Below are 115,343 nucleotides of genomic sequence, written 5' to 3'. Positions count from 1 at the left end.
ATCAGGGAGAGCAAATTCGCCATGTCCCTAAAATAGGAACTCGTCCTCATACCACCGACACTTTTCTAACCCTTGGGATTGAGGAGGAGGAGAAAAAAGAAATTTTTTACGAATGATTTTAATAAATTTTATTTATAAAAAATTAAAAGAATCAAATTTCAACTCTGTTAAATCCAAAATTGTGGAAAACTTTCTTTCTTTTTAAACAAAAAATACCCAGTTGTGGGTATTTTTTTGAAAGGTCCACCATGGTAATTTTGGTCAGGGTGATTAAGCAACTTTTCTCATCACTTTTCATTAAAAAATACGAAGGGATTTTTCTCATCACTTTTCTACCCTTTTGACTATAAAAAAGAAAGGAAGGCCAACACCTTCCTTTCCTCTTTTTAAAGGGTCAGCCCCCATCAATAAAATCTCACTTCGCAGTCGGGATGAGAGGCCTTGAAAGAATCTACTGCCCTACTCGTCAATCGGGTATTGAAGCAGGTAAGTTTTTTGAGGTAAATAAGGCCTTCGATAGGCTTTAGGGAACGCAGGTTGGTACTTGCCACATCCAACTCTTCCAAATCTTTGAGGGATTCCAAACCTTTCAATGCTTTCAGGTTGGTCCCAGAAAGATTCAATTTTTTCAGATTTCTGAGGTTACCGATTGGAAGCAAATCCTCAATCCCTGTATTGGACAGGTCCAGTTCGACCAATTCTGTTAAGCCTGATACGGACAGAAAATCGACCGATGGAATCTGGGACAATCTCAGGTGTGTCAACTTGGTCAGATTGCTGACCGGTGCGATGGAAGATACCGGGGCATCAAATACGGACAGCTTGCGGAGGTTGATAAAGGTGGTCAATGGACTTAGATCGCTCACTCCTACCCTCTCGAATGAAAGTTCAGCTCTACCGGTAAGCTGGTGCAGCTGATCCGTAGAAGGGGATTCAGGCAGGTTAAATTGTCTTCTGAAAATTTCTGTCCAAGAAGGATCCAAAGAGCTCCACCATTCACCAAGTTGAGCAGTACGGAAAATAATCGTCACTTCAGGCCTTTGGATAAGAAATTCAGGCACTTCTTCCACCGGAATTTCGGAGGAATTCACATTGAGGTAGGTCAATTTGGGGAGTGTGACGAGGTCCTTGATACTTTGGATGGGGCTACCTTCCAAATCCACCCTTTCGAGGAGATCGTTTTCTTTCAAGATGGAAAGATCTTTCACTCCTGAATTTTTCCCTTGGATCTGCTTGATGGTTTTTACTTCACTAAGAGGTAGCAGGTCTGCCACCAGAGGATTACCGGAAAAGCTGAGCGAGGCGAGATTGACAAATCTTACCACCGGGTTGAGTGACTCTACTCCAGCATCATCAAGGTTGAGAGAATTCACCGTCACGGTTTGTGTCAGGACCTCTATGCCAGGATTATCGTTCCTGATGGCGGGGTTGGCTTTTTTCAAGGCTTCTTTCCATGCCAAAGGCAAGCCTTGCCACCAAGATTCCAAATCTTTGACATGATGGATCAGGAGAATTTCAGGATGTCTTCTCACGAAATTATTTGCATCCGATGGGGTCAGTTTGGTTTGATCTGCAGAAATCTTCTTCAGTAGGGTCAAGTTTTCCAAAGGTCCCAAGTCTGAGACCTGAGTGCCCGTGATATCCAAGAGTTCCAACTGGCTCATTCCGGCAATAGGAGTCAAATCCTGAAAATTGGTTCCGGAGAGGTCCAGGCTTTTCAAGGCAGTAAGTCCGGATAGTACAGAGAAATTAAGGATGTAATTTTGACTGAGGTCGAGTTTCTCCAGTTTAGCCAGGTCCTTAATATTTTCCATGTTATTGAATCCGCTTTCGGTCAGATCCAACTCGACCAGGTTTTTGAATTCATTGAGGACTGCAAAACTTTCGATAGGAGTCTTTTCCGCTTTGACTGCAATCAGGCTTTTCAGGTTGAGCAGCTCGCTGATATTCTCAATTCGGGTATTGGAAATATCCAGGTATTTCAACCTGTCCGAGTATTTGATAAACTGGATGTTGGAGGTAGGCGTATTGGCAATGCTGAGACTTTCCAGGAGGGTCACGTTGGAAATAGGTCCAAGATCTGTGATCGTGGTATTGCTGATATCCACATATTTAAGATCCCGCAATTCCGAGAGGGGTGAGAGTGTGGTAATCTTTCTATTTCCGGAGATATTGAGGGAATCCACGCTGACAAATCGATACCATTGATCGAGCCCTACCGAGTCGGTTTCCGCCAATTGAAAACGGGTTTTGAAATAGGATTTCCAGCCGTAATCGAGGGAATTCCACCACGCTTTGAGTTCCTCATCTCTGCTGACTTTGGTGGTGTATATGCTGACTATTTTGAGCTCTTGGGATTTATCATTCAGGTTGACCTCGATGAATCGGGGTTTGGTGTTGGAGATTTTTTCCCCATTGATCCCCACTGCGGTGATGGTCCTATCCAAGGAGGCAAGGAAAAACACCTCTCCATTATCCTTTTGGCTGGGTTTTACTTCCCGGATTTTAAATTTGAACTCGACGGTTTTGTAGAAAAACTCGATGTCTTTCAGGTAGGCGGTAACATCTTTGTTGGTGACCACTTTTCGATCAAGCAAAAGGTCATCTTCCACCTGAACTTTAGCATCCCGGAATATCTTCAGGTAGCTTTCTCGGATGATCACATCTTTGTCTCTGGCGGGAGTTTCCTTACTACCCACGGTATTGAGCAGGTATTCCAAAAACCTCACCTGATCCTCTACTTTGGAGGACAGGTCATTGATTTGGTCTTTGGAATAACCTTTTATCGTCTGTGCCTGAGAAGCAATGGAGAGAAAAAAAAACAGGCACAAAAGCGTAATTCGCTTAGTTCTGATCATAGATATACTTAAGAAGGGTCTCTTTGTCACCCGGCCCTAATCGGACAAGGTTTGAAATCAACCAACCGGTGTTAAAGCCGGGTCTGTTAAATTGGTTTACTTCGAAATACCAACCCCCGATTTGAAAGAAGTGAAACTTGACGCCACTTACCGTTTCAAAGCGGAGGTTGTTTTGCTTCATTTCATACAAGAAGATTGCCAAATAATCCGGCTTGTAGGTACTCGCAGTAAATGATTCGGGGGCATTGGAATCCTGAAAGGCTCTTCTGAGGTTCATAAATCCGAGTTCATGGCTAAGCGGATGGAGGAAATCCTTGCTTGATCCAACGGGTTTATTGAACAGGTTTTTGAACGGTTCGAAAATAACCTGATCAATAACCCACTCGTAGCCTAAGCCTTCCGGCTGAATTTTCATGATAAAGGTTACTCTTTCCCTTTTTCCTTTGTAGAAAAACTCAGTATCCACTTCTGCGTACCATCCCGGCCTATGAAACACCAGGTATTGGGGATACATGGGTGAGAGTACGTTTTGGATAAACTGGTTTTTGAGATCCGGGGAAATCGAGGAGGTTTGATTGTCAAAAAGTATGGTAAGGAACCCTTTTCTCAGGTTGGTATTTTGGAAAAGGGAATCGCCTGGATAAAAACGGGTATTTCCATCGACAGATTCTTCGCCGTTGAATCTTCTAAAGAATTGATTGAGTTGTTTGGTGGAAGCGGCGAATCTTCCATCATCTTTGATTGTCCCGGGGCTGCCAATGCCTTGCCCCGAGACAACAGAGATGATTGCGATAAAAAACGCAAAAATCAATAAGCTTTTTCTCATGCGGAGGTTTCAGTCACTCTTACGTCACCGAGCATCACGTCCCAGAATTCGATGGTACGTCCAGCGATTTGAGTCTGCTTTTTCTCTACGTAGATGGTGATGTCCTTTTTGGTGGTGTCCTTATAGTTCATCCCAGTTTCGATAGAAGTACCTTCAAATCTCTGGTAAATGGTGATGACCCCTACATATCGACCGTCAGGTTGTCTTTCGAGGTCGGAGATGTACTGAATGTCATACCAAGTGATATTTACCCGGTCATAGTTGAGAGCCATCAATCGCTCGAAGTATCTTCTCACTTTGTAGTAAGCGATTTCTTGGGTGTTGATGGAAGATACTCCCATTTCAGCACCTGGAGCGAATAGCTCTTCAGCTCTATCCATAACGCGGTTAGCTTCGGAGAATTGTGTCTCTTTGCTACCGATGATGGCGATGTATTTGGAAAGGTCTTTTACTTTTTCCAAAGCAAGAGAGTCGATGGCCTGCTTACGAGCAGGGCTGATGTTGTCCTGAGCCATTACCGCCAAGGAAGCGGAAAGGAAAAGCCCCAAGAAAAGAATTACTTTATTTTTCATTTTATTCAGTTTTTCAGGTTTGGATTATTTTCTTCTAAGCTCCAATTCAGAAACCTTACCGCTGGCATCCATTCGGATGTCGGAGATATAGTTCATGTTTTTCTTCGTGTCTTTGAGGTATTCCAAGTACTTTTTGATGGTAGTAGGTTCATCATAATCCTTAATTCCATTTTCCTCATGAATCACGATTAAAACCGGAGTCTCTTGATTAGAGAACATGGCCAAAGCTTCTTGAATTGTCTGGTTGGCTGAATTTACGCTTCCTGCATTCGTCACAGAATTGAAATAATTTTCAAGACGTTCTGCTGCGATTTCCTCAGCTGAACGTGCTGGAGGAGGTGGAGGAGCCTGTTGAACAACTTCTTCTTTTGGTGCTGGCGCGGGCGCTGGAGCAGCGGCCTTTTTCTTACTTTTACAAGCACCCATGGCCATCATGGCGATCAGCGCCACGAACATGGTTTTTCTCAATGAAAGAGAGAACAAGGATTGCTTCATCTTTTGATAGATTTGGTTTAAAATTAAATTACTAGTTGAATACCTGATCCTTGGGCGATAAGGTGGTGCAAAGTAAATAAAAACAACGCATACCTCGATAGGCTAGTGTCCTGTTCCATAGAGATATTTTCGAGTAGTTCTAAAAAATTTTTTATTATTAGCATAGAGAAGCTTTATTTTTTTCTGAGATGAATCCTACAAAAAAGATTTTTTTAAGCGGAAATGACAAAATCCAAGTGTGGCATTTTTAAGAACCTTAAGCAGAACCTATTCAATTAATGAATTGATGTTTAATGGCTTAAACACAAATTTACAGTTAATTCGTCTTCGGCCTAGAAACTTAAAAATGGACAATCGTTTCCAAATTAAATTTTACATTTAAGTATTAAAAAATTATATTTTTCTTAGTCCTTAATTCTTAAAACATTAAAAAAATACCCGATATAGGGTATTTTTTCGGGTGTTTTTTTCTGTCAAATTTGAATTGTGTTAAGTTTTAAATCAGGCAATAGCCAAACTAAAAAGCCCTCCGGACTCTGGAGGGCTTTTTTTGTCCGTGACTGGCAAATTATCACAGAATGTTAGAGCACTTGGCCTTGCTCATATCAAATGAGTTTAAACCTTTTTTGAATTGGAATTTTTATCGAAAGGTAAATCAGGGCAGTCAGAGAAAGAATTGCCCAAGCCCAAAGATCTGATGGATAGGACTGTGGATAAATGAACAGGAAAAAATTCAGACCAAACTGGAGCAAGGCAAAAACCAAAGCAATCAATACATGATCTTGCTTTAGTTGATTCACCAAAAGCTGGTATAAGTGCGAGCGATGGGGTTGAGTGACATTTTCTCCCCTGATTAATCGTTGACCAAGTGTAAGAAAAGAGTCTGCACCATAAACCAACAGAAAAAGAATAATGGTCCAATTTCCGACTTCCAGATACCATTTTGCCAAAAAATAGATAACCAGGTAAGCTAAAGAGATACTACCGATATCACCGGCAAACATAAGCGCCTTTTTTCTCAGGTTGAAGATCAGGAAAACGAAAAGAGAAAGGATGATGTATTGGATCAAACTTGAATCAAAAAGCGGCAGATAGACATTGACAGCGAGAAGGGACCCGAAAAAAGCCAGAAAATAGAGACCTGTGATCCCGTTAATACCGTCCATGAAATTAATGGCATTGATAATGCCCAAGGCAATAAAGTAAAGGATGGGAAGTGCCCATACGGATTTTTGCTGGAATAATCCCAGGTCATAGAATGCCAGGCTGAGCGCAAGAAACTGGATTCCAAAACGAAGTTTACGAGATAAGGTAAACATGTCATCCAGCATACTGACGGTGGCGATCAGAATCAGACCAAGCACCATCCAGGTATTGGTAAATCCATTTATCATCCACCAAAATAGAACGGCAATGGGAAAAATGATCCCTCCTCCCCTAACGGTTACTTCCGAGTGGGAAGAGCGGTGGTTTGGGCGGTCGACAATGCCGTATTTTTTGGCGAATTGAAAATAGAGATAGCCAAATAGAGACAAGCAAAGAAATAATACTACACTATTCAGCATCTGAAGAAAGAGAAGTCAAGCATGGTTGAAGGAAAAATCCTAGAATTCATTACGATTTAGAGACTGCATCTGATTAAGAGGTCTTTAAAAGAAAGTTATCTCTTTTTGGGAAAATTTTTGGTATCGAAATCAAGCCAAGACAAAAATAGATTAAATGATACAAGAATGGAAAGGGCAAAAATAATGACCGTACCCGGAGGTGTAGTAATACCTAAAGCCAAATTCTTCTGATAATGATGTATACCAAAGATTAATCCGAAGAGGAAGAAAGTTAAAGATCCAGACAAATAAATAGATCCGATATTTAAATCAAATAAAAAATACTTGTAAGAGATTCTTTTCATTAAAATCTTAAAAAGCTTTGGAACAAATTCAAAAGGAATCAATAAAACATTCATGTTGCTTTTTTCATTCTTATAAATTGGGGGCATCTTGATGGATTTAATTCTAGCGTCACTCAAAAATAATTCACCAAGCAAACTAGTCTCAAAAAAATAGGAGTCATGAAGATTATCCAGATTTAACTTTTTTAATGTTTTCCTGTTTATCCCGAAGAATCCATTGGTTGGATCTTGCACATCCCAATATCCGGTACAAAATTTTGTAATAAATGAAAGACCAAGATTTCCGAATCTTCTGACCAATGGCATTCTTTTGATTATTTCAAAATCATAAAGTCTGTTTCCTTTAACAAAGTCGAAACCAGACAGGGATTTTTTCATACGAGGAATATACGAGAGATCCATTTGGTCGTCTGAATCGACTTTAAAGAAAAATTTGATCTCTTCATATTCCAATGCTTTTTTAAATCCAGATTTCATGGCCCCACCCACCCCTCTATTTTTATCATGTTCAATTATAAAAATAGAGAAGGAATATTTGCCAAAATTTATATCTGGCAGAGGAACAGGACTGCAATCGTTTACTATAAAAACATAATCTATTTCAGATGGGACTTTATCAAGGACATCCAAAATCAAATTACCTGATTTATAATAAGGAATAATTACACATGATTTATCATTCATTTTTCAATAACTTAATTTCGGAGAATGCTAATACAGGTATCAGGTAGAAAACAGGAATTAAATACCTAAATAAAGGGACCACAACAGAACCAATTAAAATTGAGTAGACTAGAAGGCATAAAAAAAACACCTTTAAATGAATCCCAAGATTGTTTGATTTTAACTTAAAGATCCAAAATAAAAACATCAATATAATTGGAATATTTATTAGAAGGATAAAAAATTCAAACCTCTTATTGATCGTATCTGTACCAAAAAACACCCTAAGGATTTTAAGAGCTTGAAACTTTATTAATCCAAGAGGGTTCTGCTCAAGTTGAGAGAGATAGTATTCGAATACTTGCTTTGTTGAGGTATAACTTGAATAATTTTCCCAAAACTCATCCATTACATATCTAATCTCCTCGTCATTTGTCAAGGTATTCCTATATTCCTTATTATCGTAAGCTATTCCGTCTTTTAGAGACTGAATATTTCCAGATGAAGAGATCACTATCGTGTTGGAATTTTGAAAGCAGTACAAAGACCAAGGCAATAAAACTAAAAAACCTAAAGAAAAAGGTAAAATTAAAGTTTTCAGATTTTTTCTACAGGTAAAAATTAAGTAGAGGATAAGAAAAGCGGAGAAATATAAATAATTTGGCCTTACTAAAAGAGAAACTGAAAAAGAAACAAGAGACCAGGAAAGAAATCCTCCTTTATTTGTAAGGAAAAACTTAATCAAGTAAAATATAAAAAGTAAGAAGAACACCATAAACATGTGTTCCGACAAGGGCTTGAAGGAATAATAAATAATCACTGGACTCAGTAGATACAGAAGGGATGGAACCATCCAAAATCTTCTTTCCAATAAGAGGCTAGATATTTTGTACAACAGGAATGAATTCAAAGAGATAAATAATAAATTAATTATTTTCCCAAGAAAAACTATATTTAAATTAAAAAACAAGCTAAGTTTCAATAGCAAACCATAAGTAATTGGCATCAAAGGGGGAACACGACTGGAAAAAACTCCATTTACAAAAAACCAATCATCTGTCATGGCAATGGAGTTGATTTGCTTCTCATAATCGGTATTCAACCACTCTGTTTTATCAAAAAATATAAAATGAATTGCTCCATAGCACAAAAAGCATACTAAAAAAATTGTTTTTTCATATTTCGTCAACATTTCAAACAATACTTTTTTATTATTTATCTTCATAGTAAATAAAATTTCACATTTAATAATTGAAGTAAGAATATTTTAAAAAATACATTCCACACCTTTAAGAAAAAACATTTCAGATAAGCCTGGTTATCCTTATTATTTAGATGAATTTACCCATTGCCAAACAAAGAAACTGTTGTCCATATTGCCCCTTTTGTAATGAGTCCATTCTTCAATTAATTTCCTAGAATCAAACCATGCACAGGAGGAAAGCATGTGAATCCTTTCTTCAATAAATCCAGACAGCGGCCCAGCTATCCATTCTCTCTGAGGTGTTTGTAATGCTCTTTTAGGTGCCAATGCGATATCACCCAGAGATTGTTTTGCTATTTGCCGAAGTAGCCACTTTGCTTGGTTATTCTTTAATTTCATTTCCTCTTTTTGAGCAAATGCCATTTCAACCAGTCGATAATCAAGAAAAGGTTCTCTTAGTTCTGTAGAATGCATCATACTGATGCGATCATTAAACCTGAGTGCTCGAGGAATTTTGGTAAAGAACAAATCCCTAAACTGCTTATTTTGTAGCGAATTATCAAAAGGACTTGGGAATTCTAAATTTCTAGCCTTTTGAGCAAAATCTGGTATTAGGACCTCAGGTCTGGTGGGAGCGCTTTTTAATCCCTGTACTACTGCCTGAGAATTTGTTTGATAATAATCGTATCCAGCCCAAGCTTCATCCATTCCTTGACCGTCCAACAAAACAATTATTCCCTTCTGCCTGGCAGCTTCAAATAATTTAGAATACGCTAAAGTTGGAAATCCTCCAAATGGTTCATCTTGGTAATAGGAAACTCTTTCCAACAAGGAGGGTATTTCCTCTACTTGAAAAAGAATGGGGTTTAATGGACTATTTGTTTTAGAAATCAATTCTCGAACCCATGGAAGTTCATCATAGCGTTCGTCACCAGTATAAAATGTAAACGCCTCTATATTCTGGGTTTGATTTTTTCTTGTCTCAGCGATCAATGCCAGTAGAATAGAAGAATCGAGTCCACCACTGACATTAAATCCAACCGGTACATCTGCTCTGAATCTTAACTGAATAGCATCTGTCAAAATTTCCAAATAATCAGATTGCAGTTTGCTTTCATCTTCATAAATAATTTGATTTTGTATTCGAGAAACAAAATCATAGTACTTTTTGATTTTTGGCTTTAGGTCCCCGGTACAAAAACTCAATGTATGCCCACCGGGCAACTGAGATACTTCTTTATAAAAAGTTTCGTCAGGATATCCATAACTCCCATGAACCAAGTAATCAGCCCAAACCTCTTCGTGGGGTGAGTCGCATATTCCCACTGCCAAAAGAGATTTAATTTCACTTGCAAAAAAAAGTTGGCCTTGGACCACTGAATAATAAAATGGTTTGACACCAAATCGATCTCTTGCTGCGAAAATTTTTTGTTCTTCTAGATCCCAAATTGCGAAAGAAAACATCCCATTTAAAAATGGAAGCATTTTTTCTTGATGCTTGATATACAAGGCTAGTAAGACCTCAGAATCGGAGGAGGTTTTAAAGGGATAGTCTAATGATTCTTTTAATTCCAGGTAATTGTAAATTTCCCCATTAAAGATCAATACATATCTCCCACAACTGCTGATCATGGGTTGATTGGCTGCATCCGAAAGATCCAGGATAGATAGCCGATTATGCCCCAACATCACACCGTTACCAGACCAAATTCCCTGAGCATCAGGGCCTCGATGCCTCTGTTTTTCCAGCATCTTTTTGATCAAAAAACTATTTTCAGGGTTGAATCCTACAATTCCTGCTATTCCGCACATGAAAATAATTTTTGATAGGTAAGCTCAGCTTTATTCCAATCCTCCATGGTATCTAAATTTGCATGATATGCTTTGTTAGAAATCATGCCGACAGTTTTCCCTCCAACCAACACTTTTTTTTCCTTAATAAGGGCAACCTTGGAGATATACACAGATCCATCCCTATGGTAAGCATGGGGTAGTTCTTGTCTTCTTGGAATAAGGGTGGATTCTCCTGTGGCGATTGACAAAAAGCCTTCAGAATTCATTTCAAAAGCCCAATGAGGATTGTATTCGTGAGGTATTTCCAAAACTGAGACAAGACAATCTGCTTGGGTGTCCCTAAATTTTTGCACACAATCATCAATAAATCCTTTCGGCTTAAAAGGACTTGTAGGCTGAAGCAAACAAACCGCATCAAAATAGTGGCCTTCCTGCTCAAAAAAATCAATTGCATGAAGAACAACATCCATAGATGGGGTTTTGTCTTGGGCTAAATGCTCAGGACGCAGAAAGGGAACCTCGGCTCCATACTTCAAAGATACTTGAGCTATTTCTTCACTGTCTGTAGTGACTACCACTTTTTCCAAATAGTTCGAGGCTAATCCGTCTTGAATTACATAGGCAATCAGAGGCTGATGACCAAGGACTTTAATGTTTTTGCCCGGAATTCCTTTTGAACCTCCTCTGGCTGTTACCAAACCCAGGATTTTCATTTAAAATGTAATCGTCTTGTGAAAAACCAACGGAACCTCTGCCAAATGATTTGCGATTTTCAATCCTGCATCCCCTCCACCATATACCCCGGAAGATTGAGGTCTTGGTGAGGATTTAATATTCAAAATACCGGAAAGGATCTCTGTTCGGTCGTATCCCACATCAATCACGTTGCTCCCCCTCTCCCGCTTGTTTTGTCTGGTTCCAATGTTAATCACGGGCACACCCAAGAAAGCACATTCCCTAATCCCGACTGAAGAATTACCAATTAATCCTTTACTATTTACAAGAAGTTTCAAGAAATCGGTAGGATCCATATTCTTGAAAAAATGGAACTTTTCTAATTTAAAATTTTCTCTGAACGCCCTGATTCCTGTACTAGTGCCATCAGCACCGGCGTCTACATTAGGCCAAAACCAAAGTACAGGTTCATTTATGGAATACATTGCGTGAAGTGTCTCTTCAATATGTATTCTAGATTGGTTAACCTCCGTGGTCACAGGGTGTTGCATCACCACCCAATACCCGGAGGATAGGTCAGGGTTACCGCCTACACCTCCATATTTTTGGATCGGATCAAAGTCGAGTTGAGGTTGATCGAGCACTTGCTTTGCCAAATCAATACTAGGACATCCCGTATTAAAAACAAATTCGGGCAATTCTCCCAATTGAAGAACTCGTTGAAAAGCTCCATTGGAAGCTACAAAGTGATAATCTGCTAGTTTGGTTATTGAGTGTCTTACCTTTTCATCGATATTCCCGGTCACCTCACCTCCTTGGATATGAGCAAGCGGAATGTTCATATACGAAGCAGAGATGGCTGTTGCCATTGTCTCAAACCGATCTGCCACGGTTACAACAATATCGGGGTTGAGATTATCAAAGACTGTAGAAAGTTCTAGAATCCCGATACCGGTTGTTTTTGCAGCTGCTGTTAAATTTTCTCCTTCCAGGACATTAAAGACTTTAGCGGCAATTTGGAACCCATCATTTTCAATAGTTTTGGTAGCGTTGCCATATCGATCCAAAAGTGCTGAAGCTGCTACTACTAACTGAAGCTCAAGGTTGGGATTATTTTTAATGGCTTCCAGAGCAGTTTTTATCCTTGAATAGGAAGGTCGTGCAGTGATTACTACACAGATTTTTCTTTTCATTGTACGCTTTGTAAATAATCAGGCTTCAGAAAATCCCATTTTTGCACATCACAGGTTAATGCTTTTCCGATAACGCTTTGATAGTTGGAAGCAGGAATTCCTTGGTCACCTGGCTTCTTGGATTCCAAATCTTCAAATCGAAGCAAGGTGCCTTTTTTCAAAGATTTGTTAACGGCAAGTGACTTTCCGAAAATCCGTTTCAGTTCAGAATATTTGCTTACTTCAGATTTCTCGATCGGGTTGGCGAGAGCTCTTTTGATTTCTTTGATACCCTGAACCAATACTTTGGTTTGGTCAATCGTGATGCTTGCTACGGTATCAGGACCAAATTGCCTTTTGTCAAATACCACGTGAAATTCAAAAATTTCGGCACCCAGAGAGGCAGCCGCCAGACAAGCAAAGATATTTCCACTATGATCAGAAAACCCAACTGGAATTTGAAATTTCTCTTTTAGTATTCCAATCACATTAAGCCCCCATTGATCGGGCGATGTAGGGTAAGCAGTCGTACATTGCAAAAGAGACACTTGCACTGGATAATGTTTAAGAAAATCCAGGGTTTTTTCAAGCTCTTCAAAATCACTCATACCCGAACTCAGGATTATAGGCTTCCCAGTTTTGGCAATTCTCTCAAGCATCAGAAGATTACTGATTTCTCCGGAACCAATTTTGATGGCATCAACCCCTACTTGCTCGAGAAGATCAACTGCAGCGTTGCTGAAGGGAGATGAGATAAATTTCAGACCAACCTCTGTACAATGATCGCGGATCCCCTGCCATTGTTCAGGTGTAAACTCCATCCTTTTCCAATAATCAAATCGGGTTGCATCCTGCTTTGAAAATTTAACTCGAAAGGGCTCTAATTCAGAACTTTCGGCTTCCGCTATATGGGTTTGAAACTTCACAGCGTCCACACCTGTGTCTGCCAAGGCGTCAATAAAAGCATGGGCATTGCCTAAACTTCCATCGTGGGCTTGGGCGATTTCAGCTATAATCATATTAGCGAATTAAAACAAAAACTCCTGTTTTTTCGACAACCTCACCTGACCTGGAGGTAAATTTTCCTCGGTAAACGTAATTCCCATTGGGAGCATCTTTCCCATTTAATGTTCCGTCCCAGCCTTTTGTCTCCATGCTGTTTGTTTGGAAAATCAATTCTCCCCAAGTGGAAAAAATGTAAAATTCCATACTTGCAATACCCAAATACTCAGGCTTGAAGTATTGGTTTTTATTTCCGCTTGGAGTAAATGCGTTGGGAATAATTATTTTAAAATCGTCCCGTACTGTAATAACTTTTTGTATTTCAGCTATACACCCAATTGAATCAATGGTATTTAAGGTTACTGTGTAGGTACCTTTTTTCTCATAAATATGGGTGGGGTTTTGTTGGTTGCTACCATTTCCATCTCCAAAATCCCAATTCCAGAGAATTACGTTTCCTGATGAGCTGTCTGAAAAAATTACTTTTTCGAATATTTGTGCTTCTGAATTTGCTATGAAATTTCCTCCTCCCCAATCAGCCTCATAGACAAAATCAGGGATTAGTTCCTCATCCGCAATTAACACCTGTATTCTTTGATTTGGCGTCCAGCAATTTGATCCTTTGACAGAGCTTTGGACTTGGTAACTTCCGGATTGATTCACTGAATCTATGTCTTCCAAACGCATCGTAACTCCTGAAGGACTTACGATATTGTAATCAAATCTCGAAGGATCAAATCCTTCAATAAATTGAGTCAGATCTACGGTTCCTTTGGGATCACAAACGATGGAGGGATTGGAAACTCTTAAGTTTGGAATATCGTAAACCAATACCTCTACCGGAAGCAAAGGAGGTTCACAGACTCCTGCACCTGAAACCTTCACATAATACACATACGGATTTACTCTTCCTTGAAGCCCGCTAATATTTAAGGTTCCATCATTCCCAATTTGATAGGATACTCCATTACTGGATCCCGTTTGGATTTGTCCGGTTCCGTCAGAATTTAAGTACCAAGTGAAAATGGGATTAATACCAGATTGAGTAGTAGAAGGAGTAAGGCTTGCCGTCTCCCCTTCACAGATTACTTCATTATTTGCTGAGATTGGGGTTGGAAGATCATCTATTTCGATAGAACCTGGAAGCGTAAGTACGCAACCTCCGGCATCGGTGATGGTAATCGTGTAATCCCCTGAAGGCAAGTTGCTAAGAGTAAATGTACCCTCGGTAATTACATTAGTTGAAAAATCAGCTCCATTTCTTTTGGTTAGAACAGAATAGGTGGAGTTATACCCTCCGCCAACCTCAAAGGAGATCACCCCATCTGTTGCATTACAACTTGCGTTTTGCTTTGTAGGATTACCTACTGTGAAAGGTGAAGATGGCCCTTTTACTTCCAAATTTGGAAGAGTAACCAAACAGCCGGCACCACTCTTTACATATCCAGTATAGAGTCCGGGCACCACATCAAAAATGTTGGAGGATTGGAAATTGACTCCATCCAGAGAGAAGGTAAAAGCTCCATCTCCTGCCGAACCAACCAATGTAATCCTACCTTTTTCACCAAAGCATACTTCATTTTTGATTTGGGCAGTTAAGATTGGTTTTCGATTTATGACTGCCCTGGCGGATGCGACAAAGCCAGGGCAAGAATTCCCTCCTGAAATTCTTACATAATAGGTTACAGGAGAGTCACTTGGTTTAAGACCAGATACAGTTAATGTCCCATCACTGGCTATATTGAAACTGTGTCCATTTGAATCAGGAGTGGGAGACGAGACTATCGGAACGGTTAGGGCACTGTTTTTAAACCATTGAAAAGAAGCCCCGGTGGCTACAGGTAACGCGATAGGCTTGAAAACCGCATCCTCTCCTTCACATATTTCTACATTGTTTACCTGTATGGTGGTTGGACCATAGGCCATTGTGATGGAATTGGAAGAAATCTGGCAACCTTCGGTATCGGTAATTTGAAGTGAATAGGTACCTGGACTCAGATTGGAGAATTCAATATTTGGACCGGGGAAGCTTTTGGTTTGACTTGGTACCCCTGCCTTGACCAAAGTTATTGAATAAGGGCTCCATCCTCCTGTTACTTGTGTTCTTATAATTCCTATATCAGAACCACAGCTGGGATCAACCTTTTGCAGAGGATCAACTTTAAGCGCTGCTAAAGGCTGCTTCACTTCTACAGAAAAATTAGTGACACAGAAACCCTCATTGGTTACCGAAATCAAGTAAGTTTTTGCTGTGAAATTCAATGCCTCCAACTGACTTTCAGTGATTGGCGTCCCTCCATCTACTGAGAATCTGAATTTTGGATCTGATCCACCATTTACAAAAATCTTTCCATCGTTTCCACCAAAACAACTTACCGGCTCGGTCTCAAAAACAGGATTGGGAACCACTCTTACCAACGCATCCGCTTTCACAACCGCATCGGTACAAATCACATGTAAATAATATGAATACGGCAAATTATTTCCCTTCAGGCCTTGAATGGTAAGATTGCCCGTAAGAGGATCGATAGAATACGAAATAGAGGCATCAACAGGATCAGGTCCATTAGAAATTACAAGAGTTTTCCCTGCATCTTTATACCAAACCAAATCGGTTGGAGCTGATCCGGAAACTGTATTGACCGGCTTTAGAACAATTTGGTCCCCTGCACAAATTTCTACGGGAGCAATAACTAAAACCGGGTCTGGCATTTCTTCAACTCGGAAATCGAAGGTTTTGGTACATCCTTTTTGATCAGTAACCATCAAAAAATAGGTATCAGCAAAAAGGTCTTCTGCACCAGACAAGTCTCCAGTTACAATCGGACCTGTTGGGGATCCTCTTCTCCATTCAACACTATATCCGCCCCAGCCTCCTGAAATGACCAGATTTTCAATTCTACCATTGTCTAGATCACAAGAACTTCGAATGAAAGTAGGTGTATTCACAGAAATAGCCGTGGGAGGTCCATTCACGATTGCTGTGGTCTGGAAAACGCAGCCATTATCACCTTTACTTCGTATATCCACGGTATAAGTTCCTGGGCCTAAGCCATTAAACACATTGGAGGATACAAAGGGCCCATTATTCAAGCTATATTCGAAATTCCCATCTGCTCCGGAAGCATTTACAGTCAAGGTTCCGTCTTTTGCTCCAAAGCAGATTTCATCTGTAATGTCGACAGTGGCGCTAATGGGTTCGATTACTTTGATATTTGCTACAAATGGTGGGTTTGGACAATATCCTGGTCCAGTAGCCACTAAATAGAACTGGTAATCTCCTGTTTTCAAGCCCCCTACTGTTAATTCTTGAGTGGAAGAATTGATCGAAAATACATGCCCATTGGCATCGGGATTGGAACTGGAGACAATTTCTTGGGTAGCTGCCGCATCTTTATACCATTTTAGGTCTGCAGAGCCCGCCGTGGTAACCACAGGTATTAATTTTGCCACATCTCCCATACAGATTTCATCCACCATTGGAGAAACAGAAATTGAAATTCCATCACTATTGATCAGTGTTTGGGATAGAATTTTCGTACAGGAAATTGCATCCTTTAAACGTATTTCATAAGTACCGGGGCTAAGATTTTGGTATACTTTAGGTGAGGCAGCTGAACTGGAAGTTTCGATTAAAGAACCACCCTTAAAAAATTCTAAGGTATAAGGAGGAGTACCGCCTGAAAAATTCAATTCCAAAAGCCCATTTGACTCACCGCAAGCAGGTTGAATTACCTTTTTTAATTCAAAATTAATTTCTGGGGCCGCCTTTACCTCTGAAGTAATGACGCCAATACAGTTTGTTCCTGCACTTACCTGGATTGTATAAGTTCCGGGAAATAGACCTGAAAATGTATTGGAACTTTGGGATGGTCCCCCATTTAGACTATACACAAAGCTTCCAAAACCTCCACTTGCACTAACTGAGATACTTCCTTTTCCCTCTCTACATAAATCATCTACGGTGGTACTGGCGAGAGTTAGAGGAGGTAAAACTTTTACTTGGACTTTTTTAAGCTGACCAACTGGGGTGTTACATAAATTTTGGGTAGGGTCTGCCGCTGCTTCAACAAAAAATTCATAAGGAGTAGCTCTTTCAGCAAGCCCTGAAATTGTCAAAATTCCGGGCGATACAATTTCATATTTTACATTTCCTTCGGTAAGGTTATGGGTAATTTTTTGAGTTTTATTGTTGTCTTTCCACCAAACAAATGATGGATTGCTCGCATCTGTAGGATCCTTTAGCTCAGGAGTAAAAGTCACCGGAGTTCCTTCACATATTTCCTGGTCATCTAGGACAACCTCTACGGGAGTTCCCAGTTCTTGGTCAATAGTTACATCAATAGATTCGTAGCAACCGCCTGAACCTGAAGGATTCCAAACTTGGAGGGTATAAGTACCCAAGTTTAGACCATCAAGGCCAAATACTGCAGTTTGAGTACCGGAATTATACGTCATGGTAGCACCAGTCTTTCCTATCGATACTCCATTATAAAACCATTCATAATCAAAACCCGAGACCAAGCTGGAAACAGATAGTCCCGAGAGCTTTCCATCATTTTGACCGTTGCAAGTTGGAGGTTCTTTGTTGACTGCAGGATTGATTACAGGATAAGGATTAGCTGTAACGGTTATGATTCCAGGCTCTGAGGTTAGACCATAGTTATCTGTAACGTTGTAAAAAACACTTGCCTGTCCTACAAATCCCGGGGCTGGAACAAATTTCACATTAACGACATCCCTTAATTGATTAAAATTCCCCGTGTTGAGATCTTGCAGTTCTGAATAAAAGGTGCCTGCGAAATTACCATTAGAATCGTAAGCCTTTAGCTCATAATTATCTGGATTACATTTGTTTCTACACAAAGTATCATCTAAACCACAGGCGCGATAATTTGTTGGGGGAAGAGAATTATCTGGTGATCCAGGGGAATTACTGAATAGTTGCAGACAAGTTACAAAAGCATCAGAGGTGGCCAATTGAACTTTAAATTCCATTTCCAAATCACTATCTCCAACACAAATGACTCCGCTTTGATTGTTAACCCTAGGCTCACTAATATTTGCAGTATCCGAAACGTTTACTGTCACATTTCTAATTTCGTGATGGTTTTTTTGAGCTCCCGTAGCACCTGCAAAACCAATTTTAAGTCTAGGAGGAGCTGGAAATGGATAATCGACGGATGGAAATTTAACCTCCCGCTGTCCATTAGCGGAAGTATTGACCAACATGGTAATTTTCACCTTGTAACCAATAGGAGCCGGATCCAATTCAATATAGACTTTCCTATACCCTGGCTGATTGCAATCAGTCACTCTAGAAGGAACATCTGATGTAATAGTGAAGTGATCATTGGAAGGGAAGGGCGGATTATATGTAACCCAAGGACGCGCAAAAGGAACTGTTACCTCCCTATTCAAAAGATCATAGTTTTGGGATTGTGGGGCTCTTATCGAAACACTATTACCTACTTGACCAGCCCAATTTGCAATTGGTTCGCCTACAGTACCATTTCCAAAATTACCCTTTTCGTCAAAACCAATTCCTATGTAACCACCCGAAATTCCTGGTTGAAGGACTGTACCATCTAAGGCAATTAAAGGAGCATACCCTAAAGAACCACCTAAATATCCTAAATCAAAAGGAACATCAGCATCAAACATAAAAAAACTTATTCCGTCAGCCCCATCTCCTCCGTAAGTAAAGTATTCAAAAGAAGTTTTAATCCCAAAAAGAGATGAAAACGGAATATCCACAATTACGTATCCACTATGCCAATATTCATTGGGTGTTAAAGATAAGGATTGGCCATTTGGTTGTGCAGCCCAACCGTTGGGATCAAAAAAACCAGAGATATTATTTCTAATTTCTCCACCAAATACAGTGTTTTTAAAGGGACCAAAACCTGTGAACGGTTCACAATAAGGAAAGCCTTCTCGGGGAATTTCAACAATCTGGGAATACAAGGGAGCCAAGGTTAACAAAAAAACCAATGGCAAGAGCAACGAACGCCCTTTTTGGACGGTAGGATTAAAGCTCTTCAAAAGGTTTATTATTACCCTTAATTCTTCTACCAAACAGCTAATTATCAATGTTTTGAATGCCCCCATGTCGAGTTCTCAGTGTTTCCATCTGGATCCTGAACAACTAAATGCAAGTTACCAACTTTTGTCGAGTACCTAATCCATTTTGGATGGATATCAAAAAGTATGCGGTTTTTACTAAAAAAAGAAAAAATTTGACCGGAGGATTTACCTAAGATTATATTTTAAAATTACTATTTTTTTAAAAATTGTTTAAAACTGAATTTCTATAATTGAGTTTTAAATCTTTCTCTAGAATTCACTGATTACCTTGCCTGTAATGCTATTTTCAGATTTAATCGAAGTCCAAAAAAAATGAACCTAATTCTATCCCAGAATGAATAGGATCTTTTTAAAATCTTCAACCTTGCTTCTCGAACATTTGGAAGCAAATGTTTTCCATCGTAATTCGAGAATTTAAAATATAACCGCCTCTGGATTAAAAATAGATCATCCAATGTAATTCGATTGTCTAAATAAGCGTCCTCCGCAACCCTGGATAAACTAATGGGCAAGTTCTTATAGTTTTCATTGTTTCCAGAAATATTGCCTCCATGAACTCTATATTGTACCAGCGCTTTATCAATGAACCAAAATTTAGTATGCAATGAAAGGCGTGTGAAAAATTCAACGTCTTCCGTGGCTTTACTGATGAAAGGATTAAATCCTTTTATTTTTTTAACTAACTCAGTTCGAATAAGTGGTGTTGGCATCATGACCGTCCAATTGCCAATCATTTTAATAAAGCAATCCCCATGTTTTACCTCGGGGCTTCCGGGTCTTCCAGTAATAGCACCTGTCAAGTTTCCTTTTTCATCAATGCAGTCACAATAACTGTGGACTAATCCAAAATCAGGTTCTTTTTCCAAAATATCGACCTGAAGTTCTAACTTTTCAGGATACCACAAATCATCATCATCAACGAAGGCTAGGTATTTTCCTCTTGCCAAATTTATCCCTTTGTTTCGGGGAGTAGCGGGTCCACCCGAATTTTCAATTTTTTCATAATGGCAAAAATTAAACTCACGACAAACCAGTTCAGCTTCATTTGAAGGACTGCCATCGTCCACTACAATAACTTCAAAATCTTTAAAAGTCTGCTTGGAAATACTTTCAAGCGTTGATTGTAAAAAATTGGACCTATTGAAAGTAGGAATTATTATTGAAACTTTTGGTTTTGATACCACTGTTGTGAAAAGGTATATTTTAATATTTGATTTTTAGATAGTTTAAATTTAACTAAAACAATTGGCCCTACATTTAAAGCATAAAAAAACATTTATTAATCAAGATGATAATCTAAACGTAGTGCAAATAGTTTATCCTTCATTTTTCAATCTGCCTTGCTATTGTCGCTGGCGACCCTTTTACTAAAGTAAATGGAGGTACGTCTTTTGTAACCAAAGCCCCGGCAGCCACCATTGCTTTTTCACCAATAGTAACTCCTCCTAAAATTATAGCTCCTGCACCAATTGATGCACCTTTTTTTATTAAAGTTTTTTGGAAACTTTCTGGATACTGTTTGGAACGAGGGTATTTATCATTGGTAAACGTAACATTTGGGCCAATAAAGACATCATCTTCTATCGTTATGCCATCCCAAAGGTATACACCAGATTTTACTGTTACACGATCTCCTATTACAACATCATTCTCAATAAAGGTATGACTATTGATATTACAGTTTTCTCCAATAACGGCGTTCTCTAAAATGACAACAAATTGCCAAATGGTAGAAGTTTTTCCAATTTTTTTTGATTTAATATCTGACAGCGGACTAATCATAATAAGCTTTTGGAAAAGGTAATAAAATCATCATAATTTCTAATATAATCTTTCTCGTTATAGGTATGAGAGGCAAGAACGAGGCAGATTGCTCCTGAGGAAAAGTTAACCTCTGAAGCCCAAATTCCCGGTGGAACATATAATCCACAATCTGGCCTGTTTAACAAAATTTGCCTTTTTGATTTCCCATCATCTACCAAAACTTCAAAAGAACCACTTACTGCTATCAAAAACTGATGACATTCAAAGTGTGCATGCGCTCCTCGGGACTCTCCGCCGGGAATATCATACAAATAAAAAACCCTATTAATATCAAAGGGGATTTCTTTGGAATTCGTGACAGGCGTGATATGTCCGTTTCTGTCACCAATCTTGGACAGATAAATTAAGTAGCAATCCAGGATTGATTTAGATTTTGACATTGCTCAGGGATTTGTATTCTTCAAAGTCTCTTAGATAATCTGAGGGATCAAATTCCTTATCGGATAGATGAAGGCAAATCGCATTGGTTGAAAAATTATCCAAATGCCTCCAAGTCAGGGCCGGAAGAAGCAATGCATGATAGGATCTGTTTAATGAAATCGTCTGCTTAGTTCCATCCGGAAGTGTGTGCACCACGTCAAAACTCCCACTTAAAGCTACAATAATTTCATTTTGGGACTTATAGGCATGCCCCCCTCTTTGTTCTCCTCCTGGCACGTCATAAGTCCAAAATACTCTTTTGATTTGGAATGGTATCTGATTGGGATATTGGATAAATGTAAGATTCCCCCTTGGGTCAAAGATTTTAGGAAGGTTTATGAGTTCATAAGTTTTCATGGAGTCAGAATTATCGCGTCTGAAGTAGTGAAACTTCATTTTCCTTGATTTCAAAATGAATGCGGTACCACCAGGCAGTAAAATAAACCTGTCGGATGATTGGATAATATTTTATGGGGTCCTTTTTGAATCCATTCACAATTCCTGCCACATCCAAGTAACAATAAGGTTTGAGTGAAAAAAGACCTGACTTAGGAAGGTCTTCCAAGATCTCCCGGAGGTAAGGCTGGTTTAGAATAAGAGTTTCCCAAGGCACTGATAGACCAACTTTCCGGTGCTTGGTAATATAGTCTGGAAGCTGTTTTCCGATAGAATTCATCAAAAGGTACTTGCCTTTACCTTCACTTCGGAAATAAGAATCGGGAAGACTTCCTGTGCCAACTACCAAATTGGGGTCCAGAAAAGGATCCCGACATTCGATCGAGGCCCCCATGGTAGTCCGGTCATTTCGGTCGTTCAGGGTATATAGATGCGTATGCTGCTCCAAATACAAAAGTTGGCGGTATCGGTTTTTTGGATAGACTTTTTTTGCTTCTTCCAGAATACCAATCCTATATTCTTCCAAAAGTTTGGCAGCATTAATTCCCAAATTTTGCAAGTCAGAAGGATACAATTCATTGGCATTCATCAGGATTTCAGCTTCCCTATTGTTCATTTGGAGGTAGCGTTTCATTTTCCGAAGTCGCTCGTTTTTAAGCCATCTATCGGGAATAAACCGAATCAAAGAAAGAAGACGGTAACGCATTTCCCTGTCATGAATCTTGTATCGGACGTATCCTCCGAGAATTTCATCAGCTCCTTCCCCACTCAGCAATACAGAGACTTTTTCCTTAGCCTTTCTTGAAATCCCCAGGAGATGCCCATCAGAAAAATGCATGATGGGTTCGTCGTGGTGACGGATAGCATCTCTGGTCAGATTCACCAATTCTTCTTCTTTAAACTCAAAAGAATTGAAAGACGCACCAAGTGATCCAGAAAGCTGGCGAGCCAAATGCGACTCATCGTGTCTAGTATCGCTAAATGCCACATTCCACGAACTCAAATCATTAAATCCCTGCTTTGCTTGACTAAAAAGAGTGCTGCTGGAATCCAATCCTCCACTCAGCAACGTTCCTACCTTCACATCTGCAATCATTCTCAGCTTGATGCTTTGATGGAACGTCTCTTCAAACCATTCCAATGGATTTTTGATTTCCTTGCGGGCCAAGATTTGCTCACCCAAATGAAACCAGCGCCCTTCCTCCTTTCTTTTTCCCGATTCCGTGATTTTCATCCAGTGTCCTGGAAGAAGTTTATACACATTTTTGAACACAGAATTTTTACCGGCATTAAATCGATAAAGAAACAGCTCATCCAGATTCTCCTCCTCAATTTCTTTCGCCAAATCCGCCACAAAAAAAGCCTTTGCCTCACTTGCAAAGTAGAAACCATGATCTGAAGGAAAATAAAACAAAGGCTTCACCCCAAATCTGTCTCTGACCAGAGTCAATTCCTGTCTGCCACGATCAAAAAAAGCAAAAGCAAAAAAACCGTTTAATCTGGACAAGGCATCAAGCCCATACTCCATCAATAAAAAGAGCAACACTTCTGTATCAGAAGTGGTATTAAAAACATATCCCTTTCGCTTTAGTTCAGGATAGAAGATTTGATAATTGAAAATTTCCCCATTAAAGACTAGGGTAAAATTTCCGCAAGGTGAATGAAAAGGCTGATTAGCAGAATCGCTGAGGTCAATGATTGAAAGCCTCCTATGCCCAAGTGCCAAAGCCCCGTCAATCCAATGAGCCCCAGCATCCGGACCTCGGTGCTGCAGACTTTCTCTCATTTTGAATATCAAATCCGAAGAGGCTGGCTGATTGTTGTAATTCCAAAAACCTACAATACCACACATGATCAGGCAGATTTTTGGGATAAAAGACTTAAGTACCTCTTGTAAATTTCTTTCATATTGCTTCTAAAATCAACATGTTTCTCAATATACTCCCTATTCCTTGCTATAGCTTTTTCAACCAATTCCGGGGATTCTACTGCAAATCGGATAGCATTAGCTAACTCCATTCCATCCTCAACAGGCACTAAAATTCCATTTTTCTTTTGGGATAAAAAGGCCTGATTGGCCGGAAGATCAGAAACTATCGGAAAACAACCCACTGCCATAGCCTCAAACAAAGAGCTGGAAACTCCCTCTGTTGTAGGGAACGCTACATAAAATCTTGATTGACTGAGCAGTTTGGGAAGCTCTTCGTTGGGGATCAGGCCCGTAAAATTAACCTGATCTTCAATACTCAGATCTCGACACAGTTGGAGAAGCCGGGGTTTTTCGGGACCGTCTCCAACCATGATTACTTTTACCTTTAGTCCCTCATCCCTAAGCTTTGCCACACTTTTAAGGATATCCGCATGTCTGTAAAGTTCATACAGAGACCTGGTTACAATAAGACTCACTTCAGGGATTTGAGTATGGTCTTCATGAGAGAACTTAAAATGTTCCAAATCGATCCCTTTGGGCAAAACCAGAATCTTATACGGAGCTGCTCCTGAATTGAGCATTGCGTAGGTCATCACATGTCCCCATGCATGGATCATATCCACTCTTTGATATACCCAACGCTGAATAATCCGCTTGTAAAACCCGGAAAAACCCTCTTCAGGATAAGCATCTGTGATCCCTTGCTGGGCCACTATTCTGACCGCTGCATGGACAAAAAGAGAAAACATCCCATAGCTAGTCGCCCTTTCCGCCAAAACCAGGTCGTAACGAGTCCCAAATCGAGTTTGAAGAATTTGAAAAAAAAAGAGGAATGCGTTGAAAATACGTCCAATTCTGGTGTCAGACCTTTTGATCTCCATAGTATCGAGAATGGTTCCCGATTCTTGTTCGATACCTTTTATCCAACTTTTGGCGTCAGCGCGATAGGTTTCGCCTAAAAATAAAATCTTAATCATGCTTCTGTTCAAAAAACCAGCCTAGAACTGGATTAGGAGACCAATTGAGTTCAGTTTTAGCCTTTGTGCAGTCAAAGGTCAATTGTCCGATTAGTTTTTCAAGCCTATATGTGTTGATAGGTAAAATAGAAAATAGATCTCCAAGCTTTGCAAAAGGTTGGATCAAGGCCAAAGGAACCACTTTTACCGATTTCTTTGCCTTTGCAGCAATGGCGGAATCCAATTCCGAAATCCTAGGATCTACCCCATCGGTCAAATTGTAAATTCCTCCTTCAAATCCAGAAAGTGTGGGGATCAATTCTGCTACATCTTTTGCCAATACCATGGACTTTTGGGATTCTCCATTTCCTACTCTAAAATAGTATCCCGCTTGGATGGCCTTTTCCATCGCACCTAAATTCCCCGGGGCATTTTCCCCTACGATCAAAGGAAGCCTCAGGATAAATGTTGTTACCCCGTGTTTTTTCCCCCAATCCAGAATCAATTCTTCAGCTTTGATTTTACTCAGCGCGTAGGGTGTAGTTCCCATAAGAGGCGCATTTTCCTTGATCAAATCCCCAATTTCCTTACCATAGACAGCTACGGAACTGATAAATACAACGGTTTTGGGGAGTTTCTGATTTTCAGAAATCCGGTTTAGCAACTTTTCTGTCCCCTGTACATTCACTTTAAAAAAGAGCTCCTTTTCTGCCCTCGTTTTGGGAATAAAGTGGGCAGTCCCAGCAGCATGAATCACCATATCTACTACAGGAAGTGGAGGTAATTCCTGAGAAAAATCAGCTACAATATCTGACTGAGTAGCCCTGCCTAATTGAATCAATTCTCCATGAGATATAAGGCTTTGGGCTAGATATTTTCCCAAAAAACCATTTCCTCCGGTTAACAGGTATTTCATTTTTATTTCTAAGCGTTCAGGGCATTATCCCTATAAATAAACCAAGTGGAGCCAATTGGAATATTTGATATTTTAAAGAAGTGAGGCTGACGACTTTCTCGATTTCAGTCAGGGATGGACTCGATAGCAGTAATCATTTTATCAGCGAGTCGGTTTTTATCAAACTCTATTTTTGAAATTTCAAGAGCTCTTTCCTTCATCCCTTCAAGGCGAACAGGATCTGATGCCAAGGAAATCAGCAAATCTGCTAAGGATTCGGGATTATCGGGAGGAAGCGTAAAACCAACTTCATGCTCGATCAGGAAGTCTTTCATCCATCCCTGAGTATTTTGAACCACCGGAACACCGGCAGAAAGAGATTCAAAAAATTTATTAGGAGATGAAGTATCCAGAACCGGGGTACCTTTGAGTGGTACCAAGGAAACCAGGGCATGTTGTATCAAAGCTACCAGGTTTTCTTTGGGCATCAGTGGCCACCTAAGCAGTGTATTAAGTTGATGATTTTTGATTTCCTGATCGATCAATTCACGTTGCTGTCCTTCCCCGATCATCACAATCTTAATTGAAGAACCTTTTTCCTGAAGGATTTTGGCAGCTTCAAGAAGCCAAATAGAATTATTTACATCACCGATATTGCCAGTGTATATTGCGTAAGTTTTTGGACTAATCCCTAGATCAGACGGAAAAGGCTGTGGAGTTGAAAATAGAGAAATATTTGCCGCGTTGGTAACAGTAATTACATTACTACGGGGAGATTTGACCCGAATTTCTTTTTCCATACCTATGGAGAGTGCCACGATCAGGTCTGAATACCGATAGCAGAATTTTTCAAACCAGCGAGAAGCCTTAATCATCAATGGATTTTTGATAATCCCAAGTTCAATAGCACCATCCGGCCACAAGTCGCGGCTTTCAAAAACAAGCTTTTTTCTCCTTAAAAGCTTGGCCATCAATCCGGGAAACCCAACGGTAATTGGTCCGCTGGATGCAATCACCACCTGTGTTGGGTAGGTCAAAGAATACCAACAGGAAAGAATAGAGTATGCCAAAAAGGAAAAAATCCGTTTAAAAAAAGACTGTCTATTATCAATTTTGACGTTGATAATAATCACTTTCACACCATCAAAAAATTGGTTATCTATAAACTTGGAAGAAGAGATATCAGATTTGGAATAAACACTGGTCACTACCGTCACCTGATGTCCTTTTTTCACCCATTCTCTGGTAAACTCGTGAACCCTAGTTCCCCAACTTCCTTTGGAAGTGGCAAAATATTGATAAAAATAAAGGATCTTCATTATTTCCCGTCTTGTTTCAAATGGGAAATAAAGTGTTTTAACTTCCCTGATTTTTCCCTGTCTATAAAATCAACCTTTCTAATTTCTACTTCCAGACCTTTTTCCAAATAGGTATCAAATGCCTCCTGAATTGTCTTTTTTGAGAAATCATCAAGTTCTCGATCCATGACGATATAAAACAAGAATTTGCTTAGACTTAATTGATGTACCTGATATTCGTGAATGTACCCCAAAGTACCCATCAAATGTTTGGAAACATAATACAAAGAAAAGCCGGCAGCAACTTTTCCTGAAGGCAAAAAGACTTTGTCATTAAGCCTGCCCTGAAGATTAATCAGCTTATCTTGAACCATTAAGGGGTCTTTTTCGATTGCACCAAAATCTCCAACTTCATACCGAATAAAAGGCATAGCTATATTAAATAGATTGGTAAAAATCAATCTACCTGTTTGGCCATCCTTAACAGGATGATCATTTTCATCTATCACTTCAGAAAATAGCGTCTCATTTGATAATCTTTTGATCCCCATTTGATCTGACATTGCTAAAAATGCTACCTCTGAAGCACCGTATTCATTATAAATAGGAACTTGGAATACTTTCTCTAAAAAAGCTTGATCTTCTTCGGTACATTGCTCGCTGGTAACAATAGAACAACTTACAGAAGGACAAATTTCTTTCAAAGTCAATCCCTTTGTCTGAAGGTGCCTCGCAAAAGTTAGTTGTGAATTGGTATACCCGTATAAGTACCGAAATGGGGTTTTCCGAAACTTATCAATAAATCTATCCAATGAATAATCCGAGATATCAAAAATTACAAATCGGTATCGGTTCATTAAAAAATCTTTAATCCTTTCTTTATAATAAGCAGGTTTTTGTAGAGGAATACCGTAAAATCGTGCCTGTAAATCAGTAGAAGATATACCTACTTTTTTATACCGATCCAGAATTAGCGCCCAAGTGATACTGTGGCTAAATTTATCTCTGGCGAAGACCATTGGAATGCCCGAAGAGCCTGATGTACTTCCAAAATGCAATTCACTATTTTTTAGTCCCTTTGAAAGTAAAATTTCGGGGTTAGTCTGGAAATCTTTTTTCCTGACAATCGGAAGCTCATTCCATGAATTCGGCAAAAAATTACCAATTAACTTTCTGTAAAGTGGATTATTTTGGAAATGAAATTTTACCAATTCCCATTTCTTCCGTTCCTGCCAATGATGATATTCATCTTTGGATAAAGCTTGAATACCCTTAATTTCTGCCAACGCCTCGTCTAAGGGATAGTTCTTAAGCCTTAATAATCTTTCGACCGTAATCATTTAATAAAACATCAAACGGGTTGATGAGCTTCTTTAGAAACCTCTTTTTTTGAAATTTTAGAACCAAGTTTAGGGTATTTAATTTCCATCAAACTCAATCCTATAAACCAAGGTGTCAAATAGGTTCTCATGGCAGCGTGAAAAGTAGTATAAATAGCTATTAAAAATAAAGCGACTAAAATACCCTTCTCCATTGGAGGTTTTTTAGACTTGATCAACCTTATCATTAGGTACATCAGTATAATAAAATATAATAATCCTAAAATCCCATGCTCTGATAAAAGTCGGCTAAGTTCAACATGTGAAAGGTAAAACTGACTTCCACCTCTAAGGTAAGAGGAAGCTCCAACTCCAACACCTAGGACTAAATTTTCTTCCCAAAGTTCCAAGTCTTCCATAAATATGTTGAATCTACCGGTAGTAATAGAATCAATGGATTTTTCTTTAGTCCCTGCAAGAGTGCCTTCTGTTTCTCCCAAATACCTTAGCCCCAACAAGCCACCAGTAAGATTATCCGCAACCTGGAAAGTGATCATTAATAAAATAGCAGCAAGAACAAAAATCTTACCTAGTTTAGGAAGCTTGTATCGTCTCTTGTCTGATTCAGCTGACAACATAATAAAAAATAATATTACTAAAATACCAAGAACACCGCCTATAATTCCCCCTCTTGAGAAAGTAAGTAATCCCTGAAAACCAAACAGAAAAAAAAGACCAAAGTCTAAAATCCTGTTACCGGTAATTTTCCATTTATTGATCAAAAACAAAAAAGAAATGAAAATACCTATCCCTAATAAGGTAGAAACTTGATTAGAACCACCTCCTCCACTGGTGGCAAAACTTGCCCCAAGCGTAAATTCAAGTTCATCATATGAGGGCGATTTAAAAATTATAGAAGATAGAACAGAAATCAAGGGTAACAAACTAATTCTTAGCAGTTTAATAAGTTGAATTTTGGTTATTGATTTTCCATAAAAAAACCAAATTGCCAACCCCACATTAATTGGACCCATTAGGTTGAAAATTAATCCCTGCTTATCTACTTTTCCCGAAAGGTCGAAAAATATGGAGGGCAAGATTAGGACAACCATAATCAATCCCAAATAACTATTAAAACCAAACTTAAAAACACCAATAATAAGCATCAGACAAAGAAGGTACTTCCCGAGTTCATAAGGTATGAAAGGAGAAGTTTGGGACATCCTTGCTAAAAGCTCAAATGAAGTTAAATAAGTAATAAAAATGATAAAGGGAAATACATTTTTAATCCTAATGATGGTTAGAAATGAAGTTCCAACAACTAAGTAGAACCAAATAATCAAACCAAACGGCGATAATGATGAAGCAACTCCAAGAAGAACATGGAAAATGGTCCAAAATAGATAATTTTTAGAAAGAATTATTCTTTTTATCAAAATTCCTAAACTTTAGAACCTGGGATTTTCTCTAAGTTATTCAAGATCTTCATGTAGCCTTCCATAAATTTGGAAGGTCCAAAATTAGATTTTATATGATTCTTAAATTCCATTCCAATTAAATTACTTTTATCCAAATCCAAAAGCACTTCTTCAAGAGCAGCGGCTAATAAAGCTGGGGATTTGGGAGGTACTAACCATCCAAATTGACCATATCCCAATACTTGATCACATTGGCCAACCTGAGTGGCTACAGTAGGTAAACCAGCCATACCATATTCTAATAATGCCACGGGTAATCCCTCTGATTCAGAACTCAACACCCCAATATGAGCCGACTCCAAATAAGATGAAATTTCAGTAACTGGTCCGACGATTTCTACCTCTTTTTCGAGCCCTAACTCTAAAATCCGATTTTTAACTAATTCAAGCCAATTTTCCTCAACAAATTCACCAATAAAAGAAGCTTTGAAAAAATAACCTTTTTGTTTAACTATCGATAAAGCTTCCAACAAAGTTAATTGATCTTTTTGCTTTCGAAAATTGGCTACATTGATAATAGATAAAATTTCGCTATTGGGAAAAGCTCTGGAAACCTCCAAAAATCCAGGAAAATTGGCTAAATAAAAAATAGAGTTTTTCTTATGGGGGAATCTTCCTTCCCAATACTTTTTAATAGTATCGTTAACAGTTACTAAACTATCAATAAAAGGCATAATCCAATTCATCTCTTTCCTTGGATACAAATCAAGCATTTCACTTTGACCAAAATGATCGTGCCAAACAAGCTTCGTATTTGGAAGAAAGACTTTGAATAAAACAGACCAAAAAATTGAGGTTTGATGAGCATGTAGCACATCAGGTTTGACATTCTTTAGATATACTAGAATTTTTAAAAAAGTAAAAACATCAAAAAAACTTGATTTATTGAATATTTTAACATGCACATCCTTGGAAACGAACTTTAACAATCCCCCTCCTATTCGAGTGACAATTAAATGGCTTTCAATATTATATAAGGTAAAAACATTACTAATATTGACAGACATTCTTTCAATACCTCCCAGACTTAAGGAATCTACTAACTGAACAATTACTCTCTTTTTCAATTATAAATATCTAAAATTAATAAACAGATCACTATACTTTGGGTCCAAAAATTTGAAGTTGATATTGATGAGAAACAAGAATAAAGGTATTGACAGTTTTTGCAAAGAAACTATATTCTTTAGATTGTAAAAATTTATATAATTCAGAATTCATGAACTCATCAAATGGTCTATTAAAAAATTCAATAAGAATAACTTTTGGTCTATATAAACTCCAATTATTAGATCTAACAACCGAGAAATCGAATCCCTCCGCATCAATCGATAAAAAATCTATTTCCACATTTTTAGGCAAATATTTATTAAAAACCTCTTCAAGGGTACAAACTCTAATGTCTATCTCATCTATCTTTTTAACTTTTTCTACAGGTTCGCTGAGAAACGAATTATAAAGTGGGTTAGCATACATGTGATACACTAATTTTTCGCAATCAGAATCAGAGATGCCTAATTCCAAATTAATATCCTTAGGACGATAAAAATCAAAGAGCTTCTTTGAACCAGGCCTAGGATCGATATTTATTCCATTCCAGCCCTTGAGATAAAACAAATATGTATTAGAGAATTCTTTAGGATGAAATGCTCCTACATCACAAAAAAATCCTTTGCTTTTTTTAGAAAAAAGTCTATTTAAAATTAAGTCCTCTCCCTCTTGGGAAAATGACCTGTTTAATTTTTCTTCAGAGAAGTGCTTATTAATAATTACTCGCAACAATCTATTTGGAATAAGCGAATAAATTAAAAATAAAGCCAGGTTCTTAATCTTATTCATTAAACAAACCTTAATTGTAAATTAATATCATAATAAAATCTTACTATATATGTTACGAGGTATGCAAACTAGATAAAAAGTGATTAATTTTGTAAGCTCCTTTCCTTATTCGAAACACGTTAATAACCTCAAGAAAGTAGTACCAAACAAGATTTAAATTAAGTAATTGAAATCTATCATTTCTATCAAAAGTAAAAATTTTAATTACCAATTCCTTAGTTATATAAATAACTAATCTTGCAATTTCTCGTTCCACTTCAATAATAGACAATTTTTTTCCTGCTTTACTGAAGTTTTTATAAAAAATATAATATGGTTTCGTTGATCCAAATCCTCTGTAATATTTAATGGCAACTTTCCAATCAATCCTCTCCTTCGGCATAAAGTGCTTGAATACCAAGGTATCTTGATAGTAGAGTCTATATCCTAAAATTCTTGCCAACAAAGAAAGCTCTGAATCTTCTCCTACTGCTTTTCCTACATTCTTTCCAGTAACAAGGGAAAAATCTTGACTTCTTAATTTATCCCAAATTTCCATTTTAAAAATCATACCCGCACCCCAAACATATTCATTAATCCCATCCATATATCCTGGAGCTTTTGCTTGGCCTCCAATGACAAAGGCACTTTCAACCAAAGGGAACCAATCTGGGATTTCACATTCAATTTGTGGAACTGACTTTCCTCCTACAATCCCGATATCAGGAAATTTTTCAAGAACTTGACTTGCAATTGTTAGGTAATTTGGTTCTAGCCAATTGTCATCATCACAAATAATGGCGTGAGAAAAAGAAGCATTATCAAAAGCCTTCTCAAGTGCATAGGCCTTACCAGGGTTGTTTTCGGAAAGGTATTTAATTTTTATAGTTGAATGTAGTCCCTCTAAGAAGTCCTTACAAAATTGTAAACTTAAATCACTAGAACGGTTATCTACTATAATTAATTCAAAATCATATCCAACAGGAATAGAAAGGTTAATAATATGATTCAAGGTAACTCCTAATCTTTTTCTTCCGTTGTAGGTACAAATAATTACGGAGAAACCTTTTTCTCTTTTTAATAAGTTCATATTAGTCTTTGACATATCAACACCAAAAGCGAAAGCGCTTTAGTCTAAATTAAAATAAGGCAAGATAACATCTAGGAAAAACAATTTGGTCAAAAAATCAACCAAACGAAGTTTAACATTATAGACTCTTAAGTAATTTTTAAATAAAATAATATTAATTATTAAAAATTCAAAAGATCAATACTTTAAACATAATTTCATTTAAACCCATAAAAAGAATTAAAAAAATTAAATTAATTTCATTATTTCATCATTAAACAACTCTAAGGTATACTTATTTGACCATTCTCTTGCCTTTATTGATTTACTTGAATATTTCGAAGGGAACTTAAAGTAAAAATCAATTATCCTCAATACTTCTTTAGGGTCCTTACTAATCAAATCACCCCTCTCATCTATTCCAAGCATATCTGGCACACAAGAAACGGGAGTAGTAATTGGAATGCACCCAAAAAACATAGCTTCTGCTACTACCTTTGGCCAACCTTCACTATCTGATAAAAAAATTAGGAAATGAGCTTTTTTATATAATGTTTTAAGGTCAGTGGCATTTACATTTCCAAGAAGACTTACGAACTGCTCTATCCCATTTTCTCGAATGTATTCCTCAAGAAGCTTATACTGGTTACCATCTCCACAAACATCTAAGTGGACTTGATAACCTTTATCCACTAATAGCTTCAGAGACTGAAGAGCTATTAGCGGATTCTTTCCTTCAACAAGACTCCCGACAAAAATTAAATTCAGCTTCTCTCCAGTTTCCGGTAACTCTTTATTGAAATCTAAAATTTCAGAACGTGAATAAGAAGCCGTGAAAAATGGAATTACATTACTTGAATCTCCTTTCCATTTTCCGTACACAAGTGCCTTCATATTACGGGAAAGAAGAGTGCTACTTAAAATTTTCTTTTGAAGCTGATATGTAAATGGCTGCAAACTAGCTGGGTCCCAATTACCTGCATACTTGGCTGTCTTTTTCTTAAAAGGAAAAAATATCTGAACAAAACATCCTAGTAGGCCCATATTACCTGGACAACGTAGATGAATATGGTCGGCTTTACTCATAGCATTAAAAATTTGAAAAATAATTTGTGGTAAGGATAATACACTTCTTACCGCAGAATAAACTGTTGTTAGGTTAATTTCCTGAACTTCTCTTACTTCAAGATTTGCGTGCTCATAAGATAATTCGATGGGATTTGGATCGAGACCTTTCAACACTGGTGCCACCAATATTACCTTGGAAAAGGGATGAATCCAGAGATTCATTTCCCTAACATAAGGTGCATATCCAAAAATTTTCCCGTTTGCTGATTTATGAATCACATGGGTAACAATCAAAAAAGTCACTTTTTTAAAAGATTTGTATAAAAATCAATGTTTTGTTGAAGCAACACATTTATATCAAACCGTTTCAAAACATCCCTCCTGCCCTCCAAACCCATTTTTCGAGAAGCCTCTTTATCAGCAAGCATTTCAATTGTTTTTTGGGCAATATCTGTTGGAGATAGCGGATCACACAATCTACCGGTGACTCCATCATTAACGACTTCCGGTCCTGGGCCAAGTTTACTAGCCAAAAAAGCCTTACCCATACTGAGAACCTCAATCCAGGCTAATGGCATGGCTTCCATGTGTGAGGGGTAAATACATAATTCTGCCTGCTCTATTAATTCAGGCAATCTATTATTATCCACAGCACCTAAAAAGGTAACACATGATTCAATATCCTTTGTAATCACTTCTCTTTTCAAAAATGAGATATATGAAGAACCATCTGGAAAATACCAATCTCTACCAGCTATGACTAAATGAGCCTCAGGAAATTTTAATCTTATCTCAGGAATTGCCTGTATTAATTGACGAATTCCTTTCTTTTCACATACAGTGCCTGCAAAAAAGAGTCTCCCAGGAACAATAAGGCTAGGATTTGCTTCATAGAAGTTTGATAGATTAGCAGGATTGAAAATAATTGGACCCTTTTTTCCATTAAAATCAATGTACTTTAAAGTATGGTTCATCACATATTGACTTACACCAATCACAACATCCGCTTTCCTGAATGAACGCTTTTCCTGAAATCCTTTCCAAAAATTAATTTTTCTTTTTTCTGACTCAGCAAAAAAATGATGACCACCATTCATTCGTATAACATAAGAAATTCCGGAGATTTTTTGGATAAATGCCAAACCTAATTCTGTGGATTCCACAACATCAATCTTTTCATTCAGGTGAATTTTTTTTATTTCAGAATTAATAGAATTGTAGTTAAGCAACCAAGTAATTGGCCTAAGGACCTTAGGTTTTAACCTGTATACGGTCACTCCGAAATCATCTACACACTCAAATTCATTAGTGTAATTCAATCCTACGACAGAAACTTTAACATTATTTTTAACCAAATTCCTAGCTAGAATCTGAATAAAGGTGCCTACACCTCCATGAGGAAAACCTACCTTTGGATATTCACTTGTAATAAAACAAATATGCATAAACTCAATAGGAGGAAATATATTTTTTATCTAAACCCTTAAATTTTAAAAATAATTTGAAAACAAAATCAATAGATAAAATTCTTGAAAGTACGTTATTTGAAAAGAATACTTTTAGACTATTACTTTCTTTTAACTCAGGAAGATTCACCTCCATTATTTTTGACTGATTAGAAAATAATTTTTCTAAATTGTCAGACATCCATGGCTCCTCTATGTTGCCCATATGTAAAGAAAAACTTTTCGATGTTGCAAGACGCCAACAGCCAGTAGTTGAAGCTAATTCGTCCAGAAATCCTTCGGAATTACCCCCAAGCTTATAATTAACCGAATGAAGAGCAAGCTTTTGGAAAATCTCCTTTCTATACGTTACAACAAAATGACCAGCCCCTAGAACTCCAGTTTTACCATTTAAATGCAAGGCCAAATTTTTTTCATAATGACAGGATTTAAACAAATCAAAATTACTAATACTGAGAGCAAATTGTTTAAGCCCTTCAGGATCAACAACTTTTGAAAATCTCAAATTCCTAGAAAATAAAAATTCAGAAATAACATTCCATGTGTGAAACTTTAAAAGCTTGGGATTTGGACAAGTACTTAAAGCACCAAGCTTTTTAAAACTAGTAAACATTTCATAACATTCCTCTTGCCATCCATTTAGAAAAAGAACATCAGAATCTGTCACGGTAACAAAATCAAAATCGTGACCTTTCAAACCCTTTAAGATAGAATTTACTTTACCTATATTATCAGTGTGAATCACCTCATGGATAATTCCTTGATCAAAAAGGCCATCCAAATAGTTCCTTACTTCAATTCTACTTCCATTGTTAACACAAGTAAAAAAAGTCTTGGAATGACAAGTCTTAAAAAGAGACTCTAAACAAATTTTTAAAATTTTAAAGCTATCTCTATGAAACTCTTCATTAGAAGATATATATATAGGGATAATTATTTGATGAAAAAAGGAACTCTCAGAAAGAGGTTGATCTTTATTAGGATTATATTTAATTCTCATTTTTTGAAAAAAAATCTTGTTCAACAACACTATTAATAACTTTTTCAAGCTCAAGAGATGCCTTAAAATCATTCTTGACAATCTTATTTCTCCATATTATCCTATCAACAGCCACTGATTCGGGCGTGTTTAAAACCTGAAGAATCTTTGATTCAATTTCACTTTTCTCCTCGATAAAAACCACAGCGTCAAGCCCTATGAAAGAACGAAAATGTTGAAAGTTGTAGACAGTAGATGTTGACCAATTCGGGTCTTTCAAAACATCATATTTCAGGAAAATCCCAGGCTTATTGAAAAAAGAGAAATCAAGCGCCATGGTAGAACCAATATTAATTACGGTACCACAATGAAAACAAAGATTGGTTAAGAGTTGGATATCTTCAAATAATGGAAAAAAACTATTCCAATTTTGCCCTTTCATCCATAAAGGAGGAATATGCTTAATATTAGGAAAGTTTTCAATTACATTTCTATATCGATCTACTGAGGAGACTGGAACTTGCCTAAAAAGAATCTCAATATTATCTAAATTAACAAGAGCTTCCGCCACATCTTTTAGATATAAGGCATCATAAGGAGAAGTCAATTCATCGTCACCTGAGAACAAAACCCATCTTTTTTCAGCGTCCAAATTATATCTCTTTGCGAACTCAATTCTTGAAATAATAAGTTGAGTATTGGAATAAAAGTCAAATTGAGGGGTTCCTGTAACAAAAATCTGACTTGACCTGATCTCCGGATAAAAATCCAAAAGCTCATTTTTCATGTGATCTGACCAAACAGCGTAAAAATCTGTTCTTATTGGTAATCTTGCCTTCGGTAAATTATCCCAAGAGTAAATTGCAGAAATAGTTTTAATCTTTAAAGAAGAGGCTGCAAGACAAAATGGAACTAAGGAGGGTACTCGTTGATGTGTTATAAATATTAGATCAGGCTTATACACCATTAAAATTTCCTGATAATGAATAAAAGCTTCAGTATCTTTCCATAATTTTTCTATCAATGATTCTAAAAACTGTATAGATCTGTAATTTTTCAGGAAACTTCCAAGAAACTTAGCGAAATGCAAAAATAGTTTTCGTTTAAAGTCAACATTACCACGAACCCAATTTTCTAAGATTGTAGGATTATTTTTAGTTCTTGCATTGGATTTTAACCTGGCAAAAGTGGTAGATTCTCTTAATAATGTTTGAATCTTCTTTTCTCGGAAAAAGTTTAACTCTATTTGATTAAGAGGAGTATTTAATCTTGCATTAATTAAATTAATAAGTTCTTTATCCAAATTATGCATTAATAAAACATCAAATCCCTCATTAGTAAGGCCTGATATCATATCGGAATAGAGATAATTTCTAATACCTACTCCATCTGGAACTACAAATAATACTTTTCTTTTTTCCAAAATCATTAATTAAATAAAAACAAAGATCAAATCAAGTGATTATCTACTTAGAGAGAACTTTATCTAAGGAGCTGAAAAAATTTGAAAGAGAGAAATACTCATTAAAAGGATCTAAGTAAACTTTATCATTTATCAAAATTTCTTCTAGAACTAATTTTAGTTTTGTTTTAATATCATCAACCGAAGATGAATTAGCAAATAGATTTTTATTTACCAATAAATTTTTAAGCTCAGAGTCATCTGGACCGAGTACAAAAATGTGATGGTTAAGGCTTGCTAACAGAGGAGCTTTCCCTACTAGAATATTACTATAATATCCAGAAGGCTCCAAAATCAAATTAACGTGGGAGTATTGAGAAACTTCCTTATAGGCATATCCTGCACTTACTTGTTCTAAAAATCTAATGTTACTTATATGCTCATACTTTTTCCTAAATGAAAATTTTGCTCCGTCTTTTATTCTTAGAATTAAAAGAACTTTATCCTTAAATAGCTTTTTTTCCTCAATGAGTAACCTAAAAGCCTCCAAAAATGGCTCAATAGTTCTACCCAACTGAATTGCACCATGGTACATTATAACAATCTTATCTTCCACATCGTCAAGAAATACTTTTTCAGGGAAGTTGAAAACCTCAGGAACAAATTGGTGGGGGATTGTCAAAAATGGCTTATTTGTGCCATACAAAAAGCTTAAGTCTCTACTTAAGTTATTTGAGGGAGTAGTACAAATAAATCCTCGATGAATGAGGGCTCTCATCTCAAGGAAAGCATTAATTCCAATTTTAGTTAATTTGCCATGATAACCTGGATCCCAAAAAAAAGGATAAGGGTCATGAAAATAGAGAACAGTTTTTTTTTCAAATCCCTTAAGAATTGAACATGCCCTAATTGTAAGGAAAGATTGACCCGTACTTCGAACGAAAATCCTATCAAACAAAGAAAAATCTATTGAACGAAGTTTTTTCTTCATCCATTCAATTTTAAAATTGTCAATCAATGATTTGCCAAAGGCCTTGTGGCAAACCTTCTCCAAAAAACTTAATATAATTCCCCCGACTTTTGGGGTCAAATAAATCCATATATTTTGAATATTTAGTTTTTCTAACTCGTGATTCTCATCGTTACATTTAAAATACAAGAGATCAACTGAACTAACCTCAGGATGTCGATTTAAATTATAGATAAAAGATCTGCTTACTTGACCTTCGCTAGTTCCAGAAACACGTAGATCCTCAGCAATTACTAATATTCTCATTTTAATTTGTCAACAAGAGATAAGTTTATTTAGAGTATTCAAAAAAATAGTTTTGTTTTTGTCTTGATCAAATTCATTTAAAAATCTTCTCCTAGATTGTTGACCTTGAAGATTTATAAGTTCAGGATTATAAATATAAAAAGACATTTTTTGAGCTAGTTCGTTGTAGTCTTCGATAGAATCAAGGATGTATCCTGTAATCCCAGAGACAATTCTATTTCGAACATCCCCCACATTGGTTGAAATTATTGGTCTAGCAGAAGCCATAGCCTCTAAAATGGAAAGCGGCCCCCCTTCAAAAGAAGAACTCATAATAAACACATCAATTTCTGAAAAGACCTTACTCCTATCTTCAAATTTAATAGCTCCCCGAAATTCGACATTGGGCTCAATATCAAGTTCCTTTGCCAGCTTCTGAAGTTTTGGAAGTTCTGGTCCATCACCAAACAAAATAAACTTCAAATTTTCCTTTTGCTTTTTAAGTAATGAAACAGCCCTGAATACTGTGTCGATATTCTTTCCAAAATCTAATCTAGAAACCGATCCAAAATTTAATCTTTCTTTTTTTGGACTGGGGACGTTCAAGAAAGCATCCTGGTCATCATATATCCACTGACGTATTTCTAGGAACTTTGAATTCGGGAAAAATTTTAAAAGATCCTCTTTTTTCTCATAACCTGAAATCAAAAAAGTTCCATAAGAATTCACTTTTTGAAAAAAGGAATAATGCTTGAAATTAAATTTAGATATCTCGTGGTAAGCGATCGGTTTTTGATTCTTCACAGCTAAATCATGAATGAAATGCAGTAGATTTCCAGGACGGATTCCTGCAAAGCAAATTGAACAATCCCTAATCGCTTTCTCTAAAAATAATCCAATTACTTCTGGAAAATTAAGAGCTAGATTAGCCATGCTTTGCCGCATCTTGAATCCGGATTTTATGTAAATCTTTAAAAATCGAATTGAAAAAAACAGCCTAACCAATTCAAAAAAGGAGAGTTGAAGTGATTTGAAACCAAGATTATTAAAAAAATTAGGATTTGCGTAAAAGTTTAACACGCTCACCTCCAAACTTGGTTGATCTTTAACTGCTGCAATAAAACCCAAATTTTCCAATTCCATTCCTCCCAGCCCAGATAATTCGGGAAGTATAAATAGAACTCTCTGCTTATGGATGTTCAATTTCTTTAAGTTGGGCTACCTTTTTTAAAAGTACTTTTATAAGAAGCCTGTTTAGATTAAAGATAAATCTGAAAATAATTGAGTCTGATTTCCGGATAAGTAAATATTGATGAGCAATAAAACGGTCCCACTCTCCCTTTTGCCCAATAAATTTAGAATAAATCATCAGACGGTTCATTTGTCTCTTCCTAACTGAAGTAGATCTAATAAGAGATGTCTGTAAAATCCTATATCGAACTCCTTTGAAGTTAATTCCTTTGAACGAAAAATTCTGTGAAAGTCTTAAAAAGATATCAAGATCCTCCATCATAGAATTTGGATTGTATCCACCTAAGTTCCTCACCTTATGCGTATCAACAAGGACGGTAGGAGCCACAATAAAATAATCTTGAAGAAGCATTGAAAAAATACATCCAGAAGGAAGTTGTGATTCCGTTTGCCATGCTCTCTCTTCAAAAAAAGATGGCTCTTTCAGGCTTACACCATTTTCGTCTATTTTGATCGCATCGCAATAAACCACTGCTAAGCTATCATCTGAAGTTAAAAAAACCTCAACTTGTTTTGAAATTTTGGAAGGCTCTAAGATGTCATCACAGCTTATAATCTGAAAATATTTGCCAGAGGCAAGAGCCAAACCTTCATTGGCGTTTTGTGTAATTGGTTTAGTAACTCCCTGAAAAATGGTTTGTATTGGAAGTTTTTTGCCTCCTACCCAGCTTTTGATCAAAGAAACGCTTGAATCTGAAGAAGCAGCATCTATTATAATTAGCTCAATATTAGGATAATCTTGAGCCAAGATGCTATCCAAGGTTTGAATTAGAAATTTTTCATGATTAAAAGAAATTGCCAACAAAGTGACTAGGGGCAATTCCTTAATCATCTTTTCATCAATAGCCATTCAGAGCATGGATAATTGCCATGACATCTACATCATCCAATACAGGACTTATAGGGATGCTTACTACTTGCTGATGAATTCGTTCAGTAATTGGTAAAGATAGATTTTTGTATTCCTTGTAAGCCTCTTGATGATGAAATGGAACAGGATAATGAATAAGAGATTGGATTTGTTGTGAATCTAAATAAGCTATAAAATCTTCTCTGTCTTCAACCTGCACTACATAGAGATGGAATACATGATCTTCCAAAGATTGATCCCATATTGGAAGTTTAATTTTGGGATTTCGAATTGAATCAGAATAAAGGCTTGCTATTTCTCTCCTTCTCCTATTTTCTTGATCCAAATACTTCAATTTTACATTAAGAATAGCTGCTTGGAGCTCATCCAATCTCGAATTTACACCTTTAATAAGGTTGAAGTATTTTTTCTTACTTCCATAATTGGAAATGGTAGAGATTAATTGAGCAAGGTTGGCATCATTGGTAGTGACTGCTCCTGCGTCTCCCAAAGCTCCAAGGTTTTTTCCGGGGTAAAAAGAAAAACCGGCAGCATGTCCGAAACTTCCTGCTTTCATACCAATTGAATCTTTGGCGCCATGAGCCTGAGCACAATCCTCAATCAAGAGAAGACCATTTTCGTCGGCTAATTTTACAAGATCCTGCATCGGTGAAAGCTTCCCATAGAGATGCACCGCCAAGATGGCCTTAGATTTAGGCGTAATTGCTTCTTTAACGGATTGATAAGAAAGGTTAAAAGTTTCAGGATCAGGTTCCACAAAAACAGGAACCAAACCGCTCTCCGTGATAGAAAGAATCGAAGCGATATAAGTATTGGCCTGAACCAAAACCTCATCTCCGGGTTTTAAAACACCCATTTCTAAATAAGCTCTAAAAATAAGAATCAGAGCATCCAAACCATTTGCAACACCAACACAATATGCAGTATTGCAATAGGAAGAAAATGCCTTTTCAAAGTCTGCTACTTGTTGGCCTTTAATATACCAACCACGGTGCAAAACCTCTTTCATGGCAAGCTCAACTTCATAAGCATGAGCCATATTGATTTTTTTTAGGTCCAAAAATGGAATCATAAGCAAAATGAAAAGATCAATTAAAACTCTTGAAGTTCAACCATATTTTTAAACGATCTATTGGAAACCATCAACTCGGAAAAGCTTCCCCTAGCTTCTATAAAACCATCTTTCATGACTAAAATTTCATCAGCGTTTTTAACTGTACTTAGTCTATGTGCAATAAGAATAATATTACAACTACCTTTTAAGGATTCAATATTTTGTTGAATACTCTTCTCAGTTTCACTATCTAATGCGGATGTTGCTTCATCAAAAATAAGAACATCAACGTCTTTGAAAAGCTCCCTTGCAATTGAAATTCTTTGCTTTTGTCCGCCACTTATCAAAATTCCATTATCACCAAGAACTGTATTTTCCCCATCAGGAAAAGAATTTACAAGTTCTTCAAGATTTGCAAGCTTTATGGCATTCTTAAATCTAAGTATATTTTCTGGAGTAAATTCACTCCAAAAAGTTATATTATTGAAAACCGTATCATTGAAAATTACTGGCTCTTGAGTAATATAACCAATTCTATTTCTAAAAGAAGACATTTTAACTTGTTCTCTAGGCACTCCATTAATAAAAAACTGACCGGATGAAGGATCTATTAAACCTGCTAATAAATTGGTAAGAGTTGTTTTTCCACTTCCACTTCGACCCACCAAAGCATAAGTCAATTTTCTTTCAATATTTATATCAATATTTTTTAGAACAAAATTATCAGGATTATAACAAAATGAAACATCTTTCAAATCGATATTATGAATTCTTTCAACCGCTATTGTCCCACTACTTTTCTCTTCTCCATTTCTAAAATCTTCTAGAAGCTCAAGTCCAACATGGAGACCTCCTAAATTTGAAGTAAAAGATTGCCAAGAAGTCTGTACAACCATAATATAATTCAAAGCTCTATAAAAAAACAATAGACTAAGAAAAATAGTAGCAATGTTGCCTTCCAAAACATTAATCTGAACGATAATTACTAAGATAACTACTCCGATAACCAAGGGCTCGCGTGAAGCCTGAAGTATTGCATTGAAGATTCCAATTTTCTTTTGCTCATCTTCAATCTTATCTACATATGACCTTAATTTAAGTTTATATTTTTCAAAATAATTAGTTGCTTTTAAATACTTAAAATATTGAACTGATTGAATCAATAAACTTTGATAAATATGACTAAGCTTACTATTATTAATGGAAGCAGTCTCCGTATGGCGATAAATAATCTTATAAATTAAATTAGTGAGATATCCACCTAAACTCACCAAAATGGCGAATTGGAAATTCGCCATTAATGCAAGGACAAGGTAAACTAAGAGTAAAACAACAGATTGTAGTGTATTAAAATAAGCTACATATGCAGAAACAATTTTGTAGATTTCACCAGAAAGAGTGTTTTGAATTCTTCCGGCGTCTAGTTTTAAAAAATCTTTAAAATTCATGTTGCCAAGTGAATCAACCATTTGGTAACGGATTTTCTTCACAAAGTACATTTGTATTATGACCTTATAGTACCCCTCAAAATACTTAATAAGGCCTTTTAACAAAAAAATAACAAATAGAAAAGTTAAAATTACTATAGGGGTTAATTCAAATCCTGCATTGGCTATACCAACTACAAGAAACTTCAAAACCCCCAATGATTCCAAAACCTGAGAATTATCTATTGACTCTTCTCCAGCAACTTGGATCAATGGAATAAACATTGCTAAACCGAAGCCATCCAAGAATCCCGTTACCAAACTTAAAAAGAGAATTACAAAAACTCTATTTCCAAGGTAAGTATAGAAAAAAATAAAATGGCGAAGTTGATGCCGTAGGTAATTAATCAATTCTTATAAACTTAGAAAGTTAGACTTCTTTTTTTCATCTTCGTAATAGCCGTATCCATATCCATAGGCATAACCATAACCACCGTAAGAAACTTTATCTGCATCCATGCCATTGAAAACAGCGTAAATATTCTTTATTCCTTTTTGCTCTTTAAGGGAATTTAGAGATTCGATAAATACTTTCTCCGAATAATTCTGTCGGAAAACAAAAAGAGTTAAGTCTACCAAAGTAAGTAAATCCAGCGTCTCTGATACCATTCCCACAGGTGGAGTATCAAGTATAATTACATCATAATCATTCTTTAATTTTTGAACCAATTTTTCAAAACTAGAAGAAAATAGCAACTCTGACGGATTAGGTGGAATAGGTCCAGACAATATGATATCTAAATTATCAAATCCAGAGGGTTTAATGATCTTTGAATAATCTTCTTCAAGACCACTAAGGTAGTTAGACAAGCCTATATCATTTTTTAATTTAAACTCAGAGAAAATCTTTGGTTTTCGCATATCGCAACCAATTAATACTGTTTTTTTGCCAGTAAGTGAATATACTGATGCCAAATTCAAAGCACAGAATGTTTTACCTTCACCTGAAATGGTTGATGTTAACATTAGCGTAAGTTGCTTTTCTTTTGGAACTAAAAATCGGATGTTGGACCTGAGTGATCTAAATCCTTCAGCAATACCAGACCTTCCAGCATTAAAAACCACTAAATTATCATTTGTCTTATTTGATAATATCGTCGAAAGCAAAGGTATTTTGAGTTTTCTTTCAAGAAACCTGGGTTCTTCTATTTTCGTCCTTAGAATTTCTCGTATTAGTACAAAAAAGATGGGTAAAAATAGACCGGCAAAAAATGCCATCATATAATTTCTAGAGGGAGTAGGGCTAACTTGTAAACCACTAGCTTTTGCATACTCGATTATCTTATTACTTGGTGTATTTGATGCCTTTGAAATTGCGGATTCCGCTCTTCTTTCAGATAAATAATTGTAAATATTTTCATTCAACGTGGCTTGCCTTTGTAAACGGATCAGGTTTTGCTCTGCTTGAGGCAGGGATCTGAATGAAGCTTCAATTTTCTTCTTTCTACTTTCCAAATCCATGATAACCATTTGATTGTTCTTGTCCACGTTTCCAAGTATTTCAGAAATAGATTTGTTCAAATCAGCAAGTTTTTTGTTTGCTTCTCTTACTTGGGGAGACAATTCTGTTTGGGTAGCCCTCAATCTAGACCTGTCGACTTGTACGGCAAGAAGATTCTCAATCAGTCCATTCAAATAGGGATCATCAATGCCCAAACCTGAAGGAACGACTATCTCATCATAATTTTCTCTTACTAAATAATCTTTGAGAGACTGATAATATCTCTGTTTTAATTTTTCATTGGCCAATTGATTATCAATTTCTGTCAACTGGGTGAACACCGCAGAACTTTCAGAGCTCAGGTCAAATATTTGATTAGAAGCTCTAAAACTCTGCATTTGGTTCTCAAAAAAACTTAAAGAATCCGCTACACCTGCAACCTGAGAATCAATGAAACTTATAGTTCTATTGGCTATTTCATTCTTTTTCTGTAGCTCAAGTTCGAGATAAGTCTCCATGAGCGCATTCAGGTATGCTTCTCCTTTTTGCCTATTCTGAGAAAGCAAACTGATATTAAGTATAGAAGAATTTTTGTCCTCTAACCCAATATTTAATACTGACGCATAGTGACCGATTAAGTAATAATTATCCCTTAAGACAAAAATAGAAGTGCCTTCAATTTGACCGGAAATATTACTAATCCTTAGCTTAAAATTTGGAGTCTCAACCCAATCTCCAAATTTAAAAGATTGACTTTCAACATTATTGACTCCTTGATTACTTCCATCCGGAAAAAGTTGAATATAAGATTCTTCAGGAAAAGAGATTTCATAGGTGTCAATAGTATTCCATTTGACTTTTATTTTTCCATTTAATAATTGAGGATTTTTCCAATCCACTTCTACCAGTATAGGGGTCTTTTTGTAGATCTCTCTATCTCTGAACGTCTCTTCTTCATAATACTCAACGTTAAAGTCTAATCTTTTTAATGTGGCCTCAGCAATGGGAGTTGATTTTATTATAATCATCTCATTGGTCAAACCCATACCAGTTTCCTGATCTAATGCAGGATTTTGAAAAAATGAAAGTCCCTTATCATTTTCTTTAATAAAAAATTTGGAAGAAACCCTGTAAACTGGGATTGCAGTTTCTGTAATGTAGAAAGCCGCCAAAAGAAAAACCACCAAGCTACCCAAGATCCAAGGCCAAATTCTTAAGATCTTGGGTAAAATTGATTTTAAATCAAAGCTGCTCTCTTCTCCTTTAAATAACTCACTATCTTCTTCGTAGCTCATATATTAAATCTTAATTTTGGAATAATGCAATAACCAAAGCTACGGCTGTAACAGACGTAATTATTAAAGTTAAAGTCTCTGTTAATGTGTTTCCTGCACCTATTTCTCTCACCTTCATAGGTTCCGCATAAATCATATCATTGGGCTTTAAAAAGTAAAACTCAGATCCTAAAAGTTCGCGGTCTAAGAGATTGATTTTATGAATTTGTGAGCCGTCTGGATATTGGCGAACTAAAAGAATTTCGTCCCTCTTTGCTACTCTGCTTAGGTCTCCAGCGAAAGCTATAGCCTCAAGTATGGTCACTCTATTTTGCAAAATGGTATATTTTCCTGATCTATTAAATTCTCCTAAAGCGCTAAAGCGAATTCCTCCTAACCTAACTCTTACAAAGTATTCACCTTCATTGATAAACTTTTTCACCTCATTCTCTACAAGCAGTTTAGCATCCTCAGTTGTTAAACCCTCTATTCTCAATTTTCCAATCAAAGGAATTTCAACCATTCCTTGATCATCAATGGTATATCCATTTAAAAAAAAGGCATCACCAGAACCTTGATTTCCACCCATTGCGGCCTGATTTTGCATATCATTGGATACCGCTCCAAAGACTAAGTTTAACTTTTCGTCTGTGGTTTTTATATTAATTTCAACAATGTCATTGACCTGCAATAGGTATTCCTCAATCTGATAAGGATACTTCTCACTACTTTCTACTAAAGGTCCAAAGCTCTCCTCTAGTTGTTGCATGTATATCAATCTCTTGTTTGGCACACAAGAAATAACTCCAAAGAGAATCAGACTCAAAGCGAGGTATTTTTGCAAATATTTTATATGCATTTTATTCTTATTAGAAATGAATAAATGTTGAATCCAAAAATAAGAATTTATCTTTTCGGATTCTTTTATCTTGCTATCTGTTTCTTAATTTAAAGTCTGGCATCCACTGAGTTCTTATCCAAAAATCCTTTCACATCATAAACTACTTGTGTGTGAGACTTCTTTATGTTTAAGTGCTTAAACTGCTTATGCGATACTGCCAAAATGATGGCAGAATAGTCCGATAAATGCGGGATTTGATCTCCTGAAGTGATTGAGATTCCGTACTCATGTGCCACTTCCTGTGGATTTGCCCAAGGATCATATACATCCACATCCATATCAAAGGACCTCAATTCTTTATAGATATCAATTACACGGGTGTTTCGCACGTCGGGACAATCCTCTTTGAATGTGAATCCCAGAATCAGCACTTTGGAATCGATCACTTTTAGGTCTTTTCTCATCATAAGCTTGATAACCTCTGTGGCAACGTGTTTGCCCATACTGTCATTTAGACGGCGGCCGGCCAAGATGATCTCTGGATGGTATCCCACTTCTTGGGCTTTCTGTGCCAAGTAAAACGGATCCACCCCAATACAATGTCCTCCTACTAATCCCGGCTTAAATTTCAGAAAGTTCCACTTGGTGCCTGCTGCCTCCAACACCTCGTGGGTGTCTATTCCCAACAGGTTGAAAATTTTTGAAAGTTCATTGACAAAAGCAATGTTGATATCCCGTTGGGAATTTTCGATGACCTTCGCTGCTTCGGCAACCTTGATGGAGGAGGCCTTATGAGTACCTGCAGTGATCACTGTTTTATAAAGCTGATCCACATATTCGGCAACTTCAGGTGTGCTGCCAGAGGTAACTTTCAAAATCTTCGCCACCGTATGCTCTTTATCTCCGGGATTGATCCGCTCAGGAGAATACCCAGCAAAGAAATCTTCATTGAATTTTAATCCAGAAACTTTTTCCAAGACCGGCACACACTCTTCCTCCGTCACTCCGGGATACACTGTTGATTCATAAATCACCACATCGCCTTTCTTGAGGTACTTGCCGATATTCTCGGAAGCCTTAAGCATAGGCGTCAAAACAGGACGATTATGCTTATCTGTAGGTGTTGGAACCGTCACGATGTAAATTTGACAATCCTTCAATTCGTCCGATTCAAAAGTAGGAAGAAGGCCTTTTTGACCTTTTGAAGGGGAACTTGCTGTCAATACCGAAGTCAACAATTCATCCTCAACTTCCAATGTAAAATCCTTTCCTTTTTGCAGATCAGCAACTCTTTTTTTATCAATATCAAATCCAATAACCGGAAACTTCTTTGCGAATTCTACAGCAAGAGGCAATCCTACATAACCAAGGCCTATTACCCCGATTTTCACATCTTCAAGCGGTGTCAACATGAAACTACTTTGTTTAAATTAAATTCTTTCTTCTTGTAAAAACTTAAAGCTTCGCCCTTTCGGTCCCAGGACTTAGCTATTTTGTTAGAGAAAAACCCAAACACTACCGGAGCAAAAAAACACTTTTTTTATTTCTCCTGATAAATAATGAGTACCAAAATTACTCATTTTAAAGATCATAAAAGCATAAGTTTACTTATTGTCTTTTTTTAGTGGTCCAGGGTTATTGATCGATTTTTTAGAAATTATTTATCTGACTTTCCAATAGCATTAAATCTGAATCCAATTCGATTCATTTCTGAAGGATTCAATATGTTTCTTCCGTCAAATAAGTTGGCTGGCTTGAGCATCAAATCATGAATTTGTTCCCAGTTCAGGATTTTAAATTCATCCCATTCGGTAAGAATCGCCACTGCATGAGCTCCTTTACAGGCTTCATAGGGATCGTTTACCACGTTGACCAACTTTCTATTCTCTTCCGAGGATCTGGAGTTTAGGTAATCCAGGTCGGTATAAACTTTTTCTTTGGGGACTTTAGGGTCATAAACACAGATATTGGCGCGCTCGCTCAACAGGTAATCTGCGACATAAATGGCGGCAGATTCACGCGTATCGTTGGTGTCTTTTTTAAATGCCCATCCCAAGAAGGCGATTTTCTTTCCGCTAACAGTGTTGTATAAATTCTTGATGATCTTTTTGGCAAACCTCACTTTTTGATGGTCATTCATTTTGATCACTTGCTCCCAATAATCCGCCACTTCGTTCAATTGATAATTGCGGCAGATATAAACCATATTGAGAATATCCTTTTGGAAGCAAGAACCACCGAAACCAACTGAAGCTTTCAAAAATTTAGATCCAATCCTGGAGTCTGTCCCTATCGCTTTGGCTACTTCTTCCACATCTGCGCCTGTAGCCTCACATAACTCAGATATGGCATTGATAGAGGAAACCCGCTGGGCAAGGAAGGCATTTGCGGTCAGTTTGGAAAGCTCGGAAGACCAGACATTGGTCGTAAGTATTTTTTCCCTAGGCACCCAAGTAGCATACACATCCACTAATGCCTGAATGGCCTCTCTTCCTTCAGGAGTATCATCTCCACCTATTAAAACCCTGTCGGGATGTTCAAGATCAGGGATGGCGGTACCTTCTGCCAGAAACTCCGGATTTGAGAGTATTTGGAAGTTTAGCCCATTTCCGGTGTTATGTAAAATATCTTTTACAGCCTGAGCAGTTCTCACAGGCAAAGTAGATTTTTCTACTACTATTTTATCAGATTTTGAGGCTTCAGCAATCTGTCTTGCGCATAATTCCACCCATTTCAGATCTGCTGCCATTCCTTTTCCCTCACCATAGGTTTTGGTAGGTGTGTTCACGGAAATAAAGACCATATCCGCTTCCTCAATGGCTGAATTTACATCGGTAGAGAAAAAAAGATTGCGTCCTCTTGCTTCGGCTACTACCCTGTCTAAACCAGGCTCATATACAGGAAGTTGGCTCAAATCTTCATGATTCCAGGCATCAATCCTTTCCTGATTGATGTCTACTACCACTACCTTAATTTCAGGACATTTTTGAGCGATGACAGACATCGTTGGGCCACCCACGTAGCCTGCTCCAATGCAGCAGATGTTTTTAACTTTCATTTGATTAAAATTGATTTTTTCGATCACTTAAACTGTGGCATGACAAAAATTCATCACCTATGATTTTCATTGTCTCTTTAAAGACTTCAAGGTATTCATTCTTTATTTTTTGATACTTTTTTTAGAAGTAACATTAGTTTGAATCGTGCATGAATCGAATTCAATCGGGTATCTGTGTTGGTACCAAAATTTGTCTTCGTATAATTCAACCATTGGTAATTCATTCCAGAGACATACATTAATTGTGTACTTACAACCAATCTATCATTCCAAGAATGATCAAAAAGTAACCCCATAGTGAAATCAATCCAAGGTTTAGTGTAGCCTCGGGTGACAAATGTCCTATTGTAAAAGTCCATGTGATTTTCCAGGCGATGAAAAATGACACCTAGCTTGTTCCATTGATCAACTAAAGCAAATTCAAGAATTTGGATATTCGATCCTGTTCCTATACCAGTTCCGAGAGCTTGCCCAAAATTACCAAAGCTTCTCACTTGATAGTGTAATTGCCAAGACGTGTCTCCTCCCTCTCCCATGTACCGAATGTATCTATTTACCGATTCTTGCTGATGAATCATTTCTCCTCGGAGTTGAATCTTTTTTGTGCTTCCGGGCAAGTCTACCAACTTCGTAAATCCTGCCAAATAGGCCCTGGCATGCTCTGGACTTAGGATAGCATCTCTCCAGTTGAAGGCGTGGTCACGTCGACCATACTCGGCATAAAATTCCATTTTTGCTTTAGGAATGGCATACCTAAAGGAAAAAGAAACCTGTTGATCCTGAGCCAATCCATCATAAATCACCGAATTGTCATTTTGGAATAGATTTACTTTTTGAAAAGGCTCGAAAATCGGAAAATATCCCCCAAAATCTTTGATTTGATTTTCACTAAATTGTTGGAATGTCCTGGCAAATCCTATGGAGACATTAGGTATCCATTTGGGTGTATAGCTAATCATCAATGCGTTAAGATATCTCCAGTCTCCATTGAAAGGTAGAAAATAGGCTTTGTCAAAATCAGGGTTTTGAGAAGGATTACGCCCTGAATTTTCCAATCTTCCCACCAATAACTGTCCTTCAAAATTTCCCAAAAATGTTTTGGCAGGCTTTGTCGTGTTCAAGGTAAGATGAGGAAAGCTTTTCGCAGTATTAGAAAAAGTCAATGAACCCCATTGCCCCGGTCCCCACCAGATCGCCCGCGTGGATAGACCTGTTTCAAATGCCCCATACCTTAGAGTTACACTGCTTTGACCCCACCATGCTTCCGTAAGGCTTCCGTCAGAATAGAGTTCGGGAGAATCGTCATAATTCCAGTAGTAGTATCGATCCAGAATCACCTGACCCGGAAAGTCAAAGGAAAAACCTTGATATGATTTATTCTGGGCAAAAACAGCCTCAGGCTGGAATCTCACATGGAGAATGGATGCCTTTGCCTGGAACCCTGCAGAAACATATTGCTGCAAGCCAACTGCAGGAACCATTCCCAAATCCCCCCAGCCGTACGGACGATTTTGATTCCATACCGTATTGGAAAGAACCGGTAGCGCTTCAATTCCAAAAACCTTCTTTCCAAGGTTACCTTGGATTGGATGCAAAGGCATTCTTAGAAGGAAGCTGGCTTTCGTGGAAGCAGAATCATCCATCAGATTAGCTCTTCGCTCTGCCTCTTCAAAAAATTGAAATCCTGGAAGATTATTTTGGGAAAAAGCCGAGAAAGACCAGCAGAAAAAAAATATACTAATGAAATACCTCATTAACCCGATTGACTTTTTTGAAACCTTGCTTGGCATATTCTGCAAGTACAAAAAAGGGAAATTTAAATAACCTTGCCTGTCTTTTGATTCTTGCCCAAGTGAAATCCTGTGTCAAACGATACAACCATTCCAAGCCATTCTTTTGAAACCAGATGGGTGCCCGTTTTACATTATTGGAATAATAATCCAAGGCTCCTCCATTTCCAAAAATCAACTTGGCATCGAGCAGATGGAAATTATCCTGAATCCATTTTTCCTGTTTAGGGTTACCAAGACATACCATTAAAATATCCGGCTTCAGGTTCCTGATTTCATCTAGGATGACCGATTCGAGATTTTCATCAAAGTATCCATGATGAAGACCTATTACCCCTTGATAATCAAACAATTCAACGAATTTTTGCTTGGCTTTTTCTGCAATTCCGGGTTTTCCTCCCAAAAAGTAAAACGTAAACCCGTTTTCCTTAGATTTTTCAATCAGTCTTGGAAGCATATCGGTACCAGTTATTCTTTCTTTGAGAGGTTCCCCATGAAGTAATCTCGAAGCATACACCACACCTATTCCGTCTGCCACATTAAATTCAATCGCATTGAGATAAGCCTTTAACTCAGGTCTTTTTCTTGCTTCGAGCAAAAATTCTGGATTGGAAAGTGCTATTCTGAATTTTTTGTTGGCCTTGATCTCTTGAACTACAAGCTGTACAAACTCATCGATTGTAAAATTATCAAACTTTACACCTAAAATATTATTACTGATCATCCGATTCTGATTGCCTTGGACAAGAAATTAAAAACAGAGCCACTCCTAGCATCGCATAAACACTATTAAAGGCTGAGACCGACAGTGAATTTAGAATCAAAACCATCAATACAAGAAATGAAATGAACCGATCAAACCCCGATTTTCTCACCAATTGGTATACAGCAGTGCAAAGAAACAAAAATCCCAGGATTCCATGGTCAAAAATGACCCGAATTACAAAAGAGTGGAGCATTACACTGTAGCAGGTTCCATCATCTTTGAACGAAAATAGCTTGGTGTAATAGGTAAATTTCCCACAGGTTTCCGGACTTAGAGCCGTAATTCGCTCAGATCCGACAAGGAAGTCCAGAAAAGTCCAAGTCTTTACCTCTTTAAGAAAACTTAGGAAAAAAATATACCTATCGATACTTTCCAAAGAGTCACCTTCGGAGCGGTTGAGGAAAATAAAGTAAATCAAACCCAATCCTACCGGAGCAAAAATCAATAGGATCAAGAAGTTTTTCCAACTCAGATCCCTCAAAAAAATACAACCGATCAGAAACACTATGATCACCAATCCCGATCTGGAACCGGAAATAAAAAAAGTAACCAGTAATAGGGCTACTTCCAGATACTTGACTTTTCTATGATTATTGTAATCGAGTAAAAAAAGATAGGACAAAAGCATCAACTCAAAATTACTTTCTTCAAATACCCGAATACTCTGTCTAGGAGTGCCTTGTGCCATCAGAAATAAGTACTTCACGAAAAAAAGACCAAGAACGACCAAAAATGCCTTTCGGGTAAATTCCGGATCCAAGGACTTTTTACCGACGAATTGACTGACAATTACAAGGTAGATGAAGGATTTAAAAATGAGGAAAAAATCCAATACATGATTTCCATTAAGTACAACGGCATACACCAATGATAATACCACATACACCAAAGAGAATATAGGAACCCAAAGGATTTCTTTGGAGATGGTAGAAAAATTGAAAATAAAAAACACCAACAAGATCCCTTCAAAAAGGATTGTGGGATTAAATAATCCAGCCCCAACAAATCCCAAAAGCCCCAAAACGATGATTTGGAGATAAAGAATTTGGACAGGTAATTTGGAAAGACTCAGATTCAACTGATTACCGATTGAAAGAGTTGTTCATATTTTTCGACAAACTTTTCTATGGAATACCGTGACACCAGCTTGGTGTGCAGGTCACTTCCCCTTAGTTTTCCGGGTTTTGCCTGACTCAGTTTCTTGAAGAAGTCATTCCACCTCGATGGAGAATCAATAGGCAAAACCTCCCCGAAAATTTCTCCATCAGAAGTGACTGCTTCCCTTTGGGAAGGCACATCCGATACGACCGTATAAACCCCGGAAACAATTGCTTCCAACAAGGCTATACTCATCCCTTCAAAAAGGGATGGCATAGCAAAAACATCTGCCTCATCCAAAAGAGTCAAAATTTCAGAATGCTTTTTCTTACCCAGCAGCTTGACCTTCCCATCCAAACCTCTAGATTGGATCAACTCCTCCAAATTCTTTTTTTCCGGTCCTTCGCCTACAATCATCAGTTCTACATTCATGTCCTGGTCTATACTTTGAATCAGAAACTGCTGATTCTTTTGAGGCATAAGCCTTCCGATATTCAAAATTTTCAAAGGTTCGGATTCTCTTTTTGCTTCAGAGCCAAATTGATGATCGGATTCAAATGAGTTATAAATCACCAATTCATGGTCTTGCTCTCTGTAAAATGGAGAAAAAGAATCCCCTGTGGTTTGTGAAACATACACAATTCCGGCATAGTACCCCTTTTTTTGAAGGAATTGGTCCACATTTCTGACGACTGAATTGTAGGTTCTACGCTCATTATGATGCGAAACAATTACAGGTATTCCGACCTGTTTTCCGGCAAGTGAAGAATAGATATTGGCATAATGCGTAAATGCCAGACAAACATCGGGAGTGTTGGTTTTCCAGTAGTTGATCAGTTTGGGGAGTGTACCTAAAAGCTTATTGAGAAATGATCCAGATTCAAGTAGAATGTGAATGCTTACATTCTGGTGCAGGTCATAGGTAACCGGAACTTTCTCAAAGAAAAAAATGACAGTGACTTGATGACCCTTCTTGCCAAGTCCGTTGGCAAGGTCTATTGCTACTTTTTGTGCCCCTGCAGGTTCTAGCTGCGTAACTACTAAGTGAATTTTCATTTTTTGATTACCTGGCCAAAAAAATCAACGCGTTTTTTCTCGAGGATCCCGGAATCAATCAAAGGAAATGCCTCCTCATGAGAAACAATTTTATCTCTCATACTCAGGCAAAACTCACGAATTGAATTAATGCTTGGATTTTCAGGATCGATTTCCAATGCCCACTCAGGCAAATGACTGTGATCTTCAAACATGGATTCTTTGTAGCCGATTATGATGGGGAAGCCATAGGCCACATACTCCCTGATTTTCAAGGGACAGGCTTCCGTCATTTTTTTACGGAAAAGGGCAAGCGTACCGATACATACATGACAGCTTTTCATGATGGGCAAATATTTCTCCATAGAAAGAAATCCATGGAAATAAACATTTGCATAGGACGGCTTCATCAGTCCCACTACATGAAAATCAAATTCGGGCAATTCACTGGCAAGGTTTTCCAGTATATCAAAACCTTGCCATGGTTGATCCGGAGTTCCCATGAAAAACAGCCCAATACGCTGCTGACTGGAGTCTATGGCCTTAAGCGTAGGATATTTAGCGGTTTGAATTGAATTTGGTATACAGACCTGTGGGATCTGAAACTTTCGGATTGACTGATGGTTCAAAATCTCCTGAGTAACAGAAACTAAACCTGCCATCTGATGAAAAAATTTGTTTCGAAGAAGATAAAATGCCAAAAGTCTGAACGTAGATTTTAGATCTATATTACTCTTAAAAAAAAGCTTTGCCTCATCCCGGTCAATAGTATTTAGTTCGCAGATGAGCTTATACTTTTTGGCCAAATAGAGGATATTAGCTGTGACTGTATCATATCGCAGATAGACCAAATCAGGTTTAAACTCATCGATATCGCTTAACAGATGACGATTGGGGCGGATTCGGGAAGAGATAAACCCTGAAAATCCATAAATATTGGCATCAATAATCGAATTTTCACAGAAACCGGAAATTGCAAAAACCTTGACTTCAACACCAAGGTTTTCCCATTCCGAAATTTGGGATTTGATCTTTTTGACCACCCCATCGTTTCGGGTGAGGTCATGAACTAAATAATAGGCTATTTTCATTGAATAAAATTCCCGTAAGAAAGTCAGGGTTTTATGTCAAAGAATCCTTGACTGGAAATATTTGCAGGTTTACAGATTATAATTTTGCCAAACCGGTTGAAAATGGGCTTTTGAGCTATTCAACGAAAGACATCTTAATTAATTTTAAAAATTCTTTTGCGCTGGGCGTAAAAAAGTCCTTAGCTGGCAAATAGATTGGCAACCATTAGGTGATTCCAGCTTCCATCTCCCTTTCGGTTGGCATCTTGAGACTGAATTGGCAAATTTTCAGCTCCCTTTTTCAAAATTCCTTCCTTGCTCAGAATCTCTCTTGCCGATCTGATTTTTTCTTTGGTTTTAGGATTTTCCATCCAGGATTTTTGTGGTGGTTCAAATCCAATTTTATCTTTCCTCCACGTGATTTCCTGAGGAAGCAAGTCCTCAAAGGCCAATCGCATGATGTATTTGGTCCAACCTTCTTTGATTTTCAATTCGGCTGGAAGTTGGAAGATAAACTCAACCAATTCATGAGAAAGAAACGGAAGTCTTACTTCTCGGCTGTGTGCCATAGAATTTCTGTCTGCGTATCTAAGTAAAGTAGGCAAACCCACTTCGAACGTGGAAAAATACAAATGACTATTCAGGTTACCCGGGTTAACATTGAAGTAATTATGCGGCTTGCCTCGAAAGGATGAGAAAAAATCCTCTGACATCAAGCTGGTGTTTTGAAGCTTCAAATTCAGCATTTTTCTTCCTACCCTATTTACCAAACCTGGGAAATAAGTGGCTATCGCTTGAATGAAACCTGGCTTTGGAATCTTTGCATTAATAGAATTCCCTTCATGAAGCTGGGTGTAAGCAGCAAATTCTTTGTTAAATAAATCCCCAGATCTTTTCTTTATTTCATTAAAATAAGTGGTAAAAAACGGATGATAACCAGCCAGAATCTCATCTGCTCCTTGCCCATCCAATAGCACGGTCACCCCTTTTTTCTTGGCCAATTCATAGACTTGGTATTGCACAAGAATACTTGCGGATCCGAAAGGCTCCTCTTGATGATGGTAAATTTTATCCAAAAGCTCATCCAAATCATTTATTTCACTGTAGACCTCATGAGAGGTAATCCTCGTCCGTTCTTTAACCTTCTGAATGTAAAACCCTTCATCTTTATGGTAGTCTCTAAATCTTGCAGAGAAGGTATTTTGGATGGATTCCGGATGATCTTTAAGTAAATGATCCATGGCACATACCACGAGAGAACTGTCTAATCCCCCTGACAGACTGGATCCCACCAAAACATCAGAACGCAATCTTCTATTTACTGATTCAAAAAAAAGGCTTTTAAACTTTTCTTTGGCTTCCTTTATTCCAATTTGAGTTTGTTGGTAGCCGGGATTTATATCCCAGTATTTTTTGATAAAATATTTACCATTCTTAAAAATCAAGTAGTGACTGGGAGGAAGTTTTCTTACATTTTTAAAGAAAGTTTGTCCTAAATCAGAGTTATTATCCAAAAGGTCAAATTGTAAATAATTAAAAATCATTTCGAAATCAGGCACTTTATCTATACCCACGGCCCAAAATTCTTTCATTTCTGAGGCAAAAAAGAAGGCACCATCATACTCGGTGTAAAAAAAAGGTTTTTCTCCAAAACGATCTCTTGCACAAAAAACCTCATCAGTGAGATTATCATAAATGGCAAAAGCAAACATACCGTCCAAATCCTGAAGGCATTTTTCTTTTTTAAGGTCATATAAAGCTAATAAAACCTCTGAATCGGATTGACTTCGAAAAGTATATCCTTTTTTAATCAAATCTGACCTTATCTCAAGATAATTATATAGTTCACCATTGAATGTCAACGTATAGCGATCAAGGTAATGCATAGGCTGCGCACCTGATTCCGAAAGATCCAAAATAGAGAGCCTACGATGCCCAAATCCAACTTTCTGATTATCACTTATCCAGTGGCCAGATCCATCAGGTCCACGATGGATAATGGCATTTGTCATTTTCACCAAGTATTCTTTGGCTACTTTACTAGAATTTTCAGAAATAATGCCTGCTATTCCACACATAATTATTTTTTAAAAAAATAGTTTCGTATTGTTTCCACTATATATTTTGCAGAGTTACCATCACCATACAATTCAGAATTGTGAAGTCCAGGAATTTGATCCAAACACGACTGAATCTCTTCGAGATTATCAAAAATGAGTGTATTCCAGCCTTCTGAGAGAGTCTCAATCCATTCTGTTTCTTTTCTAAGAGTAACACATTTTACTTTCAAAAGATAAGCCTCCTTTTGGATCCCTCCGCTATCCGTAATTATTCCTCTTGCAAATTTCTGTAAAGAAAGGGAATCTATATACCCCTGTGGATCAAGCAATTGGATATTAGGATAATGTTCAATATCTATATTAAATGATTTAAGCTTTGATTTGGTTCTTGGATGTATAGCAAAATAAACCTTATGCTTAAGTAAAGATAAATTTTCAAAGATCTCTTTTAATCGGTCGGGATCATCAGTATTGTAGGGTCTGTGAATCGTTGCAAAATAATAATCACCTGAAATTTTAGGGGTTAATTTGGATTCTAAAATTCGAACCATATCACACATTACATCCCCTGATCTAAAGATCTTCGAAGAATTTATTCCTTCTTCATTCAAATTTCTAACGGCTTGATCGGAAGGACAAAAAAGTAGTTCAGACAATTGATCAGTGACCAACCTATTAATTTCTTCAGGCATTTCTCGATTAAAACTTCTTAAACCCGCTTCAATGTGAATAACAGGTATCATTAACTTAGATGCAGCCAGTGCACCTGCAATAGTACTATTTGTATCACCATACACAAGGACTAAATCAGGACTAACCTCAATAAAAACATCTTCAATTTCAGTTAACATCTTACCTGTCTGAGCCCCTTGCCTGACGATATCTTTCTGATCAAAAAGGTAGTCAGGATTAGGAATTCCTAGTTCATTAAAAAAAAATTTGCTCATATTATCATCATAATGTTGCCCAGTGTGGATGGTAAAGGCACGAAAGAACTTGGCCAATTCAATTTGAATAGGCGCATGTTTGATAAACTGTGGACGAGCGCCTACAACGGATACAATTGACGGGATTTTTACCATAAACTCTTTACACTTTTTAATAACAATAATTCAAAATTCTCCATACATAATTCCTTAGCGGCTCTATCAAGATTAGACTTAAAAGTAAATAGCTCTTCCCTTGAAAGAGAATGAATTGTTTCGGCTAAAGAATCAGGAGTAAAATCGGAACTAACTTTTCCAATTTTATATTCTTCAATATAATAACTCATTACAGGTGATGGTCCAATAACAATAGGAAGCCTCGCTTGAATGAATTCAAAAAATTTATTTGGAAGAGCCATCTTATTATTAAAACTATCTGGGAATAATGCATAAACCCCAAGATCATATTTACTAATAAAAGGGATAATCTCTTTAAAAGAGACAGTTGGGATTAACCTTACATTAGAGGTTTTTGAAGCCAATAAGGAAAGATGATTATAATAAGAAGTTCCATTATTAATTAACATAAGGTCTAATTGATAACTATCTCCTAAAGCCTCAAAGGCCTTAATCATTATCTCTAATTTACGGTCCGGATTAGGAATACCATGATGAATAAACTTCAATGGAAAATTAAAACTAGAAACATAACTACTAGTTGAATGGTATAAAGCCGCATTTGGTATTACTAAAGATTTAACCGAAAAATTCCTCTCACATTCATCTGCTATCTCTTGATTAACATTAATTAGTAAATCAACTTTTGATAAATACGTTTGATAAATATAACTATAAATGATTCCCCAGTTTTTTTTCCACTTTGGATTGTTCTCCATTTCTAAAGGATGATATTCATGCGCATTAAAAACGACTTTAAATTTTCTGTCTTTTCTCATAAAATATGGAAGAAAAGCTGCAGGATGTACAATTACTAATTCAGGATTGATTTCCTTAAGAAGTTTATTAATTTTCCATTGCGTCGAAAAAAATCTACCTTTAAATGGCATTCCCAAAAAAAGAAGTCTATATACTAAACCTAATGCTTTTTCAAAGTATGAATATTTAAATCTATTGGAAAAAATAAAATTTACGCGCCCTTCTGTTGGTGGCGTTTCACCTGTTACATAAATATCAAAATCAGAAATTAAACTTTGAATTTCTCTAATAACTCTAGGAGCATTATGCAAAGGATTAGTAGTAAAAATTAAAATCTTCTTCCTCATATTATATTATTCTTTATTTTAAAAACTGTTAAAATTTTCCGAACTTCATTTCTATTAATAAATAACAATATAAAGAAAAATATAGAAATAAGAATTAACTTCAAAAAGATTGTAAACACTAAACCAAATTCTGGAAAAAGATAAATAGAGAAAGAACCTAAAATAAACAAAATAATCATAATAAAATTTTTTGAAAAATCAAATGGTATATAGTAAAGTTTTTGAGACTTCCAAAACATATACACAGGAATTATTAATTGAGAAATACAAATAGAAAGAGCAGCTCCTTCTTTTCCTAAATAAGGAATAAGTAAAAAATTCAATCCAATTAAAACAATAGATGATAAAACACTGATAAACCCTAAAGGCGTTGTAGTTTTAGCAATTGCCGAACCTAATGAGGCAATACTAGTTATTCCCATGAATAAATAGTTAAATGTCAAAATACTAGCAACAATTTTTGCTTTGAAATATTGGGGAGTGGTCAAAATAATCAAAATTTCAGAAGAAAATATTGAAACTGCCATACATGCAGATCCCACAATTAATACAAAAAGTTGAAATGAAGCAGCATAGATCTCCTTATTGTTTGGTTGGTTTAATATAGAAAAAGCAAAAGGAGACCAAGCTTGCTGAAAAGCATTAGTTGCCAATCCTGTAACAGCAGCTACACTAACACCAATCTGAAACAATCCTACATCAATTTTATCTAAATATTCATTAATAAAAAAAACCCCTGATAAATTAACTATCCAAAATCCTAAACTAGCTGGAACAAAAGGAAATGAATACTTAACCATTGATTTAAATAACTTAAATTCAAACAAATTAGGAAAACCTAACCAATCTTTCAAAAGATAAAAAACCAAAGGAAGAATAATCAAAGTTCCAAATAATTGTGCATAATAAACCCCTTCAACTCCAAATTTTAAAATAACAACAAATACAACATTCAAAAGAATCAGCATAAAACTTTGAAAAAGAGATAAAAAAATAGCTTTTTTAGCCTTTCGTTCGAATCTTAGAACATTTACTCCAACGGAAGGCCAAACGAGTAATGGCAAGGTGAGAGCAAGTAATTTAATAAGATATATTCCATTTGAATATTCTTTAAGGAGCAAATTCGCCCAAAAATCAGCCGAGAAAAAAAAGAATAAACAAGCTACTATAGAAAAAACCAAATAGGACCATAACCAGGTATTTATTATTTTCTTTCTTTCTGAAAAATCTGATGAATCATAAAACCATCGGGCTGTCGAATTATCTAAAGCGAAAACAAGAATAATAGACACTAAAAAATATGCATTTGTTAATATTCCAATTACACCATAATCCTCCGGAGAATAAACTCTAGTATAAATTGGAGTGAGAAAAACGCTTATAAACTTTGTTAATATTCCGGAAAGTCCATAAATCAAACTATCTGAAGCAAGATTTTTAATGCTATTATAAATAGACGCCACTTTATGATATTAGACTAAAGAGATAAATAATTATTAACAAGAAACCTTAATTCAAAAGAAGCTTATAATAATCGTTGATTTTTTCCTCAGAAAAATACTCAATCAATATCTCCCTATTAGTATTAATTTGATCAATTGTAAGTTCTATCTCAATTTCAGATGATAAATTATTTATAGAAAAAATTAAAAGCCCCATTTTTTTTAGTTGATAGTAAATAGAATTTTCCTCATTCAAAAAAACCTTAACTCCTAAATAGAGAAGACCTAAAATATTCCCAAAAGCTTGTTGTATCAAGGTGTCAAAAATTGCAAATTTCACTTCCGATAATTTAAGATAATATTCATCCCTAGGCATGAAATCTCTAACAAACTCAATGCGGTAACCAAATAATTCTTCACCCTTTTCTACAACTTTTTGAATATATGACGATTCTCCATAGGATAATGGACATAATAAAGTTCTAGAAGAATTTAGCGAAAGTATTCTTTGAAAAAGGTCTAAATGATTATTTTCAGGAACTCCAGCATGTCCCAAAAGAATTTTTTCACCTAATTTAATATAATGTTTTTCCGGCAACCCCCTAATCATCTCCTCAAAAGAGAGAATTGCAAAAATTATTCTTTTATAGTCTTTATTAAAAATAAGGGCGGCATTTTCCACATCCTTTTCGAAAAAAGACGCGATAGTACCGATCCGTTGAAATGATCTTTTGTAATCAAAATATCCAGGCATTTTTAAAAAATATTTTAAGATTTCTTTTAATATCTTTAAACCTTGCAACTTATACAGATTATTGCTACCGATAAACTGATTTGTTAATGGTTTATATATTGCCCTATTATAAAAAGGAGTATTATATAGATCTCCACTCCAAAGAACCCAAATTACTTTATTCTTCGGGATATTATTTTTTTCTAAAAAGAAACCTGAAAGCTCATTGTGATAGTGAATAATAACTTTTTGATAAGAATTAGCATCTCTTTTATTCAAACTTAACAGGTAATCCTTTCTTAATATCTTAGGATTTGAATTATATTTAAAGCTATTTGAATAACACACATATCTATTAACACCAACCGCAACCTTTTCACTTCTTTCAATAATCCAATCAGAATAAGGAGAGTCTGGCAACAAAATCAGGTTTTGAGTCATTTAACCTTTTTAATTATTTCGGTAATCTTTAAAACTTCCAAATCGGATAACTCATAGTACATGGGTAAACGCAATAGACAATCAGAATAATTATCTGTATTCATCAACTTTCTCCCATCATGCTTTGTCCCAAAATATTTGCTACTGTGAAGACTTACATAGTGAAAAACCGCCAAGATGCCTTCATTCTTTAAAGCTTCGATAATTTTTGTTCTTTGATCTACATTCTTACAAACCAAATAAAACATGTGAGCATTATTTGTTGCAAAATTGGGGATTTTTGGAAGCCGTATTTTTGTTAAAAGAGAATACTCCTCCAAATTCTGGTAATACATTTCCCATAGGTACAACCTTCTCTTCTGAATTTTTTCTAAATTCTCCAATTGAGCAAAAAGGAAAGCGGCGATTATCTCCGATGGTAAAAATGAAGATCCAATATCTACCCACCCATATTTATCAACTTCACCTCTGAAAAAAGCAGCTCGATCAGTTCCCTTTTCCCAAATAATCTCAGCCCTCCTTAAGAAAGGCTCGTGATTTATAACGAGCATTCCACCTTCACCTGAAATAATATTTTTTGTTTCGTGAAATGAAAAACAAGATAAATGCCCAATACTACCTAAAGCCCTTTTAATACCGTCTTTCCCTATATAAAAACTATCTATTGCTTGTGCTGCATCTTCTATTACATAAAGGTTATGTCTATTGGCTATATCCATTATGACATCCATGTCACACGCAACACCAGCATAATGGACAGGAACGATAGCCTTTGTATTTTTGGTAATTAAAAGTTCGATAGATTCTTCAAAAATTCCTGGATGATCTGGTCTACTGTCTGCAAACACAATTTTCGCTCCCCTTAAAGCAAATGCGTTTGCTGTCGATACAAATGTATAGGAGGGCATAATTACTTCATCACCAGGTTCAATACCAATTAGTAAAGCAGCCATCTCCAAGGCATCTGTGCAGGAAGTAGTCAAAAGAGTCTTTTTAAAACCATACTTGGTTTCAAAAAAATCTTGACATTTTTTGGTGTATTTACCGTTTCCTGAAATTTTCCCAGTGCTCAGAGCATCTGATATATAGGTAAGTTCTAGTCCTGTAGAATACGGCTTATTGAATGGTATCATTTAAATTAATTGGAGTAAACTTTGCTTTCTATGGAAGAAGAAACTTTATAAAACTTATTTCTGATTCAGGTTGTCTTTTTTTATATCTTCTATCCGAAACATTAAATATGAAATGGGGGTATTTTCAAAAATCGCTTGATCGTACCTCTTTTTGAATCGATAATAGTGAATTAACTTTTCCAAGCATTATGCCCGATTTTACAAGGTTTATACCCGTGGATTGTTGTATTATTTTGCAATTTTGAATAATCTCCAAGCTCAAAATCATCACAAATTATCTGCCCGTTGGCTCCTACACAGCAATTATCTCCAAAAAAAATCTTTTTGCGGATCCATTAATCCCTCAAATTTTTGAAGTTGGAACTATAACTGTATTTAAACCTATTGAAATAAACTCTGATCGAATTTGCATATCTATTTAAATGGATGCTTAGCCAATTCCAGTTTGGCAAAAGGATGGAACTCACCCACTAGTCCAAGAGGCTTCATATGTCGGATATCATGAACCAGCTGAATACTGCTCATCGCTTCATCCAACCCAAATCCATTCCCATCTAAAATATGCTGGTAACTGTGGGTATGCAGCTCTGTGAACCCGTCAGAAAATTCGATTTCCTCACCTTCCATGGTCAAAGACCGATAGGTCCTTCCTCCCTTTGCTTTGACTGAATCAGGCAAAGTATCCACATTGATACTTAAAAACCACCTGACGCGGGCTTTTTCAAGCTCAAGATAACCTGCAGCCCGATCATGGGTGTGAATATGAACTTGATTGGTCTTTACCGGACCAAAAACCCAAGTCAACATATCGTAGAAATGTACTCCAATGTTGGTAGCAATTCCTCCGGATTTACTCACATCACCTTTCCAAGACGTGTAATACCAGTGTCCTCTGGAAGTAATATATGCGAGATCTATGTCATAAATTTTATCCTTTGGACTGTTCTGGATTCGCTCCTTCAAGGCTATTATGGAAGGATGTAGCCTCAGTTGGAGGATATTAAAAACCTTTTTGCCATGCTCTTTCTCCACTTCCTTTAAGGCCTCGATATTCCAAGGATTTAGTACCAAAGGCTTTTCGCAGATGACATCTGCACCTACTCTGAGACCAAACCGGATATGAGAATCATGAAGGTAGTTGGGAGAACAAATACTTACATAATCGATTTTATTTTCAGTTCTCTTTAGCTTTTCCACATGGCGATCAAATCGCTCAAATTCAGTGAAAAAATCAGCATCTGGAAAATGACTGTCCATCACCCCTACACTATCAAATTTGTCATAGGCGGCCAAAAGTCTATTTCCAGTATCCTTCATTGCCTTCATATGCCTTGGAGCGATATAACCAGCAGCTCCGATTAGGGCAAAATTTTTCATAGGTTTAGTCAATTAATTATCCGCAACGCGAATTTCAAATATTATAGATTAATTATCAGGAATTTGACTTAGAAACCTTTCCTTCTTTTAGAAAATAAACGTCTCCTGATTCAGGACAGATTGCCTTTCCTTCTTTGTCGAACACCAATTTGTGTCCGTATTCACTCATCCATCCTATCTGCCTGGAAGGATTACCCACGACCAAGGCATACGCAGGAATGGTTTTAGTCACCACTGCACCCGCTCCAATAAACGCATACTCACCGATATCATGCCCGCATACAATGGTGGCATTAGCACCGATGGAAGCTCCTTTGCCCACATGGGTTTTTGAATATTGCCCTCTACGGTTCACTGCACTTCTAGGATTGATTACATTGGTAAAAACCATGGATGGCCCTAAAAACACATCGTCATCGCAAGTGACTCCTGTATAGATGGAGACATTATTCTGAACCTTTACATTTTTGCCCAATACTACATCTGGAGAAACGACCACATTTTGGCCTATATTACAATTCTCCCCGATTTTACAATTGGGCATAATGTGGGAAAAATGCCAGATCTTGGTTCCCTTCCCTATTTCGCAACCCTCATCAATGACGGCTGTCTCATGAGCATAAAAATCTTTTTGATCACTGGACATGGTGGTAGTTACTTGGTTTAGTTTAATTATTTAAAAAAGTCCAAAACAGTCTGAATGATATATTGCTGTTCGGACACTTCCATTTCGGTGTGAATAGGAAAAGAAAGCACTTTCTTACATAGACTCTCCGCTACAGGAAAATCTCCGGAATGATATCCAAATTCCAGATAGGCATTTTGAAGGTGAAGTGGAACCGGATAATATACCATGGATGGGACTCCTTTACTTTGCAAATAGTCCTTCAACTCATCCCTCGAAGCTCCTTCAACCTGTACAGTATATTGATGGAAGACATGGGTAGAATTTACAGCCCTTTTGGGTGGATTAATATTTGGGTGATTCGCAAATGCCTGATCATAGCGATCAGCTACTTCATTTCTGGAGGCAGAATATCGATCCAGGTGTTTGAGTTTGACCCTCAATATCGCAGCTTGAAGCGTATCCAACCGGGAATTAACACCAATCGAATCGTGGTAATATTTCTTTTTTTGACCGTGGTTTGCGATCATTCTGAGCTTTTCTGCCAAGACAGGATCCTGTGTAAACATGGCACCTCCATCCCCAAAGCAGCCTAGATTTTTAGATGGGAAGAAGGAAGTAGTGCCCACCTCACCCATGGTTCCAGCTTGTGCTTTTCTTCCATCAGAAAAGGTATAAACAGCCCCAATGGCCTGAGCAGTGTCCTCGATTACTTTCAGTCCATGTTTTTTGGCAAATCCCAGAATGTATTCCATGTTTGAACACTGACCGTAGAGATGAACAGGGACTATGCCGACCACTTTTGGACCTAACGCTTTCTCCAAACCGGCAGGATCAAGTTCATAGGTGTCAGGAAGCACATCGACAAATTTTGGCTTCAGTCCGAGTAGGGCAATCACTTCGACAGTGGCCACATAAGTAAATGTAGGAACAATTACCTCGTCTCCCGGTTGGAAATCCAACGCCATCATGGCGATTTGCAAGGCATCGGTGCCATTGGCACAGGGAATTACAAAGGCTGAACCTGTGTATTTGCCGAGTTCTTCGGCAAATAATTTGACTTCAGGTCCATTGATAAATGCGGTACTGTCAAGTACTTGTTGAATGGCATGATCAATTTCTTCTTTGATGCCCAAATACTGGGAATGGAGATCAACCATTTGGATTGATCTGAGCTTATTTTCTAAGGATGACTCCATTGAGTTAATTTCTAAAAGAGAGGAATTAGCGATGATATTCTAGAAAGAGTTTGGTTGCAACAATCAGAACACCTAATAAGCCTCCCATAAACAAACTTAGAAACACCATAATAGTAAAAGAAAAATTAGAAGGACCATTAGGAAAAGAAGGTTCTATGAAGGAAGTGAAAATGGGAGTGTTGTTTTTCAATTGAAGTCTGGCATTTTCCAATTCTTGCTTCATCCCATTATACAAATTAAAGGCCATGCTGAATTCTGCTTGAAGCTGTTCCTCTTTTGACCTAGCTTGTTGGGAAATAAGACCTTGGTTAGAATCTCTGAAAGATGCCAATCTAACCTGTGCTTTAAGAAAGTTTTCTTCAGCTTCTTTTGTTCTTTTTTCCACAAATGAAAGATTAACCCTCTGTTTTTCAGTGCGATACTGGGTAACAAACTCTATAATTTTATTAAATACCAATCCGTTTAATTCTGCCGCAGCATTAGGGTCAGAAAGTTTGACAGATAGGTTAATCACCTTACCTTCATTCTCTATTTTGATTTTTTTGCTCAAAAATCCGATGAGACCCTGCTCGATAGGACTTAGGTATAAAAATTTTGGCTTTTCAAGGGCATCTCCCCCTTCGGAAGGGGAAGAACTCACTCCCTGGGAAGGAGTTACTGTAGATGCGGCATTCCGGATCGCTTCTGTGATCTTATCTTTTATTCTACCAAGAAAATTTCTTGGCCGCTCACTCACCAGATAACTGCGAAGTGTAGTTCTTTTTCCAATGTTTTGAAAATACAGTTCTTCGTCGAGAATTTCCTTTAAAAACTCCGGACTATACACCAATCGTGGATACAATTCAGGAGGAAAGGTTGCATCAAACTCACTACTTCCTCCCGGCAAAGAAACACCAGCCAAACCCGCCAGGCCGGAAAGTTGACCTATTCCACCAAGATTGCCTCCCTCTTTGATTTCAGAAAGTTTGGTAGAAGTAGATTCATACTCTTTAGTGGAGAAGAAATGGTACACCATTCCCAAGGCGAACACCAGTAGGGTGGACCAACCAATAATCTTTTTCCTCTCCCCTATTAAAGAAAAGATCTCAAGAATGCTTACTTGGTCTTTTGCAAATACTTCTTTTACGCTTTTATTCATCTATGCTCTGAAAAACTTAAGGTGTATTCGCAAAATCAATAATCTGAATGACTATCAGTCCGAATGTAGCAAGGCCTGTTCCAATGGCTACCCACTGCTGAGGTCCAATTGGTGGTCTCTCAGGTTTTTGAGGAACAATAATTTCTGCACCTGGTTCTACATTGGGATAAAACTTGAAAAACAGCAGGTTTCTCGTTCTCTTAACATCTCCATTAGCATAAACCACATAGGACTTACCTCTGCGAGCTTCCTCTGTAAAACCTCCCGATTTCGAGATATAGCCCTTAAATCCTCTACCAGACTCAAATCTGGCAGTAGTCGGAAACAATACCTGACCTCTCATTCTTACTGTTTGGAGTTCTTTCGGTACCCTAATGATATCACCCTCCATAAGTATCAAATCCTGAGAGGATCCTGGATCCCTTAAAATTTGCTCCAAATTGATCCCAACCAATTCCTGTTCCTTGAATTCAATTTTAACTTTAGTGGAATCCGACACATCCAATAAGCGGTTAAGCTTTAGATCTGGATCCTGATCTTCGAGTTTCTTTTTGAGAAGCTCCTCATCTCTTTTAAGTTTTTCCTTCTCCTCAAGTTTGGTAATAATCCTTTCTAACTGGATTTTTTCAGCTTCATTGAGGATGATGTCTTTTTTCTCCAGCTTTTGGACAACAGACTTTAGATTTTCTTCCTTGATTTCTGTGTCTGACTTTCCCTTATAGTATTCTGTTCTCCTTACCAAAGTTGCACCTTTGGCATAAGCAAATTGGTTTAAACCACCTGCCCTTTTGATGAGGTCAGAAATCCTCTCTGTTGCATTGCTAAGAGAAAATTCACCGGGATAAAATACTTCTCCTTCTACAGTGACCAACTTTTGTCTTTGGAACCCTGGGCTCTTTCGAATAAACACATGATCAAAGGGCTGAAGCGAAAAAGTGGATTCTTGAGGTTTCAACTTTAAATCAGCATCAATGTCCAAGGTAATTATTTCCGCGATTTTGCCCGAAACATCATTGCGGACTCTTCGTGCAATTTCAACATAAGAATTGGAAGCTGCTTCTTTAAATCCTCCTGCCTTAACCACCAAATCTGCCACGGTCATGTTTTCTGCGAAGGCATAAGCTCCCGGAATATTTACTTCTCCTGTAATCTGAACATAAAATTCTTCCCTAAGATCATACATGCTGGAAATACTGAGAACATCCTCTCTTTTCAAGGGGATATCCGGAACTGTCCCGTTTAAAATTCCATCTAGGTCCAGTGAAACAGATTCCAATGTCAGATTTTCCTTGGTTCTAAAAAGTATAGCCCTCTTGGTATAAGCATCTCCACGTAAACCTTCGGCTTTTTGAATGAGCTCTTTGATTCCAATTCCTTCCTCAGGGATGGAATATTCACCGGGTCTGAAAATTGCACCTGAAATTTGAACTCTGTTTTCAAATCTACTCAGCAACTCACCGACTTTGAATTCATCTCCGTCCTTTGGTTTAAAATTTTTAAATTCTTCTGCTGAAATATCCTCCACAGTCATTTGGGTAGAGGTAGTTCTTCTTACGGTGATCCTTTCTTTGTAGCCATTGCTTGAAAAACCTCCTGTAAATCGAAGTAAGTCCTCCAAAGATTCATCATCTTTCATTTCAAAGAAGCCTTCCCTTCTTACAGGACCGGAGATTTCCACTCTATTTCTAAATGGTTGGACAATAATGACGTCATTATCCCTGACGGTGACATTTGCACTATGCTCACCTTTGGTAAGAAAATCGTAAATATCCACTTCGGCGAATAATTTACTATTTCGATAGAGCTGGATATTTCTAAACGTACCGTTTTCATTCGGACCCCCAGCAGCAAACAAGGCATTGAAAACAGAGGCAAAAGAAGGTAACGTGTAAGTACCTGGTCTGGTCAACTCGCCCACTAATGAAACTGAGATAGTCCGGATATTCCCTAACCTGATTTCTATAAAAGTATTTGGATTGGAACCATTTAACCCTGAATAGATCTTTGATAAGGCAGTTTTTATTCTTGAAGAGGCGGCTTCTATGGTGGCACCCCCAACCTGAACCGGCCCGACATTAGGAATTAGAATTTTTCCCTCGGGATTGACTGTAAGGTCAAAGGATTCCTGAGAAAATCCATATACATCAATCAGTAATTGATCTCCTGCACCGACAACATAAGTGAGGGGTGTTGGAATGTTTAAACTTGGATTGAAATTCAGTTCTCTGTTGTGAAACAGCTTATACCCAAAAATTTTCTTTTGTTTAGGAGTTAAGTCAAAATAGGGATCCGATTTTCTCAATGAATCAAACAACTTGGGATCCATTTCAAATCCTTGGATTTCTCTCATTTGGTTCTGACCTGGACGACTGGTTTTTGAATCAGCCTCAGGCCTTTTTCCTCCAGTTCTAAGTTGCATTATTCTGGCCCTCAGCTTTGCCACTTCTGAAGGAGGCATCCCTCTCTCCAGAGCATACGCTTCCAGTTGATCCTCAGTCATTCCCACCGATTCGGCTCTTTTGATCAATTGCTCTATCTGGGCGTCAGATAAATTGTCCACCTTCAAATTTTGGATATCTGCCATCGATTGGGCAGAAACATCAAAAATAACTAAAGAAAAAAAGATCAGGAGTAAACTTGTTCCTAACTTAAAACGGTATCCAATCATCTTAGGGATTAGTTTTTTCAGAATTGCAAATAACGCAAGAAAATATGTGTTTTTTGGAATTAAGGATTGATTCATACTTGATACAGCTTCGCCCTTTCAGTCCCATTTTTCCGGAACCTAAGGGCCATTAATCTATAAAGGGCAAGCTCAAACTCCTGCCTGACGGTCAAAAAGAACCAAGCCACCGGAGGAAATCCTTCCGGACGCTAGGGTGAAAATTACTTTTCGGTCGATTAATTGTTCAATTCTTCGGGTGAGGTGACTAATGTATTCATCGTTGAGGTTGTCTCCAGTCACCAAGACGTCGATCACTTTGGTATCGCTACCCCTGGCAAGGTCACCGGTCAAAACAACCTGCTCCACTTCCCCCATCCTTTCCAAAATCTGCTCCAACAGCATGTCTAAACCGAGATGCTTACGGATGATATCCCGAATATTGGTGTAGAAAGGATGCTTCTCATTCGCCTTATATTCTATTTTATTCTTCTCTGTATGAGAAATAAGAATTCCCGCCTGAGTGAGATTATTGAGCTCTTTGCGAATGGCATTGGTGGATTCCCCAAATTCCTCAGCCAGACCACGTAAATGACTGTGGTTTTGCGAATTCACGAAAAACTTAATCAGAAGCCTCAGTCTTGTTTTTGAGGTAATTAACGACTCCAGCATAAAAAATACTTCTAGAATGAGCAACAAAGGTACTCATTTAAGGAAAACCCAAAAATAAAAATGCTCTTTTCGTTCAAAAAAGAGCATTTATCAAGAGATTCTTTACTATCCGCGATAAATATTTTTTGGCTCTTTTTGAAGCACTTTGCGGAATAAAACACCAGTCCATCCACTAAATCCCCCCAGAAAAAAGCCCAAAACACCTGTTATTCCAATTAGGGTCATTCCTGTACCCATTCCCATCAATTCACCCATACGATCAGGTAAAGGACTGGAAGTGACTATGCCCAAATAGATACTTTGACCAAGCCAGGTCAGCCCCATTCCCAATCCACCTCCCATAAAACCTCCAATTCCATTGGGATATAAAAGAGCGCTGATCAATCCGATTCCAATCATTACTGCCCAAAAGGGAGCAACTGGGTTTAAAAAAACGACCAATAATGCCGTAAGTACTGTCAGAAATATAAATCTCATAAGTTCAGTCTATTTTAAAATGGTTTTGAAAAGGACCCCTTCTGCAGTCTGTTGAGTCCTTAAATTAAAATCCAGGTAATCCCCATTTGCCCAAACCGGTATAAAATTATCGTAAAATTTACTCCCCGGATTTCCGGATTGACCGCCGGGATATACTCCAAAGGCTTGAATAGTATCTCCCAGCTCTACGACCATTCTCCAGCTTGCTCCATGCCTGCTTCCAGTGGCATTCAAAATTCCGGATGCCCCTCCAGTGTAAATATTGGATACCGAAAACGACTTGAAGTTGGGAACTAGATGCTGAATCGTGGTCTTTTTGTAATTCGCCCAGGAATAATCCCCTTCCTCCTCCTCCCATTTTTTCATGGCTACCAAGAGGGAATCAAATCCGGCTTGAACATGATAGGCAGCTGTCTCCATCACGTTGCTTTCTTTGATATCAAATACAGAGTCATTTGGAAATAAAGTCATCAATTCGATGGTCTGATAACTATTGGGACGTACCAAGGGCATCTCATTTTTCAACAAATCTCTCCAAATACTCTCAGCTGTTTCTGAAAACCAGATGGAGTACAAGGTTTGTCCTTTCTTGTTAGGATCAGCAAAAAAATCCCATGCTCGAAGTTCTTTTACATATTTCTCTGCCTCTGAAGATTCTGCTTTGTAAGTTCCCAATAAATTGAGCATCACAGGAAGTGCCTCCGCGGCTTGAAGATTATAATTATCAAACTGCAGCGCCTTCATGTCATCAACGGTAATCTGAGTCATTTCAGAAAGCCTTCGATTTAACCTTCGGTTTCTGTAATGCTCAAAGGAATTATCAAAAACATAGTAAGGGTAAGAAGGATCAACCGGATGCTGATTGGCAGATGAAACGAAGCCTCTTGCAGGATTTAAAGTACTGGCATTTTGATCGTTGGGAATGTAACCCTGCCATTCCATACGGGGATCAGCCCCATCCATCAAGAACTTGCCCTGACCGGGCCATTTCAAAGGAAATTTACCTTGAATCCGCATTGCAATGTCTCCCGATTTGGATGCAAATACAAAGTTTTGCGCAGGCGCCGTATAATGATCCAAGGCAGCATTGTAATCACTGTGATTTTTAGCCTTATTCATTGTCAGGAAAGTACGCTGCTCATTGGAGCCTTCATGGACTACCCAACGTAGCGCAAAATTGATATCCTGACGTTCAGTTTTAAACGTCCTATCATATACTACAGGGCCATAATGGGTATACACTACTGTATCCAGATAGGATTGTTGTCCTTTAATCTTTATCTCCTCAATTCTAAAGTCGGTTTGCTTCCATTCTGCACCATATTTATAGGCCTTTCTGGTATCATCCTGGAAAGTAATTTTATACCAATCTCTCGTATCTCTGGTAGCATTGGTGACTCCCCAGGCGATATGCTCATTGAAACCAGAGATCACCCCTAAGGCACCCGGCAAAGTAGCGCCCTTCACTGAATGCTCAGGATTACTCAGCTGCATGGAATACCAAAGGGAGGGCAAGTTTAGGCTCAGGTGTGGATCGTTGGCTAAAATAGGTTTACCGTTCTTGGTCTTACTTCCGCCTACTGCCCAGTTATTTGAACCTGTCCCCTCGATCGGTTGAGGCAAATTACCCAAAGTTAAAGCATCGTCAGGATAAGGAATGCTATCCGGCTTACTGACAGGTAGCGGTTGGAAGTCCCAAACCCTTTCTTTCTCGATGACTGGATCATTATCTTTTGGAAAATCCGGATATAACCTATTCAGCCCGACTTCACCCAGGATTTTTCTCAAATTGGAATACTCCAAATCCCGGTCACCAACCAACATGTCTGACATGTATTTAAGGAGCAAAAGGGATTTGTACGCAGACCAAGGCTCTGGGCGATAATTCAAAATTTTATATTCTACAGGAAGACGGGCGTCCGAAAGTTGTTCGATATACTGATTCACCCCATCAGCATAAGCCTCTACCAAGGCCAGAGTTTCGGGATCTTTTTCCTGAAGAAATTTCAAACCCAACTCGGCGCCAAATGCCAATCCTTTTCTTCGGGTCATTCGGTCCAGTTCCAATGCCATCGGCCCCACAATCTCTGAAATCCTTCCTGCAGCTGCCATGGTTTGAAATTCCATTTGCCAAAGTCTGTGCTTTGCGGTAATGTACCCTTGGGCACGATACAGGTCAGCATCATTTTGGGCGAAAATGTGAGGAATAAGGTTTTCATCATAAACCACCTCAACTGGTGAGGATAAATTTTGAAGGGAAATCTCTTCTTCCGCCAATTGATCCTCACTGAAGGAATTCTGCCAAAACCCGTGATTGGGATCCAAGAGTGGAGCTAAGGGAGGAATCTGGCCTAAAGGAATTGAAACTAGGATTGCCAAAGTGGCTGTAATGGCAAAAACAAGAACAAATGAAACGTATTTCATAGAATTTGTCAGGGGAATCTCAAGGTAAACAAAAAGGGTAATCTTGGGGAAAAGCGATTGAAGCTACAAAAAATAGAAATTTATCCACAAAAAAATCCCTGAACTTAGCCCAGGGATCTTCTAAGGAAAATTATTGGATGGTAATTGGGAGTTTGAGTTTTTCCCATCTGATGACCAATCCGGGTGCTTCAACATCAATCGAAAGTCTTTCTGCAGAGGAAGGTTCCCATACCGGTGACACTTCTACTCTCAAGACATCTTTTTTCTCATCATACTGGAAATGGCCATGCTCCAAATCCCAGTCGGAATTAAAAATTACCGTCCATGCTCCTGTTTCTTTTGGTATGGTAAAAAGAGAATATTTACCGGCAGCTAAACTTTTTCCTTCGACTACAATATCCTGTGGAATATCCACGAAAGTGGCCTCATTGGCACCAGTTCTCCATACTACATTGTAAGGAACCAAATCTCCCCAAATGGTTCTCCCTTTTACAGCCGGAGATCCATATTGAACTTTTATGGATTTGCCTGAGATTTGGCCTTCTTTAGTCTCAATAGGACTTGGACGCTGCTCGGTTACAGGTTCCTCCGCAGGCTGCTCTGAAGAAGTTTCAGTAGTTTCACTGGATTTGGGCTGACAAGCAAGGAGTAAAGAAAATACAAGTGCCCAAATCGACAATGCATAGCGCTTTTTCATAAGATGAGTAAAAGATTTGTTTGGGTTAAGTACGCAAAATTATAGCAAATGGTAAGATTTTATGAAGCTAAATCCTTTTATAGAATTTATAAACATCCAAAAAATTGAATAACAAATAACCAAACCAAATCTAGGACACCGTTCGTTCTTTAATCTGAAATCAAAAAAGGATGGGATTTTTTGAATAAAAAATCACCATTTTTGATTTTGGCTTAGAAATTCTCAAACCAAAACACCCAGCATGAAATTCCTCTCCGGGCTAACATTTGTCATTACGCTTTTTATTTTTTCGAGTGTTTTTATCTCCCCGGCCAATTTCCCTTATGCGGGCTTACTTCCATTTCTGATCCCGGTAGTTTTAGGATTTAATATTTTCCTTTTTTTGATTCTTGCTTTGGCTTGGAAAAAATTGGCTTTTTTGCCTTTGGCATGCCTGCTTCTTGGGTACAAATTTTTTTTAATCACCTTTCAGATCAACCCCAAAAAAGAAGATTCTCAGGGGCTAAAAGTTTTGACCTACAATACCCATGGATTTTTCTATCGAAAAGAAAATAGAGAGGAGCTTGACCTCAATGTATTTCCCTGGCTGGCGGACCATCCGGCAGACATCAAGGTTTTTCAGGAGTTTTACCAAGATTACACATCTGAGAGCAGAAATGCCGTCAAGATTTTCAGTAAAGACGGAGACTATGAATACGCCATACATGTCGTAGATGGCAACGAGAAAAAAAGGTTCATGGGGATGGCAATTTTTTCCAGATACCCCATTGTAAACGAAGGACTTGTTTTTGACAACCAAAGAAGCAACGGTGCCATGTTTGCCGACATCAGGGTGGGAAATGATACCCTTAGAATTTACAATGTGCATTTGGAATCTATGGCGATACAGGCAGAGGCCTTAGAAAATTATGACCAAGCCAAGCAAGTCTACCGGCAGACTCTTGGAAAACTTCATCGAGGAAGTTTAAAACGAAACGAACAACTCACCATACTTTTTGAGCACCTCAGCAATAGCCCTCATCCGGTGATCCTAATGGGAGACTTGAATGAGATTCCGTATTCCTATGCGTATTTTAAATTGAGTCAAAAACTTAAAAATGCCTTTGAAGTCGCAGGGAGAGGCTTTGGCTTCACGTATAACCGCGTCCTTTTTTTCCTGAGAATTGACCATATTTTCGCTACCCCCAGTCTTTTCCCTGTACAATTCAACACCCACCGGGAAGTAGATTATTCTGACCATTATCCCGTTTCAGCAACCTTTACCTGGGATGGGATGGAGCTTTGAACTTCTGCTCCCAGACTTTTTTCAGGGGAAAAAGTAACACCGGCAACAAAAAAAGATCTGCCAAAAGAGCAAAAATCAGGGAAAAACTGATCAGCAATCCCGTGAAATGAGTTACCCCAAACCGACTGAAAATCAAAAGTCCAAACCCTGCTACCAAGATAATGGACGTCAAAATGATCGCCCTTCCTGCTTCCATAAAAGTCCTTTTGATTGCATAATGGAGATTTTTTCCTTGAGCCAATTCCAGCTTCAGTTTGGACATAAAGTGAATCGTGTCGTCCACTGCAATCCCAAAGGCCACTGTAAAAAGGATGGCAGTAGTAAGCTTAAATTCAATTCCCAGCAACCACATCAGTCCGCACATCCAAATCAGAGGAATCACATTGGGAATCAATAGGATAAATGCCAGCCGCCAAGATTTAAAAAGAGCTCCGGCTATCAATCCGACAATCAAAAAAGCCACTCCCAATCCCTTTGCCATCTGTCGAGTGACCGACTCATGCCCCCGATCAATCAAATGGGCAGTACCTGTCCATTTCACTTTGAGTATTTGAGGATCTATTTCCTTTTGGACAAAATCAAGCAGTTCGGAACGTAATTCACCCATTCGCAAACTTCCCAAGTCAGGTGCCCGCCCGCTTATCCTTCCTGTAAGAAGATCTTCAGAAAGAACTTTCGGTCCTTCCTGCCTTAGAGCCTGATCGATATACCGCTGCATCCGAAGAAATTGTCCACGGGATGGAAGAGCAAAAGCTTTCTGGTTCCCTTGATTTTGAGCTTGATTCAAGGTTTTGGCTATGCTAAGAGGGGAAATAAATTCTCCCTCTCCAAAAAGTTCACGCAACTTTTCTTCCACTTTCTCTATTTCCGCCAAGGCCTCCAAATCCATCAAATTTTTGATTTCTGATCCCCTTTCCAAATACAGTTCCAATGGATTAGATCCTCCATAGTATTGATCGAAATAGGCAAAATCCTTTTGAATGGGATGATCTAAAGGGAGATTATCCAATAGGTATCCATTGATTTGAAGTTGGGTGGAAAGCACCAATCCCAATAAAGAAATAGAGAAAAAACAACCTGCAATCAATTTCCTTCTTAGAATGATTTTTTGGAGTAGGCCGGACAAAAATCGTTCACCTTTGGAAGGCAGTTTATCTTTTGGCTGAGTAAGAGGAAAGGTATGCAACAATCCGGGGGTTATTGCCAAAATGGCCAAAAACAAAACCAAAATCCCGATTCCGGTCCATAGTCCAAAAGCTTTTAAAGCTGGAATGGAAGTGAAATACAAGGAAATAAAGCCCATGGAGGTGGTAAAAACCGTCAAGGCAACCGCAAAAGTGAGTTCCTTGAAAGTCTCCTGAATCGCTTCTTCTTTAGGAAGGCCTTTTTTGAGCTTTTTGATCAGATGGGTGAAATAATGGATCAGGGCACTTAATCCTACAATAAGGAATATCGTGGGCTGCATGACCGACATGATATCGAGCGGCTTTCCGGCCAATAGTATCAGGCCAAGGGCCCATAAAATCCCGATAACCAAAACCAAAATAGGAATCAGAATGCCCCAAGGTTTGCGAAAAACCCAAAAAAGAACAAGCAACATCAGCACCAAAGAAGCCCCTATGAAAAGCCCAAACTCCTCCTGCATCAAACTGACAAAGTCTCGCTGAGTCTGAATTTTTCCGGCTACAGCATGTGGCTTAATACCATTCTGAGCCATGATTAGGACGATTCGCTCATAAAGGGTATCTCCTTCTTCCTTACTTAGCTTTGGATCATTTTGAATCAGAAATAGAAAACTGCTTCCATCTTGGGCAATCAGAGAACCTTTAAACTGGTCGAGTTTTTCCGCCGAGCTTTGAATACTTTCCCCACTTGACCAATCCAAAACCGGAAAAGTCTGAAGACCAAAGGCATTGATGATCGGAATCTGAAGGTCAAAAATGGAAATTAGGGTATCTACTCCACTCAGAGATTGTATTTCGGTTTTGACCTTTGCTGAGCGAGAAAGGAAAGCAGAGTCAAGCCAGTCTCCGTCCGGATTGCTAATTGCGAGAAGAAGGTAATCGTTATCGCTTCCAAAATTCTTTTCATATACTCCCCGATAAAAGGACAAATCCGGGTCATCCTGAGGAAAAAACTGCTCAAAATCATAGTCAAACTTGGGGACAGGCCTGAAAATCAACAGTAATCCAGTCAATAAAGCACTGATAAAGAGAAGAAAATAAGAGGATGATTTTCCGAACATCGGGTAAATGTCTGTGGGTTGAATAAACAGCCTTGACTCATTTTTAAAAGAGCAAATCGGAAAAGAATGTTTTTTAAATTCTTCGATTCCTTAACTTGCCATGGAAGTAAATAAGCCAAAAAAATGCAGCAATACCACGATTTGATGAAGCGAATTCTCGCTGAAGGAGTTAAGAAAACTGACCGAACCGGCACTGGGACCATTTCCATCTTTGGACATCAGATGCGATTCAATCTGGCTGAAGGATTCCCGGTGGTCACTACCAAAAAACTTCACCTGCGTTCCATCATCATTGAATTGCTCTGGTTCCTCAAAGGAGACAGCAACATCAAATGGCTGAAAGAAAACGGGGTTTCCATCTGGGACGAGTGGGCAGATGAAAATGGAGATCTTGGCCCTGTCTACGGCTATCAGTGGAGACATTGGCCCGACGGCAAAGGCGGCGAAATCGACCAAATCAAAAACCTGATTCATCAGATCAAAACCAAGCCAGACAGCCGTCGGCACATCGTGAGCGCCTGGAATGTAGCCGATGTGGATCACATGGCCCTACCTCCTTGCCATACGATTTTCCAGTTTTACGTGGCTGACGGAAAGCTTTCCTGCCAACTCTATCAGCGCAGTGCAGATGTCTTTTTGGGAGTTCCCTTCAATATTGCTTCCTATGCCTTATTCACCATGATGGTGGCGCAGGTTTGTGATCTGGACCCGGGGGAATTTATCCACACCTTTGGCGATGCACATTTGTATCTGAACCACCTGGAGCAAGCGGAACTCCAACTCAGCCGGGATATCCGTCCGCTTCCTACCATGAAAATCAATCCTGAAGTAAAGGATATTTTCGGGTTCAAATACGAGGACTTCGAACTACTCAATTACGATCCACATCCGCATATCAAGGCCCCGGTGGCGGTATGAGGGATTGGAGATTTGATGCTTCGACTTCGCTCAGCATAGGAATTTGAGATTGGGGCTGAAAGGTATTTTAGCCCCATTTTGTTTTTTATTATGGAACCCTTAGAAAGAGAAAAATTGATTCGATCCTATTTGGATGGGTACAATCAAATGAAAATTGAAGGCATGATGGAGCCTTTGGATGAGCATGTTGTGTTTGAGAATTATTCCTCGGGACAAAAAACCCATTCACTTCAAGGCAAAGAATCATTACTAAAGCAAGCTCAGGAGACATTAGCCTATTTTTCCAGCCGAAAACAAACCATAAAATCAATTCTGCACTTGGAAGAAGAAACCGAAGTTGAGATTTCCTATTGGGCGATTGCGGCGATGGATTTTCCAAATGGAATCCAAAAAGGACAAGAGATTAGCCTTGAGGGGAAATCGATTTTTCGGTTTGCAAACGAAAAAATCTCATCCATCACCGATTATTCCTAAGGAGTCAAAAAGAACTTTCCCACAGTTTCAAGCTTTGGAAAAGTTCTACGTGAAACTTAATCGGAAAGAGCCAAATCAATTTTTTTCGGGATAAATCCATCCGAAGTGATTCCAGATCGAAAACCTATGGTGCTTTCGGCCAGTTTGACTTCTCCCCCAAAACTTCCCGCTGCCAATCCTGCTGTAGCCTCGGATTTTATTCCAAAATCAGTTTCCCTAAAATTCCATTCCATGGATTTCGGGTCTTTAGTAAATTTGATAAATCCCTTAGAGCTCACTCCAAGATTGATACCAGTTCCACCTTTTTGAAATCTTTCCCTTACTCCAATATCTACGCTTGCACCAAGTCCTGCCGATACAGTAAGCTCTTCTACATTATCCCAATTCTCATCAAGCTTTACCTCCAATTCTCCCTGAATAATTTCTCCTCCGCTGATCGAAAAGGTATTGCAATTAATCCCTCCCTTGATCGGTCCCATACCGACGGTAAACTTTACAGGACAAAAATATTCCTCCCAGATCATAAGTTTTCCTGGAGCTGTCTCTTCCTCCTCCTGTCCAAAAAGCTCGCAATCTAAAGGTAACTCCGTAGGATACAGCTTCAAAAGCTCCCGCAAATCCCGTAGGTAATTGATTTGAGTTCCGGGAAAATCGGCCGCCTCCTGAGATTGCAGCCAAATCGGTGCCCAATAAGCCACCGTGCTATGATGATCCCGACTGATCAGTTCGAGTCTGACCACCGCTTGGTTGATCAAGGGTGCTGTCTCCTTGTAATAAGAATCCAAGGCTAAATTCAATTCCTGACACTTCAAACGCTGAAGCTCAGCCAATTTTTTTTCGCCTTCATAATCTTCACCCCCTTCGATTTTGCCCATTTCAATATCGTACCTTCGACCGATACCGCCTGCTTTTATCGCGTAAGCATCACTCAACTCTTTGAGCTTGGTCATGAAACGATCCTTTTCTCTCGTATAAGCTTCCTGATACTGCTGCAAACTTTTGAAATACAGGTGCTGACTGAGCATCTGCATGATCGGAATTCCTCCACCGGATAGGACTTGTTGGATGTTTTTCTGTGCGGCTTGCTGCATAGTGACCTCCGAAGTGGATCGGGGGATAGCTTCCAAAGTCAAGTCTATGGACCCCAATACTTCCTCGATCACATCCGATTGGTCTTCTGCATCACTGATCCCTTGGATGGCTTCGGGCATTCTGAATTTTTCCAAGAGCTGAGGAGTAAAAGGCCGCTTTCTTCCTTTGTAAATCGCATCTCCGACCTGTCCTTCCGGGTCGATTTCCTGAAGAAGAGCTACCACTTCCTCGTCATAGCTGCCCTCAAGGCTCCGTTCTGAGGCCTTCTTTGCAGGTTCTTTTTCTCCCTTTTGGTAATGGACAAATGCCAATATCTTGTTGGCATTGGGATGTAAAGAATCCTGTTCCACCGTAAGCTTGGCCAGTTGGAAGGCCTTCTCTACATCCCCTAAGTAATAATTCGCAGTGGCCGCATTGCCGAGCAAAAGGGAATTGTCCGGGAATTCCTTCAGCCAAAAGTTTAAAATCGGCAATGACCTGTCCGGATTACCTGATTTAAGCAAATGAACTGCTAGATTATTGGCGGCAAGCCCGCTTTCAGGAAATCGCTTCACCGCCTCAAAATCCAGATAAATCGAAGCCTTGGGGTTGGAATTGACCCAGGCAAGCATGGAAAGCTGCGTGAAATCTTCGACTGTTTTTAGGCTGTATTCCTGAATCCACCGATCATATAACGCTTTCTGATCGGCTGTGATTTGTGCCAAAAACTTACTCCTTACTTCATCGAAATAAGAGCTGAAAAGTGCTGAGGAGGAAAGATTGGCAATCTGGGAAAGTGAGGAAGACCGTTCGGGAAGCTTAACCTGTATCGGTGCGGAAGTAAATCCGGGTCCTCCGAGATTGAAAGAAGCACTTGCCGATTTCGGCTCTGAATTGGGGAAAGGATCCGGTCCCAGTTCATCCAGCTTTTCCAGATAGCGGGCCGGACTTTTGGCTATCATTTTTACGGGTTCGGATGCCGGTGCACTCGCCATATTTGTTACCGGAAATAAGCCCTGGAGGGCCTTGAAATCCATTTTTCCCTTTATTCGGTCGACCACCTGATTGAGATGTTCGTGAACTCCCTGCAAATTGACAAACTCCACTGCAATCATTTGCGGGACATCCGGACTCAACTTGGGATCGAAATAATCAGGATTGATGTAGCCGATTTGGAGATCCAGTCCCCAATCCCTTTGGGTCAGTTCCTTGTCGAAGTTTTCAATCATCCTCCTGACCAGATCCTCTCCAAAATTGCTTGGATGGTATTCCCGAACTGGCTTGGCCAACTCAGAGGCTGGCTGACTCATCAAGTATTCCCTTATCAACTCAACCGAGGCTTCATAGTCCTCATTGAGCTCGGTGAGGGCGGCGGCGATTTTCCCGGCTTCTTCCTCCTTTCTGGCACGGTTGTTATCAATGGCAAGCTGGATTCTGCTTTCCAGGTTTTCCTTGGAATAGCCCCAAACCCCTTCTTCAGTAAACTTCTTGATTTCAGCAATTCGCTCCTCAAGCTGCCGATCAAACTCCTCGGGTGGGGTCACTTGTGTAAATTCAAGTGCAAGGTTTTTACGTTCAGAATAGATTCTTTCCAAATCCAGGAGTTTGGACTCCAAGATTTCCTCTCGAGTAAAAGGGATAAACAGGGGCTGGTCATTTTTGCGGATCACAAAAACATCCAAAAAGTCCCAATTGGAAAAATTAACCGTAGTCTCGGGGGGAGGGCCCGGATACTGATAGTAATCGACATTTCCTTCAGTTCGGGTTATTTTTGGAATTTCAAAAGCCGGTTTTCCATTGATTAGATAAACAACCTCATTGCCGTTGGCATCCAAAACTCCACTCACAGGTCTAGCTAAATGAGTCAATTCATTAAATGAAATATCGATCAAAGATGGACCATCGTACTCAGCAAGCCGCCCGTTATTGCAAAAGGTTTTTCCACTTAAGACCCTAATGTTATAGGAACCCAATCTCTGGGTTGCCAGATACCAGCGGTTGGTCTCAAGGGATTCTTCCTGCGTAAATCCCTTCCAGTAGGAAAATTTAAAATCCGCATAACGTGCCCCTTTGATTCCATCAAAATATCCCTTGATCCAAGAAAGGGCAATTTCCAGCTTGGGAGCCATTTTTTTGGAATCAAAATTTGCGGTCAGATAGGCCTTCGGTCCAGGCTGATAATTTGGTCCAAAATAGTGAGAACCGTCAGGCGAAAGCCGCTTCCAAACCGGAGTGATTTCATCCACATTGCAGTCAGTTTGGGCAATGGTATGAAATGACCAAAGGATGCCCCAACAAAAAACAAGAAGGAATTTGGCTCCCGATATTTTCAAAAATTGAAGGTCAAAATTCATAGTTCGCAAGGGTTTAGGGAAGGAAACTTATTCATCTGTCTTTCCAGAATCCGGGAATTTGAGATTACTTCAGCAGATTCACCTCAGTAAATCTCTGATCGAAATACCAAGCATTAGGGAACGTGGTATTGGAACTGAAATTCCCATCCCGCTGGGTAGGCCGATCCGCCTGCAGGACTAAATTCCACTCTCCTATTCCTTCGAAATAGTGAAACTGATAACGATAGGCCACTTTTTCGGGAGTCCTGCTTTTTTTCTCCTTAAGATTTCCCAACTCATCGACTCCGTTCTTTTTTCCGTATCGCTCGATCTGGGTATTTGCAGGAGAGATAGTTAGGACTCCTGCATCGGCTGAGTATTGCCCGGTTTCCCTGACCAGAATGATATCTTCGTAGGCAAAACCAAAATTCCGCTCGGTGTACTGATAGGTCCCGTCCGCAAAAAACTCATACCGGCAAGTGGTGTATCCCGAAGTTCCCCATTCCGCAGCATTAGCAAATAAGGGAGAAACAGAAGCCGAACGGTTCCATTTTCCGATCAATTTTTGATCAATCTGGACGGGAGCCTTGGGGTTGGATACCGAAGCGGGTGGACCGGAAACCTGTGTTGTTGGTGCAGTTGTCGTACTTTGGACAGGTGCTGAGGCAAATTTCAAGGAGCTCCCAAAATCCTCAAAGTCCTTCTGAAATTCCTCCGTATTGGTCAGGAACACCATGCTCATTTTCTTTTTTCCATCGGTCAGCATCAGAAGAATGACGGCTTGGTTTACCTGATTGTGGACAAATGGAGCCACCCGGATTTTTGCCTTCCAACCGTCTTTGTAGTCTGACAAAGATTCTTCGATGGTCTGCCCAGGTTTGTAATTCGATACAATCAGGTCATTCCATTCTTTCTGAAAATCAGTCTCGGGATTTCCGGAAGAAGGTAAGGAAGGATATAACAGAATCCTGGCATAGGTCTTTTTTGCCGGGTTTTCTACCCGATAAGCCAACCAGTCTTGCTGTGCTTCTTTTTTCCAGGTAGAGGCAAGGGAAAAAGAGACGATGTCAAAAGTCTGAACTGATTGGGCTAGAACAGAACTTGAGAAAACCAGAAATATCAATACCAGGATATTTTTCATAACCACGGGTTTTATCTTCCTGTATTGAGTGAAATTTGGAGAATGGCTTGAGCGAAATTTCCGCTTGGAGCAAGATTCCCAGCGACCAAATCTGCTTTTCCGTCACCATTCATGTCAGTTACCAATGGATAAGTATTGGCATCTCCCATGACAATCGGCTTGGAAGGACTTTGGAAACAGGAACCTGTACTCAGTACAAATTGCCAGCTGGCGTCATTGGGATTGAATGAAACAAGATCATCTACCCTGTCCCCATTGAAATCACCTGAACGAAATAGCGTGTTATAATCAATTTTCCAGCCTTGAATCCAAAATTCTCCTTCACAGCCATTAACCGGACTGAAGGTCTGATTCCGATTATTGAAAGCCACAGACCAGCTCCCTTTTTGATTATCCCTAATTGCGATATCAGTGAATCCGTCTCCGTTGAAATCACCTGTCACAGGCTGTGCATTTTCTTTTCCAAAACCCCAACTACTGATCCAAACATTGGGAGTAAAATCAACAAAAGTCCCGTTTGAAAGTGCGATATGCCATTCGCCCGTCTGGTAAAACCATAGTGCCAAATCACCTCGCCGATCCCCGTTGAAGTCGCCGGAAAAAGGAAGAAACTGATCACTGAAATTTGAAGGGAGATTGGAGTACATCTGGGAGTTTGCAAGCTGATGTACTGGATATCCAATATTGTTGATCGGAGATACTGATGACAGCAAACCCACCTGCTTGAGTGAAGGACTTACTCCTAAGAGATCCGGCTTTCGATCCCCGTTGACATCTGCTTCTACAGTCATAAAACCCAACATGCCGATGGAGGTATATTGGGTCCAGTCGTGAGCGGACTTATACTCCACAGAGAATCCATCCGAGCTGAAAAAAAACCAGCCCAAGAGATCATCTAGGTAAAAATCCTTATAGACGATATCCTTAATCCCATCTCCGTTATAATCCACCGCATGGAATGCGAAAGTTTGGCTGGATGGATTGATCTCAGAAAGTCGCTTGGCGTAGTTTGAATTGTTGTAATAAGGAGCAAAAAAGGAATCAGGCTGCGTGGAAGTGATGGTTTGAGTTACCGAACTTGTACTTGTTGTGGTACCGGAGGGACTCAAGGTATTCGTTTTTGTGATCTCCTGAGTAGTCACAGGCTTAGTTGTCCTTGGTCGGATCTGGCAAAATCCAAAACCGGTCAACATCAGGAATAGGATTGAAAGTAGGGCTGACTTTTTCATTTTCTTGCGGGTTTGGGTTGAGGTTTTTCGGGATCTTTTACACAACGACAGGAGTAGCCGTTGTTGGCAATCGTATAGATTCTACCGACGGCATTGGTATTGTAGTGCACGTGGTGATTCCAGAGGTAGAGCAGGCCATAGCGATCATCATAGACAGTAGAAGTCCAGAAATTCCCGTATTGCCCAAGGGTGGTGTATTCCCCATTGTCGAGGCGAGATCCTGCTGGGTGGATTCCAAAACCACTCGAATCATCCCCTGAGAAACTGGAAGCTTTCCAGCCCTGTGAGACTTTCAGCTTCGGAGCGATCTCCCCTCGCTCTCCGGTGCGTTCGAGTTCGGCAGCGGGAATGCCCAGAAATTTCTCCAGTTCATTCCAGTCTTTGTCGGTTGCGACATGCCAACCGAGCGGGCAGAGCTTGCCTGATGCTGCTGCGTAGCCGTTGTACAAAAGGCCGAATTTCGATTTGTTCATCGGGTTGTTTTCGTACACAGCGTATGCACCGCTTTTGGTTTCTTTCCATTGCTTATCATCCAGCCCACTTGCAATCCGTGTAGTATCCCGGTATTGGGTAGTTTTTAGGTTTTCTTTGAACCAATACTGATTACCGATCTTGATGATTTCGTATCGGTTGCTGTCGAGATCATAGACAGGTCTGAGATTGACGTCCAGACTGTCCGCTTTGGGATTGCCTTTGGTCTGAGTTTGTCCAAAAGCAAAGCCTATTGAAAAGAGAAAAAGAAAAGTGAACAAGGGTTTCATAGGATCAGAGGAATTGGGTTTTGCCTAAAAGGGATTGTAGAAACACATAATCAATAGCTTGCTCCAGCTTCTTGATATTCTCAAAATTGATCTGCTCATTGATGTCATAATTGATGCTTACAGATATAAGCTGGGGCACCCATTTGGGTAGTTTGGGATCGAAATAGGCCAAATTGGGCTTCACCAAATAATAGACATCCGGATCATTTTCCTTTTTGAATCCCCTGAATTCCCCTTTGGTCTCTCCACGTTCGATGATTGCCGGTGCGGACAATTCCTCTGGTGACATGGATTCCAAAAGGGCTTCGGTGGATTGGATCAGTTCTTCCTGCGCTCTCAGATTTTCCAGACTTTGGTCAAAAACGCGTTTGCTAGCTGCATCAAAATCGGGATCGATCTCCTTGTGGTAGCTGAGGGATTCTTCGTAGGATTTTTTTAGAAGCGGAATCTTCAGCTTCAAATATTCTCCCTTAGTCAGCGGAACCATCGGACTTTTGTCCTTGTAGGTCAGGATGTAAACCTTTTCTCCCAAGGAATGACTGTCTGAAGGAATTTGGATCTCCCATAAAAGTCGATCCCCCTGCTGCTTAGGACACTTTTCAAGGATAAAATATCCATTGGGATGATCCTCAGGAAGCTCCGCTGGGAACAGGTTAAATGCACCGCCTAGCTCTTGAGAAGCAGAAATCTGATTAACATAAAAAGTCACCACAGCTGAAGTCTCCAGATTGGGAACATAAGCCTGTGGGTTTTTAGGATCTCTTTTGCAGACATATTCCAAAAATCTCATCGACTGACCATAAGGATTGGCCGCCCAATTTTTTCCTTCTCCAAGGGGAATAGAAAAGGAATTGGAGAAACTCAAAACACCTCCAATCGGCGTGTATTTGCCCTTTACGGATTCGTGGATTTTTGCTAATACAGCCCGCTCTTGCGTCACATCCGCGGTACTTAAATTTTGGATTGAGCCGTCTTTGTTGGATTTCCACGAGCCGGGGATTTTGGCAAGTTCTGCCGGTTCGCAATCCTGGGATTTTGCATTTAAAAATGCCAGAAAGCAAAAAAGGAAGACAAAATAGCCTTTCATAATGGGTTTCATGGCTAGTTGATTTTGGTGGTCATGCCCTGAAGTATTCCTTTTCCTTCCATGGAAGGGCCACTGTTCCATCCCCATCGGGCTTCTGTCCCTATTAGGGTTACAGATTTATCGTCTACAAATCCGAGTGTAGCCTTATTGGTATCCTCACTGATAAAATTGGAACCTACGGCTGCTTTTGCCCCAGCTTTCACGCCGATATCCGTGACTCCATTCCCGTCAAACTCAACAAAACCGTAGAGTTCACCTTTCAACTCGGCCTTAACCGGACCCAACTCGGAAGCCTTGGCCAAATCCCAATCAAGGCCGATTTCAACCGAACCCTGGATGATCTGGTCAGTATCCATATTTTCCTTGACGGTGTACTTGAAAAACTTGGAGTCCAGCTGCGTGGTCATCTTGTTGCACTCGATGGTAACGGAACCGATGATCAGGTTCATCTCGCTTTTTTCCTTGCAAGTCATGTCATAGAAATCTCCCAACTTGCCCGAAACCAAACCCAATACCTCTTCCTCCTCCGGAACCTCACAAGGAATTGCAAACCTGACTTCCTGTCCGCCAATCATTCCCAGCCAAGTGATCATCGCCCGGAGTTTTTCCAACTCAAATTCTTCCGGCCAAAGGGTGTATTGGAGATAGTTGAGCCTACGGCTCATGGCAAATCTCCAGTAGTCAATCCACTTCTTGTTTTCATCCCGGAGGAGGGTATTGCTTTCTCTCAGCAGATTATTGTTGAGGTTATCTTTAGTTTGACAATATGCCTTTCTATCTGCATCGGTTGAGCCTTCCCCATCCCGAATATTCTTCATTGCTTCTCTATAAATAAGGCCATGCTTATCCTCTATTTCCCTTAGCATCTCCTCCAGCTTGTCCCGATTGGCAAGTTGCTCCTCGTAGCGCTGCAATTCCAGATCAGGATTTTCCTGATCGTAGTATTCCATTTTTGCTGCGATTTTGGAGGAAAAGACCATCTGCTTTTTTGGGAGGTGAAGGTTGGATTGGGGATTCAGCATTTCTATGGCTCTCTCTTGGATCTTTATTGCATACTCATTCTGCGCAAGAGCAAATTGCTGCTGATACCTAGCAGAAAGCTTTGTGATCTCAGCACGGTAGGCTTCCCATTCGCCTTCTAAGTATTCGCTTTCTTGGACATTCATCGGGTAATCAGGCCAGTTCATATGCCCAAAACCCAAAGGATCTTCGTTCAATTCCGTGGTCCAAGTGATATCCTTTCCAGTGACTTGGTGCCCCAATTCCTTGATTTTTTCTTCCTTCTCAGGGCTATAACCAGATTTGATACTTTCCTTCAGGGCTTTTGCCGCTTCGGTCTTATTGCCTTTTTTCTCTTCAATTACGCTCTTCGTTAGGTTGGCTTGGGAGTGTCCGGGATACAACATGAGTGCGCTGTCGATGTAAGCTTCGGCTTCGGGAATATCTCCCAATCCAAACCAAGCCTGGGCCATGTTATTCAGGACCGTGCTGTTTTTAGGATAGCTGGTATTGAGGTGTTTCAGGATGGGAAGTGCCGCTTCTTCAGCCCCTGCCATGGTGAGAAAAGCCGCGTAATTGTTGAGGTAATCGGGATTGTTTGGGTCAGATTGCAGGGTATTTCCTAAGACCAAAATTGCATAGGCCGTTGAGCCAAACATCCAAAGTCCATTAGCAATCTGGGCTCCTTCAGCTGGTGAACCCGCCATTCCGAAAAGTTCGCTGGCGTTATTGCTTGCTTCAGAGCCCATTTTGGATGAAACTGCCGAATGAACTTTGGCTAGGTAGGGAGCCAGATCAACACCTTTTAGAACAGTTTTTTTTGCTGCTGCGATACGGACTTCATCTTTTTTAGGAAAAATCCTCTCCTCCCCGCTGCCGTCAAATGATCCGGAGATTGCAGTTCCCAACTTATTCAAATCGGGAACCCCAATACCCATTTTCTTCATCATTTCCCTGGCTTCAGGATCCAACTCTTGCATCATCTTTTCCAATTCCTCCTTTGTGGGAGGCCTTTCCTGGGCTAAGACTTGAGCAGATCCAAGCAGAAGAATCCCGAAAAAAAGGATCATTACAGCCAAAAACAGATTTTTCATGGTGTCGGTGAGATATTGATTTCTTTGGAAAGCTAGCCCTAAGCTTACTCTCCCAACATCCTGTAAAAAGGGGATTTTTGATATGAAACAGAGATCAGCGAATCTTCACCAGCAAGTATTCCTCCCCTGCTCCATTGTTGAGATAGAGCAAACGTCCGCCCTTCACCGCCTGGAAATGTGCGTCAAACTGCTGGGTTTTGCCTTGGTAGCGGTTGGTGAGCGTAATGGTCCAATTCGAAATAGTTGAATTCCCTATGTACTCTTGCTGAAAGGTATTCATTGCTCCCACTGCTCCCGTGGCGCCGTTATGAATACTGGAGTAAGTCGGCCCTGTAAAGAAAAATGTAGCACTCGAGGAAGCGATCGTCGCCCCGGCATAGGCTCCAGTGAAGGAATCGTACCATTGGGTCATTTGACTGCCGCCACTTTGCCAGGTGCCGTTCAGGTCATTCGGTCCGATGGCAAACTTGTTGTATCGGCTCATGGCTACCAGATCAGAAGTCCATCGGTCGGATGCTTTTGGAAAAATTTGCCTCATGCTATTCTCATCCACAGTACTTGCAACTGTCAACATTGCGGCATTGGGAGAGACAGTCAAATACATCCCAAGAAATCTCCGCTGCCCTGTCTGAGGATCTTGTCCCCAACCTTCCACATATTTGGGCTGAAGTGAACTGACAAACTCCCCTCCGTCTTGGTAGGCTTTGGTGGTGGTATTGAAGGTAGGCGCCACATGATTATCCCAATAAAAATCCCTGTCCACCACCCCGGTTCCACTGAAATTTTCGATTCGGTAGGGAAGCACAAAAAACAGGTAGACCTTCGTTTCGCCTTTTTGTGCCAACACCCAGTCCGACTGAATACTGGAAATCCAACCGTCATCAAAATTGCTGGTCGTAAACTGAAAACCAGTGAATGGTGCTACCGAAGTCTTTGGAAGAGATGAATTTGAAGAAGGATTTTGAGCTGGGGATTGGGATGAGGCTGGAGGATTTGGAGCAGGAGCTTGTTGATTTACCGAAGGCGAAGTACTTGACCTGGAAGGAGGCAAAGGTGGAATGTAAGCAGGAGCTGTGGGCTGAGTTGAAGTTGGAGTAACTTGCTGGCCTGGCTGGCCTTGAGTAGGTTTTGGAACGGTGTTGGATTTGCCTAGGTAAAAGTTGGTTTCGGCCTTGTCCATGGAAAAATAAATCAGGTAGGCAGTTTGTCCTTTGACCAACCAAGCGATCCGGTCGTCATCCGTGGGTAAAATCTCAAAGCCGGATTTTTCTAACTCAGAAACCAAAACTTCCGCATCAAATCCAGATTGCGGTGTGGGCGGAAGCGTATACACCTCTACCTCACTTATGCTGACATTTGGATCATTCACTTCGGTTTCAAGCAGTGAAGCAGCCGCCACCGTGGATAGAAACCGTTTGTCCTGCTTGCTTCCTTCGGGAAGCTTAAGATTCAATGTCGGAATCTGGCTTGCCGGGATGACATTTTTCTGGGCAAAGACAAAGGCGGGAATCAAAAATGCGAAAAGGAGGAAAAGCCAGGTCTTCATAATTTCCGGGTTTTAGAAAGTCTAAACCTAGGTGAAGTCCTTAGGTCCTGATATCCTGTAAAAACAGGATTTTACACCCTACTCAAAAAATCCTGTAAAACAGGGAGAAGTGAGAGGCTAAAATCGGGTAGGTTTGAAGGAAACGAAAGCGATTCCGAACTGAGGAATCCTTGAAGAATTGAAGTAGATTATTAGGAGTATTTATAGCTCCCTTCCATCCGCCTATGAAGAAATTGTTTTTTCTCATGTTTCTGTTGGTTTCAAAATCCATCCTTGGGCAACAAGTCTTGAATCTGGACAGTCTTCTTGCGCTTTTGCCTAAGGCGAAGGAAGAAATATCAACAGTAGAACTCTACTTTCAAATCGGTCAGCAATATGAAAACTCAGAACCGGAACTGGCCAAGGAGTATTATCGAAAAGGGCTAAACCTGAGCAAGAAAATTGGATATAGTGTCGGCGAGATCAAGTTTTCACACAATTACACCTATGTGCTCAACGTCCAGGGAAATTTTGACTCCTCACTTTATTACAACCTAAAGGCAATTGAAAAGGCTCGGGAGATCAAAGATTCTGTCCAACTGGGAAAAGCCTTGCTTAATACCGGCTCGGTGTATCGCTACCTTTCTGAGTACGAAACTGCCGCAGAATATTACCAACAGGGAAAGATGATGTTCGAAAAAATCGGAGATGAGGGAATGAAAAGCTTTATCCTTAATCTGCTTCAGGTGATGTATTCTGATCTGAAATTACACGATCGGGCCATTGAAGTAGGGTTGGAAGCGATGGAGCTTTATGAAAAAGCCGGGGACCAACGCATGGTCGGGACAGTGATGAACAACCTTGGGTTGTCTTATTCCAAGTTGGGTAAAACTTCCGAGGCAATTGCTCTTTATCGACGAGTCCTGCAAATCGGAAAAGACACCGATGATCTTAATATGCAAGGAACGGCATTATTGAATCTTGGGGATTCCTATGATCAGGAAAATGATGTTTCCGGCATGGAGAAATCGTATTTGGAAGCCTTGGATTTGTTTCGGCAGATGGAAGTCAAAGAAGGAGAAATCATCGCGCTGAGAGGACTGAGCGTTGTTAGGATGTATGAGAAAAATCCGACGGCAGCTCTGGATTTGGCTAAAAAATCGGTCGATTTAGCCTCTGAAACCGAATATCCGCTGGAAAGGCAAAAGTCTTTAGTACAACTTTCGAATGTATATTTTGCTCTTCAAGACATCCCAAAAGCCAGACAGACGGCAAAGGAATCGGAGATTTTGGCAGACCGGCTAGTCAACGAGGAGGTTCAAAGAAAAACCCTCGAAATCGAAAAAAAATACGAAGTTGAAAAGCAGCGAAGCCAAATTCTTGAACTCGAAGCAGCAAATGCAACTCAACTTGCAGTCAATCAAAAAAGGCAACTCCTCATCTGGATTTTAGTCATTTTGGCCTTATCATTAACTGCAATAGCCATTTTGATCCATCGAAAAAATCAGCACAAACAACGGCTTCAGCTTCAGCGGATCAAGGAACTCGAAACCGAAAAACAACTGACTGCAACTGAAGCAGTATTGAAAGGTGAAGAAAAAGAGCGAAGCAGACTTGCCAAGGATCTCCACGATGGATTGGGAGGACTGCTTTCCGGAATCAAATTTTCATTTCAAACCATGAAAGGCAATCTGATATTAACCCCTGAAAATGCCCGGCTTTTTGAACGGAGTCTGGACATGCTGGACACTTCCATTATGGAAATGAGAAGAGTAGCCCACAACCTGATGCCTGAGAACCTGATCAAATTTGGGTTGGATACGGCATTGAAGGATTTTTGCGGCGATATCCAGCAAAGCGGAGTATTGAAGATCAACTACATTTCCATTGGTCTAGAGGACGCTGAACTCGAGCAAAGCACCTCCCTTTCTATCTATCGCATCATTCAAGAACTGGTGAATAACATTTTGAAACACGCGGAAGCCAAACAGGCCTTGGTTCAACTGACCAAAAACGGAAACCTGATTTTGCTGGACGTGGAAGATGACGGAAAGGGATTTGAGCACTCCAAGATGCTGCTCAGCACTGGAATTGGCTGGACCAATATCAAGAGTAGGCTGGAGTATTTGGGGGCTAAATTCACTCTGGATACTGCTCCCGGAAAAGGCAGCAGCATACACATCGAAATCCAATTGCTATGAAAACAAGGCTTTTCATCGTGGATGACCATTACCTCGTGATCGAGGGAATCCGATCCTTGCTTCAGCAAGAAGAAGACATCGAGTGGATGGGGCATGCTTCAAACGGTGAATCCTGTCTGGCTTTTTTGGAAAAAGACGAACCGGAGGTCATTTTGATGGACATCAGCATGCCAGGCATGTCGGGAATTGAGCTTTGTAAAGAAGTAAAAAAGCGCTATCCAGGAATCCGGATTTTGGGATTGAGCACATTTAACCAGCGAAGCTTTGTGGAGAAAATGATCGAAAGCGGAGCAAACGGCTATGTGCTGAAAAATGCGAGCAAGGAAGAATTGCTCAAAGCAATTCAGGCAGCCAAAGCCTTTAAGTCCTATTTGAGTTTTGAGGCAGTGGAAGCCCTGAGAAGTCATACAGAAAAAGAAGTCCCCATTTTGACGCGAAGGGAAAAGGAAGTGCTGGAGCAGATCGCCGAGGGCATGACCAATCAGGAAATCGCCGAAAAGCTTTTCATCAGCGCCACCACAGTGGATACCCACCGAAAAAATCTGATGATGAAGTTTGAAGCCAAGAATGTGGCGGCCTTGATTCATTTGGCTTCCAAAGCCGGAATGATTTGAACTTGAAATCAAATTTTGGAAAAGTTCAAAAGCCCCGAATCCTGAAAATTCGGGGCTTTTGCATTTTAGTTTCCTAACTCATATTTAAGGGTTTTTCCTTTTTCCACCGCAGGCAAACCTTCTGTCATCCAAAGTGGAGCCGGGGCACCTTTGAGGTAATGATCAAAGAATTGGCTTAGGCGAATGGAAAGGTCTTTGGCGTTTTTTCGTTGCACCAGATTGTGATCCTCTCCATTGTATTGAAGTAGCCAAGCTGGCTTATTCAATCGCTTTAAAGCCATAAACATCTCGATTCCCTGATACCAAGGCACTGCCCCATCTGCATCGTTGTGCATGATCAGGACGGGAGTTTGCACTCGGTCCATGGTGAACAACGGGGAGTTTTCGAGGTAATACATCGGTTTTTCCCAGAGCGTACCTCCTATTCGGGATTGTGTCTGTTCGTATTGGAACATGCGGCTCATGCCTGTACCCCAACGGATTCCGCCATAAGCAGAAGTCATATTGACTACCGGAGCACCTGCGCCGGCTGCTTTAAACATATTGGTTCGGGTGATCAGGTAAGCCACCTGATAGCCTCCCCAGCTTTGGCCTTGGATAGCCATATTTTCGGTATCCACTCCGCCTTTGGCAATCACGGCCTGCACACCAGGGATAATACAGTCATAGGCACTTGGTCCCGGAAGGCCAAGATCATACTTGATGTCAGGAACGAAAACCAGGTAATCATTGCTTACGAAATAGGGAATATTAATCGTAGATCTACTTGGAGCTGGAGCGCGGTAATTGTGCAAAGTCTCGCTGTTTCGCTCGTAGAAATAGACCATCATCGGATATTTCTTATTGGCATCAAACCCTTCCGGCTTAAAGAGCAATCCTTGAAGCGGTGTCCCGTCATTGGCCAGGTAAGAAACCAATTCCACACTTCCCCACTTGATTCCAGCCTGCTGAGGGTTAAGATTCGAAGCTTTGGTGAGGGTTTTGAAAGTCAAATCCGTCAAATAGATATCCGGATTTTCACGGTAAGTGGATCGGCGGACAATCACCTGATTGGACTCTTGAGCTTTTCTAAATCCCAAATACCGATGGGCTGACATTAGCAATTGCTTGGGCGCAGTCTGTCCTTCATAATTAGAAGTGAAAAAGCCGTTGTCTTTATTCACTTCATTGAAAGCTGAAAGGATCAGCGGTTCTTTTGGGTCGATGGATCTTTCATCGGCTTTGAGTTGCTCTCTTCTGAACGTGATTTGCTTTTTGCGTCCTTCACCCAAAGTGAGATTGACTGCGGAAGCAGGATTTTTGGGATCAATTTTCCAGATGTCAAATCGATCATTGATCAGAATCGCAGCGTCTCCCGCCAACCAACCCTCTGAACCGTAGCTGCCCGGTAAGGATGGAGAATCATGCAATTCTTCAAAGAAGGGAACCGGAAGCGCCTTGGTCAAATTGATTTTTGCCTGACCTTGAATATCATAGGCCACCCAAGAACTGTCTCGAGGGTCATACCAATAAGCATATTTTCCTTCCGGAGAAAGTCTCGGCGAGCCGGAGGCATTTTTCTCGATCAGTGTCTTTGTTCCGGTTTTGAAATCCAACCAATACAAGTCTCTACCGATCTGAATATCCCAGCTGTAATTTCTTCGATAGGGGGCATCTGTCCAGGCAAGTGCAAAATCCTTGATGATTTTGTTTTCCAACATCACATTCTCTACCTCAGGAGTGCCGAGTTGGGTGATGGAAACGTCACTGAGATTCAACGTCGCCAAATAGGTTTTTCTCTCTTCTTGAGACTTGTTTTTCAACTGCATGGGTTGGATTTCAGACTCCTGCCATCCCCAAATATCCAAGCTGACACGCTCCTCCTCGAGGATAGTCGTATCATTTTCGTAGGCATAATCCACATAATCTCTTGCCACACCGAAAAACAATCGGTTTTCATCTTCCGAGAATCTTACACTTCCATCCGGACTGATTCGGCTATTTTCCAATTTCAAACCGCTCTTTTCTACTTGGATTGCCAGATCCCCTTTTTTCACATCATATATATATAAGGTGTGTATGGGCTTTTTTGCCTTCAGGGAATCATCGGTTGCAATAAAGGCAAGCTTAGCTGACTGAGGCGAGAAGGCTAAATTGGAATAAGTGGTCATCTTCTCATGTACCAGTTTGCTCTCTCCGGTAGCCAAATTCAGGAGGTAAATGGCTGCATTGTCTTCTTTTTCCTCCTCTGCCAAGGTATAGTGAAGATAATCCCCATTGGGAGCAAAACTGTAGGACTTCACCCGCTCAAACTCCCAGGATTTGGTACCGTCAAGTGAGCGAACCAAAAGCTTGGTTCCATCGGTTTTCTTTGGTTTTTCAACTTTTGCAGTCGAATCGGCTTTAGTAGCTGTCGAATCTTTAGGATCATCCTTTTTAGGAAGTTCTTTTTCAAAGTGAATAGCGATCCAGCTTCCTTTCTCAGTCGGAATCGCAAAAGACTTCACTCTTGGTAGTTTTTCAAGTTTTCGAGAGGAAAGATTCAGGATAAAAAGACTGTCTTTGGGCATATCATCCGCTTTCTTCTTTTGAAGCTTCAAAAGTCGAACAGAATCTTTTTGGGCAGTGATTTTCCCGACCGCAAATTGATCATCGGGAGAAAAACTGAAAGAAGTGCCTCTTAGAATAACTACTTTTTGGTCAGGAAATCTAAAAGGAAATACTTCCACTCTTCCATCCCCTTCCTGAGGGGAAATCTGATACCCAACATGCTGTCCATTTTTGGTGATTTTTTCGGAGGAAAGGCTCTCCCAGCCGTCGTAATCTGCGTGAGTCAAGGATCGCTTTTGCTGAGCAAATGAAATTTGCGCCAACATAACCAAGCCAAACACCCACGTCCATTGCTTTACTTGTAACATGGTAATTTTTACTTATTGGTTTAGGGTAAATTCTCTTTCGAAATAACCGCCTCGGGTAGAAGACAGCTTGATTTTTCCTTTCACTGATTCATTGCCTTCCACTTTCACTTTGAAAGTAGCGGTCTTCTTTTCCCCTACTCCGGTGTAGCCAGAATAGATGGTTTTGTCATATAAAGAAGGAGTGGTGATTTTCACTTTGGCATTTTCGTAACCTTTCGTCAACTCCTTGTCAAAATCCAGGGAAACCCGATCTTCCTGTACGATTTTCACCAATTTGGCTTGTTCCAATGCCACAGGGAGTTTTCCAGAATTGGTCCATTCCAAAGTAATTTCAAATTCACCACTGCTGAGTTTTTTAATCTTCAAGTCATTGATTGTCAGCTGAGGTAATCTTTTAGCCATAGCGAGGTTGAATAGCGCCTGCTTCTTTGCCCAATCCTCCAGCTGCCATGCAGGCCCGTTCTGTCCAAAAAACTTGGGATGGAAACCTCCGATTTCCACTTCTCCGAGTTGTGGGTGATTCAAGGGAGTCCAAGGCTTGAATCCCTTGCTTCCATTTGCCTCATCATCCCACATCAATCCATCATAATCATCGTAAATCCCATCTCCGTCATAATCCTTCATGGCGCCATTGTTCCAAAGCTCATCGCCATACCAGATACTGCCGTAGTAGAAATATCCAAAATCCGGTCCATGCCCAAATAGCGGTTCGGGCTTCAAAGGATCTCCGGTCATGGAGTTGACTTTATATCGTGTCGCATACGTTTCGTACACATCCCCTGCCCATGGATATGCGGTGTAGGAAAGTCCAAGCTGATCCATCTCTTTATAGATAGCCAAATCCTGAGGATACATGCGCTCCTCTGATTTGGAAGTCGAAGGTGGACGCAAGTGCATCGGCACACGCGTATCCATGGAGTTGACTACAGAAATATTGGGATGGCTTAATACCCAAAGCGCCGTTGATCGAGTTTCTATTTCACTGAGAGGGTATTCCCCGGCGCCAAACTGGGTATATCCCCGACCTGTCAGGTCTCCGCCTGTATTCGGTCTCCAGTTTTCAGGGTAATTACGGTGAAGATCCAATCCTCCAATCCCATCTTCATTGAAACTTCCATCCCCATCATTGTCGATGCCTTCCGTGTATACCAGATAATCTCCCTTACCGGGAAAAGTCCTTTTCATTAATCGCCCCTTCGGATCTTTAGGATCGATGACAAAATTTGCTTTTTCCTTTTCTTCAGGCGTTATGGCCTTTTTTCTCATCTGGTAAATAATGCCATCACCATCCAAGTCTTCCTCCGGGTCTTCATCAAGCAATCCATCTCGGTCAGTGTCGTTTGGTCTGACAGTACTGCGGTTCCTTTGCTCTGTAAACAAATACATGTTGGAACCGTCAGGATTGTTTTGCGGACGTAGATAAATAGCTTTCGTATCGATCAGGGAGGTGATTTCCGGGTCTTTCCCATAGTTCTCCAACAAGTGCTGTGTCAGCCAAAGGATAGATTCGCTGGAAGTGATCTCCCCAGAATGGCGGCCTCCTTCAAAATAGGCTGCGGGCTTATCCGTATCTTTTCCTGTCTTTTTATTGGTAATGGTCATTTGGTAAATCGGCCTCCCTTCAAAAGAATGCTCAATCACATACAGGTCCACGATATTAGGAAACTGCTGAGCCCATTTTTCATACCAATGGTACATCACATCCACGGTATGGTATTTATCAAAGGTTAGCTTTTCACCCGGGGTGTATTCGACTTCCGGAAAGACAAACTTCTTAAAAAAGGAAGGCCCGTGTCTTTCTCCAGAAACGGTATAAAATTTGGATTTCTCATTTTTTTCAGGAAAAGCCTTTTCTGGCTGAAAAGACTTAACCTGAGCGGTCGCCATTCCTGAGATAAGGCAAGCAGTCGAAAAGAATAGAATCTTTCTCATGATTTTTTTGGTTGGTAGGTAAAAATAAAAAGAGGCCATTAGCCTCCCCAACCGCTCAAAAAAAAGACCGGTGATCCGGTCCAATTTACTTTTGTATTACCACTTCAAAGGTAGCAGGTGAATAGGATGCAAATCCTGGAACAGGCTTGCAATCAGGCAACTTCCTGATCATATGATCCAATCTCTCTTTCAATCCTTTGTCAACGTCTCCAATTACTTCAAATCCAGAAACCCTTCCTCTGGAATTTACCTGAACAAGAAGTCTAACTTCGTCCACCTCCTGGCTTTTTTTAGTTCTGAATAGAAATGGCGAATAACTGTCCATCATTTCAAGGGTATATTCAGGCCATACCCAATGGGAATTTAGGTTTCTGGCAATATTCTCTTCAATTACCGTAAGGGACTCTACATTCAAATCCTGCGGTGCAGAAAATTCCAGAGCAGCCGGCATGTCTGAAGTTTTGTTTTTCAAAGTCAGCTTATTGAAATGAACCAAGGCTATCGGTGGCTCGGAAGCTTCCAGGTTTTGTTGGGCAAAAGCATACCCAAAATTGATAGGAAGCGTAAGGAAAACTCCCAAACTCAATACCACTATAAGTCGCTTAAAATTTCTGTTGCCTTTCATACAGACAAAAGTAAACTCAAAAACACATTAAAAAAAATTTGAAATGCATTTTTTTGCATTTTAAATTAAAGTTAGTGCAATAAAAAAGTCTTGCCACTGGCAAGACCCTTTTCAGAATATAAACCCAAATATAACTTTAGAGATTAAAAGTTTTCAAAGTTGAAAGTTAAATATTTGGCTTAATGGTAGTTAACAAACTTTAAAGGATATCAAAACTACTTGCGCCAAATTTTCAACTGAAATTAATCTACAAGCCCAAAGTAAATATATTTTGACTTGAATTACAAATTGAAAAAATAATTTTGCAATATTTTGAACAATTTCTAATTTCCCGCATCCTTTATTAACAATCATCTAAATCCTATTCAGGAAAATGGACAAAATTTTAGATATCGACAACATAGACCTAAAAATCATCTCTCTTCTCAATGAGGATGCAAAAACCCCCTACACCGAAATTGCCAAGAAGGTTTTCGTGTCTTCAGGCACAGTCCACGTGCGTATGAAAAAGTTAGAGGATATGGGGATTGTTAAAAGCGCCACACTCAACATTGACTTTTCTAAGCTTGGCTATGATATTTCCGCATTCCTTGGCATTTATCTTGAAAAAAGCTCTCTTTATGACAACGTAATTGAAAAGCTCAAGGAAATCACTGAAGTCGTCAGTGCCTACTACACCACTGGCAATTATTCCATTTTCGCCAAAATCATTTGCCGGGACACCAACCACCTCCGATTAGTTCTTGATAAAATCCAAAAAGTGGATGGAATTGACAGAACAGAAACTTTGATTGTGTTGGAAGAAAGTATCAACAGACCAATTCAGTTTTTCGACAAAGAAAAGTAATGCAATTTAGATTAAATCTAAATTAAATAACAGTCCCCAAAAAGGATTATAAAATCAAAAGGCCAAGAAAAATTCTTGGCCTTTTGATTTTATCCAAATTTTATCAACTAATTACCATTCAAGCACTTAACTATTTCTCCTCAAAGAATATTACAATATGTCATAGATTTTTAACATGGCATCGAACATATTTTTTTGTTTAGATGTTGTACCTTCGCAATCAAAATATAATTAGTCTAAATAACTCAGCACATGAGCAAAGACAATCAGATTTTAGAGGAACTAACGTCAAAAGAATACGAGCATGGCTGGTCGGTAGATTATGAAGCCGATGAAGCCCCTGCGGGTCTCAATGAAGATATCATCCGTTGGATTTCTGCCAAAAAAGAAGAACCAGAGTGGCTTTTAGATTGGAGGCTTAAGGCATTCAGAACTTGGCAAAATATGAGCGAGCCGGAATGGGCTAACGTACACTATCCTAAAGTTGATTTTCAGGCCTTAAAATATTACTCCGCACCCAAGCAAGCCAAAAAACCGAAAAATCTCGACGAGGTAGATCCCGAACTGATTGCAATCTATGAACGATTGGGAATCTCTCTGAATGAGCAAAAAAGACTTCAGGGAATCGCGGTAGATGCGGTTTTGGACTCTGTATCGGTTGCTACGACTTTTAAAGATACGCTGGGCAAACTGGGAATCATATTTTGTTCCTTTAGCGAAGCAGTCAAAGAGCATCCCGAGCTGGTAAAAAAATATTTGGGATCAGTAGTCCCTATGACTGACAACTACTACGCTGCTTTAAACTCAGCTGTGTTTTCAGACGGTTCTTTCTGCTACATTCCAAAAGGTGTAAGATGCCCTATGGAGCTATCCACCTATTTCCGAATCAATGCTGCAAATACTGGTCAGTTTGAAAGAACGTTGATCGTTGCTGATGAATCTTCCTACGTATCTTATTTGGAAGGATGTACTGCCCCTCAGCGGGATGAGAATCAACTTCATGCGGCCGTGGTGGAAATCTATGCTGCTTCTCATGCTGAAGTTAAGTATTCCACTGTCCAAAACTGGTTTCCTGGTGATAAAGAAGGAAAAGGAGGAATTTTCAACTTCGTGACCAAAAGAGGAATCTGTGCAGGTGATCATTCTAAGATCTCATGGACCCAAGTGGAAACGGGTTCAGCTGTGACTTGGAAATATCCTTCTTGCATCCTTAAAGGAGACTATTCCATCGGAGAGTTCTACTCTGTCGCCGTCACTAATAACTACCAGCAGGCAGATACAGGGACCAAAATGATTCACATCGGTAAAAACACCAAGTCAAGGATCGTTTCCAAAGGTATTTCTGCCGGAAAATCCCAAAACTCCTACAGAGGACAAGTGCAGGTAATGAAGCGTGCTGACAATGCAAGAAACTTCTCCCAATGCGACTCGTTGCTGATGGGAGACAGATGTGGAGCACATACTTTCCCTTATATCGACATCAACAATCCGACGGCAAAGGTGGAGCATGAAGCCACTACCTCAAAAATCGGTGAGGACCAGATTTTCTATTGCAATCAGCGAGGAATCGCTACAGAAGATGCAGTTGCTTTGATCGTAAATGGCTACGCTAAAGAAGTCTTAAACCAACTTCCTATGGAATTTGCGGTAGAAGCCCAAAAGCTTCTGGCGCTTACCCTTGAGGGTTCAGTTGGTTAATCCGATTGAAAAATTGGACTATTGAAAAATTGAAAAATCAGAAACATGTTAAGTATAAAAAACCTCCACGCATCCATCGAAGGAAACGAAATCCTGAGAGGTATCAATCTTGAAGTAAAAGCTGGCGAAGTTCACGCGATCATGGGACCAAACGGTTCGGGTAAATCCACTTTGGCCTCAGTTCTTGCCGGTCGTGAAGAATACGAAGTGACCGAGGGAGAAGTGATATTCCAAGGAAAAGATCTATTGGAACTTGCTCCTGAGGACCGTGCAAGAGAAGGTGTGTTCTTGGCATTTCAATATCCTGTAGAAATCCCGGGAGTTTCTTCTACCAACTTTCTGAGGACAGCTCTCAATCAAGTCCGCGAATACAGAGGACTAGAGCCATTGGACGCCGTGAAGTTTCTTTCACTGATGAAAGAAAAAATGGCTCTGGTGGAAATCGACCAGAAACTACTCAGCCGCTCTCTCAATGAGGGCTTTTCCGGAGGTGAGAAAAAAAGAAATGAGATCTTCCAAATGGCTATGCTTGAACCTACGCTTTCCATTTTGGATGAAACCGACTCAGGATTGGATATTGACGCCTTGAGGATCGTATCCAATGGAGTGAATAAATTGAAATCAGACAAGACGGCTACCATAGTCGTGACTCACTACCAGCGATTGTTGGACTATATCGTTCCTGATTATGTACACGTACTGTACAAAGGACGAATTGTAAAGTCCGGCACTAAGGAGCTCGCGCTAGAACTTGAAGAAAAAGGCTACGACTGGATCAAAGAAGAAGTCGATTCTGCTGCCACTGTTTGAACTCAAAACCATATCTCATGAGTACCTTGACCCAACAAGATACATTTCAAGGGCTTTTTGCGGCAGCTCCGGAAAACTTCCTTTCCATTCGCACTTTAGGAAAAGAAAGCTTTCTTTCTCAGGGTCTGCCAGCAGTAAAAGCCGAAGAATATAAATTCACCAACCTAAGCAAGAAGCTGGAGAACGCTATTAAAAGCTTCTCCCCTGCCCTTTCTTTTGAAATCACAGATAGCCAAGTCAAATCCGCTTTATTTGATGGCTTTGAAGGTGATGTACTGGTTTTTGTAAATGGATTATTTCTTCCAGAACTCTCCTCTTCCATAGAAGGAATAGAAGTTGCCAAACTTTCCGAAAAGCCTGAAGCTGCTCTTGGAAGTATTGCCAAAGCCTCCAAGGATCCTTTTGCTGCACTTAATCAAGCTTCTTTTGCTGATGGAATTTTTATTTCAGTACCAAAAAAGGCTAACATAGAAAAACCAATTCTACTGCTTTCTTTCAACAAAGAAAACGTGGGACAGGTGATTCAGCCTAGAATTTGGATTGAAGTGGGGGATTTTGCGGAGGTTACTTTCCTTGATCAAAGCATTAGCCTGAATGATTCCTCCTACTTTATTAACAAAGTAGTGGAAATCAAAGGGGGAGTCAATTCCCAAATCAACTATTACAGACTTCAAAACGAATCAAAAAACACCATTGAGGTCAGCAATATTGAAACCGACATTCAAAAAGATGCAAAATTCACCTCGGTGAATATTTCTCTTTCTGGAGACATGGTAAGAAATAACTTGAGTCTGAATCTCCTGGGAAGCAATTCAGAAGGAAATATGTTCGGTGTGTACTTACTCAACGGTAAAACTCACGTGGACAATCATACCAATGTAGATCATACCATCCCTCACGCTGAATCGAACGAGCTCTACAAAGGAATTCTCGCTGACCAAAGCAGGGGAGTTTTCAATGGAAAGATCTTTGTCCGTCAGGATGCTCAAAAAACCAACGCTTTCCAGCAGAACAACAACATCCTCTTATCCGAAGACGCGATCGTCAACACCAAGCCCCAATTGGAAATTTGGGCGGATGATGTGAAATGCTCTCACGGCTGTACCGTTGGCCAATTGGATGAAGAAGCGCTTTTCTACCTTCAGGCAAGAGGAATAGACAAGACTTCCGCAAAGGGTCTCTTGCTTTATGCTTTCGCAGGAGAGGTGCTTGAAAAAATCGAAGAAGAAAGCTTCCGCAACCATGTCGTGAACCTGATTCAGGAGCGTTTGGGAAGCAAATTCTAATCCCATGAGTTTCAATTTGGATCAAATCAGGGGCTTGTTTCCTGTGCTTCACCAAGAAGTGCACGGCAAGCCCTTGATTTATTTTGACAATGCCGCGACCACTCAAAAGCCAAAGGCTGTTTTAAAAGCCTTGCAGGAATACTACGAAAAGGACAACTCAAACATCCATCGTGGTGCTCATGCCTTGGCCGACAGAGCAACTCGCTATTATGAAGAGACTCGGGAAGCTGTCAGAGATTTTATCGGTGCAAGAGAGGCTGCAGAAATCATTTTCACCAAAGGGACTACCGAAAGCATCAACTTGGTGGCACAGACGTTTGGGAGAAAATTCATCGGAAAAGGAGATGAAATCATTATCTCAACCATGGAGCATCATAGCAACATTGTACCTTGGCAGATGCTCTGTGAAGAAAAAGGGGCGATTCTAAAGGTCATTCCGATCAACGAAGCGGGTGAAATTCTTTGGAAAGAATTTGAGAAACTTCTGACTCCCAACACCAAGCTGGTAAGCATCGTCCATGCTTCCAATGCACTAGGCACGATCAATCCTGTAAAGGAAGTAATAGAGGCTGCCCACGCTTTGGGTGCAAAAGTATTGCTGGACGGAGCGCAGTCCACTTCCCATCTCGATATCGATGTACTGGATTTGAACTGTGACTTTCTGGCCTTTTCAGCTCATAAGCTTTATGGACCGACGGGCCTTGGAGTGCTTTACGGAAAAAGGGAAGTTTTGGAAGAAATGCCTCCTTTCCTCGGAGGAGGGGAAATGATCAAAGAGGTGACGTTTGAAAAAACAACCTACAATGAGATTCCTTTCAAGTTTGAAGCAGGCACGCCTAATATTGCTGATGTGATTGCTTTCAAAGCAGCCTTAGATTTCGTTCAGAGCCTAACCAAAACCAAAATAAGAGCCCATGAGGATGCACTTCTGGCCCATGCGAATGAACTGATGAGTGGAATCAAAGGATTTATTCCCGTAGGAACTGCTTCCGAAAAAGTCTCTGTTTTATCTTTTAACATCAACGGCATGCATCCTTTTGATGTAGGACAAATGCTGGATGCAAAAGGAATTGCAGTTCGCACAGGCCATCACTGTACGCAACCTTTGATGAAACGATTTGGAATCGAGGGAACTGTAAGAGCCTCCTTTGCGGTTTACAATACCAAATCAGAAATTGAAAAGCTGGCGGAGGGTGTCGCCCAAATCGCACGATTGAAAAACAAATGAGCACGATCAAGGAGGTACAGGACGAAATTGTTTCAGAATTTGAAATCCTGGGAGATGACAAAGAGTCCACCATTTTCTACATCATGGAATTGGGGGGAAACCTGAAACCATTCCCTGAGTCCGAGCGCAAAGAAGAAAACATTATCAAAGGGTGTCAGTCCAAAGTATGGCTGATAGCAGATGAAAAAGAGGGAAAAGTTCAGTTTCAGGCCGATTCAAATACGGACATCACCAAGGGACTGATTTCTCTTTTGATTCGCGTACTGGATAATCGAAGACCGGATGAAATTATTCATGCTGATCTGAATTTTATCCAAAAAATCGGAATGGGAAGTATCATCGGAAGCCAGCGATCCAATGGATTGGCTGCGATGATTAAGCAGATGAAACTTTACGCATTGGCTTTTCAAACCAAGCAAAACGCCTGATATGGAAGCGGAAAAACCTTTAGAAAGCACTACTCAAGTCGAAAACCTCCGCGATAAAGTCGTGGCTGCAATCAAGCAGGTATACGACCCTGAAATCCCAGTAGACGTCTATGAATTGGGCCTGATCTATGAGATTACCGTCTATCCGGTCAATAATGTGTATGTACAGATGACCCTGACTTCCCCCAACTGTCCTTCAGCTGAGTTCATTCCTTCTGAAGTCAAGGATAAAATCCAACAGATCATGGGAGTCAACAACGTGGAAGTAGAAGTGACATTTGATCCGCCCTACTCTCAGGACATGATGTCTGAAGTGGCCAAACTCGAATTAGGATTTCTTTAAAACCGTACTATAAAAACTCAACAATATGTATCCTGAAGAATTAATTGCTCCGATGAGGGCAGAACTTTCCAATGTAGGATTCCAGGAGTTCCGTACTGCCGAGCAGGTAGCTGAGCACCTTGGCCCTAATCACAAAGGAACCACTTTCGTGGTTGTCAATTCCGTGTGTGGCTGCGCTGCAGGTGCCGCTCGTCCGGGTGTAAGGTATGCTTTGGAAAATGCTTCCAAGAAACCAACTACACTTGCGACAGTTTTTGCCGGAAACGACCGTGAGGCAGTAGCTAAGGTACGCGAATTGGTTTTGCCTTACCCTCCATCTTCTCCTGCAATGGCCTTGTTCAAGGACGGAGAATTGGTTCACTTCATCGAGCGTCACCACATTGAAGGAAGAAACGCCAAAATGATCGGTGACCATTTGGTAGAAGTTTTCGAACATTTCTGCGATTAATTGAAGCCCTTCGGGGCTTTTTTTATCCAACTTCAACAAAGATTATCAAAGTCATTAATTCCTTTAATAATGAAAGTCTCGTAAAGCACTTTATTTTCAAAGAGTTAAAAAAGCGTCCTATCGCTTATCTATTTGATAAATAATATTGAGCTTGCTTATGGAATAAAAACCTTAAAAAATGGTCAATTTTATTAACTTAAGCGCGATTTTAGAGTTTTCATTAAAATAAAATCCAAACTAACAATATATGTCTGACTCCGCAAAGCTGTCTTTTAAAGGGCAGGAATTTGAATTCCCGGTGATTACCGGAACTGAAGATGAAAGCGCAATTGATGTAGGAAAACTTCGAGATGTTACCGGACTCATCACCCTTGATCCTGGTTACAAAAACACCGGAGCTACAAAAAGTGCAATTACTTTTTTGGATGGTGAGCAAGGAGTATTAAGATACCGTGGATACCGAATTGAAGACCTCTCCAAAAAAGCAAGCTTCTTAGAAGTAGCTTATTTGCTGATTTACGGAGAACTTCCAACTCAGGCGGAGTATGATAAATTCACCAGGGAAATTACCCTTCATACTTTGGTGCATGAAGACATCAAAAAAATCTTGGCTGGATTCCCATCCAATGCACACCCAATGGGAGTATTGTCATCCTTGATTTGTTCTCTTTCTGCATTTTATCCAGATTCTCTCAATCCCAACCAAACAGAAGAGGAAGTAAATCTTAGCATCATCCGATTACTGGCCAAAATGCCAACTTTCGCAGCTTGGGCATTCAAAAACAAGGTCGGACATCCTGTAAACTATCCTGACAACTCGCTGGATTATTGTTCCAATTTCCTGAAAATGATGTTTGCACTTCCTGCTGAGAAGTACGAAGTGGATCCTATCGTAGCCACTGCGCTGGATAAACTTTTGATTCTTCATGCAGACCATGAGCAAAACTGCTCAACTTCCACAGTTAGAATGGTGGGATCCTCTCAAGCCTCGATCTATGCGTCTATTTCTGCGGGAATTAACGCCCTTTGGGGACCACTTCACGGAGGAGCCAATCAGTCAGTGATCGAAATGCTCGAAGCTATCAAAGCTGACGGAGGCGATGCCAAAAAATACCTGGACAAAGCAAAAGACAAAAACGATCCTTTCCGATTGATGGGCTTTGGACATCGTGTTTACAAGAACTTCGATCCAAGAGCTAAAATAATCAAGCAAGCTGCTGATGAGGTTTTGGGAAGATTGGGAGTCTCTGACCCTGTATTGGATATCGCAAAAGAACTTGAGCATGCAGCGCTCAACGACCAATATTTCATTGACAGAAAACTCTATCCAAACGTAGACTTCTACTCTGGCATTATCTATCGTGCCTTGGGTATCCCTACCGATATGTTCACGGTCATGTTTGCTTTGGGCCGTCTGCCCGGTTGGATTGCACAATGGAAAGAAATGAGAGAGCAAAAGGAACCTATTGGAAGACCACGCCAAGTGTATGTTGGACCTAAAGAGCGTGACTACGTTTTCATCAATAAGCGTTAATCTTATCAAAAAATAGCCAAAAGCCATCCCTTTTCCGGGATGGCTTTTTTGATTTCCTCCTTTCAAAAATTTGAAAGAAACCTCATATTTGGAAACTCAAAACGCATATTTCAGTTTACCATGAAACCAACTACACTCGAGGAAGCCATTGCCCTCACCGAAAAATTTACCACAAGACCAACCAATGAAGAACTTCTACGTCTCTACGGACTTTACAAACAGGCCACTGAAGGGGATAATAAGGAAGAAAGGCCAGGAGGTTTTGACTTCAAAGCAGCCGCAAAATACAATGCTTGGTTAATACTGAAAGGGAAATCGAAAGAGGAGGCAACTCAGGCTTACGTAGACCTGGTGGAAGAGCTTTCAAAAAAATACATTTAATCGAAAAGCCTGAATTCAAAATTCAGGCTTCTGTTTTATTGAAATCTGTATAACCACTTTTTTACCAGAAGGCTTAACTAGCTTAAGAAATTTCTCGAAAAGGTTGAAATCTGGAATCCTTCAGTCTTCGGTCTTCGGTCGCCTGTGCTGAGCACCTTACCGACGAGAGTCGGGAAGTTCGAAGCATCCGCCCCATTAATCAAAGAGTATTTGGCTAATGGTGCAATTGCGAACAATCATATATTGAAAATAGTGAATTGAAGAATTTATTTTGGCTTATTCCTTTTTCAAAGAATTTCATAATTCAATTTTCTATTAAAATCAGTTTTCATAAAATTTTCTTGTTTAATTAGCTTAGAAAAATTCCAGCAATGCGTGAGGTTTATGAACTGTAAAAAAATTTGGGCTGATCAAATTTATAGGCCTCTAAAAAAAGGATTTTTACCAGTCTGCCTCCTTTCAGTTGTATCTCTTTTGGTAATGATTGAGGTGAGAGGCCAAGTACAAAATTTAACTCAATTCAACACCCAGAATTCTGCCGAACTACCACTCCCACTTGATACAAATTCCAAATCGGAATTTATCCGCAAGGTCCAAAATGAGGGAGAGTCAGAGTATATCAAAAGTCAGGAAAAATTTGAAAGCCGGAAAGTCTATCTCAAACAACACGCTCTGATTACAGAGCTGAAGAATGAGAATTTTCGAGTCAAGGCCCTTCTGAATACTGGAATTGGGTACAAAGAAATAAAGTCAAAAATGGCCGAATTTCAGGAGTTGATTCCCAAAGTCCTTCGGGGCATTTATTATGGAGATGCGTTGGAGCTGCAAACGGAAAGAAACCTGACTGTCTCTGCGGCTATTTTTCAGGAAATGCTAGATGAATTGTTAGAGGAAAAAAAGAAGGTGGATGAATTCGCTTCAGTTCTCCGTCTTTCCCAATACCGAATCGATTCGATTTCGGCCGAAAAAGATCTTTACCTATTTCCTTCAGATTCACTTCAGACTCGACAGTATTCATTTCTTCTGGTCGAAATAGCCAAAGAAATGAAACCAGTGGAAGATTCACTAATGAAGTATAGCGGAAAATTGGACAGTATCCAGACTTCCCTTAATGAAATGGTCTTTGACCTAAATACCCAAATTGAGAGCTTGGAATTGATAAGAAGAAACCTTAACGCATCAATTTTCGAAAAGGAAATCCCTGATGATCAAGGCTCTAAATTTCATCAAAGGCCCCTTTCAGAGGCAATCTCCTATTCCTACACCAAAGAAAAACTTGCTCTCATTTTTTACCTGAGGCTATATCAGACTAGATTACTGATGATGGCATTTTTGATTCTTATCTCCTGGATTTTCATCAAGACTCTTAAAAACCGAATTGGTTTACTGAATGAGCAGGATATTCACGAAGATGGAAAAGTGATTTTAATACATCCACTCCTTTCTTCAATTGTTATTGTAATCGGTTGTTTTCAATTTTTCTTCCCTAGTCCACCCTTTATTTTCTATTGGCTTATTTGGTTTCTCGCTTCCATTTCCATTACCCTGATTTTTTCGAATTTTCTAAAAAGCTTTTGGTTTTTCTTCTGGGTGTTCACTGTCTTGATATTCCTTCTTTCAGGAATCGCAAATTTGATTTTGTTGCCCACCGCAGAGGAAAGATACCTGTTGATTGCGCTCTCTCTTATTGGTATTTTGTTTTTGGCCTCGACATTTATCAAAAATAAAACCGATCAGCTTAAAGAAAAGAGAATCGTCTATTTTATTTATTTCATGGGATTTTTTGAATTGGTTTCTCTGGTCCTGAACCTTGCCGGAAGATTCAATCTATCGAAATCGTTTTTGGTAGCAGGATACATTGGAATTGTGGTGGGTATCCTCCTTCTATGGACAGTCCGATTAATCAATCAAGGCCTGTCCATTGCCACCAAAATCTATCACAATCAGGAAAAAGAACTGTTCTTTATCAATTTTGACAGACTTGGAAACAGGGCTCCTGGAATTTTTTACACCTTCTTGATCTTTGGATGGGTAGTTTTGGTAGGAAAAAATTTCTATAGCTTTTCCCAGATTTCATTGTCTATCAATGAGTTTCTAAACGAAAAGCGAATGATCGGATCCTATGAATTTTCAATCAACGGACTTTTCGTGTTTTTGATCATTCTATTGGTTTCAGTCATGATTTCCAGACTATTATCCATTTTTGCAGCAGACCCCGAGACCAGTAATTCCCAGGAAAAGCGAAAGCGGATCAGTTTTGGAAGCTGGCTTTTATTGGTTCAGATCTTTGTGATCTCATTGGGTTTGTTTCTGGCTTTTGCCGCATCAGGGATACCTTTAGACAAAATCACCATCATTCTGGGGGCATTATCGGTAGGCATTGGCCTTGGACTTCAGGGATTGGTCAATAACCTAGTCAGCGGATTGATTCTCGCATTTGAAAAGACTGTGAAAGTGGGGGATTTGATCGAAATAGACGGAAAACCGGGAATCATGAAATCAATCGGATTTCGAAGCAGCGTAGTCAGCATGTTTGAAGGACCCAGCGTTGTCATCCCAAATGGAGATCTGATCAGCAAACAATTGATTAACTGGACCACGGGAAAAGGGCGAAAACTAAGTGCCATCATAGGGGTGGCTTACGGTACAGATCTGCAAATAGCCGTCCGGCTCCTAAGGGAAATCATTGCAGAAGATTCGAGGATAAGAACGAATCCATCTCCAAGAGTAGTTCCAGTAGAGTTTACCGATAGTAGTATTGACATTGAGGTGACTTTTTGGGTCAATACCTACTTTGACTATCCCTATGTCAAAGGTGATCTTATCAGCAAAGCCAATGAATTGTTCAAACAAAACGGAATTCAAATTCCTTTCCCTCAATTGGATTTGCATGTGAAGTCCAAATGAAAAGTGGATTTTCGAAATACAACTTAAGAAAGGAACGCTTCTCAGAACCTAAACCAGGGATAATTGTCGTTAATAAAATCAAGTGCCCTCGGTAATCCGTCACCTGGAAGAATTCCCAACTTGGGTAATACCGATGGATTCATCGGATAGGTTTTGCCGTCAAACTTCACCACCCGATATTCTCCTCCACTTAAAATAAAAAGGTCTCTAAATCCATTCGTCAAATCATCTGAAATCACTACCGGGTAGTCAGACACCGTAAATTTGGAAATCACCTCTCCCTGGTCATTCAAAATATATTGAGTACAACCTCCGGAACCACAAAAAAATGGGCCTGTAAGTCCTACCAAAATTTCCATGCTGTTGTCTCCATTTAGATCGAACTCAAAAAAAATGAATTTCCTGCTTAGAGAATCTACAATTCCTATTCTTAAATCCTCCGAGTAAAGTTGCTTCAATCGCTCTGCTACCATCACAGCTGTCGCTTCCGAAGAAGCATTAATCAGGTATTTGTCCCCAGGAATTTGATCGGTAGGATCTGGATCAAAATCGACTTTTTCCATGACTAGAGAATCAGGTGTTTCATTCACCATCTCCAAATCATTGGGAGATTTGGAGCCACATGCCCAAATAAAACACATCAAGGCAAAAAGGGGAAAGAAGATTTTCATGCTGGTTTGATTTAGAAAAAAGAAAAATTATTCCAGTGAAGTTAAGAAAAGAGCCTGATGTAGGAATAGCAAAAAAATCAAAAGAATAAATTGGACTACTACCGTCAACTTAAAGTCTTAACCCTTCCAAAATATCCCGCCAACATACTTCCCAAAATCAATTGCTGAATATGATAAAGCATCACCGGCAATAGCACCAAACCAAGCACGGCAGGATCCGGGAAAATCACCTTACCAATGACTACCCCATGTACCAGGGATTTGGTTGAACCGCTAAACAGGGCCGTAATTCTATCTCTAACCTCAAACTGGAAAAAAGCAGTGGTCAACCAAATGATCCCAGAGGCAAGAACCAAAATTCCAAGCATGATCCCGGCAACTTTTAAGAGGGTTAGGAATTCATAAGGGGAAAATACTTTTTGGGAAAAAGATTGGGCAAAGGAGGTAAATACGATCATCATAATCACAGTCTGATCCACATATTTCAACTTTGCAAAGTGGTTTTTCAGCTTTGGGAAGAGGGTTCCATGTAATAAAACCCCAAGGACAACAGGCATCACCACCTTCAAAGAAAGTTCGCCCAATGTTGGCAAAAAATCAATCTCTGCGCCTGTGGTACCTGCCAAGAATCCCATCCATGCTGGCGTAATCATTACTCCAAAAAGGCTGGAAATACTGGCATTAAAAATCGCAGCAGGCAAATTGCCCCCCGCGATCGAAACCATCACCACAGAGGCACTTACCGTAGAAGGCAAAGCGGACAAATAGCTGATACCCAATAGAAATTCTTCCTCAATCCACGGAGCTAAGCTTAGAAGCATTAAAACCAACAATGGAAAAAGCAAAAAAGTGGAAGCCTGAATAAGTAAATGCAGTTTCCAATTTTTCAATCCGGTTCTGATCTGAACGGGGTCTAGTTTTACGCCATAAAAGAAAAAGACCAAGGCAATTCCAACATTTATGATAGGTTTCCAAGGAAATGGCGATTCTGAAGAACCTGCTGAAGGAAACGTATATCCGAGAAAAATTGCGATAAAAAGACCTAACAAAAATCCATTGATACCTACTTTTTCCAGCGTTCTGACTAGTCGGAAACTCATGGGGTTTGGAGGCGCTTTAAGTTGTCACAAATAATTGCTGTGGCGATTGCAACATTAAGGGATTCTGCATTTCCGAATCCAGGGATGGTGATTCTACGGGTGATCCATTTTTCCAGCCCGGCCGAAATTCCATTTGATTCGTTACCCATAAGTATTATTCCGGGTTCGATCTGTGTGATCTGATGAAGATTTTCTCCCTTCAAAAAGGCTCCATAAACCGGCCGATTCCATTTGGAGAAAACCATGGTCAAGTCTTCATAAAAAAAACGAACACGGGTAAAGGATCCCATACTGGATTGAATCACTTTGGGATTGTAAAATTCTGCAGTCTGGGGTGAAAAAACCAACTTTCGTATTCCATACCAGTCAGCAATCCTGATGATCGTACCCAGGTTACCGGGATCTCTCACATTATCCAAAGCAATTGCAAATTCTCCTGAGCTAAGATCAAAGGAGGTATTTTCTTTCATTTGGACTATAGCAAGGGCACTTTCATTGCTCTGGTACTGTCCAAGACCTTCCAATTGATTTGGAGTTGCCGTGAAAACTTCTCCCTTGAAAGCTCTTAAAAGGTCACTGTTTCGGGTCTTAAATTCTTCTGTGGCAAAAACAGTTTCCACCAAAAAATCAGAATGGAGCACTTCTGTCACGCTTTTTCCCCCCTCAACAAAGAACTTTCCAGACTCGATTCGGTATTTTTTTTGATGTAAGGATTTTATAAACTTAACTGTATTTTTGCTTAGCATTCCCTCAGCTTATTCCAATTTGAAATCCACCAAATATATACTTTTTATTGCTCTACTCTGGTTCTGCTTGAGTTGCTCTTTGACCAAAAACCTTGAGGAAGGCCAATACATTGTTTATGAAAACGAACTAAAAGGAGTCCAAAAGTCAGACCTGGAAGAGCTTTCGAAATTGATAGAACAAGAGCCTAATACTCGGTTTTTGGGAACTTCTTTGGGGGTTTTGATATATAGATTTGGCTCTAATTTTTACGACAGTGCCAAAGTAGCCGATAAGCTAGCTTATACAAAAACGGTACTGGCTGATATAGAAGCCAGGAGAGATTCACTTCCCCAAGACCGAAAACTCAGGAAAAAAGAAGAAAAACTGGAATCCAAAATTTCCGGACTTGAGAAAAAACTCAAGTTTGGAAATGCGGTCATGAGAACCGGCAACCCCGTCGTAATTTTGGACAGTACACTCACGGATAAGACTTACAGGAACTTAAAGGGATATCTGATTAATCATGGTTTTTTTGATGCGGAGGTAGATTATGCGGTAGAAACCCAAAAAAAGAAAGCCTTTATCCAATATTTAATCACCGAAAACAGTCCTTACATTCTGGATTCTGTTTTTACAAGATCTGATAATACCGAAATTCTTAAATTTTTAGAACAAACCTCTCGAAACTCGCTGATCAAACAAGGGGAAACATACAACCAAGATAACATTGGAGCTGAGAGAAACCGGATCGAGGAAGTGTTGAAGAACAACGGGTTCTTTATGTTTTCAAAATCTTACATCAATTACATAGCCTACCAGGACACCTCTGCAAAAACCATCAGATTAGAACAGGTCATTCAAAAACCCACTTTTTCTGAAAAGCATGAAGTATACACCATCGACTCGATCACTTTTCGGATCAATCCTCCCAATGATGAATATGCCGACCGGAGAATTCAGTCCAGGTATCATGGAATAGACTTTTCCTTTTATCAAGACCGTTATTCTGCCAAAATTTTAGCTTCTAGGATTCAGCTTCAGGAAGGCAGTTCATACAGTAGAACCAAGGCGATAGAAACTCAACGCTTATTGAATAACCTGGACTTGTTCCGTTTTGTGAATATTACTTTTGACACATTAGGCACCTCTCTGACAGCCAACATTTTTACTCAGCCCAACCAAAAATACCAACTCACCAATCAGCTGGGGATGACCATCACAGAACAGTTGCCGGGGCCTTTTTTCAGTACTGCTCTACGAAACCGCAATTTCTTTAGGGCAGGGGAAATTTTAGAATTCAACTTTCGTGCAGGTCTGGAAGGGGTGGCCTCTGCTACTGGCCAGGGAGTC

General features: G+C 39.4%; 90 protein-coding genes (2 of these 90 cut by a window edge). 17 read left to right on the top strand and 73 right to left on the bottom strand.

The features are described from left to right. From DDT91_RS11755 to DDT91_RS11465, 59 genes are all read right to left on the bottom strand, one after another. Window positions 1-50 carry the beginning of a hypothetical protein gene (locus tag DDT91_RS11755; RefSeq protein ID WP_187176381.1) on the bottom strand. The gene continues 1,483 nt to the left of window position 1, outside the view, so only the first 50 of its 1,533 coding nucleotides appear in the window; the start codon lies at window positions 48-50; the stop codon falls past the left edge of the window. 354 nt (window positions 51-404) lie between these two features. Beyond that, a complete protein-coding gene (locus DDT91_RS11750; RefSeq protein WP_187176380.1) occupies window positions 405-2,858 on the bottom strand; it encodes a leucine-rich repeat domain-containing protein in 2,454 nt (817 codons plus the stop codon). Beyond that, entirely contained in the window at window positions 2,845-3,684 is an 840-nt protein-coding gene (locus DDT91_RS11745; protein ID WP_187176379.1) for a hypothetical protein, read from the bottom strand. The genes DDT91_RS11750 and DDT91_RS11745 overlap by 14 nt, the downstream gene beginning before the upstream one ends. Further along, entirely contained in the window at window positions 3,681-4,256 is a 576-nt protein-coding gene (locus DDT91_RS11740; protein WP_187176378.1) for a hypothetical protein, read from the bottom strand. Before DDT91_RS11740 ends, DDT91_RS11745 begins: the two co-directional genes overlap by 4 nt. 24 nt (window positions 4,257-4,280) lie before the next feature. After that, complete coding sequence (locus DDT91_RS11735; protein WP_187176377.1) at window positions 4,281-4,751, bottom strand: nucleoid-structuring protein H-NS; 471 nt, start codon at window positions 4,749-4,751, stop codon at window positions 4,281-4,283. Window positions 4,752-5,356: 605 nt separating this feature from the next. Further along, complete coding sequence (locus tag DDT91_RS11730; protein ID WP_187176376.1) at window positions 5,357-6,316, bottom strand: glycosyltransferase family 4 protein; 960 nt, start codon at window positions 6,314-6,316, stop codon at window positions 5,357-5,359. A gap of 95 nt (window positions 6,317-6,411) precedes the next feature. Next, window positions 6,412-7,344 (bottom strand): glycosyltransferase family 2 protein, encoded by a 933-nt coding sequence (locus DDT91_RS11725; RefSeq protein ID WP_187176375.1) that lies wholly within the window; start codon window positions 7,342-7,344, stop codon window positions 6,412-6,414. Further along, window positions 7,337-8,548, bottom strand: a complete 1,212-nt coding sequence (locus DDT91_RS11720; protein WP_187176374.1) for a glycosyltransferase family 39 protein — start codon at window positions 8,546-8,548, stop codon at window positions 7,337-7,339. Before DDT91_RS11720 ends, DDT91_RS11725 begins: the two co-directional genes overlap by 8 nt. A gap of 102 nt (window positions 8,549-8,650) precedes the next feature. Next, window positions 8,651-10,339: an asparagine synthase (glutamine-hydrolyzing) gene (gene asnB, locus DDT91_RS11715; protein ID WP_187176373.1), complete on the bottom strand. Its 1,689-nt coding sequence runs from the start codon at window positions 10,337-10,339 to the stop codon at window positions 8,651-8,653. Next, a complete protein-coding gene (locus tag DDT91_RS11710) occupies window positions 10,327-11,034 on the bottom strand; it encodes a cytidylyltransferase domain-containing protein (RefSeq protein ID WP_187176372.1) in 708 nt (235 codons plus the stop codon). Before DDT91_RS11710 ends, asnB (DDT91_RS11715) begins: the two co-directional genes overlap by 13 nt. Continuing rightward, on the bottom strand, window positions 11,035-12,189 hold the full coding sequence (neuC, locus tag DDT91_RS11705; RefSeq protein ID WP_187176371.1) for a UDP-N-acetylglucosamine 2-epimerase: 1,155 nt from the start codon (window positions 12,187-12,189) through the stop codon (window positions 11,035-11,037). It abuts the gene before it with no gap. Continuing rightward, window positions 12,186-13,187 (bottom strand): N-acetylneuraminate synthase family protein, encoded by a 1,002-nt coding sequence (locus DDT91_RS11700; RefSeq protein WP_187176370.1) that lies wholly within the window; start codon window positions 13,185-13,187, stop codon window positions 12,186-12,188. Before DDT91_RS11700 ends, neuC begins: the two co-directional genes overlap by 4 nt. Window position 13,188: 1 nt before the next feature. Then, on the bottom strand, window positions 13,189-19,137 hold the full coding sequence (locus DDT91_RS11695; RefSeq protein WP_187176369.1) for a PKD domain-containing protein: 5,949 nt from the start codon (window positions 19,135-19,137) through the stop codon (window positions 13,189-13,191). Window positions 19,138-19,520: 383 nt separating this feature from the next. Next, window positions 19,521-20,441, bottom strand: coding sequence for a glycosyltransferase (locus DDT91_RS11690; protein WP_187176368.1), 921 nt, complete (start codon window positions 20,439-20,441; stop codon window positions 19,521-19,523). Between the two features lie 139 nt (window positions 20,442-20,580). Then, window positions 20,581-21,039: an acyltransferase gene (locus DDT91_RS11685; protein WP_187176367.1), complete on the bottom strand. Its 459-nt coding sequence runs from the start codon at window positions 21,037-21,039 to the stop codon at window positions 20,581-20,583. Further along, window positions 21,036-21,461: an FdtA/QdtA family cupin domain-containing protein gene (locus tag DDT91_RS11680; protein ID WP_187176366.1), complete on the bottom strand. Its 426-nt coding sequence runs from the start codon at window positions 21,459-21,461 to the stop codon at window positions 21,036-21,038. The genes DDT91_RS11685 and DDT91_RS11680 overlap by 4 nt, the downstream gene beginning before the upstream one ends. Then, the gene (locus tag DDT91_RS11675; protein ID WP_255502091.1) at window positions 21,448-21,897 is read right to left on the bottom strand and encodes an FdtA/QdtA family cupin domain-containing protein; all 450 of its coding nucleotides are present in this window, start codon (window positions 21,895-21,897) and stop codon (window positions 21,448-21,450) included. Before DDT91_RS11675 ends, DDT91_RS11680 begins: the two co-directional genes overlap by 14 nt. Further along, window positions 21,869-23,749 carry an asparagine synthase (glutamine-hydrolyzing) gene (gene asnB, locus DDT91_RS11670; protein ID WP_187176365.1) on the bottom strand — a complete coding sequence of 627 codons (1,881 nt, stop codon included), beginning with the start codon at window positions 23,747-23,749 and terminating at the stop codon, window positions 21,869-21,871. The genes DDT91_RS11675 and asnB (DDT91_RS11670) overlap by 29 nt, the downstream gene beginning before the upstream one ends. A gap of 2 nt (window positions 23,750-23,751) precedes the next feature. After that, window positions 23,752-24,804, bottom strand: coding sequence for a glycosyltransferase (locus tag DDT91_RS11665; RefSeq protein ID WP_187176364.1), 1,053 nt, complete (start codon window positions 24,802-24,804; stop codon window positions 23,752-23,754). Further along, the gene (locus DDT91_RS11660) at window positions 24,797-25,699 is read right to left on the bottom strand and encodes an NAD(P)-dependent oxidoreductase (protein WP_187176363.1); all 903 of its coding nucleotides are present in this window, start codon (window positions 25,697-25,699) and stop codon (window positions 24,797-24,799) included. Before DDT91_RS11660 ends, DDT91_RS11665 begins: the two co-directional genes overlap by 8 nt. A gap of 104 nt (window positions 25,700-25,803) precedes the next feature. Next, the gene (locus DDT91_RS11655; protein WP_187176362.1) at window positions 25,804-26,997 is read right to left on the bottom strand and encodes a glycosyltransferase family 4 protein; all 1,194 of its coding nucleotides are present in this window, start codon (window positions 26,995-26,997) and stop codon (window positions 25,804-25,806) included. Beyond that, entirely contained in the window at window positions 26,997-28,316 is a 1,320-nt protein-coding gene (locus DDT91_RS11650; protein WP_187176361.1) for a phenylacetate--CoA ligase family protein, read from the bottom strand. Before DDT91_RS11650 ends, DDT91_RS11655 begins: the two co-directional genes overlap by 1 nt. Window positions 28,317-28,327: 11 nt before the next feature. Beyond that, on the bottom strand, window positions 28,328-29,731 hold the full coding sequence (locus DDT91_RS11645) for an O-antigen ligase family protein (RefSeq protein WP_187176360.1): 1,404 nt from the start codon (window positions 29,729-29,731) through the stop codon (window positions 28,328-28,330). A 5-nt stretch (window positions 29,732-29,736) separates the two neighbouring features. Beyond that, a complete protein-coding gene (locus tag DDT91_RS11640) occupies window positions 29,737-30,840 on the bottom strand; it encodes a glycosyltransferase (RefSeq protein WP_187176359.1) in 1,104 nt (367 codons plus the stop codon). 31 nt (window positions 30,841-30,871) lie between these two features. Continuing rightward, window positions 30,872-31,612 (bottom strand): FkbM family methyltransferase, encoded by a 741-nt coding sequence (locus DDT91_RS11635; protein WP_187176358.1) that lies wholly within the window; start codon window positions 31,610-31,612, stop codon window positions 30,872-30,874. Window positions 31,613-31,664: 52 nt separating this feature from the next. Next, the gene (locus DDT91_RS11630; RefSeq protein WP_187176357.1) at window positions 31,665-32,681 is read right to left on the bottom strand and encodes a glycosyltransferase family 2 protein; all 1,017 of its coding nucleotides are present in this window, start codon (window positions 32,679-32,681) and stop codon (window positions 31,665-31,667) included. A 228-nt stretch (window positions 32,682-32,909) separates the two neighbouring features. Further along, entirely contained in the window at window positions 32,910-34,031 is a 1,122-nt protein-coding gene (locus tag DDT91_RS11625; protein ID WP_187176356.1) for a glycosyltransferase family 4 protein, read from the bottom strand. Next, window positions 34,028-35,173, bottom strand: coding sequence for a glycosyltransferase family 4 protein (locus tag DDT91_RS11620; protein ID WP_187176355.1), 1,146 nt, complete (start codon window positions 35,171-35,173; stop codon window positions 34,028-34,030). Before DDT91_RS11620 ends, DDT91_RS11625 begins: the two co-directional genes overlap by 4 nt. 4 nt (window positions 35,174-35,177) lie before the next feature. Next, window positions 35,178-36,194: a glycosyltransferase family A protein gene (locus tag DDT91_RS11615; RefSeq protein ID WP_187176354.1), complete on the bottom strand. Its 1,017-nt coding sequence runs from the start codon at window positions 36,192-36,194 to the stop codon at window positions 35,178-35,180. Then, on the bottom strand, window positions 36,184-37,596 hold the full coding sequence (locus tag DDT91_RS11610) for a hypothetical protein (protein WP_187176353.1): 1,413 nt from the start codon (window positions 37,594-37,596) through the stop codon (window positions 36,184-36,186). The genes DDT91_RS11615 and DDT91_RS11610 overlap by 11 nt, the downstream gene beginning before the upstream one ends. 43 nt (window positions 37,597-37,639) lie before the next feature. Further along, window positions 37,640-38,851 (bottom strand): hypothetical protein, encoded by a 1,212-nt coding sequence (locus tag DDT91_RS11605; RefSeq protein ID WP_187176352.1) that lies wholly within the window; start codon window positions 38,849-38,851, stop codon window positions 37,640-37,642. A 9-nt stretch (window positions 38,852-38,860) separates the two neighbouring features. Further along, a complete protein-coding gene (locus tag DDT91_RS11600) occupies window positions 38,861-40,033 on the bottom strand; it encodes a glycosyltransferase family 4 protein (protein WP_187176351.1) in 1,173 nt (390 codons plus the stop codon). Further along, on the bottom strand, window positions 40,020-40,931 hold the full coding sequence (locus DDT91_RS11595) for a glycosyltransferase (protein WP_187176350.1): 912 nt from the start codon (window positions 40,929-40,931) through the stop codon (window positions 40,020-40,022). Before DDT91_RS11595 ends, DDT91_RS11600 begins: the two co-directional genes overlap by 14 nt. Continuing rightward, on the bottom strand, window positions 40,921-41,991 hold the full coding sequence (locus tag DDT91_RS11590; protein WP_255502090.1) for a DegT/DnrJ/EryC1/StrS aminotransferase family protein: 1,071 nt from the start codon (window positions 41,989-41,991) through the stop codon (window positions 40,921-40,923). Before DDT91_RS11590 ends, DDT91_RS11595 begins: the two co-directional genes overlap by 11 nt. A 53-nt stretch (window positions 41,992-42,044) precedes the next feature. Next, window positions 42,045-43,844: an ABC transporter ATP-binding protein gene (locus DDT91_RS11585; RefSeq protein ID WP_187176348.1), complete on the bottom strand. Its 1,800-nt coding sequence runs from the start codon at window positions 43,842-43,844 to the stop codon at window positions 42,045-42,047. Between the two features lie 3 nt (window positions 43,845-43,847). Beyond that, window positions 43,848-46,229, bottom strand: a complete 2,382-nt coding sequence (locus tag DDT91_RS11580) for a polysaccharide biosynthesis tyrosine autokinase (RefSeq protein ID WP_187176347.1) — start codon at window positions 46,227-46,229, stop codon at window positions 43,848-43,850. Window positions 46,230-46,239: 10 nt separating this feature from the next. Next, the gene (locus DDT91_RS11575; RefSeq protein ID WP_187176346.1) at window positions 46,240-46,977 is read right to left on the bottom strand and encodes a polysaccharide biosynthesis/export family protein; all 738 of its coding nucleotides are present in this window, start codon (window positions 46,975-46,977) and stop codon (window positions 46,240-46,242) included. Window positions 46,978-47,156: 179 nt separating this feature from the next. After that, window positions 47,157-48,461 carry a nucleotide sugar dehydrogenase gene (locus DDT91_RS11570; protein WP_187176345.1) on the bottom strand — a complete coding sequence of 435 codons (1,305 nt, stop codon included), beginning with the start codon at window positions 48,459-48,461 and terminating at the stop codon, window positions 47,157-47,159. A gap of 245 nt (window positions 48,462-48,706) precedes the next feature. Beyond that, entirely contained in the window at window positions 48,707-50,107 is a 1,401-nt protein-coding gene (locus tag DDT91_RS11565) for a UDP-glucose 6-dehydrogenase (protein ID WP_187176344.1), read from the bottom strand. Window positions 50,108-50,202: 95 nt separating this feature from the next. Continuing rightward, the gene (locus DDT91_RS11560; RefSeq protein WP_187176343.1) at window positions 50,203-51,861 is read right to left on the bottom strand and encodes a capsule assembly Wzi family protein; all 1,659 of its coding nucleotides are present in this window, start codon (window positions 51,859-51,861) and stop codon (window positions 50,203-50,205) included. Then, window positions 51,845-52,621 carry a WecB/TagA/CpsF family glycosyltransferase gene (locus tag DDT91_RS11555; protein WP_187176342.1) on the bottom strand — a complete coding sequence of 259 codons (777 nt, stop codon included), beginning with the start codon at window positions 52,619-52,621 and terminating at the stop codon, window positions 51,845-51,847. Before DDT91_RS11555 ends, DDT91_RS11560 begins: the two co-directional genes overlap by 17 nt. Next, on the bottom strand, window positions 52,611-53,741 hold the full coding sequence (locus tag DDT91_RS11550; RefSeq protein ID WP_187176341.1) for a hypothetical protein: 1,131 nt from the start codon (window positions 53,739-53,741) through the stop codon (window positions 52,611-52,613). The genes DDT91_RS11555 and DDT91_RS11550 overlap by 11 nt, the downstream gene beginning before the upstream one ends. Continuing rightward, window positions 53,738-54,817 (bottom strand): glycosyltransferase family 4 protein, encoded by a 1,080-nt coding sequence (locus tag DDT91_RS11545; protein WP_187176340.1) that lies wholly within the window; start codon window positions 54,815-54,817, stop codon window positions 53,738-53,740. Before DDT91_RS11545 ends, DDT91_RS11550 begins: the two co-directional genes overlap by 4 nt. Further along, window positions 54,814-55,887, bottom strand: a complete 1,074-nt coding sequence (locus tag DDT91_RS11540; RefSeq protein ID WP_187176339.1) for a hypothetical protein — start codon at window positions 55,885-55,887, stop codon at window positions 54,814-54,816. The genes DDT91_RS11545 and DDT91_RS11540 overlap by 4 nt, the downstream gene beginning before the upstream one ends. Before the next feature lie 179 nt (window positions 55,888-56,066). After that, window positions 56,067-57,944: an asparagine synthase (glutamine-hydrolyzing) gene (gene asnB, locus DDT91_RS11535; RefSeq protein WP_187176338.1), complete on the bottom strand. Its 1,878-nt coding sequence runs from the start codon at window positions 57,942-57,944 to the stop codon at window positions 56,067-56,069. A gap of 2 nt (window positions 57,945-57,946) precedes the next feature. Continuing rightward, on the bottom strand, window positions 57,947-59,008 hold the full coding sequence (gene wecB, locus DDT91_RS11530) for a non-hydrolyzing UDP-N-acetylglucosamine 2-epimerase (RefSeq protein WP_187176337.1): 1,062 nt from the start codon (window positions 59,006-59,008) through the stop codon (window positions 57,947-57,949). Further along, the gene (locus DDT91_RS11525) at window positions 59,002-60,135 is read right to left on the bottom strand and encodes a glycosyltransferase (protein WP_187176336.1); all 1,134 of its coding nucleotides are present in this window, start codon (window positions 60,133-60,135) and stop codon (window positions 59,002-59,004) included. The genes wecB and DDT91_RS11525 overlap by 7 nt, the downstream gene beginning before the upstream one ends. After that, window positions 60,132-61,598, bottom strand: coding sequence for a polysaccharide biosynthesis C-terminal domain-containing protein (locus DDT91_RS11520; protein ID WP_187176335.1), 1,467 nt, complete (start codon window positions 61,596-61,598; stop codon window positions 60,132-60,134). Before DDT91_RS11520 ends, DDT91_RS11525 begins: the two co-directional genes overlap by 4 nt. A 46-nt stretch (window positions 61,599-61,644) precedes the next feature. Further along, window positions 61,645-62,751 (bottom strand): TDP-N-acetylfucosamine:lipid II N-acetylfucosaminyltransferase, encoded by a 1,107-nt coding sequence (locus DDT91_RS11515; RefSeq protein ID WP_187176334.1) that lies wholly within the window; start codon window positions 62,749-62,751, stop codon window positions 61,645-61,647. Next, window positions 62,748-63,884, bottom strand: coding sequence for a dTDP-4-amino-4,6-dideoxygalactose transaminase (gene rffA, locus DDT91_RS11510; protein ID WP_187176333.1), 1,137 nt, complete (start codon window positions 63,882-63,884; stop codon window positions 62,748-62,750). The genes DDT91_RS11515 and rffA overlap by 4 nt, the downstream gene beginning before the upstream one ends. 414 nt (window positions 63,885-64,298) lie before the next feature. Further along, entirely contained in the window at window positions 64,299-65,261 is a 963-nt protein-coding gene (locus tag DDT91_RS11505) for a Gfo/Idh/MocA family protein (RefSeq protein ID WP_187176332.1), read from the bottom strand. A gap of 55 nt (window positions 65,262-65,316) precedes the next feature. Next, a complete protein-coding gene (locus DDT91_RS11500) occupies window positions 65,317-65,907 on the bottom strand; it encodes an acyltransferase (protein WP_187176331.1) in 591 nt (196 codons plus the stop codon). A 26-nt stretch (window positions 65,908-65,933) separates the two neighbouring features. Beyond that, window positions 65,934-67,046, bottom strand: coding sequence for a DegT/DnrJ/EryC1/StrS aminotransferase family protein (locus DDT91_RS11495; RefSeq protein WP_187176330.1), 1,113 nt, complete (start codon window positions 67,044-67,046; stop codon window positions 65,934-65,936). A 64-nt stretch (window positions 67,047-67,110) separates the two neighbouring features. Then, a complete protein-coding gene (locus DDT91_RS11490; protein ID WP_187176329.1) occupies window positions 67,111-68,223 on the bottom strand; it encodes a Wzz/FepE/Etk N-terminal domain-containing protein in 1,113 nt (370 codons plus the stop codon). Window positions 68,224-68,239: 16 nt separating this feature from the next. Then, window positions 68,240-70,807, bottom strand: a complete 2,568-nt coding sequence (locus DDT91_RS11485; protein WP_255502089.1) for an SLBB domain-containing protein — start codon at window positions 70,805-70,807, stop codon at window positions 68,240-68,242. Between the two features lie 231 nt (window positions 70,808-71,038). Further along, window positions 71,039-71,500, bottom strand: coding sequence for an ArsR family transcriptional regulator (locus DDT91_RS11480; RefSeq protein WP_370539317.1), 462 nt, complete (start codon window positions 71,498-71,500; stop codon window positions 71,039-71,041). Window positions 71,501-71,662: 162 nt separating this feature from the next. After that, window positions 71,663-72,034 carry a hypothetical protein gene (locus DDT91_RS11475; protein WP_187176326.1) on the bottom strand — a complete coding sequence of 124 codons (372 nt, stop codon included), beginning with the start codon at window positions 72,032-72,034 and terminating at the stop codon, window positions 71,663-71,665. Between the two features lie 9 nt (window positions 72,035-72,043). Continuing rightward, on the bottom strand, window positions 72,044-74,458 hold the full coding sequence (locus DDT91_RS11470) for a penicillin acylase family protein (protein WP_187176325.1): 2,415 nt from the start codon (window positions 74,456-74,458) through the stop codon (window positions 72,044-72,046). Window positions 74,459-74,588: 130 nt separating this feature from the next. After that, a complete protein-coding gene (locus DDT91_RS11465; RefSeq protein ID WP_187176324.1) occupies window positions 74,589-75,155 on the bottom strand; it encodes a DUF2911 domain-containing protein in 567 nt (188 codons plus the stop codon). Window positions 75,156-75,396: 241 nt separating this feature from the next. On the opposite strand from DDT91_RS11465, the gene DDT91_RS11460 reads away from it, so the two are divergent. After that, complete coding sequence (locus DDT91_RS11460; RefSeq protein ID WP_187176323.1) at window positions 75,397-76,440, top strand: endonuclease/exonuclease/phosphatase family protein; 1,044 nt, start codon at window positions 75,397-75,399, stop codon at window positions 76,438-76,440. Here the strand turns inward: DDT91_RS11460 and DDT91_RS11455 are convergent. Continuing rightward, complete coding sequence (locus DDT91_RS11455) at window positions 76,415-78,685, bottom strand: RND family transporter (RefSeq protein WP_187176322.1); 2,271 nt, start codon at window positions 78,683-78,685, stop codon at window positions 76,415-76,417. The genes DDT91_RS11460 and DDT91_RS11455 overlap by 26 nt on opposite strands. Window positions 78,686-78,808: 123 nt before the next feature. On the opposite strand from DDT91_RS11455, the gene DDT91_RS11450 reads away from it, so the two are divergent. Next, a complete protein-coding gene (locus DDT91_RS11450; protein WP_187176321.1) occupies window positions 78,809-79,603 on the top strand; it encodes a thymidylate synthase in 795 nt (264 codons plus the stop codon). A 90-nt stretch (window positions 79,604-79,693) separates the two neighbouring features. Beyond that, window positions 79,694-80,077 carry a nuclear transport factor 2 family protein gene (locus DDT91_RS11445; protein WP_187176320.1) on the top strand — a complete coding sequence of 128 codons (384 nt, stop codon included), beginning with the start codon at window positions 79,694-79,696 and terminating at the stop codon, window positions 80,075-80,077. A gap of 56 nt (window positions 80,078-80,133) precedes the next feature. Here DDT91_RS11445 and DDT91_RS11440 read toward each other — a convergent pair whose 3' ends face one another. The 7 genes from DDT91_RS11440 to DDT91_RS11410 form a co-directional block, all read right to left on the bottom strand. Continuing rightward, the gene (locus DDT91_RS11440; protein ID WP_187176319.1) at window positions 80,134-83,502 is read right to left on the bottom strand and encodes a hypothetical protein; all 3,369 of its coding nucleotides are present in this window, start codon (window positions 83,500-83,502) and stop codon (window positions 80,134-80,136) included. Between the two features lie 64 nt (window positions 83,503-83,566). Continuing rightward, on the bottom strand, window positions 83,567-84,622 hold the full coding sequence (locus DDT91_RS11435; protein WP_187176318.1) for a hypothetical protein: 1,056 nt from the start codon (window positions 84,620-84,622) through the stop codon (window positions 83,567-83,569). 11 nt (window positions 84,623-84,633) lie between these two features. Next, window positions 84,634-85,851 carry a VCBS repeat-containing protein gene (locus DDT91_RS11430; protein ID WP_187176317.1) on the bottom strand — a complete coding sequence of 406 codons (1,218 nt, stop codon included), beginning with the start codon at window positions 85,849-85,851 and terminating at the stop codon, window positions 84,634-84,636. Then, a complete protein-coding gene (locus tag DDT91_RS11425; RefSeq protein WP_187176316.1) occupies window positions 85,848-86,612 on the bottom strand; it encodes a fibrobacter succinogenes major paralogous domain-containing protein in 765 nt (254 codons plus the stop codon). Before DDT91_RS11425 ends, DDT91_RS11430 begins: the two co-directional genes overlap by 4 nt. 4 nt (window positions 86,613-86,616) lie before the next feature. After that, window positions 86,617-87,711: a hypothetical protein gene (locus DDT91_RS11420; RefSeq protein WP_187176315.1), complete on the bottom strand. Its 1,095-nt coding sequence runs from the start codon at window positions 87,709-87,711 to the stop codon at window positions 86,617-86,619. Between the two features lie 2 nt (window positions 87,712-87,713). After that, window positions 87,714-89,792, bottom strand: coding sequence for a M48 family metallopeptidase (locus DDT91_RS11415; RefSeq protein ID WP_187176314.1), 2,079 nt, complete (start codon window positions 89,790-89,792; stop codon window positions 87,714-87,716). 94 nt (window positions 89,793-89,886) lie between these two features. Continuing rightward, the gene (locus tag DDT91_RS11410) at window positions 89,887-91,338 is read right to left on the bottom strand and encodes a hypothetical protein (RefSeq protein WP_187176313.1); all 1,452 of its coding nucleotides are present in this window, start codon (window positions 91,336-91,338) and stop codon (window positions 89,887-89,889) included. 224 nt (window positions 91,339-91,562) lie between these two features. Between DDT91_RS11410 and DDT91_RS11405 the strand changes: the two genes are divergently transcribed. Continuing rightward, the gene (locus DDT91_RS11405) at window positions 91,563-93,518 is read left to right on the top strand and encodes a tetratricopeptide repeat-containing sensor histidine kinase (RefSeq protein WP_187176312.1); all 1,956 of its coding nucleotides are present in this window, start codon (window positions 91,563-91,565) and stop codon (window positions 93,516-93,518) included. Beyond that, window positions 93,515-94,132: a response regulator transcription factor gene (locus tag DDT91_RS11400; protein ID WP_187176311.1), complete on the top strand. Its 618-nt coding sequence runs from the start codon at window positions 93,515-93,517 to the stop codon at window positions 94,130-94,132. Before DDT91_RS11405 ends, DDT91_RS11400 begins: the two co-directional genes overlap by 4 nt. 65 nt (window positions 94,133-94,197) lie before the next feature. On the opposite strand, the gene DDT91_RS11395 is transcribed toward DDT91_RS11400, so the two are convergent. From DDT91_RS11395 to DDT91_RS11385, 3 genes are all read right to left on the bottom strand, one after another. Next, entirely contained in the window at window positions 94,198-97,029 is a 2,832-nt protein-coding gene (locus tag DDT91_RS11395) for a prolyl oligopeptidase family serine peptidase (RefSeq protein ID WP_187176310.1), read from the bottom strand. A gap of 12 nt (window positions 97,030-97,041) precedes the next feature. Then, complete coding sequence (locus tag DDT91_RS11390; protein ID WP_187176309.1) at window positions 97,042-98,961, bottom strand: M14 family metallopeptidase; 1,920 nt, start codon at window positions 98,959-98,961, stop codon at window positions 97,042-97,044. A gap of 85 nt (window positions 98,962-99,046) precedes the next feature. Further along, on the bottom strand, window positions 99,047-99,586 hold the full coding sequence (locus DDT91_RS11385; protein ID WP_187176308.1) for a hypothetical protein: 540 nt from the start codon (window positions 99,584-99,586) through the stop codon (window positions 99,047-99,049). 373 nt (window positions 99,587-99,959) lie between these two features. On the opposite strand from DDT91_RS11385, the gene DDT91_RS11380 reads away from it, so the two are divergent. The 11 genes from DDT91_RS11380 (at window position 99,960) to DDT91_RS11330 (ending at window position 111,496) form a co-directional block, all read left to right on the top strand. Next, complete coding sequence (locus DDT91_RS11380; RefSeq protein WP_187176307.1) at window positions 99,960-100,433, top strand: Lrp/AsnC ligand binding domain-containing protein; 474 nt, start codon at window positions 99,960-99,962, stop codon at window positions 100,431-100,433. Window positions 100,434-100,685: 252 nt separating this feature from the next. Next, window positions 100,686-102,131: a Fe-S cluster assembly protein SufB gene (sufB, locus tag DDT91_RS11375; protein ID WP_187176306.1), complete on the top strand. Its 1,446-nt coding sequence runs from the start codon at window positions 100,686-100,688 to the stop codon at window positions 102,129-102,131. A gap of 45 nt (window positions 102,132-102,176) precedes the next feature. Further along, complete coding sequence (gene sufC, locus DDT91_RS11370; RefSeq protein WP_187176305.1) at window positions 102,177-102,941, top strand: Fe-S cluster assembly ATPase SufC; 765 nt, start codon at window positions 102,177-102,179, stop codon at window positions 102,939-102,941. Window positions 102,942-102,958: 17 nt separating this feature from the next. Continuing rightward, a complete protein-coding gene (sufD, locus tag DDT91_RS11365; RefSeq protein WP_187176304.1) occupies window positions 102,959-104,227 on the top strand; it encodes a Fe-S cluster assembly protein SufD in 1,269 nt (422 codons plus the stop codon). A gap of 4 nt (window positions 104,228-104,231) precedes the next feature. Continuing rightward, complete coding sequence (locus tag DDT91_RS11360; protein WP_187176303.1) at window positions 104,232-105,455, top strand: cysteine desulfurase; 1,224 nt, start codon at window positions 104,232-104,234, stop codon at window positions 105,453-105,455. Continuing rightward, window positions 105,452-105,883 carry a SufE family protein gene (locus tag DDT91_RS11355; protein WP_187176302.1) on the top strand — a complete coding sequence of 144 codons (432 nt, stop codon included), beginning with the start codon at window positions 105,452-105,454 and terminating at the stop codon, window positions 105,881-105,883. The genes DDT91_RS11360 and DDT91_RS11355 overlap by 4 nt, the downstream gene beginning before the upstream one ends. 1 nt (window position 105,884) lies before the next feature. Continuing rightward, complete coding sequence (locus tag DDT91_RS11350; protein ID WP_187176301.1) at window positions 105,885-106,226, top strand: iron-sulfur cluster assembly protein; 342 nt, start codon at window positions 105,885-105,887, stop codon at window positions 106,224-106,226. 25 nt (window positions 106,227-106,251) lie between these two features. Then, complete coding sequence (locus DDT91_RS11345) at window positions 106,252-106,674, top strand: BrxA/BrxB family bacilliredoxin (protein ID WP_187176300.1); 423 nt, start codon at window positions 106,252-106,254, stop codon at window positions 106,672-106,674. Window positions 106,675-106,921: 247 nt separating this feature from the next. Continuing rightward, entirely contained in the window at window positions 106,922-108,208 is a 1,287-nt protein-coding gene (locus tag DDT91_RS11340) for a citrate synthase (protein WP_187176299.1), read from the top strand. Window positions 108,209-108,328: 120 nt separating this feature from the next. After that, complete coding sequence (locus tag DDT91_RS11335; RefSeq protein ID WP_187176298.1) at window positions 108,329-108,589, top strand: acyl-CoA-binding protein; 261 nt, start codon at window positions 108,329-108,331, stop codon at window positions 108,587-108,589. Between the two features lie 756 nt (window positions 108,590-109,345). After that, complete coding sequence (locus DDT91_RS11330) at window positions 109,346-111,496, top strand: mechanosensitive ion channel domain-containing protein (protein ID WP_187176297.1); 2,151 nt, start codon at window positions 109,346-109,348, stop codon at window positions 111,494-111,496. Between the two features lie 41 nt (window positions 111,497-111,537). Here the strand turns inward: DDT91_RS11330 and DDT91_RS11325 are convergent, their stop codons facing one another. The 3 genes from DDT91_RS11325 to DDT91_RS11315 form a co-directional block, all read right to left on the bottom strand. Then, window positions 111,538-112,167 (bottom strand): hypothetical protein, encoded by a 630-nt coding sequence (locus DDT91_RS11325; protein ID WP_187176296.1) that lies wholly within the window; start codon window positions 112,165-112,167, stop codon window positions 111,538-111,540. Window positions 112,168-112,271: 104 nt separating this feature from the next. Then, a complete protein-coding gene (locus DDT91_RS11320; RefSeq protein WP_187176295.1) occupies window positions 112,272-113,267 on the bottom strand; it encodes a bile acid:sodium symporter family protein in 996 nt (331 codons plus the stop codon). Then, a complete protein-coding gene (locus tag DDT91_RS11315) occupies window positions 113,264-113,917 on the bottom strand; it encodes an RNA methyltransferase (protein WP_370539316.1) in 654 nt (217 codons plus the stop codon). The genes DDT91_RS11320 and DDT91_RS11315 overlap by 4 nt, the downstream gene beginning before the upstream one ends. Before the next feature lie 163 nt (window positions 113,918-114,080). On the opposite strand from DDT91_RS11315, the gene DDT91_RS11310 reads away from it, so the two are divergent. Then, window positions 114,081-115,343, top strand: the 5' portion of a protein-coding gene (locus DDT91_RS11310; RefSeq protein WP_255502088.1) for a BamA/TamA family outer membrane protein. The gene runs 1,107 nt beyond the window's last position; the window shows 1,263 of its 2,370 coding nt (coding positions 1-1,263); its start codon is at window positions 114,081-114,083; its stop codon lies off the right edge, out of view.

It is taken from the genome of Algoriphagus sp. AK58, from assembly GCF_014324365.1.
Lineage (GTDB): Bacteria > Bacteroidota > Bacteroidia > Cytophagales > Cyclobacteriaceae > Algoriphagus.
This window is presented reverse-complemented; position numbering and strand designations above follow the sequence as displayed.

Coding starts and splice junctions, on each gene's coding strand:
- DDT91_RS11750 (WP_187176380.1), bottom strand. CDS start 2,858: ATGATCAGAACTAAGCGAATTACGCTTTTGTGCCTGTTTTTTTTTCTC.
- DDT91_RS11745 (WP_187176379.1), bottom strand. CDS start 3,684: ATGAGAAAAAGCTTATTGATTTTTGCGTTTTTTATCGCAATCATCTCT.
- DDT91_RS11740 (WP_187176378.1), bottom strand. CDS start 4,256: ATGAAAAATAAAGTAATTCTTTTCTTGGGGCTTTTCCTTTCCGCTTCC.
- DDT91_RS11735 (WP_187176377.1), bottom strand. CDS start 4,751: ATGAAGCAATCCTTGTTCTCTCTTTCATTGAGAAAAACCATGTTCGTG.
- DDT91_RS11730 (WP_187176376.1), bottom strand. CDS start 6,316: ATGCTGAATAGTGTAGTATTATTTCTTTGCTTGTCTCTATTTGGCTAT.
- DDT91_RS11725 (WP_187176375.1), bottom strand. CDS start 7,344: ATGAATGATAAATCATGTGTAATTATTCCTTATTATAAATCAGGTAAT.
- DDT91_RS11720 (WP_187176374.1), bottom strand. CDS start 8,548: ATGAAGATAAATAATAAAAAAGTATTGTTTGAAATGTTGACGAAATAT.
- asnB (WP_187176373.1), bottom strand. CDS start 10,339: ATGTGCGGAATAGCAGGAATTGTAGGATTCAACCCTGAAAATAGTTTT.
- DDT91_RS11710 (WP_187176372.1), bottom strand. CDS start 11,034: ATGAAAATCCTGGGTTTGGTAACAGCCAGAGGAGGTTCAAAAGGAATT.
- neuC (WP_187176371.1), bottom strand. CDS start 12,189: ATGAAAAGAAAAATCTGTGTAGTAATCACTGCACGACCTTCCTATTCA.
- DDT91_RS11700 (WP_187176370.1), bottom strand. CDS start 13,187: ATGATTATAGCTGAAATCGCCCAAGCCCACGATGGAAGTTTAGGCAAT.
- DDT91_RS11685 (WP_187176367.1), bottom strand. CDS start 21,039: ATGATTAGTCCGCTGTCAGATATTAAATCAAAAAAAATTGGAAAAACT.
- DDT91_RS11680 (WP_187176366.1), bottom strand. CDS start 21,461: ATGTCAAAATCTAAATCAATCCTGGATTGCTACTTAATTTATCTGTCC.
- DDT91_RS11675 (WP_255502091.1), bottom strand. CDS start 21,897: ATGAAGTTTCACTACTTCAGACGCGATAATTCTGACTCCATGAAAACT.
- asnB (WP_187176365.1), bottom strand. CDS start 23,749: ATGTGTGGTATTGTAGGTTTTTGGAATTACAACAATCAGCCAGCCTCT.
- DDT91_RS11665 (WP_187176364.1), bottom strand. CDS start 24,804: ATGATTAAGATTTTATTTTTAGGCGAAACCTATCGCGCTGACGCCAAA.
- DDT91_RS11660 (WP_187176363.1), bottom strand. CDS start 25,699: ATGAAATACCTGTTAACCGGAGGAAATGGTTTTTTGGGAAAATATCTA.
- DDT91_RS11655 (WP_187176362.1), bottom strand. CDS start 26,997: ATGAAGATCCTTTATTTTTATCAATATTTTGCCACTTCCAAAGGAAGT.
- DDT91_RS11650 (WP_187176361.1), bottom strand. CDS start 28,316: ATGATTACGGTCGAAAGATTATTAAGGCTTAAGAACTATCCCTTAGAC.
- DDT91_RS11635 (WP_187176358.1), bottom strand. CDS start 31,612: ATGAATAAGATTAAGAACCTGGCTTTATTTTTAATTTATTCGCTTATT.
- DDT91_RS11630 (WP_187176357.1), bottom strand. CDS start 32,681: ATGAACTTATTAAAAAGAGAAAAAGGTTTCTCCGTAATTATTTGTACC.
- DDT91_RS11620 (WP_187176355.1), bottom strand. CDS start 35,173: ATGCATATTTGTTTTATTACAAGTGAATATCCAAAGGTAGGTTTTCCT.
- DDT91_RS11615 (WP_187176354.1), bottom strand. CDS start 36,194: ATGAGAATTAAATATAATCCTAATAAAGATCAACCTCTTTCTGAGAGT.
- DDT91_RS11605 (WP_187176352.1), bottom strand. CDS start 38,851: ATGAGAATATTAGTAATTGCTGAGGATCTACGTGTTTCTGGAACTAGC.
- DDT91_RS11595 (WP_187176350.1), bottom strand. CDS start 40,931: ATGGCTATTGATGAAAAGATGATTAAGGAATTGCCCCTAGTCACTTTG.
- DDT91_RS11590 (WP_255502090.1), bottom strand. CDS start 41,991: ATGGCTCATGCTTATGAAGTTGAGCTTGCCATGAAAGAGGTTTTGCAC.
- DDT91_RS11580 (WP_187176347.1), bottom strand. CDS start 46,229: ATGAGCTACGAAGAAGATAGTGAGTTATTTAAAGGAGAAGAGAGCAGC.
- DDT91_RS11575 (WP_187176346.1), bottom strand. CDS start 46,977: ATGCAACAACTAGAGGAGAGCTTTGGACCTTTAGTAGAAAGTAGTGAG.
- DDT91_RS11570 (WP_187176345.1), bottom strand. CDS start 48,461: ATGTTGACACCGCTTGAAGATGTGAAAATCGGGGTAATAGGCCTTGGT.
- DDT91_RS11565 (WP_187176344.1), bottom strand. CDS start 50,107: ATGAAAGTTAAAAACATCTGCTGCATTGGAGCAGGCTACGTGGGTGGC.
- DDT91_RS11560 (WP_187176343.1), bottom strand. CDS start 51,861: ATGAGGTATTTCATTAGTATATTTTTTTTCTGCTGGTCTTTCTCGGCT.
- DDT91_RS11555 (WP_187176342.1), bottom strand. CDS start 52,621: ATGATCAGTAATAATATTTTAGGTGTAAAGTTTGATAATTTTACAATC.
- DDT91_RS11545 (WP_187176340.1), bottom strand. CDS start 54,817: ATGAAAATTCACTTAGTAGTTACGCAGCTAGAACCTGCAGGGGCACAA.
- DDT91_RS11540 (WP_187176339.1), bottom strand. CDS start 55,887: ATGAAAATAGCCTATTATTTAGTTCATGACCTCACCCGAAACGATGGG.
- asnB (WP_187176338.1), bottom strand. CDS start 57,944: ATGTGTGGAATAGCAGGCATTATTTCTGAAAATTCTAGTAAAGTAGCC.
- wecB (WP_187176337.1), bottom strand. CDS start 59,008: ATGGTAAAAATCCCGTCAATTGTATCCGTTGTAGGCGCTCGTCCACAG.
- DDT91_RS11525 (WP_187176336.1), bottom strand. CDS start 60,135: ATGAGGAAGAAGATTTTAATTTTTACTACTAATCCTTTGCATAATGCT.
- DDT91_RS11515 (WP_187176334.1), bottom strand. CDS start 62,751: ATGACTCAAAACCTGATTTTGTTGCCAGACTCTCCTTATTCTGATTGG.
- rffA (WP_187176333.1), bottom strand. CDS start 63,884: ATGATACCATTCAATAAGCCGTATTCTACAGGACTAGAACTTACCTAT.
- DDT91_RS11505 (WP_187176332.1), bottom strand. CDS start 65,261: ATGAAAAATTTTGCCCTAATCGGAGCTGCTGGTTATATCGCTCCAAGG.
- DDT91_RS11500 (WP_187176331.1), bottom strand. CDS start 65,907: ATGTCCAGTGATCAAAAAGATTTTTATGCTCATGAGACAGCCGTCATT.
- DDT91_RS11495 (WP_187176330.1), bottom strand. CDS start 67,046: ATGGTTGATCTCCATTCCCAGTATTTGGGCATCAAAGAAGAAATTGAT.
- DDT91_RS11490 (WP_187176329.1), bottom strand. CDS start 68,223: ATGAATAAAAGCGTAAAAGAAGTATTTGCAAAAGACCAAGTAAGCATT.
- DDT91_RS11485 (WP_255502089.1), bottom strand. CDS start 70,807: ATGGCAGATATCCAAAATTTGAAGGTGGACAATTTATCTGACGCCCAG.
- DDT91_RS11475 (WP_187176326.1), bottom strand. CDS start 72,034: ATGAGATTTATATTTCTGACAGTACTTACGGCATTATTGGTCGTTTTT.
- DDT91_RS11470 (WP_187176325.1), bottom strand. CDS start 74,458: ATGAAATACGTTTCATTTGTTCTTGTTTTTGCCATTACAGCCACTTTG.
- DDT91_RS11465 (WP_187176324.1), bottom strand. CDS start 75,155: ATGAAAAAGCGCTATGCATTGTCGATTTGGGCACTTGTATTTTCTTTA.
- DDT91_RS11460 (WP_187176323.1), top strand. CDS start 75,397: ATGAAATTCCTCTCCGGGCTAACATTTGTCATTACGCTTTTTATTTTT.
- DDT91_RS11455 (WP_187176322.1), bottom strand. CDS start 78,685: ATGTTCGGAAAATCATCCTCTTATTTTCTTCTCTTTATCAGTGCTTTA.
- DDT91_RS11450 (WP_187176321.1), top strand. CDS start 78,809: ATGCAGCAATACCACGATTTGATGAAGCGAATTCTCGCTGAAGGAGTT.
- DDT91_RS11445 (WP_187176320.1), top strand. CDS start 79,694: ATGGAACCCTTAGAAAGAGAAAAATTGATTCGATCCTATTTGGATGGG.
- DDT91_RS11440 (WP_187176319.1), bottom strand. CDS start 83,502: ATGAATTTTGACCTTCAATTTTTGAAAATATCGGGAGCCAAATTCCTT.
- DDT91_RS11435 (WP_187176318.1), bottom strand. CDS start 84,622: ATGAAAAATATCCTGGTATTGATATTTCTGGTTTTCTCAAGTTCTGTT.
- DDT91_RS11430 (WP_187176317.1), bottom strand. CDS start 85,851: ATGAAAAAGTCAGCCCTACTTTCAATCCTATTCCTGATGTTGACCGGT.
- DDT91_RS11425 (WP_187176316.1), bottom strand. CDS start 86,612: ATGAAACCCTTGTTCACTTTTCTTTTTCTCTTTTCAATAGGCTTTGCT.
- DDT91_RS11420 (WP_187176315.1), bottom strand. CDS start 87,711: ATGAAACCCATTATGAAAGGCTATTTTGTCTTCCTTTTTTGCTTTCTG.
- DDT91_RS11415 (WP_187176314.1), bottom strand. CDS start 89,792: ATGAAAAATCTGTTTTTGGCTGTAATGATCCTTTTTTTCGGGATTCTT.
- DDT91_RS11410 (WP_187176313.1), bottom strand. CDS start 91,338: ATGAAGACCTGGCTTTTCCTCCTTTTCGCATTTTTGATTCCCGCCTTT.
- DDT91_RS11405 (WP_187176312.1), top strand. CDS start 91,563: ATGAAGAAATTGTTTTTTCTCATGTTTCTGTTGGTTTCAAAATCCATC.
- DDT91_RS11400 (WP_187176311.1), top strand. CDS start 93,515: ATGAAAACAAGGCTTTTCATCGTGGATGACCATTACCTCGTGATCGAG.
- DDT91_RS11395 (WP_187176310.1), bottom strand. CDS start 97,029: ATGTTACAAGTAAAGCAATGGACGTGGGTGTTTGGCTTGGTTATGTTG.
- DDT91_RS11390 (WP_187176309.1), bottom strand. CDS start 98,961: ATGAGAAAGATTCTATTCTTTTCGACTGCTTGCCTTATCTCAGGAATG.
- DDT91_RS11385 (WP_187176308.1), bottom strand. CDS start 99,586: ATGAAAGGCAACAGAAATTTTAAGCGACTTATAGTGGTATTGAGTTTG.
- DDT91_RS11380 (WP_187176307.1), top strand. CDS start 99,960: ATGGACAAAATTTTAGATATCGACAACATAGACCTAAAAATCATCTCT.
- sufB (WP_187176306.1), top strand. CDS start 100,686: ATGAGCAAAGACAATCAGATTTTAGAGGAACTAACGTCAAAAGAATAC.
- sufC (WP_187176305.1), top strand. CDS start 102,177: ATGTTAAGTATAAAAAACCTCCACGCATCCATCGAAGGAAACGAAATC.
- sufD (WP_187176304.1), top strand. CDS start 102,959: ATGAGTACCTTGACCCAACAAGATACATTTCAAGGGCTTTTTGCGGCA.
- DDT91_RS11360 (WP_187176303.1), top strand. CDS start 104,232: ATGAGTTTCAATTTGGATCAAATCAGGGGCTTGTTTCCTGTGCTTCAC.
- DDT91_RS11355 (WP_187176302.1), top strand. CDS start 105,452: ATGAGCACGATCAAGGAGGTACAGGACGAAATTGTTTCAGAATTTGAA.
- DDT91_RS11350 (WP_187176301.1), top strand. CDS start 105,885: ATGGAAGCGGAAAAACCTTTAGAAAGCACTACTCAAGTCGAAAACCTC.
- DDT91_RS11345 (WP_187176300.1), top strand. CDS start 106,252: ATGTATCCTGAAGAATTAATTGCTCCGATGAGGGCAGAACTTTCCAAT.
- DDT91_RS11340 (WP_187176299.1), top strand. CDS start 106,922: ATGTCTGACTCCGCAAAGCTGTCTTTTAAAGGGCAGGAATTTGAATTC.
- DDT91_RS11335 (WP_187176298.1), top strand. CDS start 108,329: ATGAAACCAACTACACTCGAGGAAGCCATTGCCCTCACCGAAAAATTT.
- DDT91_RS11330 (WP_187176297.1), top strand. CDS start 109,346: ATGGCCGAATTTCAGGAGTTGATTCCCAAAGTCCTTCGGGGCATTTAT.
- DDT91_RS11325 (WP_187176296.1), bottom strand. CDS start 112,167: ATGAAAATCTTCTTTCCCCTTTTTGCCTTGATGTGTTTTATTTGGGCA.
- DDT91_RS11320 (WP_187176295.1), bottom strand. CDS start 113,267: ATGAGTTTCCGACTAGTCAGAACGCTGGAAAAAGTAGGTATCAATGGA.